At 72.4% G+C, this 114,872-nt stretch carries 102 protein-coding genes (1 of these 102 running past the window's edge); 59 read left to right on the forward strand and 43 right to left on the reverse strand.

Annotated elements, in window-relative coordinates:
* Positions 1-119: 119 nt before the first annotated feature.
* Positions 120-1,097 carry a carbohydrate kinase family protein gene (locus O7624_RS24075; RefSeq protein WP_093401224.1) on the forward strand — a complete coding sequence of 326 codons (978 nt, stop codon included), beginning with the start codon at positions 120-122 and terminating at the stop codon, positions 1,095-1,097.
* Positions 1,098-1,203: 106 nt separating this feature from the next.
* Here the strand turns inward: O7624_RS24075 and O7624_RS24080 are convergent, their stop codons facing one another.
* Complete coding sequence (locus tag O7624_RS24080; RefSeq protein WP_093401570.1) at positions 1,204-1,422, reverse strand: sulfurtransferase TusA family protein; 219 nt, start codon at positions 1,420-1,422, stop codon at positions 1,204-1,206.
* A gap of 71 nt (positions 1,423-1,493) precedes the next feature.
* Positions 1,494-2,645, reverse strand: coding sequence for an aminotransferase class V-fold PLP-dependent enzyme (locus O7624_RS24085; RefSeq protein WP_282237368.1), 1,152 nt, complete (start codon positions 2,643-2,645; stop codon positions 1,494-1,496).
* A 193-nt stretch (positions 2,646-2,838) separates the two neighbouring features.
* Between O7624_RS24085 and coxB the strand changes: the two genes are divergently transcribed.
* Together coxB and O7624_RS24095 are read left to right on the forward strand one after the other, a co-directional pair.
* Positions 2,839-3,810 carry a cytochrome c oxidase subunit II gene (gene coxB, locus O7624_RS24090; RefSeq protein ID WP_093401222.1) on the forward strand — a complete coding sequence of 324 codons (972 nt, stop codon included), beginning with the start codon at positions 2,839-2,841 and terminating at the stop codon, positions 3,808-3,810.
* 10 nt (positions 3,811-3,820) lie between these two features.
* Positions 3,821-4,249 carry a cytochrome c oxidase subunit 4 gene (locus O7624_RS24095; RefSeq protein WP_282237369.1) on the forward strand — a complete coding sequence of 143 codons (429 nt, stop codon included), beginning with the start codon at positions 3,821-3,823 and terminating at the stop codon, positions 4,247-4,249.
* 77 nt (positions 4,250-4,326) lie between these two features.
* On the opposite strand, the gene O7624_RS24100 is transcribed toward O7624_RS24095, so the two are convergent.
* The 4 genes from O7624_RS24100 to O7624_RS24115 all read right to left on the reverse strand — a co-directional run bounded on the left by O7624_RS24100 (position 4,327) and on the right by O7624_RS24115 (position 7,241).
* Positions 4,327-4,527: a hypothetical protein gene (locus tag O7624_RS24100; protein WP_282237370.1), complete on the reverse strand. Its 201-nt coding sequence runs from the start codon at positions 4,525-4,527 to the stop codon at positions 4,327-4,329.
* A gap of 106 nt (positions 4,528-4,633) precedes the next feature.
* Entirely contained in the window at positions 4,634-5,680 is a 1,047-nt protein-coding gene (gene trpD, locus O7624_RS24105; protein ID WP_282237371.1) for an anthranilate phosphoribosyltransferase, read from the reverse strand.
* Between the two features lie 84 nt (positions 5,681-5,764).
* Positions 5,765-6,160, reverse strand: coding sequence for a hypothetical protein (locus O7624_RS24110; protein ID WP_093401218.1), 396 nt, complete (start codon positions 6,158-6,160; stop codon positions 5,765-5,767).
* A gap of 163 nt (positions 6,161-6,323) precedes the next feature.
* Positions 6,324-7,241 (reverse strand): cytochrome c oxidase assembly protein, encoded by a 918-nt coding sequence (locus O7624_RS24115; protein WP_282240740.1) that lies wholly within the window; start codon positions 7,239-7,241, stop codon positions 6,324-6,326.
* Positions 7,242-7,424: 183 nt separating this feature from the next.
* Between O7624_RS24115 and O7624_RS24120 the strand changes: the two genes are divergently transcribed.
* From O7624_RS24120 to O7624_RS24140, 5 genes are all read left to right on the forward strand, one after another.
* Complete coding sequence (locus O7624_RS24120) at positions 7,425-8,024, forward strand: heme-copper oxidase subunit III (RefSeq protein WP_093401217.1); 600 nt, start codon at positions 7,425-7,427, stop codon at positions 8,022-8,024.
* A 76-nt stretch (positions 8,025-8,100) separates the two neighbouring features.
* On the forward strand, positions 8,101-8,940 hold the full coding sequence (locus O7624_RS24125; RefSeq protein ID WP_093401216.1) for a cytochrome c: 840 nt from the start codon (positions 8,101-8,103) through the stop codon (positions 8,938-8,940).
* Positions 8,941-8,951: 11 nt separating this feature from the next.
* Positions 8,952-10,037: a Rieske 2Fe-2S domain-containing protein gene (locus O7624_RS24130; protein ID WP_282237372.1), complete on the forward strand. Its 1,086-nt coding sequence runs from the start codon at positions 8,952-8,954 to the stop codon at positions 10,035-10,037.
* Entirely contained in the window at positions 10,034-11,653 is a 1,620-nt protein-coding gene (locus O7624_RS24135) for a ubiquinol-cytochrome c reductase cytochrome b subunit (RefSeq protein ID WP_210939765.1), read from the forward strand. The genes O7624_RS24130 and O7624_RS24135 overlap by 4 nt, the downstream gene beginning before the upstream one ends.
* Before the next feature lie 168 nt (positions 11,654-11,821).
* On the forward strand, positions 11,822-12,499 hold the full coding sequence (locus O7624_RS24140) for a DUF4142 domain-containing protein (protein ID WP_282237373.1): 678 nt from the start codon (positions 11,822-11,824) through the stop codon (positions 12,497-12,499).
* A 48-nt stretch (positions 12,500-12,547) separates the two neighbouring features.
* On the opposite strand, the gene O7624_RS24145 is transcribed toward O7624_RS24140, so the two are convergent.
* The 5 genes from O7624_RS24145 to O7624_RS24165 all read right to left on the reverse strand — a co-directional run bounded on the left by O7624_RS24145 (position 12,548) and on the right by O7624_RS24165 (position 18,437).
* Entirely contained in the window at positions 12,548-12,835 is a 288-nt protein-coding gene (locus tag O7624_RS24145) for an Lrp/AsnC ligand binding domain-containing protein (protein WP_093401212.1), read from the reverse strand.
* A 429-nt stretch (positions 12,836-13,264) separates the two neighbouring features.
* Positions 13,265-14,110, reverse strand: a complete 846-nt coding sequence (locus tag O7624_RS24150; RefSeq protein ID WP_282240741.1) for a sugar phosphate nucleotidyltransferase — start codon at positions 14,108-14,110, stop codon at positions 13,265-13,267.
* 38 nt (positions 14,111-14,148) lie between these two features.
* Positions 14,149-14,691, reverse strand: coding sequence for an NUDIX domain-containing protein (locus tag O7624_RS24155; RefSeq protein ID WP_093401210.1), 543 nt, complete (start codon positions 14,689-14,691; stop codon positions 14,149-14,151).
* 74 nt (positions 14,692-14,765) lie between these two features.
* Entirely contained in the window at positions 14,766-16,553 is a 1,788-nt protein-coding gene (locus tag O7624_RS24160) for an HD domain-containing protein (RefSeq protein ID WP_282237374.1), read from the reverse strand.
* 129 nt (positions 16,554-16,682) lie between these two features.
* Positions 16,683-18,437, reverse strand: a complete 1,755-nt coding sequence (locus O7624_RS24165) for a DEDD exonuclease domain-containing protein (protein WP_093401209.1) — start codon at positions 18,435-18,437, stop codon at positions 16,683-16,685.
* Between the two features lie 128 nt (positions 18,438-18,565).
* Between O7624_RS24165 and O7624_RS24170 the strand changes: the two genes are divergently transcribed.
* The 3 genes from O7624_RS24170 (at position 18,566) to O7624_RS24180 (ending at position 22,584) form a co-directional block, all read left to right on the forward strand.
* Positions 18,566-19,999, forward strand: coding sequence for an NYN domain-containing protein (locus O7624_RS24170; protein ID WP_282237375.1), 1,434 nt, complete (start codon positions 18,566-18,568; stop codon positions 19,997-19,999).
* A gap of 180 nt (positions 20,000-20,179) precedes the next feature.
* The gene (locus tag O7624_RS24175; RefSeq protein WP_282237376.1) at positions 20,180-21,439 is read left to right on the forward strand and encodes a M48 family metallopeptidase; all 1,260 of its coding nucleotides are present in this window, start codon (positions 20,180-20,182) and stop codon (positions 21,437-21,439) included.
* Positions 21,436-22,584 (forward strand): glycosyltransferase family 4 protein, encoded by a 1,149-nt coding sequence (locus O7624_RS24180; RefSeq protein WP_282237377.1) that lies wholly within the window; start codon positions 21,436-21,438, stop codon positions 22,582-22,584. Before O7624_RS24175 ends, O7624_RS24180 begins: the two co-directional genes overlap by 4 nt.
* 21 nt (positions 22,585-22,605) lie before the next feature.
* On the opposite strand, the gene O7624_RS24185 is transcribed toward O7624_RS24180, so the two are convergent.
* From O7624_RS24185 to O7624_RS24205, 5 genes are all read right to left on the reverse strand, one after another.
* Complete coding sequence (locus O7624_RS24185) at positions 22,606-24,261, reverse strand: bifunctional diguanylate cyclase/phosphodiesterase (protein WP_282240742.1); 1,656 nt, start codon at positions 24,259-24,261, stop codon at positions 22,606-22,608.
* 79 nt (positions 24,262-24,340) lie between these two features.
* A complete protein-coding gene (locus tag O7624_RS24190; RefSeq protein WP_093401205.1) occupies positions 24,341-25,150 on the reverse strand; it encodes an SAM-dependent methyltransferase in 810 nt (269 codons plus the stop codon).
* A 162-nt stretch (positions 25,151-25,312) separates the two neighbouring features.
* Entirely contained in the window at positions 25,313-25,981 is a 669-nt protein-coding gene (locus tag O7624_RS24195; protein ID WP_007072219.1) for a response regulator transcription factor, read from the reverse strand.
* Positions 25,982-25,988: 7 nt separating this feature from the next.
* Complete coding sequence (locus O7624_RS24200) at positions 25,989-27,683, reverse strand: GAF domain-containing sensor histidine kinase (protein ID WP_093401204.1); 1,695 nt, start codon at positions 27,681-27,683, stop codon at positions 25,989-25,991.
* 14 nt (positions 27,684-27,697) lie between these two features.
* Entirely contained in the window at positions 27,698-29,497 is a 1,800-nt protein-coding gene (locus O7624_RS24205; protein ID WP_282237378.1) for a long-chain fatty acid--CoA ligase, read from the reverse strand.
* 145 nt (positions 29,498-29,642) lie between these two features.
* On the opposite strand from O7624_RS24205, the gene O7624_RS24210 reads away from it, so the two are divergent.
* The 6 genes from O7624_RS24210 (at position 29,643) to O7624_RS24235 (ending at position 34,923) form a co-directional block, all read left to right on the forward strand.
* Positions 29,643-30,098, forward strand: coding sequence for an SRPBCC family protein (locus O7624_RS24210; RefSeq protein WP_282237379.1), 456 nt, complete (start codon positions 29,643-29,645; stop codon positions 30,096-30,098).
* A 40-nt stretch (positions 30,099-30,138) separates the two neighbouring features.
* Positions 30,139-30,855, forward strand: coding sequence for a hypothetical protein (locus O7624_RS24215; protein ID WP_282237380.1), 717 nt, complete (start codon positions 30,139-30,141; stop codon positions 30,853-30,855).
* Positions 30,856-30,928: 73 nt separating this feature from the next.
* A complete protein-coding gene (locus O7624_RS24220; RefSeq protein WP_093401202.1) occupies positions 30,929-31,876 on the forward strand; it encodes an ROK family glucokinase in 948 nt (315 codons plus the stop codon).
* A gap of 29 nt (positions 31,877-31,905) precedes the next feature.
* Positions 31,906-32,610, forward strand: a complete 705-nt coding sequence (locus tag O7624_RS24225) for an endonuclease/exonuclease/phosphatase family protein (protein WP_282240743.1) — start codon at positions 31,906-31,908, stop codon at positions 32,608-32,610.
* Positions 32,611-32,701: 91 nt separating this feature from the next.
* Complete coding sequence (locus O7624_RS24230; protein WP_282237381.1) at positions 32,702-34,108, forward strand: NAD(P)-binding domain-containing protein; 1,407 nt, start codon at positions 32,702-32,704, stop codon at positions 34,106-34,108.
* Positions 34,105-34,923 carry an alpha/beta fold hydrolase gene (locus O7624_RS24235; protein WP_282237382.1) on the forward strand — a complete coding sequence of 273 codons (819 nt, stop codon included), beginning with the start codon at positions 34,105-34,107 and terminating at the stop codon, positions 34,921-34,923. The genes O7624_RS24230 and O7624_RS24235 overlap by 4 nt, the downstream gene beginning before the upstream one ends.
* A gap of 29 nt (positions 34,924-34,952) precedes the next feature.
* On the opposite strand, the gene O7624_RS24240 is transcribed toward O7624_RS24235, so the two are convergent.
* Entirely contained in the window at positions 34,953-36,368 is a 1,416-nt protein-coding gene (locus O7624_RS24240) for a trehalose-6-phosphate synthase (RefSeq protein WP_282237383.1), read from the reverse strand.
* A gap of 175 nt (positions 36,369-36,543) precedes the next feature.
* Positions 36,544-37,392: a DUF308 domain-containing protein gene (locus tag O7624_RS24245; RefSeq protein WP_282237384.1), complete on the reverse strand. Its 849-nt coding sequence runs from the start codon at positions 37,390-37,392 to the stop codon at positions 36,544-36,546.
* Positions 37,393-37,941: 549 nt separating this feature from the next.
* On the opposite strand from O7624_RS24245, the gene O7624_RS24250 reads away from it, so the two are divergent.
* A complete protein-coding gene (locus tag O7624_RS24250; protein ID WP_093401562.1) occupies positions 37,942-38,652 on the forward strand; it encodes a lysophospholipid acyltransferase family protein in 711 nt (236 codons plus the stop codon).
* A 54-nt stretch (positions 38,653-38,706) separates the two neighbouring features.
* Here the strand turns inward: O7624_RS24250 and O7624_RS24255 are convergent, their stop codons facing one another.
* Positions 38,707-42,270 carry an adenylate/guanylate cyclase domain-containing protein gene (locus O7624_RS24255; protein WP_282237385.1) on the reverse strand — a complete coding sequence of 1,188 codons (3,564 nt, stop codon included), beginning with the start codon at positions 42,268-42,270 and terminating at the stop codon, positions 38,707-38,709.
* A 167-nt stretch (positions 42,271-42,437) separates the two neighbouring features.
* Between O7624_RS24255 and O7624_RS24260 the strand changes: the two genes are divergently transcribed.
* On the forward strand, positions 42,438-42,647 hold the full coding sequence (locus O7624_RS24260) for a hypothetical protein (protein ID WP_282237386.1): 210 nt from the start codon (positions 42,438-42,440) through the stop codon (positions 42,645-42,647).
* A 71-nt stretch (positions 42,648-42,718) separates the two neighbouring features.
* Here the strand turns inward: O7624_RS24260 and O7624_RS24265 are convergent, their stop codons facing one another.
* The gene (locus O7624_RS24265) at positions 42,719-43,411 is read right to left on the reverse strand and encodes a Crp/Fnr family transcriptional regulator (protein WP_093401197.1); all 693 of its coding nucleotides are present in this window, start codon (positions 43,409-43,411) and stop codon (positions 42,719-42,721) included.
* A gap of 263 nt (positions 43,412-43,674) precedes the next feature.
* Here O7624_RS24265 and O7624_RS24270 point away from each other — a divergent pair, with 263 nt between their 5' ends.
* The 7 genes from O7624_RS24270 (at position 43,675) to O7624_RS24300 (ending at position 48,619) form a co-directional block, all read left to right on the forward strand.
* Entirely contained in the window at positions 43,675-44,172 is a 498-nt protein-coding gene (locus tag O7624_RS24270) for a polyadenylate-specific 3'-exoribonuclease AS (protein WP_093401561.1), read from the forward strand.
* A gap of 105 nt (positions 44,173-44,277) precedes the next feature.
* Positions 44,278-44,772, forward strand: coding sequence for a pyridoxamine 5'-phosphate oxidase family protein (locus O7624_RS24275; protein ID WP_282237387.1), 495 nt, complete (start codon positions 44,278-44,280; stop codon positions 44,770-44,772).
* Between the two features lie 157 nt (positions 44,773-44,929).
* Complete coding sequence (locus O7624_RS24280; RefSeq protein ID WP_093401195.1) at positions 44,930-45,958, forward strand: 6-phosphofructokinase; 1,029 nt, start codon at positions 44,930-44,932, stop codon at positions 45,956-45,958.
* Between the two features lie 70 nt (positions 45,959-46,028).
* The gene (gene proC, locus O7624_RS24285) at positions 46,029-46,847 is read left to right on the forward strand and encodes a pyrroline-5-carboxylate reductase (RefSeq protein ID WP_282237388.1); all 819 of its coding nucleotides are present in this window, start codon (positions 46,029-46,031) and stop codon (positions 46,845-46,847) included.
* Between the two features lie 260 nt (positions 46,848-47,107).
* The gene (locus tag O7624_RS24290; protein ID WP_093401193.1) at positions 47,108-47,458 is read left to right on the forward strand and encodes a DUF2203 domain-containing protein; all 351 of its coding nucleotides are present in this window, start codon (positions 47,108-47,110) and stop codon (positions 47,456-47,458) included.
* Between the two features lie 85 nt (positions 47,459-47,543).
* On the forward strand, positions 47,544-48,023 hold the full coding sequence (locus tag O7624_RS24295; protein ID WP_282237389.1) for a GNAT family N-acetyltransferase: 480 nt from the start codon (positions 47,544-47,546) through the stop codon (positions 48,021-48,023).
* A complete protein-coding gene (locus O7624_RS24300; RefSeq protein ID WP_282237390.1) occupies positions 48,023-48,619 on the forward strand; it encodes a GNAT family protein in 597 nt (198 codons plus the stop codon). Before O7624_RS24295 ends, O7624_RS24300 begins: the two co-directional genes overlap by 1 nt.
* 60 nt (positions 48,620-48,679) lie before the next feature.
* Here the strand turns inward: O7624_RS24300 and O7624_RS24305 are convergent, their stop codons facing one another.
* From O7624_RS24305 to O7624_RS24325, 5 genes are all read right to left on the reverse strand, one after another.
* Positions 48,680-49,588, reverse strand: coding sequence for a glycine betaine ABC transporter substrate-binding protein (locus tag O7624_RS24305; RefSeq protein ID WP_282237391.1), 909 nt, complete (start codon positions 49,586-49,588; stop codon positions 48,680-48,682).
* Positions 49,589-49,689: 101 nt separating this feature from the next.
* Positions 49,690-50,577, reverse strand: a complete 888-nt coding sequence (locus O7624_RS24310; protein WP_282237392.1) for a proline/glycine betaine ABC transporter permease — start codon at positions 50,575-50,577, stop codon at positions 49,690-49,692.
* Complete coding sequence (locus O7624_RS24315; protein ID WP_282237393.1) at positions 50,574-51,956, reverse strand: glycine betaine/L-proline ABC transporter ATP-binding protein; 1,383 nt, start codon at positions 51,954-51,956, stop codon at positions 50,574-50,576. The genes O7624_RS24310 and O7624_RS24315 overlap by 4 nt, the downstream gene beginning before the upstream one ends.
* A gap of 681 nt (positions 51,957-52,637) precedes the next feature.
* Complete coding sequence (locus O7624_RS24320) at positions 52,638-53,309, reverse strand: NADPH-dependent F420 reductase (protein ID WP_282237394.1); 672 nt, start codon at positions 53,307-53,309, stop codon at positions 52,638-52,640.
* 182 nt (positions 53,310-53,491) lie between these two features.
* The gene (locus O7624_RS24325; protein ID WP_282237395.1) at positions 53,492-53,980 is read right to left on the reverse strand and encodes a glutathione peroxidase; all 489 of its coding nucleotides are present in this window, start codon (positions 53,978-53,980) and stop codon (positions 53,492-53,494) included.
* Positions 53,981-54,194: 214 nt separating this feature from the next.
* Here O7624_RS24325 and O7624_RS24330 point away from each other — a divergent pair, with 214 nt between their 5' ends.
* The 4 genes from O7624_RS24330 (at position 54,195) to O7624_RS24345 (ending at position 58,998) form a co-directional block, all read left to right on the forward strand.
* On the forward strand, positions 54,195-55,823 hold the full coding sequence (locus O7624_RS24330; RefSeq protein WP_282237396.1) for a glycosyl hydrolase family 18 protein: 1,629 nt from the start codon (positions 54,195-54,197) through the stop codon (positions 55,821-55,823).
* Between the two features lie 155 nt (positions 55,824-55,978).
* Positions 55,979-56,461 (forward strand): hypothetical protein, encoded by a 483-nt coding sequence (locus O7624_RS24335; RefSeq protein ID WP_282237397.1) that lies wholly within the window; start codon positions 55,979-55,981, stop codon positions 56,459-56,461.
* Positions 56,462-56,548: 87 nt separating this feature from the next.
* Positions 56,549-57,955, forward strand: a complete 1,407-nt coding sequence (locus tag O7624_RS24340) for a 3-deoxy-7-phosphoheptulonate synthase class II (RefSeq protein ID WP_093401186.1) — start codon at positions 56,549-56,551, stop codon at positions 57,953-57,955.
* A gap of 14 nt (positions 57,956-57,969) precedes the next feature.
* Positions 57,970-58,998 (forward strand): GntG family PLP-dependent aldolase, encoded by a 1,029-nt coding sequence (locus O7624_RS24345; protein WP_282237398.1) that lies wholly within the window; start codon positions 57,970-57,972, stop codon positions 58,996-58,998.
* A gap of 109 nt (positions 58,999-59,107) precedes the next feature.
* On the opposite strand, the gene O7624_RS24350 is transcribed toward O7624_RS24345, so the two are convergent.
* Complete coding sequence (locus O7624_RS24350) at positions 59,108-59,986, reverse strand: deoxyribonuclease IV (RefSeq protein WP_282237399.1); 879 nt, start codon at positions 59,984-59,986, stop codon at positions 59,108-59,110.
* Positions 59,986-61,974 carry a Stk1 family PASTA domain-containing Ser/Thr kinase gene (gene pknB / locus O7624_RS24355; protein ID WP_282237400.1) on the reverse strand — a complete coding sequence of 663 codons (1,989 nt, stop codon included), beginning with the start codon at positions 61,972-61,974 and terminating at the stop codon, positions 59,986-59,988. Before pknB ends, O7624_RS24350 begins: the two co-directional genes overlap by 1 nt.
* A 165-nt stretch (positions 61,975-62,139) precedes the next feature.
* On the opposite strand from pknB, the gene O7624_RS24360 reads away from it, so the two are divergent.
* A complete protein-coding gene (locus O7624_RS24360; RefSeq protein ID WP_282237401.1) occupies positions 62,140-62,523 on the forward strand; it encodes an Rv2175c family DNA-binding protein in 384 nt (127 codons plus the stop codon).
* A gap of 6 nt (positions 62,524-62,529) precedes the next feature.
* Here O7624_RS24360 and O7624_RS24365 read toward each other — a convergent pair whose 3' ends face one another.
* Together O7624_RS24365 and O7624_RS24370 are read right to left on the reverse strand one after the other, a co-directional pair.
* Positions 62,530-63,612 carry a polyprenyl synthetase family protein gene (locus O7624_RS24365; RefSeq protein WP_093401181.1) on the reverse strand — a complete coding sequence of 361 codons (1,083 nt, stop codon included), beginning with the start codon at positions 63,610-63,612 and terminating at the stop codon, positions 62,530-62,532.
* A gap of 277 nt (positions 63,613-63,889) precedes the next feature.
* Positions 63,890-64,399, reverse strand: coding sequence for a hypothetical protein (locus O7624_RS24370; protein WP_282237402.1), 510 nt, complete (start codon positions 64,397-64,399; stop codon positions 63,890-63,892).
* A 231-nt stretch (positions 64,400-64,630) separates the two neighbouring features.
* Between O7624_RS24370 and metF the strand changes: the two genes are divergently transcribed.
* Both metF and O7624_RS24380 read left to right on the forward strand, forming a co-directional pair.
* Positions 64,631-65,548 carry a methylenetetrahydrofolate reductase [NAD(P)H] gene (gene metF / locus O7624_RS24375; protein ID WP_093401180.1) on the forward strand — a complete coding sequence of 306 codons (918 nt, stop codon included), beginning with the start codon at positions 64,631-64,633 and terminating at the stop codon, positions 65,546-65,548.
* 43 nt (positions 65,549-65,591) lie between these two features.
* On the forward strand, positions 65,592-66,281 hold the full coding sequence (locus O7624_RS24380) for a CDP-alcohol phosphatidyltransferase family protein (protein WP_093401179.1): 690 nt from the start codon (positions 65,592-65,594) through the stop codon (positions 66,279-66,281).
* Position 66,282: 1 nt separating this feature from the next.
* Here O7624_RS24380 and crtI read toward each other — a convergent pair whose 3' ends face one another.
* From crtI to O7624_RS24410, 6 genes are all read right to left on the reverse strand, one after another.
* Positions 66,283-67,770, reverse strand: coding sequence for a phytoene desaturase family protein (gene crtI / locus O7624_RS24385; RefSeq protein WP_282237403.1), 1,488 nt, complete (start codon positions 67,768-67,770; stop codon positions 66,283-66,285).
* A gap of 18 nt (positions 67,771-67,788) precedes the next feature.
* On the reverse strand, positions 67,789-68,916 hold the full coding sequence (locus O7624_RS24390) for a glycosyltransferase family A protein (RefSeq protein WP_282237404.1): 1,128 nt from the start codon (positions 68,914-68,916) through the stop codon (positions 67,789-67,791).
* On the reverse strand, positions 68,913-69,752 hold the full coding sequence (locus tag O7624_RS24395) for a carotenoid biosynthesis protein (protein WP_282237405.1): 840 nt from the start codon (positions 69,750-69,752) through the stop codon (positions 68,913-68,915). The genes O7624_RS24390 and O7624_RS24395 overlap by 4 nt, the downstream gene beginning before the upstream one ends.
* The gene (locus O7624_RS24400; RefSeq protein WP_282237406.1) at positions 69,749-70,342 is read right to left on the reverse strand and encodes a GNAT family N-acetyltransferase; all 594 of its coding nucleotides are present in this window, start codon (positions 70,340-70,342) and stop codon (positions 69,749-69,751) included. The genes O7624_RS24395 and O7624_RS24400 overlap by 4 nt, the downstream gene beginning before the upstream one ends.
* The gene (locus tag O7624_RS24405) at positions 70,339-71,082 is read right to left on the reverse strand and encodes a monooxygenase (protein WP_282237407.1); all 744 of its coding nucleotides are present in this window, start codon (positions 71,080-71,082) and stop codon (positions 70,339-70,341) included. The genes O7624_RS24400 and O7624_RS24405 overlap by 4 nt, the downstream gene beginning before the upstream one ends.
* A gap of 76 nt (positions 71,083-71,158) precedes the next feature.
* Positions 71,159-71,647 carry a YbaK/EbsC family protein gene (locus O7624_RS24410; RefSeq protein WP_093401558.1) on the reverse strand — a complete coding sequence of 163 codons (489 nt, stop codon included), beginning with the start codon at positions 71,645-71,647 and terminating at the stop codon, positions 71,159-71,161.
* A gap of 572 nt (positions 71,648-72,219) precedes the next feature.
* Between O7624_RS24410 and O7624_RS24415 the strand changes: the two genes are divergently transcribed.
* The 8 genes from O7624_RS24415 (at position 72,220) to O7624_RS24450 (ending at position 82,486) form a co-directional block, all read left to right on the forward strand.
* Entirely contained in the window at positions 72,220-72,669 is a 450-nt protein-coding gene (locus O7624_RS24415; RefSeq protein WP_093401173.1) for an SAV_6107 family HEPN domain-containing protein, read from the forward strand.
* Positions 72,670-72,800: 131 nt separating this feature from the next.
* Complete coding sequence (locus tag O7624_RS24420; protein ID WP_282237408.1) at positions 72,801-73,526, forward strand: hypothetical protein; 726 nt, start codon at positions 72,801-72,803, stop codon at positions 73,524-73,526.
* On the forward strand, positions 73,519-75,192 hold the full coding sequence (locus O7624_RS24425; protein WP_282237409.1) for a DNA polymerase Y family protein: 1,674 nt from the start codon (positions 73,519-73,521) through the stop codon (positions 75,190-75,192). Before O7624_RS24420 ends, O7624_RS24425 begins: the two co-directional genes overlap by 8 nt.
* A 105-nt stretch (positions 75,193-75,297) precedes the next feature.
* Complete coding sequence (locus O7624_RS24430) at positions 75,298-78,708, forward strand: error-prone DNA polymerase (RefSeq protein ID WP_282237410.1); 3,411 nt, start codon at positions 75,298-75,300, stop codon at positions 78,706-78,708.
* Positions 78,709-78,743: 35 nt separating this feature from the next.
* Positions 78,744-79,508, forward strand: coding sequence for a methyltransferase domain-containing protein (locus O7624_RS24435; RefSeq protein ID WP_282240745.1), 765 nt, complete (start codon positions 78,744-78,746; stop codon positions 79,506-79,508).
* Entirely contained in the window at positions 79,505-80,677 is a 1,173-nt protein-coding gene (locus O7624_RS24440) for a nucleotide pyrophosphatase/phosphodiesterase family protein (RefSeq protein ID WP_282237411.1), read from the forward strand. The genes O7624_RS24435 and O7624_RS24440 overlap by 4 nt, the downstream gene beginning before the upstream one ends.
* A gap of 38 nt (positions 80,678-80,715) precedes the next feature.
* Entirely contained in the window at positions 80,716-81,975 is a 1,260-nt protein-coding gene (locus tag O7624_RS24445; RefSeq protein ID WP_282237412.1) for a DNA polymerase IV, read from the forward strand.
* 115 nt (positions 81,976-82,090) lie between these two features.
* Complete coding sequence (locus O7624_RS24450; protein ID WP_093401169.1) at positions 82,091-82,486, forward strand: DUF3040 domain-containing protein; 396 nt, start codon at positions 82,091-82,093, stop codon at positions 82,484-82,486.
* A 210-nt stretch (positions 82,487-82,696) separates the two neighbouring features.
* Here O7624_RS24450 and O7624_RS24455 read toward each other — a convergent pair whose 3' ends face one another.
* From O7624_RS24455 to O7624_RS24465, 3 genes are read right to left on the reverse strand one after another with little or no spacing between them, the layout of a single operon-like run.
* Entirely contained in the window at positions 82,697-85,168 is a 2,472-nt protein-coding gene (locus O7624_RS24455) for a DUF3488 and transglutaminase-like domain-containing protein (RefSeq protein ID WP_282237413.1), read from the reverse strand.
* Between the two features lie 16 nt (positions 85,169-85,184).
* The gene (locus O7624_RS24460) at positions 85,185-86,483 is read right to left on the reverse strand and encodes a DUF58 domain-containing protein (protein ID WP_282237414.1); all 1,299 of its coding nucleotides are present in this window, start codon (positions 86,481-86,483) and stop codon (positions 85,185-85,187) included.
* 1 nt (position 86,484) lies between these two features.
* Positions 86,485-87,537 (reverse strand): MoxR family ATPase, encoded by a 1,053-nt coding sequence (locus tag O7624_RS24465; RefSeq protein ID WP_093401166.1) that lies wholly within the window; start codon positions 87,535-87,537, stop codon positions 86,485-86,487.
* A gap of 254 nt (positions 87,538-87,791) precedes the next feature.
* Between O7624_RS24465 and mbhE the strand changes: the two genes are divergently transcribed.
* The 7 genes from mbhE to leuS all read left to right on the forward strand — a co-directional run bounded on the left by mbhE (position 87,792) and on the right by leuS (position 96,477).
* Positions 87,792-90,560 carry a hydrogen gas-evolving membrane-bound hydrogenase subunit E gene (gene mbhE / locus O7624_RS24470; protein WP_282237415.1) on the forward strand — a complete coding sequence of 923 codons (2,769 nt, stop codon included), beginning with the start codon at positions 87,792-87,794 and terminating at the stop codon, positions 90,558-90,560.
* On the forward strand, positions 90,557-90,928 hold the full coding sequence (locus tag O7624_RS24475) for a sodium:proton antiporter (protein ID WP_093401164.1): 372 nt from the start codon (positions 90,557-90,559) through the stop codon (positions 90,926-90,928). Before mbhE ends, O7624_RS24475 begins: the two co-directional genes overlap by 4 nt.
* A complete protein-coding gene (locus tag O7624_RS24480) occupies positions 90,925-92,388 on the forward strand; it encodes a proton-conducting transporter membrane subunit (RefSeq protein ID WP_282237416.1) in 1,464 nt (487 codons plus the stop codon). The genes O7624_RS24475 and O7624_RS24480 overlap by 4 nt, the downstream gene beginning before the upstream one ends.
* Complete coding sequence (locus O7624_RS24485; protein ID WP_282237417.1) at positions 92,385-92,801, forward strand: Na+/H+ antiporter subunit E; 417 nt, start codon at positions 92,385-92,387, stop codon at positions 92,799-92,801. Before O7624_RS24480 ends, O7624_RS24485 begins: the two co-directional genes overlap by 4 nt.
* Before the next feature lie 2 nt (positions 92,802-92,803).
* Positions 92,804-93,061: a monovalent cation/H+ antiporter complex subunit F gene (locus tag O7624_RS24490; RefSeq protein ID WP_093401161.1), complete on the forward strand. Its 258-nt coding sequence runs from the start codon at positions 92,804-92,806 to the stop codon at positions 93,059-93,061.
* Positions 93,058-93,420, forward strand: a complete 363-nt coding sequence (mnhG, locus tag O7624_RS24495; protein WP_282237418.1) for a monovalent cation/H(+) antiporter subunit G — start codon at positions 93,058-93,060, stop codon at positions 93,418-93,420. The genes O7624_RS24490 and mnhG overlap by 4 nt, the downstream gene beginning before the upstream one ends.
* A 231-nt stretch (positions 93,421-93,651) precedes the next feature.
* Complete coding sequence (gene leuS / locus O7624_RS24500) at positions 93,652-96,477, forward strand: leucine--tRNA ligase (RefSeq protein WP_282237419.1); 2,826 nt, start codon at positions 93,652-93,654, stop codon at positions 96,475-96,477.
* Between the two features lie 113 nt (positions 96,478-96,590).
* On the opposite strand, the gene O7624_RS24505 is transcribed toward leuS, so the two are convergent.
* Entirely contained in the window at positions 96,591-97,433 is an 843-nt protein-coding gene (locus O7624_RS24505) for an ABC transporter permease (RefSeq protein ID WP_282237420.1), read from the reverse strand.
* The gene (locus tag O7624_RS24510) at positions 97,430-98,341 is read right to left on the reverse strand and encodes an ATP-binding cassette domain-containing protein (RefSeq protein ID WP_282237421.1); all 912 of its coding nucleotides are present in this window, start codon (positions 98,339-98,341) and stop codon (positions 97,430-97,432) included. The genes O7624_RS24505 and O7624_RS24510 overlap by 4 nt, the downstream gene beginning before the upstream one ends.
* Positions 98,342-98,473: 132 nt before the next feature.
* Between O7624_RS24510 and O7624_RS24515 the strand changes: the two genes are divergently transcribed.
* Both O7624_RS24515 and O7624_RS24520 read left to right on the forward strand, forming a co-directional pair.
* Positions 98,474-99,817, forward strand: a complete 1,344-nt coding sequence (locus tag O7624_RS24515) for a sensor histidine kinase (RefSeq protein WP_282237422.1) — start codon at positions 98,474-98,476, stop codon at positions 99,815-99,817.
* Complete coding sequence (locus tag O7624_RS24520; protein WP_282237423.1) at positions 99,814-100,467, forward strand: response regulator transcription factor; 654 nt, start codon at positions 99,814-99,816, stop codon at positions 100,465-100,467. The genes O7624_RS24515 and O7624_RS24520 overlap by 4 nt, the downstream gene beginning before the upstream one ends.
* A 143-nt stretch (positions 100,468-100,610) precedes the next feature.
* Here O7624_RS24520 and O7624_RS24525 read toward each other — a convergent pair whose 3' ends face one another.
* Genes O7624_RS24525 through O7624_RS24535 form a run of 3 tightly spaced genes read right to left on the reverse strand, consistent with a single transcriptional unit; the run spans position 100,611 to position 103,340 of the window.
* The gene (locus O7624_RS24525; protein WP_282237424.1) at positions 100,611-101,387 is read right to left on the reverse strand and encodes a VTT domain-containing protein; all 777 of its coding nucleotides are present in this window, start codon (positions 101,385-101,387) and stop codon (positions 100,611-100,613) included.
* Positions 101,384-102,103 (reverse strand): glutamine amidotransferase, encoded by a 720-nt coding sequence (locus tag O7624_RS24530; protein ID WP_093401153.1) that lies wholly within the window; start codon positions 102,101-102,103, stop codon positions 101,384-101,386. The genes O7624_RS24525 and O7624_RS24530 overlap by 4 nt, the downstream gene beginning before the upstream one ends.
* Positions 102,093-103,340, reverse strand: coding sequence for a MurT ligase domain-containing protein (locus O7624_RS24535; RefSeq protein ID WP_093401554.1), 1,248 nt, complete (start codon positions 103,338-103,340; stop codon positions 102,093-102,095). The genes O7624_RS24530 and O7624_RS24535 overlap by 11 nt, the downstream gene beginning before the upstream one ends.
* A 356-nt stretch (positions 103,341-103,696) precedes the next feature.
* Here O7624_RS24535 and mraZ point away from each other — a divergent pair, with 356 nt between their 5' ends.
* The 9 genes from mraZ to murG form a co-directional block, all read left to right on the forward strand.
* Positions 103,697-104,128: a division/cell wall cluster transcriptional repressor MraZ gene (gene mraZ / locus O7624_RS24540; protein WP_282237425.1), complete on the forward strand. Its 432-nt coding sequence runs from the start codon at positions 103,697-103,699 to the stop codon at positions 104,126-104,128.
* Positions 104,129-104,338: 210 nt separating this feature from the next.
* Entirely contained in the window at positions 104,339-105,445 is a 1,107-nt protein-coding gene (gene rsmH, locus O7624_RS24545) for a 16S rRNA (cytosine(1402)-N(4))-methyltransferase RsmH (protein ID WP_093401553.1), read from the forward strand.
* Positions 105,442-106,047: a septum formation initiator family protein gene (locus O7624_RS24550; RefSeq protein ID WP_093401151.1), complete on the forward strand. Its 606-nt coding sequence runs from the start codon at positions 105,442-105,444 to the stop codon at positions 106,045-106,047. Before rsmH ends, O7624_RS24550 begins: the two co-directional genes overlap by 4 nt.
* A gap of 3 nt (positions 106,048-106,050) precedes the next feature.
* The gene (locus O7624_RS24555; RefSeq protein WP_282237426.1) at positions 106,051-108,276 is read left to right on the forward strand and encodes a penicillin-binding protein 2; all 2,226 of its coding nucleotides are present in this window, start codon (positions 106,051-106,053) and stop codon (positions 108,274-108,276) included.
* A gap of 112 nt (positions 108,277-108,388) precedes the next feature.
* Positions 108,389-109,879: a UDP-N-acetylmuramoyl-L-alanyl-D-glutamate--2,6-diaminopimelate ligase gene (locus O7624_RS24560; RefSeq protein WP_282240746.1), complete on the forward strand. Its 1,491-nt coding sequence runs from the start codon at positions 108,389-108,391 to the stop codon at positions 109,877-109,879.
* Positions 109,876-111,303 (forward strand): UDP-N-acetylmuramoyl-tripeptide--D-alanyl-D-alanine ligase, encoded by a 1,428-nt coding sequence (murF, locus tag O7624_RS24565; protein ID WP_282237427.1) that lies wholly within the window; start codon positions 109,876-109,878, stop codon positions 111,301-111,303. The genes O7624_RS24560 and murF overlap by 4 nt, the downstream gene beginning before the upstream one ends.
* Positions 111,300-112,433 (forward strand): phospho-N-acetylmuramoyl-pentapeptide-transferase, encoded by a 1,134-nt coding sequence (gene mraY, locus O7624_RS24570; protein WP_282237428.1) that lies wholly within the window; start codon positions 111,300-111,302, stop codon positions 112,431-112,433. Before murF ends, mraY begins: the two co-directional genes overlap by 4 nt.
* Before the next feature lie 318 nt (positions 112,434-112,751).
* Positions 112,752-114,161: a putative peptidoglycan glycosyltransferase FtsW gene (locus O7624_RS24575; RefSeq protein WP_093401552.1), complete on the forward strand. Its 1,410-nt coding sequence runs from the start codon at positions 112,752-112,754 to the stop codon at positions 114,159-114,161.
* Positions 114,161-114,872: the 5' portion of an undecaprenyldiphospho-muramoylpentapeptide beta-N-acetylglucosaminyltransferase gene (gene murG, locus O7624_RS24580; RefSeq protein ID WP_093401146.1), read on the forward strand. It continues 395 nt past the right edge of the window; the window shows 712 of its 1,107 coding nt (coding positions 1-712); its start codon is at positions 114,161-114,163; its stop codon lies off the right edge, out of view. The genes O7624_RS24575 and murG overlap by 1 nt, the downstream gene beginning before the upstream one ends.

Below are 114,872 nucleotides of genomic sequence, written 5' to 3' on the forward strand. Positions count from 1 at the left end.
GCAGGGCGGGTGGGTGGGGGGTGGGTGCGGGGGTGGGGGTGGGGTGGAGTCGGGTGGTCGCTCGGGGGGCGCGGTGCCGGTAGGCTGATCGGGCTCTGCTGCCGACCCCGAGGGTTGCCATGAAGATCGCCGTGACCGGCTCGATCGCCACCGACCACCTGATGAGCTTCCCTGGGCGGTTCGCCGACCAGCTCATCGCCGATCAGCTGCACAAGGTGTCGCTCTCCTTCCTGGTGGACGATCTGGTGCTGCGCCGGGGCGGGGTGGCGGCCAACATCGCGTTCGGCATGGGGCAGCTCGGTCTCCGGCCGGTGCTGCTCGGCGCGGTCGGCGCCGACTTCGCCGACTACCGCTCCTGGCTGGAGCGGCACGGGGTGGACTGCGACTCGGTGCACGTAAGCGAGATCGCCCACACTGCCCGCTTCGTCTGCACCACGGACACCGACATGTGCCAGATCGCCTCGTTCTACGCGGGCGCGATGAGCGAGGCCCGCAACATCGAGCTGCACCCGGTCGCCCAGCGTCTCGGTGGGCTCGACCTGGTGCTGGTCGGCGCCAACGACCCGGAGGCGATGCTGCGGCACTCGGCCGAGTGCCGCGAGCGTGGCTACCGGTTCGCCGCCGACCCGTCCCAGCAGCTCGCCCGGATGCCCGGCGAGGACGTCATCGCGCTGATCGACGGCGCCGACTACCTGATGACCAACGACTACGAGAAGTCGCTGCTGCAGAGCAAGGCCGGCCTCTCCGACGACCAACTGCTGGACCGGGTGAAGATCCGGGTCACCACGCTGGGCAAGCACGGGGTGGAGATCGCGGGGCGGGAGATCGAGACGATCCACGTGCCGATCGCCCGGGAGACCCAGGCGGTCGACCCCACAGGTGTCGGGGACGGCTTCCGCGCCGGCTTCTTCACCGCGCTGTCCTGGGGGGTCGGGCTGGAGCGGGCCGCCCAGGTCGGCTCCCTGCTCGCCACGCTGGTGCTGGAGACCGTCGGCACCCAGGAGTACCAGGTGCGCCGGGACGTGTTCGTCAAGCGCCTCGCCGAGTCCTACGGCGACCACGCCGCCAACGAACTCCGCCCGCACCTCCTCCCCTGACTCGAACCCCGAGCGGGCACCAGCATCCCGGCGTCGGGATCGGTGTTGATCATGAGGTTGGCGGCAGCGTTCGATCCCACGGTGCCGCCCACCTCGTGATCAATTGTTAGTGGGTTCGGCGGATGTGGTAGGTGGGGCCGGGGTGGGCGCCGAGGAACTCCTGGCCGCGCATCCGGCACCAGGCCGGGATGTCGACAGCTGCCGCCGGGTCGTCGGCGAGTACCCGGACCACCGCGCCCACCGGCAGCTCCGGTAGTCGGCGGGCCAGGGCGATCACCGGCAGCGGGCAGCGCTGGCCGAGACAGTCGAGCACCTCGTCAGGCAGCTGACCGGGCAGGTCGCTTGACGCGCCCCCCACGGGGCGGTCCGGTGTGTCACCGGTGGCGTCGGGGACGTTCACAGCCCTGTCACTCCCGCCTGTTCCCGCAGGTTGGCGACGATGCCGGGCAGTTCGGTGAGGAAGCGTTCCACATCGGCCTCGGTGTTGCCGGTGTGCAGCGAGACCCGGACGTTGCCGTGCGAGAGCACCCCCATCGCCTCCAACACGTGCGACGGGCGCAGGGTGGACGACGTGCAGGACGAGCCCGACGAGACGGCGAAACCCCGCCGGTCCAGCGCGTGCAGCAACGCCTCCCCGTCGACGTACAGGCAGGAGAAGGTGACCAGATGCGGTAGCCGGTGCTCGGGTTCACCGACCACCTCCACGTCCGGCACCTCGGCCGCCACCCGGGCCCGGATCCGGTCCACCAGCGCGGACAGCCGCGTCGCCTGGGCCGCCGCGTCGGCCGCCGCCGCGCGCAGGCTCGCCGCCGCCGCCACCACCGCCGGCAGGTTCAACGTGCCGGGCGTACGCCCCGACTCACGCTCGTCGGCCGGCCAGGGTGACTCCCAGCGGGTGCCTTTGCGGACCACGAGCAGTCCGACGCCGGGTGGACCGCCCCACTTGCGGGCACTCGCGGTCAACACCGACCAGCCGGACGGCACCGGTACCCGGCCCACCAGCTGCGCGGCGTCGACGTAGAGCGGCACGCCGACCCGGGCGCAGGCCGCCGCGGCGGCCTCGACCGGCTGGACGGTGCCCACCTCGTGACTGGCCGCGATCAGCGCGGCCGACGCCACCTCGGCACCGGTGACCGCCGCCGACCAGGCGTCCAGGTCCAGTCGGCCGAGGCGGTCGACCGGCACCTCGACCGCCGTGCCACCGCCGGCGACGTGCTGTTCGGCGGCGTGCAGCACGGCCGAGTGTTCGATCGCCGAGTGCACCAGGACTCGGCCGGCCCGTCGGCGCCCGCGCAGCCCACCGAGCACTGCGGTGTGCGCGGCGCTGGTGCCGCTGGCGGTGAAGGACAGCTCGTCGGGGCGTACCCCGAGGGTGTCGGCGGTGGCCTCGCGGGCGGCGTCGAGCAGGTGGCGGGCGCGCCGGGCCTGCGAGTAGAGCCGGTCGGGGTCGGCCCAACCGTCGTCGAGCGCGGCCAGCAGCGCCTGCCGGGCGACCGGATGCAGCGGCGCGGCGGTGGCCGCGTCCAGGTAGACGGGGGAGGAAGTCACGTCTGCCCACGCTATCGCCTCGGTCGGCACAAGATCCCCCGTCGGGTGCGGACAACGACCCCAACCGGGTCCAGCCCGTCATGGTCGAGTAATCTGCGACCGTCGGTGACGCCTTTGCCGCCGGTGCGGCGGCTCCGCTCGGCGGAGCCGGCCGAAACGAGGACACCGCGGCGCGCTAGGGAGGCAGGACCAGGTGGTCGCAAGGAGTTCGGAGGTACGGCCGACGGCCGTACGGCGCAGCGCAACCCCGCGAGCCGGTGGGCGGCGGGGGCGTCGTGCCGGGCGTCTCGCCGGGCTCGGATTCAGTGGGGCGGCGCTGCTGGTCCTGCTCACGGGCTGTGACGTCGGTGCGGCGTTCGGGGGCTTCGGGTGGCCGCAGGGCGGCATCACTCCCGAGGCCCGGCGGATGTACGACCTGTGGATCGCCTCATGTGTCGCGGCACTCGCGGTCGGCTTCTTCGTCTGGGGCCTGATCTTCTGGTGCATCGTGCGTTACCGCAAGCGCGGCAACGAGCTGCCGGTGCAGACCCGCTACAACCTGCCGATGGAGTTCCTCTACACCATCGCGCCGGTGCTGATCGTCTCGGTGCTCTTCTACTACACCGCGGTGGTGCAGACCGACGTGGTGAAGACCACCAACAACCCCGACGTCACCGTCGAGGTCGTGGCCTTCAAGTGGAACTGGCAGTTCAACTACCGCGACGGCCAGGGCGTCGACGCCGAGACCACCGCGTCGGTGCTCGGCACCAGCGAGGTCATCCCGATCCTGGTGCTGCCGACCGGCCGGTCCATCCGGTTCGAGGAGACCAGCCGCGACGTCATCCACTCGTTCTGGGTGCCGGAGATGCTGTTCAAGCGGGACGTCATGCCCGGCAGCATCCGTAACGTCTTCGAGGTCTCCTCGCTGGAGACCGAGGGAGCCTACGTGGGCCGCTGCGCCGAGCTGTGCGGCAGCTACCACGCCTTCATGAACTTCGAGCTACGGGTCGTCTCGCCGGAGAACTTCGACCGCTTCCTCGCCGCCAAGCAGGGCGGTGCCTCGACCCAGGACGCGTTGACGTCGATCGGCGAGGAGCCGTACGCGACCACCACGCGGCCGTTCGAGACGCGGCGCACCGAGAGCAACTTCAACCCGGACACCGCTCCGGCCGGCACGGGAAGCTGAGGCAACCGGCATGAAGACCGAGTGGCGTATCTTCCTGATCATCGCCGGGTTCCTGCTGTTCGCGACCGTCCTCTACGGCGGCTGGACGTGGGCCGAAGCGGACGGTCGGGTCGAGTGGATCGGCACCGTGGCCCTGCTGCTGTCGTTCCTGCTCTGCGCGATGTGCGGCGGCTTCTTCTGGTTCGTCTCCCGCCGCATCGACCTGCGTCCGGAGGACCGGCCGGACGCCGAGATCGCTGACGGCGCGGGCGAGATCGGCTTCTTCAGCCCGGGCAGCTACTGGCCGTTCGGGCTGGCCCTGGCCGCCGCGATCGCCGGCCTGGGCCTGGTGTTCTGGCAGTTCTGGCTGCTCGGCCTCGGTGCGCTGGCCGTGATCCTGGCCGCCTGCGGCCTGCTATTCGAGTACTACAGCGGGACTCGGCGCACCGCCGAGCACTGAGCCGCGGAAACGAAGCGAGAGCCCGCCCCAACCGGGGCGGGCTCTCGTCGTTGTCGGTGCCGAGTGGGCGGGCCGGTTCAGGCGGCGCGGTGTCGGACCGCCGTGCGGCGACGGGACGACCGGCGCGGCGGGCTGAGGACGAAGACGGTGATGATCGCCGCTCCGCAGCCGGTGCAGGCGCGCTCGGGGCAGTCGGCCCCGTGGCCGTCGACGCAGGGCGGTGCCTCGAACGGCTGGATGCTGCCGCAGGTTTCGCAGTGAAGCTCGCGCTCCGTCACGGACCTCTCCTTCCGCTCGGCGGCCGGTCGCTGGGCGTCGCCGGAACTACTCAGTTGTAGTTTCCCACGGCCCTCCGACATACCCCGCGTCGAGCACCGGGTGGGATCAGACGGTGCGGGCGACCTCGATCCAGCGGTCCAGGGTGCGGGCGGCCGCGCCGGAGTCGATCGACTCGGCGGCGCGGCCCAGGCCGGCGCGGAGCGCGTCGGTCAGGTCGCCGTCCAGGGGCCCCTGGGTGGCCAGGGCCGCCGCCGCGTTGACCAGGACGGCGTCGCGTACCGGTCCCGGCTCGCCGGCGAGCAGCCGCCGGGCCACTTCGGCGTTGTGGGCCGCGTCGCCGCCGCGCAGATCGGCCAGGGTGGCCCGGGGTACGCCGAGGTCGACCGCGTCCACCACGGCCTCCCTGACGGTCCCGTTCTGGGCGATCCAGAACCGGGTCGCCGCGGCGGTGGTGAACTCGTCCAGCCCGTCCTCGCCGCGCATCACCAGCACCGAGTCGCCCCGGGCCGCGAAGACGGCCGCCATCACCGGCGCCATCGTGGCGTCGAAGCAGCCGACGGCGCCCGAGCGGGGACGGCCCGGATTGGTCAGCGGGCCGAGGAAGTTGAACGCGGTCGGCACGCCCAGTTCCCGGCGGACCGGACCGGCGTGGCGCATGCCGGGGTGGAACCGGGCCGCGAAGCAGAAGCCGATCCCGGCCTCGGCCACGCAGCGGGCCACCTGATCGGGCCCGAGATCCAGTGGAATGCCGAGGAACTCCAGCAGGTCGGCGGTGCCGCAGGAGGACGAGGCGGCCCGGTTGCCGTGCTTGACCACGCGTACGCCGGCCCCGGCCACGACCAGCGCCGTCATCGTGGAGATGTTGACCGTGTGGGCGAGGTCGCCACCGGTGCCGACGACGTCGAGCGCCTCGGCGCGTACCTCCTCGGGCAGCTCGACCGGGACGGCCCGGCTGAGCATCGCCTCGACCAGCCCGGTCACCTCGGCCGGGGTCTCGCCCTTGGCCCGTAGCGCGACGGCGAAGCCGGCGATCTGGGCCGGCCCGGCCGACCCGGACATGATCTCGCCCATCGCCCAGGCGGTGTCGGCGGCGGATAGTTCCTCACCGCGCAGCAGCGCGGTGAGCAGGTGCGGCCAGGTCCGATCGCCCATGGTGGGCCTCCCGAGCAGACGGTTACGGGTGGGACGGGACCGGCGCCGGCTCGCCCGGCGCCGTGGCGGTGCCGGAGTGGGACGTCAGGCGGGCGCGCCCGCGCGCAGCAGCTCGGTCACGGTGGCGGCGGTGGTGACCGGGTCGAGCGGGTGCACCAGAGTGGCATCGACCTCGGCGAAGGACGCCAGCCAGCGGTCGGCGGCGCGGGCGATCACCACACAGGTGGGTGGGGCGTCGTCACGGTCGTCCTTGATCTGCCGGGCGATGCCGATGCCGCCGCCGGGGGTGGCCTCACCGTCGAGCAGCATCAGGTCGATCTCGTAGTCGTCGACCAGTCGGACGCACTCGGCGTAGGTGGACGCCTCGACGAACTCGACCCGCAGGTCGGCCGCGGGTCGGGTGCCGACGGCGAGCCGCATCCGGTCCCGCACCTGCGGGTCGTCGCTGTAGAGCAGGACGGTGCACAGACGGTCGCTCATGCCGACACTCCGCTTCGCTTCGGGCCGTCCTGAGACACCATCACACCGAGCTCGATCCGCTCGCTCATGGCTTTCACGGCTCCCACTTCGTAGCTGCGTGGCTGATCGTACCGGTCGGTGTGGTGCGCGTGACACGCCGCCCCGGCCCGTTGCCGGGCTGCCCTCAGGCGGTCGTTTCCGCCGCTCGGCGGCGGGCCTCCTGGCGGTCCAGTTCGCGGTCGATCCGGCGGGCCTCCCGCTCGGCCTGACGCATCCACTGCACCACCAGGACTGCGAGCATCGTCACGCTGACGAACTCGCCACCGGCCCACAGGATCCCGCCGGCGAGCACCTGGTCCTCCCACGGGTCGGTCCAGGTCAGCCCGAGCGAGGGGTACCAGTCGCCACCGAAGAGGGTGGTGCTCTGCATGATCGTCAGCCCGAGCACGGTGTGGAACGGCACCGACAACAGCATCAGCAGTGCCCGCCCGGGGTACGGCCAGCGTCCCGGCAGCGGATCCAGTCCGAGCAGCGGCCAGAAGAAGACGCAGCCGGTCATGATGAAATGCGCGTGCACCACCTCGTGCGCCCAGGCGTGCTCCAGCGTGTAGCGGTACAGGTCGGTGAAGTAGAGCGCGAACGGGTTCACCACGAAGATGGCGAACGCCACAAGCGGGAAGGTGTAGATCCGGGCGATCCGGCTGTGCACCACCGCGAGCAGCCGCTTGCGCGGACCGGTCGGCAGGGTACGCAGGGCCAGGGTCACCGGCGCGCCCAGCGCCAGGAAGATCGGCGAGACCATGGACAGCACCATGTGCTGCACCATGTGCACCGACAGCAGCGTGGTGTCGTACGTCTCCAGCCCACTGACCGTCACCGAGGCGATGCCGCCGAGGCCGGGACCGAGGAAGAAGATCGTCCGGGCGACCGGCCAGCGGTCGCCGCGCAGCCGCAGCCGGTACACCCCGTACAGATAGAGACCGGCGGCGAGGACCAGGCCGACGGCGAGCCAGCTGTCCAGCCGCGCCTCGGTCACCACGGTGGTGGTGGAGAACGGCGGTGGGGCGGCTTCGGCCGCCAACGCCCCGACGCCCGTCGTCATCCCGTTCGCGGCCGAGCCGGTCATGGCCGCCGTGAGCAGCGGAGCGGCCAGGGAGATCGGATCGACGTGCAGCACACCAATCAGCCTAGGTCAGGCGAACCGGACGGTACCGATCGGGCCACACCTGGCCCGGGTTTCACCCCCCGCTGATCGCCGGCCGTGGTGAACGGCAATAATGACCGCGTGACTGCGGCCCCAGCCATTGACAAGAGCCGGATCCACTCCCTGACGCGTCCCAACATGGTCAGCGTCGGGACGATCGTCTGGCTCTCCAGCGAACTCATGTTCTTCGCGGCGCTGTTCGCGATGTACTTCTCCATCCGCGCGGCGGCACCGGAGCAGTGGGCGGAGCACACCGAGGTCCTCAACATCCCGTACGCGACCACCTTCACGGTGATCCTGGTGTTGTCCTCGGTGACCTGCCAGCTCGGCGTGTTCGCCGCCGAGAAGGGTGACGTCCACGCGCTGCGGCGCTGGTTCACGATCACCTTCGTGATGGGTCTGATCTTCGTGCTCGGCCAGCTCAACGAGTACCGCGAGCTGGTGCACCACGGCGTCAAGATCAACAGCGACGGCTACGGGTCGATGTTCTACCTGACCACCGGCTTCCACGGCCTGCACGTCACCGGGGGTCTGATCGCCTTCGTGATCTTCATGATCCGTACCACCATGGGTCGGTTCACCCCGGCCCAGGCCACCGCCGCGATCGTGGTGTCGTACTACTGGCACTTCGTCGACGTCGTGTGGATCGCGCTCTACGCCATGATCTACTGGCTCCAGTGATCTTGGCGCGCGCCAGCCGCCTTGCCGCTGCTCCACCCCCCGCAACACAAGGTCCAACCGGTTAAGGACACAGGTCATGACTTCTGACAACGACCGCCGACGCGGTCTGCTCGCGCGGCTGCGCGGGCGGCCCGGGGCGCCCAGCAGGGGCCGCCGCCGGCTGGGTGCTGCGGTCCGGCTGGTCGCCGCGCTGATGCTGGCCGGCGGCGCCTACACCGTCCTCGCCCCCGGCGCTGCCGCCCAGGAGAACCCGCCGCTGAGCACCGCCGCCGCCGACGGCAAGGCGCTGTTCGACGTGAGCTGTGTGACCTGTCACGGTCGCAACGCGCAGGGGGTCGAGGGGCGCGGGCCGAGCCTCATCGGCGTCGGCGCCGCCTCCGTGGAGTTCCAGGTGGGCACCGGTCGGATGCCGATGGCCCGGCAGGAGGCCCAGGCGGCGCGCAAGCCCGAGGTGTTCACCCGCGACGAGATCGACCAGCTCGCGGCGTACATCCAGGAGCTCGGCGGGGGCCCGGTCGTGCCGGCCGGTGACAACCTGCACGCCGACGGCAACGTCGCGATCGGCGGCGAGCTGTACCGGATCAACTGCTCGCAGTGCCACGCGTTCAGCGGCGGTGGCGGCGCCCTCTCCTCGGGCAAGTACGCGCCGAGCCTCGCGCCGGCCACCGACCGGCAGATCTACGCGGCGATGCTCAGCGGTCCGCAGAACATGCCGGTCTTCGGCGACAACCAGATCACGCCGGAGCAGAAGGCGGACATCATCGCCTACATCCAGCAGACGCTGAAGGACGACGGCGACCCGGGCGGCCTGTTCAACCTTGGCCGGTACGGACCCTCCACCGAGGGAGTGGCGATCTTCCTCGTCGGTATCGTCGCGCTGGTCTTCGCCAGCCTGTGGATCGCGGGCAAGTCGTGAGCGGGGGGACCATGAGCAGCCAGACCGGGCAGCGTGCCCTGCCGGGCGGCGAGCCGCTCGACGTGAACGACCCCCGGCTGAGTCGGTTCGACATCGTCCGGGAGGGGGCCCGGCGGGACGACATCGAGATCGTCCACTACGAGCCGCAGGTGGCCCCCGGCACCAAGGCCGAACGGCGGCTGGTCCGCACGGTGGCAGGCTTCTTCCTGCTGACCGGGCTGGCGGCGACCGCCTTCCTGGCCATCTACATCTGGTGGCCCTGGGAGTACGAGCCGGGTCGCGGCGGCGACAAGCTCTACACCCCGCTGCTCGGGGTGACCCTCGGCGTCGCCCTGCTCGGCATCGGCTTCGGCATCCTCACCTGGGGCAAGAAGCTGCTGCCCAAGGAGGTGTCGATCCAGGATCGGCACGAGGGTGCCCCGCCTGCCGAGGACCAGCGGATCACCGGCGAGACCATGGCGTACATGGCCGACGAGCTGGGGGTCAAGCGTCGGCCGCTGCTCGGGGTGTCGCTGCTGGCCGGGTTGCTGCCGGTCGGCGCTGTCGCCGCGGCGCCCCTGGTCGGCGGGCTGATCTCCGACCCGCACAAGGACGACCAGATGATGACCACCGGGTTCGCCCCCCGGGACGGTCAGAAGATCCGGCTGGTCCGCGAGGACGGCCGGCCCATCCGACCGGCCGACATCAGCGCCGGTGGTCAGATCACCGTCTTCCCGGGCGTGGAGCACGGGGTCAGCAACCGGTACGCGGACTCGCCTACCCTGCTGATCCACCTGCGCGAGGACGACGCCGAGGCGTCGCGCCGCAACAACGAGCGCGAGGGCCACGGCGGCTACATGTGGGGCAACTACGCCGCGTACTCGAAGATCTGCACGCACGCCGGCTGCCCGGCGAGCCTGTACGAACAGCAGACCAACCGGCTGCTCTGCCCGTGCCACCAGTCGCAGTTCCTGATCACCGACAACGCCAAGCCCGTCTTCGGTCCGGCCAGCCGGCGGCTGCCGCAGCTGCCGATCGAGGTGGACGCCGAAGGTTACTTCGTGGCTATGTCCGACTACACTGAACCCGTCGGGCCCGACTTCTGGGAGCGGCCGTGAAGCGGCGAAAGTTTGACGTGGCAGCAGTGCCGGGCAACACCGCCCGAGCGGTCGACGACCGCTTCCAGGTGGCGACTCCGCTGCGCCGACTGCTCAACAAGGTCTTCCCCGACCACTGGTCCTTCCTGCTCGGCGAGATCGCGCTCTTCTCGTTCATCGTCCTGCTGCTGACCGGTGTCTTCCTGACCTTCTTCTTCGAGCCGGCGATGACCGAGGTCATCTACAACGGCAGCTACGCCCCGCTGCGGGGCACGCCGATGTCGGCCGCGTACGCCTCGACGCTGGACATCTCCTTCGACGTCCGTGGCGGCCTGATCATGCGCCAGATGCACCACTGGGCGGCGCTGCTGTTCATGGCCGCGATCGTGGTGCACATGCTGCGGGTCTTCTTCACCGGCGCGTTCCGCAAGCCGCGCGAGACCAACTGGATCATCGGCTCGCTGCTGTTCTGGGTCGGCTTCCTGGCCGGCTTCACCGGCTACTCGCTGCCGGACGACGGCCTGTCCGGCACCGGCCTGCGGATCGCTTCCGCGATCATGCTCTCCATCCCGGTGATCGGCTCCTGGGTGACCGCGGCGGTCTTCAACGGCGAGTTCCCCGGCACGATCATCATCAGCCGGTTCTTCATTGCCCACGTGCTGCTCATCCCCGGCCTACTGGTCGCGTTGATCACCGTGCACCTGGGCCTGGTGTTCAAGCAGAAGCACACCCAGTGGCCGGGACCGGGCCGGACGAACGGCAACGTGGTCGGCGAGCGGATGTTCCCGCGCTACGCGATCAAGCAGGGCGGCTTCTTCATGGTCGTCTTCGGCGTGATCGCGCTGATGGGCGGTCTGTTCCAGATCAACCCGGTCTGGCTGTTCGGCCCGTATGAGGCGTGGGTGGTCTCGGCGGCCAGCCAACCGGACTGGTACGTCATGTTCCTCGACGGCTCGACCCGCCTGATGCCGGACTGGGAGATCACCATACCCATCGGCGAGGGATACGTGATCCCGCCGCTGTTCTGGCCGACGGTGGTGCTACCCGGCATCCTGGTGGCGATATCCCTGCTCTACCCCTTCATGGAGGCCCGCCACCTGAAGGACTACCGCAGCCACAACCTGCTCCAGCGTCCCCGCGACGTCCCGTTCCGCACCGGTCTGGGCGTCATGGCCCTCACGTTCTACGTGATCCTGACGCTGTCGGGCGCGAACGACGTCATCGCCGACAAGTTCCACATCAGCCTGAACGCGATGACCTGGGCCGGTCGGGTCGGTCTGCTGCTCCTTCCGCCGCTGGCGTACTACGTCACCTACCGGATCTGTCTGGGCCTGCAGCAGCACGACCGGGAGGTTCTCGCGCACGGCGTGGAGACCGGCATCATCCGGCGGCTGCCGGACGGGCGGTTCGTCGAGGTGCACCAGCCGCTCAGTGCGGGCAACGGGCACGGCGAGCTGGATTACGCCGGCTGGGTGGTACCGAAGAAGATGAACCGGCTCGGTGCGCTCGGCCCGGCCATCCGCGGTTTCTTCTACCCGATCGAGCGCCCGGCCGAGGCTCCGGTCTCGCCGGGGCACCCGCCGGTCGAGCCGCGCCCGGAGCGGGAGGAGATCACCAGCGGGGAGTCCCGCTCCTGAGATCCGTCGCAACGTGACGTGGCGCCCGCCGGACCAGTTCCGGCGGGCGCCACGTTCGTTTCGCCTCTTCCGGACCCGTCGCCGCCGTCTCCCGTCGTCGCCGGATCGCAGGAATAACCCCGGCCAGCCGGGTATCCGTGCGGTCCAACGTCTCAACGGGGAGGAAGCATGTTGGGTATCAAACGCCTCGGCCTGCTGGCCGCGCTGGTGCTGGTGGGCGTCGCGCCCGCTGCGGCGGCACAGGCGGCGGCGCAGCCGTCGGAACAGGACACCCAGTACCTGCAGGCGGTCCACCAGGTGAACCTGTACGAGATCGCCGCCGGTGAGCTGGCCCAGGAGAAGGGCCAGAACCAGCAGGTCAAGGAGCTGGGGCAGCAGTTCGTCACGGACCACACCGAACTGGACCAGTCGGTGCAGGATCTGGCCGGACAGCTAAACGTCGAGCTGCCTAGCGAGCCGACCACCGATCAGCAGGACGGTCTCGACCAGCTCAATAACGCCAGCGGTGAGGAGTTCGACCGGCTCTGGGTGACCCAGGAACTGGCCGGCCACGTCCAGGCCATCCAGGCGACCCAGACGGAGATCTCGCAGGGTACCGAACCGCAGGTGGTCCAGCTGGCGCAGACCGCGCTGCCGGTCCTGCAGGCGCACTACGACGCCCTGGTGATGTTGGCCGAGGAACTCGGCATCCCGGTCCCGGAGACCAGCCCGAGCGGTACGCCCAGCCCGGGTGGCACCGTCCCGGCTCCGGGCGGCACCACGCCGACTCCGGGTGAGACCTTCACCGAGGAGGCCCCGGTTCCGGGTGGCACCGTCACCGAGACCCCGGTGCCGCAGCAGAGCTGACCCGGCGGTACGCGACGAGCCGGTCCACCCCGTGCGGGGTGGACCGGCTCAGTCGGTGCTGCCCAGCCCGATGGCGAAGGCTTCCTCCAGGTCGTGCCGCGAGTACGCCCGGAAGGCGATGTGCGACTCGGTGTTGAGCACGCCCGGCACCTTCGAGATGCTGCCCGCGATGATCTGGGCGATCTCGTCGAACTCGCGGACCCGGACCATGGCGATCAGGTCGACGTGCCCGGCCACCGAGTAGACCTCGCTCACCCCCGGCAGGTTCGCCAGTGCCTCGGCCACCTCGGGGATCGCGTCGGTGGCGCAGTCGATCAGCACGATCGCGGTGATCACTGGAGGGTTCTCCGTTCGTCGGCGTCGCAGCCCATGCTAGTCGTGCGGTGCCGATGCAGTGCGCTGTGGCGAGCCGTCGCTCCATCGGGGACGACAACTCTCGGTGATTAGCACGTAGAGTGACGGTTGGTCCTCTTCGCCGCCACCCGACCAGTCTCCTATGCCGACGCTTTGCTCTGCTTCAACCGACGCAACGGCCGTCTTCCAGCGGCGACGCCACCATGGCTTCGGCGCTGTCGCTGCCGCCGAACGACGGAGGGTAACTGTTGCGTCGGTTGAAGCAGAGCAAAGGATGTGTGGGGGTGTGGTGGCGGGCGACCTTCTGCTTACCCTGGGTGACGTCTGATTCGGGCTGGTGCACGGCGGGGGGAGCGATGCCGGTGGCCGGTGGCGCCGGTGGGGGTTACGGCATCGGATCGGAGCGCCGGATCAGGCCGCCCGGACGGTCAGGTCGGCACCGACGCGAATCACGTCGTGCAGGTCCTCGTCGGCGCCGACGAGGGCGTTCGGCCAGATCACGCTGCGGCTGACCGCACCCCGGACGGTGGCACCCGCCCCCACTACGGAGCGATGGCAGGGGCCGGTGACCGTGGCGGCCGGGTCGATCAGGCCGCCGTCACCAGCGGCGTGCAGGTTCGCGGCGAGGTAGTCGGTCGGGGTGCCGGTGTCGATGAAGGTGCCCTGGTAACCGACCACGGTCAGCCGGCCGGCCGCCTCGGCCGGGCGCCACACCGCGCGTACCAGGTCCCCGAAGGTGGCGGGCAGGTCGCGGACCAGCCGCCACGGCAACAGCGAGAAACCGGTGAAGACGTGCCCGTCGAAGGTGCCCGGTGCGCCCGGGTCGGCGGCCGGCTGGCCGAGCAGGCGTACCGACTCGCCGTCCCAACCGTCGAGCAGCGTGGCGATGTCGGGGCCGGGCGGTGCCGCCGGATCGGCCAGGTAGGCGTCGGCGTTGCCGACCAGCACGCCCCGGCCGTCGATCCAGTCCCGCAGCCGTCCCACCCCGCCCGCGGTGCCGAGCGGACTGCCCGGCTCCACCGAGAGGTACGCCCGGGCACCCACCCGCTGCACCACCTGTTCGCCCAGGTAGCAGGCGTTGACCGCGACCGCCGCCGGGCCGCTCAGGCCGAGACCGGTGAGCCGGGCGAGCGCCCGGTCAAGCAGGGGCACGTTGCCCACCGGGCAGAGCGCCTTGGGTAGCCGTTCGGTGAGCGGGCGCAGCCGGGTGCCCTCGCCGGCGGCGAGCACCACCGCGCAGATGCCGTCGGCGGGCAGGGTGGGCCGACGGTCGCTCTCGGCACCCCCGGGCCGGGTCATGGCGTCGTGTCGGGCAGCGGCGGTGGGAACTGCCCGGCCAGCGGACCGATGTCGTAGTACGCCAGCAGGCGGGCGGTCGGCCAGGTCAGCTTCGGCAGATCGTCCAGCGGATGCCAGGCGGCCTCGAAGACCTCGGCCCCGTCCACGGTCAACTCGGTGCTGGACGCGGGCACCTCGGCGGTGAACACCACATCCACCCAGCCCTTGGCGTGCACGATGGCGTTGGGCACCGCCGGGGTGAGTCGGGTGGGGGAGAGGCGGACACCGCTCTCCTCGTACAGCTCCCGGGCGGCGCCGACGGCCGGGTGCTCGGCGCGTTGCAGCAACCCCGCCGGCAGGGTCCACCCGCGGCCCGGTGGTTGCCGCAGCAGCAGCAGCCGTCCGGCACCCTCGGCCTCACTGTCCCGGAGCAGGGTGACCGCGCCGACGATGTATTTGGGTACGGCCATCCGGACCAGCCGACGTCGGACCGGCAGCGGCAGCCGGTAGAAGACCTGGTACGCGACGGCGCGCCCGGTGCGGCGGGTACGGGGGATCATGGCTCCAGGCTAGTGGCCGTGAGGCGTGCTCGCGCCACGAGGACCACGCCGAGTACCGCGTACGGCCTGGGCGGTCACTGACGGTGGTCGACCAGATCGATTAGTTGGCGTACCACGGCGTCCGGCTCGATGACCCGGTCGAAGACCGCGACCAGCAGGGTTTCCAGATCCGGGTAGCCGAGTTCCTCCGACAGCCGCAGCAGCGGCAGATCACTGGCCAGCCCGCGGTTGTGCTGACGCAGGGCCAGCCCGATGGTGGCACGGCCCAGGCGTACCTTGTCGCTGATCGAGATGCCCGGCTCGCTGTGCTCGGCGAACCACCTGTTGATCTGCATCTGTGCGTGCGGCGACTTGACGAACCCCAGCCACTCGCGACGCGGCCCCCGGGGAGCCACCTCGGCGTCGAGGCTGCTCTCCTCGTCGGTCTCGGTGAAGATCTCCACCACGTCACCCTCCTCAAGCTCGGAGGAAAGCGGGACCAGCCGACCGTTGACCCGCGCCGCCAGGCACCGTTCCCCCCGGTCCGTGCCCAGCTCGTACGCCAGGTCGACCGGGGTGGCACCGGCGGGCAGCACGATCTGCCGCCCCTCGGCGACCACCTGGATCTGCGCCTCGGACAGGTCGCAACGAAGCGAGTGGAGGAACTGGGCCGGGTCGGCCGCATCCTGCTCCCAGTCCAGCACCCGGCGCAGCCAGTCGAGCTGCCCCGGGCGGGCCGTCGTCCCGCCGGAGCGGGGGAAACGGAAGTCGGCGGCCACCCCGTACTCGGCCGCCCGGTGCATCTCCGTGGTGCGGATCAGCACCTCGACCGTGCGGTTCTTCGGCCCGCAGACGCTGGTGTGCAGGGATCGGTAGAGGTTGTTCTTCGGCGAGGCGATGAAGTCCTTGAACCGGCCCGGCACCGGCCGCCAGACGCCGTGCACGGCGCCGAGTGCGGCGTAACAGTCGGTCGCCGGGCCGTCCACCACGATGGTGATCCGGGGCAGGTCGAACGGGGCGGCGTGGTCGCCGGCCACGGTGTCCTTCCAGATCGAGTAGAGGTGCCGGGGTCGCGGAGCCACCTCGGCGTCGACCCGGCTGCGCCGCAGCGCCACCCTGGCCTGCGCGACCACCTCGGCGAGGTAGTTGTCCCAGCCGGGCCGGTCATGCACGTGCCGCGCGATGCGGGCGTGCTCGTCCGGTTCGAGGTGCAGCAGCACCACGTCGTCCAGTTCCCGCTTGAGGGTCTGGATACCCAGCCGGTCGCAGAGCGGTACCAGCACCTCCTGGGTCTTGCGGGCGATCCGCTCGCGGGAGGCGGCCGAGCGTACGCCGAGGGTGCGCATGTTGTGCAGTCGGTCGGCGAGTTTGATGATCAGCACCCGGACGTCCTTGCCGGCCGCGACGATCATCTTGCGGATGGTCTCCGCCTCGGCGGCCTGCCCGTAGAACGCCTTGTCGAACTTGGTCACCCCGTCGACCAGGTGGGCGACCTCGTGGCCGAAGTCCTCAGCGAGGGCCTGCAACGTGTAGCGGGTGTCCTCCACCGTGTCGTGCAGCAGGGCTGCGACCAGGGTGGTGGTGTCCATACCCAGCTCCGCGCAGATCTGGGCGACCGCCAGCGGATGGGTGATGAACGGTTCCCCGCTCTTGCGGAACTGGCCGCGGTGCATGTTGTCCGCGATGGTGTAGGCGCGGCGCAGCACCGCCGGGTCGGCACCGGCGTGAATGGCGCGGTGGGTGCGTACCAGCTGGCCGACCGGTTCGGTCTCGGCGCTCGGCCAGGTCAGCAGCGAACGGAGTCGTCTGGTCAGGGGCAGCTCGCCGGGCTGTGTCGGGAGCGCACCGCCCAGGGCGCCGCCGTGTCCGGCGTTGACGTCCACCTGGGACACCCCCTCACGCCTGCTGCACCACCACCGGAATCCGGCAAGCGGGAGCAGACCCTCGAAACGGGCAGGACTGCACTTCCTTAACAGAGTAAGTGAGTCGACGTAGTCCGATCGGACAGTTGCTCATGAGCGTTCGGACCAGAGTTGCCGGGACGCCGCGTTCTCGGCCTTGGTCAACAGGTCCCGGAACCGTGCCGCCCCGGCCACCGGGGAGGACCAACCGGCTGACATCTCGACCAGCCGGGTCTCCGGTCGCTCCAACCAGGACAGGATCCGCTCGGACTCCTCCGGACTGGCGGCCGGTACCGGACCGTGCCCGGGTGGCACCGTCTCGGCGGTGGCTCGGATGGTGGCCAATGTCGGTCGAGGGTGGACGCCGGGCGGGGACACCCCGGCCCCGGCGAGCCGCCCGTGCCGGATCAGCGCCAGCTCCCAGCCGCCGCCGGCCGCCGGGTGGGCGGCAGCCACCTCGGCGAGCCCACTCAACGCGGCGAGGCGCTGCATGCGTACGGCGGCCCGCAGCACCGCGGCGAGGCGGGAGCGCAGCACGGCCGCGTCCTCGTAGCGCTGGCCGGCCGAGAGTGCCTCGATCCGGGCGAGCAGGGCGTCCACCACCGGCTGCGGGTCGCCGGTGGTGGCGGTGGCGAACGGCGTGACCGCCTGGGCGTCGTACTCCTCGGGAGAGATCCGATGCTCGCAGGGTGCCGGGCAGCGGCCCAGCTCGGCCAGCGCGCAGGCCGGCGTGACGGTGCGCAGCGACAGCCGGTGGGTGCACTGCCGCAGCGGGACCGCGTCGTGGAAGCCGGCGGCGGCCAGCTCGGCGGCGCGTCGCGAGGTGAACGGGCCGAGGTAGGCGCGGTCGCCCGGGGAGATCTCCCGAACCACCGACAACCGGGGGTACGGCCCGTCGGTCAGCTTCAGCCAGACCACCCGCTCCGGGTACTTCGACCGGCGGTTGTACGGTGGCGCGTGCGCCGCGATCAGCCGCAGCTCCCGCACCTCGGCCTCCAGCGAGTGTGCGCACTCCACCGCCTCGACCCGTTCGGCGGCGGCCAGCATCTCCGAGATCCGGGCGCGTTTCTCCGCGGCGGTGAAGTAGCTGCGCACCCGGGTGGCGATGTCCCGGGAGGTGCCGACGTAGAGCGGTCGGTCGTCGGCGGCGCGGAAGATGTAGACCCCGGGGGAGCGGGGCAGGCCGTCGGCCAGGTGCCGCTTGCGCCGCTGGGTCGGGGTGACCGCGCGGGCGAACTCGATGGCGTCGCCGATGGTGTCGACCCGGTGCCCGCCGAGGCGTCCGATGAGCCCGTGCAGCACGTCGACGGTGGCCCGGGCGTCGTCCAGGGCTCGGTGGGTCGGCTGCGTGGCGGCGCGGAAGTACGCGGCGAGGGTGCCGAGCTTGCGGTTGGGCACCTCGTCACGCAGCAGCACCCGCCGGGCCAGCGCCGCGGTGTCCAGCACCCGCGGGTTCGGCCAGCGGTAGCCGTGCTTCGCGCAGGCCGCCTTCAGGAAGCCGACGTCGTAGGGCGCGTTGTGGGCGACCAGCACGGCATCCGAGACGAACTCCAGGAAGCTCGGCAGCACCTGCTCGATCGGTGGTGCCGGCAGCAGCATCGCCTGGGTGATGCCGGTCAGCACGGTGATGAAGGGCGGAATCGGCACCCCGGGGTTGACCAGGGTGGCCAGCACCCCCAGCTCCTCACCGCCGCGCACCTTGACCGCGCCGATCTCGGTGATGCCGCCACCGTCGGGAGCTCCGCCGGTGGTCTCCAGGTCGACCACCACGAATGTCGTCGCGTACAGCGGCAGCGCCGGGTCGACACCGCCGACGGTCGGATCGAGCCCGGCCAGCGCCGGTTGCAGGAACTCCTGTGCTGCCATCCGCGGCACCGTAACGGTCCGGTCCGACACTCGCGCCCCATCCGTCCCACCGGCAACTCCCGGGTCTAGGATGAGAGATCGGCTCACTCACCGGGCGGTGGGCCCGGTCGCGGTGGGAGACTTGCCACATGCCCCTCACCGAGCCGCACGACGACAACCTCCCGCAGGAGGAGCAGGTCGTCGCGGTTCCTGCGAACGGTGAGGACGCCACCGACGCCCCGGCGGTGACGGATTCCGGGTCGGTGGAGCCGGGGCAGCCGGAGCCGGAGCCGAGCCTGCCCGAGCCGGTGCGACAGCGAATCATCTCGCTCACCGCCGCGGTGCTGCCCGGTCTGCCCGCCGACGAGGTGCCCGTGCCGCTGCGCCGGGTCGCCAAGTTCGCCCCGAACCGACGCGCCCGGCTCGGTGCGCCGATGATCGCCGCTCAACTCGCCGCCGATCCACTGTTCCGGCAGCGGGTCACCGCCCGGGTCCTGACCGATGCCGGTGACCTGGGTACGGCAGTGGTGGAGGGCACCGCCCCCGCCGCCGCCGACCCGGTCGAGGTGGCCGCCCTGGCCTACCTGGCCCGCCCGCGCGGCTGGCGGGAGCTGATCGACGCCAGTGGGGCGGCGGTCCGCGCCGAGGCGGACACCGCGGTGGTGGCCGAACTGGTTCGGCAGGCCGAGCAGCGGGCCACCCGGGCCGAGCATGACCGGGCGGTGGCCCGGGTGGAGGCGGACAAGCTCCGCGACGAGTTGGCCCGGGTGCGCGAGGAGTTGGGCCAGCTGCGTGAGGAGGCCCGGCAGTTGGCCCGTACGCTCCGGGAGAGCCAGGCCCGCGAGCGCCGGGCGAACGAGCTGCTGGCCACCGAGCGGGGCCGGGCCACGCGGGCCGCCGCCGACGCGGACGCCGAACTGCGTCGCGCCCGAGCCCGGCTGGCCGAGGCGGAGGCGGCGGCCGGAGCGGCCCGCAGCAGCGCCAAGGAGGCCCGCTCGGTCGACGACGCACGACTGTGGCTGCTGCTGGAGACGATCGGTCAGGCCGCCCTCGGGCTGCGTCGGGAGCTGGCCCTGGACCCGGTCGACCGGCTGCCCGCCGACTTCGTGGCCGACTCCTTCGCTGATTCTCCGGGCGCCACCGCTGCCGCGGCCCGAGCCCAGGACACCGACGACCCGGCCCGGCTGGATCAACTGCTGGCCCTGCCCCGGGCGCACCTCGTGGTCGACGGCTACAACGTGACCAAGCGTGGCTTCGGCGAGATGTCGCTGGAACAGCAGCGCAAGCGGCTGGTAACCGGCCTCGGCGGGATCGCCGCGCAGACCGGTGACGAGGTCACCGTGGTCTTCGACGGCGCCGAACGAGTGCACGGCCTGCCACCTGCCCCGCGCGGCGTACGGGTGCTGTTCTCCCGCAAGGGTGAGACCGCCGACGAGTTGATCCGCCGACTGGTCCGTGCCGAACCGCCCGGCCGCCCCGTGGTGGTGGTGTCCTCCGATCGTGAGGTCGCCGACGGGGTACGCCGGCACGGGGCGTACCCGCTGGGGGCGGACTCGCTGGTGCGTCGGCTGTCGCGGTCCTGAGCCCGGCTGCGCCGGTCCTGGGCCGGCCGTGCGGGTGGGTCGACGGGCGCGGGGCGGGCACCCGCCGGGACATAGGATGGGCGCCCATGGCGACAGGAGCGGCGGTATGAGGCGCACGGGGGGCGACGGGTCGGTTCGCGTTCGCTGCGGCGGGTCGCCGGTGCCGGACGGGGCGTCGCGGTGAGCCCGCGGGGGTGGGCAGTGCTGACCCTGGCCGGGCTGGGCGTCGCGCTGGTCGTGGCGGCACTGGTGCTGGTCCCGTGGCAGCGCCCACCGGCTCCCCGGGCAGACCAGCTCGCCGCCCTGCGTGACCTGCCGACCGGGCAGGTGGAGCACGCCCGGCAGTTCCGATCCGCGTTGCGTCCCGGCGGATGGGCGGCCCTCGGCGTCGGCCTGCTGGTGGCACTCGCGCTCGGGTTGACCCCGCTGGGCAGTCGCCTGGTCGAGTTGGCCGGGCGCCCCTTCGGCGGGCACTGGATCGCGCAGGCGATCCTCGGCGGTCTGGCCGTGGTGCTGGTCGCCGACCTGGTGACGCTGCCGTTCGCGGCCTGGCGACACAGCGTGCTCACCCGCTACGGGCTGGCCACCAACGGCTGGGGCGGCTGGGCGGTGGACCTGCTCAAGTCGTACGCGGTAAGTGCCGTCATCGGCGCGGTGGCCCTGCTCGGCTTCTACACAGTCATCCGACTCGCCCCGCGCTGGTGGTGGGCGTTCGGCGCGGCCGGCGCCGCCACCCTGGTGGTGCTGCTCTCCTTCGTGCTGCCGGTGCTGGTCGAGCCGGTCTTCAACAGGTTCAGCCCGATGGAACCCTCGCCGTTGCGCAGCCAGCTCATGGAGTTGGCCGAACGCGACGGAGTGCCGGTGCGCGACGTGCTGGTCGCCGACGCCTCCCGGCGCACCCGGGCGGTCAACGCGTACGTCTCCGGCTTGGGGCCGACCCGCCGGGTGGTGGTGTACGACAACCTGCTGCGCGAGGCGACGCCGGCCGAGGTGACCGCGGTGGTGGCGCACGAACTCGGCCACGCCCGGGACCGGGACGTATCGGTGGGCACCCTCACCGGCGCGCTCGGCGCCGCCGCCGCGGTGGTGGCGCTCTACCTGATCGGATCCTGGCCCCCACTGCTGCGCCTGGCCGGTGTCGACTCGGTGGCTCAACCCCGCGCGTTTCCGCTGCTGCTCGCCCTGGTGACGGTGGCCGGGCTGGTCTTCACCCCGGTGCAGTCGCTGATGTCGCGGCGGGTCGAGGCCCGCGCCGACGCGCACGCGCTGGCGTTGACCGGCGACCCGGTGGCATTCGAGTCGATGCAGCGGCGGCTGTCCGCGGTCAACCTCTCCGACCCCGACCCGCCCCGCTGGGAGTACCTCTACTCGGCGTCTCATCCGTCCACCGTGGAGCGGATCGCCGCTGCCCGCGCGTACGCCCGAAAGGTTGGCCGGTGAGCGAGCGTCAGCGAGCGAATCATCAACGCACGTTGCTGGTGACGAACGACTTTCCGCCCCGGCCGGGCGGTATCCAGTCGTTCGTGCACAACCTCGCGGTGCGTCAGCCGGCCGGTTCGGTGGTGGTGTACGCGTCACGCTGGGCCGGCGCGGAGAAGTTCGACGCCGACCAACCGTTCGAGGTGGTGCGGGAGCGCACCAAGGTGCTGCTGCCCACCCCGCTGGTGGCCCGCCGGGCCGCCCAGCTGGCCCGGTCGTACGAATGCGACACGGTCTGGTTCGGCGCGGCGGCTCCGCTCGGCCTGCTCGCCGCCGGGCTGCGCCGGCGGGCCGGGATCCGGCGGGTCGTCGCCCTGACCCACGGCCACGAGGTCGGCTGGGCGGCGCTGCCACTGGCCCGGACGGCGCTGCGACGCATCGGTCGGGACACCGACGTGGTCACCTACCTGGGGGAGTACACCCGCACCCGGCTGGCTCGGGCGCTGGACGGCCTGACCGAGCTGCGGCGGCTCGCGCCCGGCGTGGACACCGACGTCTACCATCCGTCGGTCGACGGCGGCGCGGTGCGGCACCGGCTCGGCCTGGCCGACCGGCCGGTGGTGGTCTGCGTGTCCCGGCTGGTGCCCCGCAAGGGCCAGGACATGCTGATCCGGGCGATGCCGCTGATCCGCCGCCGGGTGCCCGACGCCGCGCTGCTGGTGGTCGGCGGCGGGCCGTACCGGACCACGCTGGCCCGGCTGGCCCGTCAGTCGGGGGTGGAGCGGGAGGTGGTCTTCACCGGCTCGGTGCCCTCGGCCGAGCTGCCCGCCCACTACGCGGCCGGGGACGTTTACGCCATGCCGTGCCGCACCCGCAACCGGGGACTGGACGTCGAAGGTCTCGGCATCGTCTACCTGGAGGCGTCGGCGACCGGTCTGCCGGTGGTGGCCGGCAACTCCGGCGGTGCCCCGGACGCGGTACGCGAGGGCGAGACGGGCTACGTGGTGGACGGTCGGGATCTCGCCGAACTCGCCGACCGGGTGGCCACCCTGCTGGCCGACCGGGACCTGGCCCGGCAGTTCGGCGCCGCCGGCCGGGCCTGGGTGGAGCGGGAGTGGCGTTGGGAGACGCAGGCGCTACGCCTGTCCACGCTGCTCGCCGGCTGAGACCGGCCACCGGAGGCGGGCTCAGCGGATGCGGGCGAGAATGTGATCGGGGGAGGCGGGGCGGCCGAAGTGCCAGCCCTGACCGGCGTCGCAGCCGATCGCCCGCAACCGTTCGGCCTGTCCGCCCGTCTCCACCCCTTCCGCGGTGACCGTCAGGTCCAGCGCGTGCGCCAGCGACACCAGCGAGGCGAGGATCCGCTCGTCGGCGAGGGCCTCGGGAGTGCGTAGGCCGCGAACGAACTCACCGGCCACCTTCAACTCGGTCACCGGCAGATCCCGCAGGTAGGCCAGGTTGCTGTAGCCGGTACCGAAGTCGTCGATGGCGATCCGGATGCCCAGGTCGGCGAGGGCACGAAGGGCGCGTACCGGCTCCTCGGAGGTGGTCATCATCGTGCTTTCGGTGATCTCCAGCTGGAGCCGGTTCGGCGGCAGGCCGGTACGCCGCAGCAGGGACCGCACCTCCTGCACCAGACCGGGGCGGCGGACCTGACGGACCGCCAGGTTGACGCTGACGTACGGCGGCTGGCCCGAGGTGGACGTCCAACCGACCGCCTCACGGCATGCCTCGGCGAGCACCCACCCACCGAGCTGCACGATCAACCCGGTCTCTTCGGCCAGACCGATGAACTTGTCCGGCCGCAGCACCCCGAGCCGTGGGTGACGCCACCGGACCAGCGCCTCCACCCCCAGCAGCGAGCCGTCGTGCAACGAGGTCAACGGTTGGTAGTCGAGGAAGAACTCACCCCGTTCCAGGCCCGCCGGGATGGCCGCGCTCAGCTCCTGACGGGCCTGTTCCCGCCCGTCGCGCTCCGCGTCGTACAGCGCCCACCCCGCGCCGCCAGCCGACTTGGCCCAGTGCAGGGTGCTACCGGCGGCACGCATCAGGTCGTCCGGAGAGGTGCCCGCGACCCGGCGCTCCACGATGCCCACGCTCGCCGTGACCGTCACGTCATGCCCGTCGACCACCACCGGCTCGGAGAGCGCGGCCAGCGCCGCCTCGGCGACGGCGACCACGTCACCGGTGCCGGTGGAGCGTTCGACGAGGACGACGAAGGCGTCCCCGCCGAGCCTCGCGACCAGGTGCGGCTCGACCGCCCGCCGCAGGCGCTGCGCCGCCGCCACCAGGGCCCGGTCGCCGATCTGGTGCCCGAACGAGTCGTTGACCCGCTTGAACCGGTCCAGGTCGAGAAAGCAGAGCCCGACCCGGCGGCCGCTGCCGGCCGATCCGTCGACGGCGGCGGCGAGGCGTTCGGCGAAGAGCGTGCGATTCGGCAGGTCGGTCAATGGGTCGTGGGTGGCCTGGTGCCGGAAGCGGGCCTCGCTGGCCCGCAGGGCCTGCTCCGCCTCGACGCGGGCGGTCATCGCGGCCCGGCGGATGGACTCCTGCTCGTCCAGGGTCCGGTCACGCAGCGCCCGGGCGTATCCGGTGGCGACCGCGCCCAGCAGCCGGGCCATCCGGTCCTCGATGTCGTCGGAGACCAGGTCGAGGTCGCGGACCAGCCGAAGCTGGATCACCTCCACGGTCCGGCCGAGCGCCTCGGCGGAGACGATGTGCGCGGCTACCAACTCGTCGGCGACCTTGTGCCCCACCCGCAGGTCGAGCGGCTCCGCCCGCAGCGCCTCGGCCAGCAGGTCGGTGAGCCGTTGCAGCAGCAGCTCCAGTTGGGCGTGGGTCATCGGCAGATAGCTGGTGCCCGCTACCGCCTTCGCCCAGGCGCGGGCGAACACGCCGGCGCAGGGCTGGCCGTCCGGCGGCTCACCCACCGAGGCGCCCGACCCCGCCGAGAAACACCGCCCGTTCGGCGTCCTCGGCGCTCTCCGGGGTTTCCGGACGCCACTGCGGCACCCACACCACGCCGGGCTCGACCAGCTCGAAGCCGTCGAAGAACCCGGTCAGCTCGGCCCGGCTGCGTACCCACAGCGGGCTGTCGGTGCGCCGGTAGACCTCCTCGGCCTCGGCCCGCTCGGCTTCGTCCCGGCCGTCGTCGCTGGCCTGGGACAGGACCAGGTAGCTGCCGGGAGCCAGTGCCGCCCGCAGGGTCCGCAGCACCTCGGCCGGCCGGTCGTCGTCGGAGACGAAGTGCAGCACCGCCACCACCAGCACGGCCATCGGCTGGGAGAAATCGAGCATCGCGCGGACGTCGGGGTGGGCCAGGATCCGGTCGGGCTGGCGCAGATCCTCCTGGATGACCGCCGTGCGGTCGTTGCCGGCCAGGATCTCCCGACTGTGCGCCACGGCGACCGGGTCGACATCGACGTAGACCACCCGCGAGTCGGGGGCGTGCAGCTGCGCGATCTCGTGCACGTTGCCCACCGTGGGGATGCCGGAGCCGATGTCCAGGAACTGCCGGATGCCGGCGTCGGTGAGGAACTGCACGGCCCGGCGCAGGAAAGCACGGTTGGCCTGGGCCATCAGCGGCGCCTGCGGCACCGCCGCCACCATCGCGCGGGCGGTCGCCCGGTCCACGGCGAAATTGTGTGAGCCGCCGAGGTAGTAGTCGTACATGCGGGCGACGCTGGGACGTTCGACATCGATAGTCTCGGGTGCCCAGTCCGGCCGCTGCAATGCCCTCACCCCTTCGCACGCCCACGGAGGCGACGCCGCCCCGGCGGGTATTCTGCCCCGCTTTCGCAAGGGAGGCCATAGCCGTTCGTGTCAGAGGGCGATGAATGCGAAGATCCGTGCCCCGCCGTGGCGGGACACGGATCCCCGTCGGTGCCGCGCCGGTCAGAACTTCGGCGCGTCCGGTGCCTCAAGCAGACCGAGCCGCAGCGCGGTCATCAGCGCCTGCGCCCGGTTGGCCGCGCCGAGCTTCTCGTAGAGCTTCGAGATGTGGGTCTTGGCGGTCGACTCGCTGACGAACAGCTGCTTGGCGATGCCGGCGACGCTCATCCCGTCGGCGAGCAGCCGCAGCACCTGTCCCTCGCGGGGGGAGAGCTGCGGCCCGGACGGGGCGAGTCGACGCTTCATCGCCTCGGCCAGGTCGGCGGCGGTGAAGGCGCTGGGGGAGGAGGCGGCGTGCCGGGCGGCGGCGACCACCTCGTCGGCCGGCGCGGTCTTCGGCACGAACGCGCTGGCGCCGGCCTCCAGGGCACCGAAGAGCTGGTCGTCGCCGGCGTACATGGTGAGCACCACGATGCCCATCGACGCACTGGACTTGCGCAGCGCCCGGGTGGCCTCCAGGCCGCTGCCGTCGGGCAGCCGCAGATCCATGATCACCACGTCCGGCTGCAGGGCACCGGCCTGCCGGACGCCCTCCGCCGCCGTGGCCGCCTCGCCGACGACCTCGAACTGCCGGTCGCGCTCGAAGGCGTGCCGCAGGCCCTTGCGGATCAAATCGTGATCGTCGACAAGGAGGACCTTGGTACGGGTTGCCGGTGTCGGGCTTGTGGTCATCCTCGGCTTACTCCCCTTCTGCAGCGGCGGCGCTACCGCGAACGTTATCGCGCCGGGGCGGTGAACCGACCACCACCGCGACGGTCGTCCCGCTCGGCTGCCGCGGCCTGATCTCCAACCGGCCTCGGATACGTTCCGCTCTCTCGGCCATGATCGCAAGACCATAGTGCCCGTCCGAGCGCTGGTCACCTATGCCGTGACCGTCATCCGACACTTCGATCTGCGCGTAGGGCGGGTCCACCTCGCAGGTGACCCAGAGATTGGCCGCACCGGCGTGCTTGCGGGCGTTGGTGACCGCCTCCTGGGCGATGCGCAGCAACTCGGCCTCGGTCGCGGCGGGCAGCCGGGCGGTGGACTCGTCCAGGGACAGGTGCACCCGCAGCCCGCCGGAGGCGCCGACGGTGCGGGCGTACTCGGCGATCGCGGCGGCCAGGCCACCGTGCCGGTCAACCTCGCTGCGCAACTCGAACAGGCTCAGCCGCAGCTCGGTGATCACCCGGGTCACCTCGTGGCGCAGCAGGCGCAGCGACTCGGCGGTCTCCTCGGCGTCGTCGTGCACGGTGGCCAGGGCGTTGTCGATGCCGTAGCCCACCATCACCAGTTCCTGGGCCACCCCGTCGTGGATCTCCCGAGCCAGCCGCTGCCGTTCCTCGTTGGTGGCCAGCGAGCGCACCTCGTCGAAGAGCAGCGCGGCCTCCAGACGCAGCGCGGCCGGGCCGGTCAGCCCGGTCACCTGGGCCACCACCGGTGGCGGGTACGCGTGCGCCGTGTCGGTCTCCAGCACCACCAGACCCACCGTGCGCAACCCGGCCACCAGCGGCACGATCAGCGCCGAGACCTCCCCGCCCCGGTGCGAGCGGGACTGCGAACGGGCCGAGGTCTGCGACTGCTGGCTGGCCCAGGCGTCGGCGATGGCCGAGTCCGCGTCGATGGTGGTCTCCCAGTCGACCCGGTCCGCACCGAGTTGGGCGAGCACCACCAGCCGGCCACCACCGCTGGCGGAGAGCACCGCGCCCCGGTCGGTACGGGCCACCGTGCGCAGTTCCTCCAACAGGTGCTCGGAGATGCCGCCCGGGTCCAGCGTGGCGCCGGGCAGTTGGCGGGCCACCGTACGCAGCTGGGTCAGCAGCCGGGTCGCCTCGGCGTACGGCTGGGGTTTGCTGTCGTGGCGGACCTGCATGACCCGGTGCAGGGTGCCGGCGGCGTAGAGACCGAGGGCGGCCAGGATCAGCCACTGCGCGCAGACGGCGAGATACCCGGGCTGGCTGAGCTGGCGAACCCCGCCGACCTCGGTGACCGCGCCGGCGACCAGCAGACTGCCGGCGGTCACGGCGATCAGCGCCGCACCCTCACGGAATCGGCGACGCAGCGCCGTGACGGTCACCGGCACCGCGAGATACGGCAGCACCGCGGAGGCGCCCAGCCCGCCGATGTGGCCGCCGACGGTGGCCACCGCGGCGACCTGGCTGGCCGCCAGGCCGAGCACCACCACCTCCGCCACCCGGCTGAGTGGACCGACGAGCCGGTGCTGGGGGGCCAGCATCGCCGGGAGCCCGGCCAGCGCCAGCAGCACGATCCACCACAGCTGGGTGACGTCGCGGGTGGCGAACAGCGTCAGGACGGCGACCAGCGTGAGCACGACGACGCGCGCCGCCGCGGCGAGCGGGTGCGAGCGGGCCAGGGCGGATGTGGAGGCGGGCACGTGACGGATGGTAGTCAGCCGCGGTAGATATCGGCGATTTCCGCCGCGTACGTCTTGTGCACGACCTGGCGCTTGACCTTCAGCGACGGGGTCAACTCCCCGGTCGCCTCGGTGAAGTCGTGCGGCAGCACCCGGAATACCTTGATCGCCTCGGCCTTGGAGACCGACTCGTTGGCCCGGTCCACCGCAGCCTGGATCTCCGCGCGCAGACCGTCGTGCTGACGCAGCTCCTCGATCCCGGTGTCCGCCGGTAGACCGACCGACTCCAGCCAGCCCGGCAGAGCCTCCTCGTCCAGGGTGACCAGCGCGGCGATGAACGGCTGCCGGTCGCCCACCACGACGCACTGGCTGACCAGACGGTGCGACCGGACCTGGTCCTCAAGCACGGCCGGGGCGACGTTCTTGCCGCCGGCCGTCACGATGATCTCCTTCTTGCGGCCGGTGATGGTCAGGTATCCGTCACCGTCGAGCGAACCCAGGTCGCCGGTGCGGAACCAGCCGTCGGTGGTGAGCGCCTCGGCCGTGGCCGCGTCGTTGTGCCAGTACCCCTGGAAGATGAGATCACCGGCGATGAGGACCTCGCCGTCGTCGGCGATGCGGATGGTCACACCGGGCAGCGGCCGACCGACCGTGCCGATCCGGGTGGATCCGGGCAGATTGGCCGAGGCGGCGGGAGAGGTCTCGGTCAGGCCGTAGCCCTCGCAGACCGTCACGCCGATGCCCCGGAAGAAGTGGCCGAGCCGGGCGCCGAGTGGCGCGCCGCCGGAGATCGCGTCGCGGCAGCGCCCGCCGAGCGCGGCCCGCAGCTTGCCGTAGACCAGCCGGTCGAAGAGCGCGTGCTGGGCACGGAGCGCCAGGCCGGGCCCGCCGGGCGTCTCCAGCGCCTCGCTGTACGCGATGGCGACCGCCTCGGCCCGGGCGAAGATCTTGCCCTTGCCGCCCGCCTCGGCCTTCTGCTTGGCACCGTTGTAGACCTTCTCGAAGACGCGCGGCACCGAGAGCACGAAGGTCGGCTTGAAGTCCTGTAGCTCGGCGACCATGTTCTTGGTGTCCGAGCAGTGCGCCATGGTCGCCCGGGCCTGCACCACGCCGATCTGGATGAGCCGGGCGAAGGCGTGTGCGAGCGGCAGGAACAGCAGGGTCGAGGCGTTCGGCCCGAACAGGTTCGGCAGCACCGGGACGGCGTTGGCGATGTCGGCGTACATGTTGCGGTGGGTCAGCACGCAGCCTTTGGGCCGGCCGGTGGTGCCGCTGGTGTAGATGATGGTCGCCACGTCCGAGGAACGCAGGGCCGCGCGGCGGCGATCGATCTCGGTCGGTTCCACCTCCGCGCCGGCGGTCACCAGGTCGTCCACGCCACCCAGGTCGATCTGCCAGACATGGGCCAGGGCGGGCAACTGGTCACGGACGCCGGCCACCAGCGTGGCGTGCGCGGTGGTCTCCACCACGACGGCCACCGCGCCGGAGTCGCCCAGGATCCAGGCTGCCTGCTCGGCACTGGAGGTCTCGTAGATCGGCACGGTGACCGCACCTGCCGCCCAGATGGCGTAGTCGACGAGCGTCCACTCGTAACGGGTGCGGCTCATCAGCGCCACCCGGTCGCCCGGCTGCACACCGGCGGCGACCAGCCCGCGCGCGACCGCGGCCACCTCGTCGCGGAACTGCCGGCAGGTCACGTCGGCCCAGCCACCCGCAGCGTCGCGGCGGGCGAACTGCACCGCGTCGGGCGCGGTCTCGGCGTTGTCCCAGACCGGATCGGTGAGGTTGGCCGAATCGCCGACGGTGACGATCGGCGGAACGGTGAACTCGCGCACCTGCACTCCCTCGTGCTCACGGGACCGGGTCGGGACGCCACCTGCGCCGGTGGCTCTGTCGAAACCTACCCGCCCGGCCGACCGGGAGCACACCGCAGGTGGGCGGCGCGGCGCGCGGGGGGTCACCGGACGGTAGCCTCCCAGCATGGCGGACTCCTCCACCCAGTCGATCATCATCGGCGCGTCACCGGACCGGGTGGCCGCGGTCATCTGTGACTTCCCGAGCTACCCGGAGTGGACCGACGCGGTCCGCGAGGCGGAGGTGATCGAGGAGTACGAGGACGGTTACGCCAGCCAGGTCCGTTTCGTCCTCGACGCCACGGTGATGGCCGACGAGTACGTGCTGGCGTACGCCTACGCCGAAGACCTGTCCCGGATCGAGTGGCACCTGGTGGCCCCGTCGAAGATGCAGAAGGCACAGCGGGGCGCGTACGACCTGGAGGCCAACACCGACGGGAGCACCACCGTGACCTACACCCTGGAGGTGGAGCTCGCGGTCGGGATGCTCGGCATGTTCCGTCGCAAGGCCGAAAAAATGATCATGGACGCCGCGTTGAAGCAGCTCAAGCGCCGGGTAGAAGCATCCGGTGCGGCGCAGTGACGCAGCTGGCGACCCGGTCGCCGCGGTAGAGGAGCCCAGCATGGGTGCGACAGATCCGGGTACGGCCCGGGAAGAGGCGGAGCGGCTGGTCGCCACTCTGCTGGCCGCCGTACGGTTGGCCGCCGCCAACCCGGCGGCGGTGCCGCTGGGCCCGCTCGGCGGGATCGTGACCGGTGTCCTCGGTCACAACGACGTCCCTGGTGCGGCCCCCGCTGACACCGGAGCGGGTTTCGCCACCGGTGCGGCCGAATGCTGCGTCTGCCCGGTTTGCCGGGGCATCGCCGCGTTGCGTGATCCGAGCCCCGAGTTCGCCGAGCGACTGGCCACCGGTGCCGGGGATCTGGCCGCTGGCCTGGCGAGTTTCCTGCGTGCCTTCGCCCCGGCCGAGCCGCCGGCCGGACCGGGCGCGGCGCCGCCGCCGGGGCCCACCGCCGATGCCGCCGCCACCGCCGCCACCGATCCGTACGGCGACCACGTGTGGCGCGAGGCGACCCGGACCGGGCATGATTCTCAGCCGGCACCGGAGCGGGACGTCTGGTCCGCCGCGACCCGGGCGGAGGACGTCGCCGTCCCGGCCGCCGCGCCCGTCGATGCCGCCGGGCCGGTCGCACCGGCCGGACGCCGGACGCCGACCGAGCGTCGCGTGGTGCCCGCCTCCCGGGTACCCGACGGCGAGCCCGCGCCGGGCGACGAGCCCGCGCCGGACGGCCGTACCGTGCCCGGCGGGCGGCAGGGCGCACCAGGCGACGGGGCCTGATCACGGACGACCCGCAGCACCACCGGCGAGGGCAGGTGTGCGCGGGGTGGCACAGCAGAGGGGAGTGGCAGCGGTGACGCTGACCATCGGAGTCGACGTCGGTGGCACCAAGGTGGCCGGCGGTGTCGTCGACGACACCGGCACGGTCCTCGTGCAGACCCGACGGGACACCCCCGCCGACGACGTCGGCAAGACCCGCGACGTCATCATCGAACTCGTCGCCGAACTGAGCGCCGGTCATGACATCCAGGCGGTCGGCATCGGCGCGGCCGGCTGGATCGACGCCAGTCGTTCCACAGTGCTCTTCGCCCCCAACCTGGCCTGGCGCGACGAGCCGCTGCGGGCGTACGTCAGCGCGGCGGTCGGACTGCCGGTCATCGTGGAGAACGACGGCAACGTGGCGGCCTGGGCGGAGTTCCGCTACGGCGCCGCCCGCCACGCCGACGACTCGATGGTCATGTTCACCATCGGCACCGGCGTCGGCGGCGGCATCGTGCTCGGCGGTGAGTTGGTCCGCGGCGCCCACGGCATCGCCGCCGAACTGGGCCACATGCTCACCGTCCCCGACGGCCACCAGTGCGGCTGCGGCCGACTCGGCTGCATCGAGCAGTACGCCAGCGGCAGCGCCCTGGTCCGATTCGCCCGGGCCGCCGCCCGGCAGGAGCCGCACCGGGCCGCCGCCCTGCTGGAGTTGGCCGACGGTGAGGCCGAAGCGATCACCGGCCCGATGGTCACCGCCGCCGCCAAAGGGGGCGACCCGGTCTCGGCCGAGGCGTTCGCGCAGGTCGGCCGCTGGCTCGGCACCAGCCTGGCGGACATGGCGCAGATCCTCGACCCGCAGATCCTGGTCGTCGGTGGCGGCGTCATCGACGCCGGTGACCTGCTGATGGGCCCCACCCGTCGCTCGTTCACCGAGGCGCTGGCGCAGCGCAGCCGGCTGCCGGTGGCTGAGATCCGGCCAGCCGAGCTCGGCAACTCCGCCGGGGTCATCGGCGCCGCCGACCTGGCCCGGCGGATCTAGCGGTGTCGGTGTCCGCGACACCGCATCCGGTGGCGCAGCCCGGCGTGCCGCTGCGCGTGCTGTCGTACAACGTCCACGGCCAGCGCGACGACACCGCCGCGCTGGCCACGGTGGTGCGCGAGGCAGCACCGGACGTGGTCATCGTCCAGGAGGGACCGCGCCGGTTCCGGTGGCGGGAGAAGTCCGCCGCGCTGGCCGAGTCGTTCGGGCTGGTGGTCGCCGCCGGTGGGCTGCCGTCTCTGGGCAACCTGGTGTTGACCAGCCTCCGGGTGCGGGTGACCGCGCCCCGCTGCCGGCGCTTCCCGCTCACCCCGGGCCGGCACCTGCGCGGCGCCGCGTACGCCGACTGTCGGGTGGGCGCCTCGGCCCGGTTCACGGTGGCCGGGTCGCACCTGTCCACCGATCCGGCGGAGCGTCCCGGACAGGCCGAGCTGTTCAAGCGGGACCTGACCGGCGCACCTCATCCGGTGATCGCCGCCGCCGACCTCAACGAGGAGCCGGGCGGGCCGGCGTGGCGCACCGTCGCCGACGGGCTGACCGACGCGGCGGTGGCGGCGGACCGGACCGACCGGCTCACCTACTCGTGCGCGGACCCGCGCCGGCGCATCGACGCTCTGTTCGTCGACGCGCGGATCACCGTGGTCGACTACGACGTGGTGGACACCCCGCTGGCCCGGCGGGCCAGCGACCACTTCCCGGTCCTGGTCGACCTGCTGCTGCCCGCCACCGCCTGACATCGGCCGTTCGCCGGGCTGGACATCCCGCTCCGTTGTGGAGAGGATTTCGCGCGACCCGGCACTCGTGCCGAGACGAAGGAGATCCCCGGTGCCCACCTCCACCGAGCCCGGCCGGCCAGATCCGGAGACGACCACGCTCGCCCGCGGCCCCGACGGCCGTCCGGTCTCCGACCGGGGCGACACCGTCTGCGTCATCGGTGCCGGTGCCAGCGGCCTGACCGCCGTGAAGAACCTCGCCGAGCACGGCTTCGGGGTCGACTGCTACGAACGTGAGACCGGCGTCGGCGGCGCCTGGAACTGGCGGCACGACCGGAGCCCGGTGTACGCCAGCACCCACCTGATCTCGTCGCGGCCGTTCACCCAGTTTCCCGACTTCCCGATGCCCGACCACTGGCCGGACTACCCGCACCACGGCCAGTTGCTGTCCTACTTCGAGCGCTACGCCGACCACTTCGACCTGCGTCGGCACATCTGGTTCGGCACCGAGGTGGTGCGGGTCGAGCCGGTCGGTGACGACCGGTGGGACGTCACCACCCGCAGCACCGGTGGCTACGGCCCGGAGCGCACGTCCCGGTACGCGGCCGTGGTGATCGCCAACGGGCACAACTGGTCGCCGAAGCTGCCCCGCTACGAGGGGCTGGAGCAGTTCCGTGGCGAGGTCATGCACGCCTCGTCGTACAAGGACTCGGCGCAGCTGCGTGGCAAGCGGGTGCTGGTGGTGGGTGCCGGCAACACCGGCTGCGACATCGCCGTGGAGGCCGCCCAGCAGGCGTCGCGTTGCTGGCACTCCACCCGGCGCGGCTACTGGTACGCCCCGAAGTACGTCTTCGGTCGCCCTGCTGACCAGGTCAACGACCTGCTGCTGGCGCTGCGGGTACCGCTGCGGGTCCGGCAGTGGCTCTACCACCGGACGCTGCGACTGACCGTCGGTGACCTGACCCGCTTCGGCCTGCCGAAGCCGGACCACCGGGTGTACGAGACCCACCCGATCGCCAACAGCCTGCTCGTCTACCACGTGGGCCACGGAGCGATCACCCCGGTACCGGACATCGCGCGCTTCCACCCGCACTCGGTGGAGCTGACCGACGGCCGCCAGATCGACCCGGAACTTGTCGTCTTCGCCACCGGTTACCTGCCCCGCTTCGAGTTCCTCGACGGCAAGATCCTCGGTGACGACGAGGGGGTGGGTCGGCCCCGACTGTGGCTCAACGCCCTCGTACCGGACCATCCCACGCTCGCGGTGACCGGGCTGGTCCAACCCGACTCCGGCATCTTCCCGCTGGCCCACTGGCAGGCCGTGCTCTTCGCCCGGTTGCTGCGGGCCCGTGCCAGCCGTCCGGAGCGGGCCGCCGCCTTCGCCGCCCGGGTACGCGCCGGAGCCGGCGAACGCTACTCGGGACAGGTGAAGGACTCCACCCGGCACTGGTTCGAGGTCGGGCACGCCGACTACCTGCGCGCGCTGGAGCGCGCCCTACGCGAGCTGGAGAGCAAGTGACCGAGCGGGTGATGCGCAGCTGGGAGTGGGCGCGGCCGGTGCGTCCGGTCCGGCGTGAGGTGCTCAGCGCCGTCCCGGAGGTGGAGGAGGGGCGGCCGCCGCTGCTGTTCGTGCCCGGCTTCGGCCATGGTGCCTGGGCGTACGCGGAGAACTGGCTCGGACACGTCGCCGCCCGCGGCTTCGGCGGCTACGCGGTGAGCCTGCGCGGGCACGGCGCCAGCGAGCCGGCCCCGGAGGCGACCCTGCGGGCGTACGCCCACGACGTGGTCCAGGTGGCGGCGAGCCTGCCGCGCCGGGCGGTGCTGGTGGGGCACGGCGCCGGAGCCCTGGTGGTCGCGCATGCCATGGCCCGCTATCCGGCTCGGGCAGCGGTGCTGGTGGCGCCGGTGCTCGGCGGCTGGGCGACGTTCGGCACCGCGTTGCGCCGCAACCCGCTCGGTACCCTGCCGGCAGTGTTCGGCGCCGGGCTGCGGCTGAATCGCCGGCAGCTGTTCAGTGGTGAGCTGCCCGACGCCGACGCCCGGCGGTACACCGGGCGGCTGGGGCGGGCGGCCCGGCGGGCCCAGTGGCAGCTGTTGACCGGTGCCGATCCGGAGCCGGCGGTGGGTGATCCGCCCGTGCTGGTACTGGGTAGCCCGGACGACCGGGTGGTGCCGGCCGCCGCGCTGACCCGCGCAGCACGGCGATACGGTTCGGCTCCGCTGCTCTTTCCCGGCATGGGGCACGACCTGATGCTCGACGCCAGGTGGCGGGAGCCGATCGACGCGATTCTCGACTGGCTGGTCAAGGACCCGGCCCGCGACGACCTCGGCTGAGGCGTCGCGGGTGTGCCCGGCGACCGGTCTCAGCCGCCACCGAGGCGGGTGAGCATCGAACCGCTCTGGTCCAGTGTGGACAGGTAGGAGCGGGCCCAGGCCCGGATGTCGTGCTCGTGCAGGTACGCACGCATCGATCGCATCCGTTCCCCTACGTCGGCGGGATCGGCCCGCAACGCGGCGAGCAGACCCTGCTTGAGCCCTTCCAGGTCATGCGGATTGACCAGGTACGCCTGTGGCAGTTCGGCGGCGGCCCCGGCGAACTCGCTCAGCAGCAGCGCGCCGCTGTCGTCGACCCGGGCGGCGACGTACTCCTTGGCGACCAGGTTCATCCCGTCGCGCAACGGGGTCACCGCCATCACGTCGGCGACCCGGTAGAGCGCGGCCAACTCGGCGCGATCGAACGGCTGGGTGAGGTAGTGGATGGCGGGCTCACCCACCCGGCCGAACTCGCCGTTGATCCGCCCGACCTCGCGCTCCACCCGGTCCCGGAGGATCTGGTATTGGCTGACCCGCTCTCGGCTCGGCACCGCCACCTGCACCAGCACCGTGTCGCGGACCTTGACGTGCCCACCGGCCAGCAACTCGCTGTACGCCTTGAGCCGCTGCTCGATGCCCTTGGTGTAGTCCATCCGGTCGACGCTGAGGATCACCTGGTCGGGGCTGCCCAGGTCGTGACGCAGCCGGTGCGCCCGGTCGGCCACGTCCGGGCGGTCGGCCAACGCCGCCATCTCGACAGTGTCGATCGACACCGGGAACGCGCCGATGCGCACCACCCGGTCCTCGACGCCGACCCGTCGGTCGGTGGCCGGCAGCCCCAGAACCTTCGTCACCAACTGGGCGAAGTTGTGCGCGGCCTGGGCGCGCTGGAAGCCGACCAGGTCGGCGCCGAGCATTCCGCGTAGCAGTTCGGCCCGGCGGGGCAACTGCATGAACAACTCCGGCGGGGGGAAGGGCACATGCAGGAAGAAGCCGATGCGCAGGTCGGGCCGCAGGGTGCGGAGCACCCCCGGGACCAGTTGCAGGTGATAGTCCTGCACCCAGACCACCGCGCCGGGCTCGGCGACCTGTGCGGTGGCCTCGGCGAACCGCTGGTTGACCCGCTGGTAGGCGTCCCACCAGCGCCGGTGGTGCTGGGGCTGCTCGACCGCGTCGTGATAGATCGGCCAGAGGGTCGCGTTGGCGAAACCCTCGTAGTGGTCGCGCAGGTCTTCACCGCTGAGTGGCACGGAGTGCATCCGTACTCCGTCGATGTCGGGCAGGGCGGGCGCGGGACCGGTGCCGCCGGCCCAGCCGACCCAGGTGGCGGGAGTGTGGCGCAGCAGCGGGTGCAGCGCGCTGACCAGCCCACCAGGGCTGCGCCGCCACTCGCAGGCACCGTCGGGGGCCACGCTGTCGTCGATGGGTAGGCGGTTGGCCACCACCACGAGGGAACTCTGTCGCATCTCGGGCATTCCGATCAGCAGGGGAGTGACCGCCACGAGGAAGGAACAACCGGGCAGTCGGCGGGTGACGTGACGTACTGCGGTATTCCTACTGACAGTAAGTTACACCACTGTTACGCGCGTCGGCACGGGCGGTCGCCGTCCCGGTATCCGGACGGCTACCCTGCGCGGTGACTCAGACGACGGCGCCGTCGTCCGGGTCGCGGTCGTCGGCGTCGCCGGGCCGCAGCCGCCACACAAGCGTGACGAAACCGGCGAGAATGCCGGTGAAGCCGAGCAACGTCACGATGCCCTGGTCGACGGGGAGCAGATCGGGGAAGAGGAACAGCACGAAGCCGAGCAGCACGGCGAGGATGCCGGCCAGCGCGAACTTCGACACCCGGGGCAGCGGTGGTGGCGGCGGCGGTACGTAGCGCTCGTCGTCGTCCGGGTCGTCGGGCAGCTCCGCGCCGAAGGTGTCCAGGCCGTCCAGCAGCGACGGCCCCTCCCCGTCGCGGGGGCCACGTCCCACCGAGACGCCGGAGATGTCGGCGGCGTACGGCAGTCGGCGTACGTCGGTGGCGGTGGGGCCGGGCTCCTCGGTGCCGGGTCGGGTGGCGGTGGCCGTGCCACCGCCCCGTCCGGCCGGGTCGTCCACATTCTCTGCGGCGGGCCACGGATGGTCGCCGGAGCCGGGCGGGGCGTGGAAGCCGGCGATGATCCGCTCCCACTCGGCGTCGATGTCCGGCTCCTCGCTGGCGCGGGCGTCGCCGGTCTCGTCGGCGAGTTGGCTGAGGTAGTCCCGGGCGGTGCTCAGGTGCGAGCGGTCCACGTAGAGCCGGTCCACCGGCCGGGGCGGCACGGTGGTGGTACGGGTGACCGGGTTCAGGTCGGCCGATGGTTGCAGGTAGGCGGCGATCCCGCCGGCGGCCAGCACGTCGAGCAGGTGCTCGCCGACGCGCGGATCGACGTCGCCGGCGATGGCGTACTCGCTCGCGTCGAGACCGTTGTCCCGCCGTCCCCGGCGGGCCCCACCCGCTGACACCGACCATCCTCCTCATCGCGCCACCGGCGCGCCCCGCAGCCCCTCGGCGCGCCCCCGCACGCCCCGTGCCCTGAATCGTGACACGTCGAGGGTGGGTTCGGGGAGTGCCTTGTGGCGCGGCGTACGGTCACCGGGCCCGGCCGATGGCCACAGCCGTCACTGTCGCACCGCCTGTCTGCCGGGCGACTCGGCCAGGCGACGACCCTCGGTGATGGCGACTCAGCGTGACGAAGCCCCCTCGGCCCCCGCCTACCCACCGCCCCCTTTGCTCTGCTTCAACCCACGCACAGCCGCCTGACCAGGTGGGATGGTGCCAGCGGAAGCCAAGTTCCGGCGAACAACCGCCACGGAAAGTGACTGTTGCGTGGGTTGAAGCAGAGCAAAGGGCGGAGATGGGAGGTGCGGAAGGGGAGCGGCCAACACCGAACGTGACGGGTGATTTCGGGCCGAGCGTCCGTTGCCGCGGCTGGCCGGTGGTTCGTAGGCTCGTGCCACGATCACCCGACCCGGCGCGGTCCGCGGTGAGCAACACCTGGGGAGAGGATGCCGGTGCTCTACTGGCTGCTGAAGTACGTGCTGCTCGGCCCGCTGCTGCGGCTCATCTTCCGGCCGCAGGTGGAGGGCCTGCACCACGTACCGGCGACCGGTCCGGTCATCCTGGCCAGCAACCATCTCTCCTTCTCGGACTCGATCTTCACACCGCTTATCGTGCCGCGGAAGGTCACCTTCGTGGCCAAGGCGGAGTACTTCACCGGCAGGGGGATCAAGGGCTGGCTGACCAAGATGTTCTTCACCGGCACCGGCACCATCCCGGTGGACCGCTCCGGCGGCCGGGCCGCCCGCGCCGCGCTGGACACCCAGCTGAAGGTGCTGCGGGCCGGCGGCATCGCCGGCATCTACCCGGAGGGCACCCGCTCGCCCGACGGCCGGCTCTATCGAGGCAAGACCGGAGTGGCCCGGCTGGCGCTGGAGAGCGGTGCGCCGGTCGTGCCGGTGGTGATGCTCAACCTGGACGAGATCCAGCCGCCCGGTCAGCTCATCCCGAACCTGGCACGGGTCCGGATCCGCTTCGGCCCACCGCTGGACTTCTCCCGTTACGCCGGGCTGGCCGGCGACCGGTTCGTCGAGCGCGCGGTCACCGACGAGATCATGTACGAGTTGATGGAGCTCTCCGGCCGCGAGTACGTCGACGTCTACGCCCAGCAGCTAAAGGCCCAGCCCACGGCGACGACCCCGCCCGCCACACCTGTCGCGGCCTGAGGGGCCCACCGGAGACGGCAGGCCGGACGTGGGAGGCGAGTGGGCCGGCGACGGTCAGGAGGCGAGGATCTGTGCGGTGTCGGCGGGCGGCTGGGCCAGAGCGAGCAGGCCCGGTGCGCCGTTGCGGTGGGCGAAGGCGCGCAGCTCGGCCAGGGGCGCGTCGGCCGCCGCGAGGTCACCGGCGCAGGTCAGTTCGCGTACCGTGAAGGTCAGTGCCAACATCCGGTCGGTGACGTCGGGGATGCCGGCGTAGGTCTCGGCGGCGGCCAGGTGCAGCTCGGCGGCGTGCCGGTGGTTGTCGTCGGCCCCGGCCAGCGCGCCGGTCACCGTCCGCAGCGCCGCCTCGGACCAGGGCGTACGGTGACCGACCTGGTCGAGCATGGCGCGTATCCGGGCGGCGGGCTTGCGTCCGGTGAGGCACGCCGCCCAGCTGGCCGCGGCGATCCACTCGCCGCTGGCCAGCGCCGGTACCGCGGTCCACGACTCGGCCAGCTCGTCGACAAGCGCGGCGGCCTCGTCGAGGCGACCCTGTACCGCCCGGCACAACGCCCCCATCGCGAGCATCGTCCAGTGCAGCCGGTGGAAGCCGCTGCGCCGCGCGATGTCCAACGCGGCGGCCACGTCGTCACGCGGCGGTGTCCCGGTCGGCGCCCCGTCGGCGGGTGGGCCCGGCGGCACCGGCCGGCCACGCAGCACCAGCAGGCACGACCGCAGGCCGCGTACCTGCATGTCCCAGCTGCCGGTCGGGGTGTCCACGAACGCCTCGGCGGCGGCGAGCAGCCGGCCGAAGTCCCCCTCGAACCAGGCCCGCATCGCCTCGCCCGAGTAGCTGGTGGTCAGGGTCTGCCCGCTCGCGGTGCGGGCCGGCGCCGCCGACAGCAGGGCGTCGGAGCGTAGCCAGTCGCCCTCCTCGCGAACCGCGTAGGCGAGGTTCTGGGTGGCCCGGGGCAGGGCGAGCAGTTGGCCCGCCCGGCTGAACTCCACGATGGCGTACAGCTCGTCGAGCCCGGCGCGGTCGCCGGCCTGGTAACGGGCGGTGGCCGCGGTGATCCGGGCGTTGGTGCGGGTCTCGGTCAGCCCGAGTCGTTCGCCGATCTCGGCTGCCGTGTCCGCCGCCGCCACGGCCGGGTCACGCTCGTAGTTGAGCATGTGCAGCCGCCCCAACTCGGCGAAGGCGTCGGCCTTCTGCGGGCTGTCCGGCAGCGGCTCGAACAGCCGTACCGCCCGGTCCAGGCAGGCCAGCGCCGCCGGCCGGTCGGCCCGCAGCCACGCGGCCTGGCCGAGCAGTGTCCAGGCCCGCGCCGCGCACGCCTCGTCGCCGTACGCGAGCAGTCGCTCGGCGAGCGCCTGCACCTGCTCCGGCCCGCCGCTGGAGAGGAAGGCGTTGCCGTCGCGGTGGAACGAGATCTCGGTGCTGAGCAGCTCCAACTGGAGCCGGCCCACCGGATCGGAGTCGTCGGCCAGGCCGAGCGCCCGGGCGGCATGGCTGGCGGCGGCGTCCAGCCCGTGCAGCGCGTACGCCCGGCGCGCCGCCCGGTGCAGCGCGGCCCGGGCCGGCGCGGCGTAGCGGATGGTCTCCATGCCCAGCGAACGGGCGATCTCGTGCGCCGCCCAGCGGTGGTGGGCCAGCACCTCGGCCAGGTCGGTGTCCCGGCTCTGCGACAGCGTGTCCAGCCAGTCGGCGGTGCGTTCGTGCCGGGCCACCCGCTCGGTACGGGGCAGCCGCTGGTAGCACACGTCGCGGACCAGGACGTGCCGGAAGCGGTACTCCGGCTGACCGGCCATCGTGGAGGCGGCCTGCTCGTGGACGAAGTCCCGCTGCTCCAGCCGGCGCAGGGCACGCTCGACGGACTCGACCGGCTGCCCGACGGCGGCGGCCACCGCACCCGGCCAGAACTGCACCCCGACGACTGCGGCGGCCAGCAGCACCGCCCGGTCCTTCGCGTCGAGCAGGTCGACCCGGTTGGCGATGACCGCGTGCACGCTCTCCGGCATCGGCAGGTCCAGGTGCTTCTCCAGCGACCAGCCACGCCCGGACTGCCGCAGCGCCCCCTGCTCGATCAGCATCCGGACGTACTCGTGGGCGTAGAGCGGATTGCCGCCGGCCACCTCGATCAGCGGGGTCAGCAGGTCGGCGGAGAAAGCGGCCTGGCCGAACATGTGCGCGTACAACGTGGCGATGCCGGTGTCCCGCAACGGCGGCAGGGCGATGGTGACCGAGCCGGTGATCGTCCCGGCCCAGCTCGGATCCCGGTCGACAAGTTCGGGACGGGCGGTGCACAGCAGCAGCAGCGGTACGTCCCGGGCCGCCGCACCCAGCAGTTCCACGAAGCGCAGCATCGCGTCGTCGGCCCAGTGCAGGTCCTCGAAGACCAGCACGGTGGGGCGGCGGGCGGCGAGCGCCAGCAGGAACCGTCGCCACGCCGACTCCGCCTCCTCGGCCGGCAGCGGGGTGCCGGCCAGCCCGACCAGCGGTCGCAGCGCGTCGGCCACCCGGTCCCGCTCGGCGACGCCGACCAGTTCGCCCACGGCGGTGGCCAGCCGTTGGGCGGCGCTGGCCGCGGGATCGGTGTCGAGGATGCCCGCCTCGGCCTTGACGATGTCGGCCAGCGCGGCGAACGTGACGTTCTCGCCGAACGGCGGGCACCGGCCGATCCGCCAGGTCAGTGGCTCGTCCACCAGCCGGCCGGTGTGCCGGTGCAGCTCACGGACCAGTCGGCTCTTGCCGATGCCGGCCCGGCCGAAGACGGTCACCACCTGGGGCCGACGGTCACGCAGGCTGCGGTGCAGGGCGTTGACCAGCATGCCCAGCTCGTGTTCCCGGTCGATCAGCGGGGTGGTGTCCGGCTCCCGGTCGGTGGGCTGCTGGCGTACCGCGGACCGGGCCAGCCACACCTCGGTCGGTGCGGACCGGCCGCGCAGGGTGACCGGTGGCTGCTCGTCGTACCGGATGGTGTCGCGGGTCAGCGCGTGCGTGGCACCGTCGACGAGCACCCCGCCGGGCGGCGCCGCCGACTGCAACCGGGAGGCGGTGTTGACCACGTCACCGGCCACGATCGCCTGCCCGCCGTCGCGGGCGGCGGCCACGTCGACAAGTGCCTCCCCGGTCGCCACCCCGACCCGGAAGCGCAGCCCGTCGGTGCCGGTGGGGGTGAACCGGGTCAGCACCCGCTGCAACTCCAGCCCGGCCCGGACACACCGCAACGCGTCGGTCTCGGTGGCAATCGGCGCACCGAACAGCGCCATCACCGCGTCACCTATGTACTTCTCCACCACCCCGCCGTACTGGCCGACCACTCGGCGGGCGGCGGAGAAGAAGCCGGTCTGCATGCCGCGCACCAGCTCCGGGTCGGCCCGTTCGACGTACGGGGTGAAGTCGATCAGGTCGACGAAGAGCACACTGACCCGGCGGCGATCCTCCTGGTTGATGGTCGCCGGTCGGTCCGTGCCGGCGCGGGGTGACCCGCAGGAGGTGCAGAAGGCCACGTCCGGCGCGAGGGGGCGCAGGCAGTGTGGGCAGACGGCACCGAGTTCCGCGCCGCAGCCACCGCAGAAGCGGTCGCCCTCGGCGGCGGTACGTCCACAGCGGTCACACTGTGCGGCGATGACACCCTCCATTGGCAGGCCCCCGACGCGCCGGGGCGCAGTATCGAGTATCGCCGCCCGCCGCACTGTCGGGTACCGGGCTGTTGGTTTGTGGACACTCAGCCGGGCAGCTCACGGCGTTCCGGAACGGCTAGATTCAGGCAGCCGATTTGTCGACAGCTGATCAGGGGGACAGCTCCATGGTGTACGTGATGCTGAAGAGCGACTGGACCGACGGTAACGGGGTCGCCCATTCCGCGGGTGACTCGTTGGACGTGGACGCCGCTACCCTCGCGCAGTTGCAGGCGCAGGGGATCGTCGGCGAGGTGCCCGGCGGTGGCAAGGACGGCACGGACTGGGCCGGACCGGGTGGCACAGACTGGGCCGGGCCGGGCAGCACCAAGCCCTGACCGAACAACGACGGGCGGGGCCGGGACGTTCGTCCCGGCCCCGCCCGCATTGTCATCTGCGCGGGGGCCGCTCAGCGCTCGTTCATGCCGGCGCGGCGGCGCAGCGCGGGCACGTCGGTGACCACGATCCGGCGACCCTCGGTACGCAGCCATCCCCGGTTGGCGAACGAGCCGATCGCCTGGTTGACGCTCTGCCGGGAGCCGCCGGCCATCTCGGCGAGCTGGCTCTGGTTCAGCTCGATGGTGATCATCGGAGCCTGGCTCTCGCCGGCGAGCCGGACCAGCGTCTTGGCCACCCGGCCGGGCAGGTCGAGGAAGACGTGGTCGGCGTTCTGCTCGGTCAGCCGACGGATCAACGCACCGAGGGAGCGCATCACCGCGTCGAGGATGCGCGCGTTCGAGTGCACCAGCTCCATGAACGCCGGCCGGGACAACGCCAGCGCGGCAGTGTCCTCGATCGCCTCGGCCGAGGTCGACCGGGTCGAGGCGTCCAGCAGGGAGACCTCACCGAGCACGTCCGGCGGACGCATCACGGTCAGGATCGCCCGTTCACCGGTGGGCGCGGTCCGGAACACGGCCACCGCTCCCCGCCGCAGGATGATCAGCGACTCGCCCGGGTCGTTCTCCACGAACAGCAGCTGACCCTTGCGGTACGTCCGGGGCACCGCTGCGGCGACCACCCGCTGGCGTACCTCCGGCTCCAGCCCGGCGAACATGTCGACGCCGGTGAGCGCGTCGCCCGGCTCCGGCAGGCGCATCTCCACGGCCCCACCCCTCCCCGGTCAAGGACCCCAACTCGCTCACCGGGTGAGCCTGGCGGCCCTGACGAGGTGATCCGACACCCGTGCGGCGTCCGGCAGCGGTAACACATCAGATCATGACGGTCCCGTCGCGTGCTGTACACCCCTCAAATCACTTCCGTGACCGGTTCGAGCTGGGGCGTGACCTCCCGGCGGACCGTGGAAGCGCTCCCGGTGTCGCCGACCCGATGAACGGGCCGCGGTGACCGTCCGCGAGGATGGTCACGATGGCCTACCGCTACTTCTACGACTGCGAGTTCATCGAGGACGGCCGGACCGTCGAACTGGTCTCGATCGGCGTCGTCGACGAGCATGGCCGCGAGTTCTACGCGGTCTCCACCGAGTTCGACGCGTCCCGGGCGGTGCCCTGGGTACGTCGCAACGTTCTGGACAAGCTGCCCTCCCCGGCAGACCGGGCGTGGCGGTCCCGCGAGCGCATCCGCGATGACCTGTACGAGTTCCTCGTCGAGCCGATCCGGGGCCGCCCCGGCGAGGAGGTGGAACTGTGGGCCTGGTACGCGGCGTACGACCATGTGGCCCTGGCGCAGCTGTGGGGTGCGATGCCGGCGCTGCCCCGGGAGATCCCCCGGTACACCAAGGAGCTGCGGCAGCTGTGGGACGAGCGGGGTCGGCCTCCGCTGCCGAACGCCGCGGCGGCCCGGCACGACGCGCTTGTCGACGCCCGGCACAACCTGGCCCGGTGGCGGGCGATGACCGGTTCGTGAGATTCGGTATTTCGGTGGTTTGACCGGTGCTGTCCCGGGCACCGGGTTCGCCGACGGGCCGAGGCGAGGGAGTGCCGGCGTGGGCAGGTGCAGGGGAGTGTCGACGTGAGCGGCGGGGTGATCGGCGGCCGGCAGGCCCGGAGACGGATCACCGAGCTGATCCGGGCCGCGCGGATCTGCACCCTGACCACCATCTCCCTCGATGGTCGGCTGGTGGGCCGGCCGATGACGCTGCAACGGGCGGAATTCGACGGGCAACTGTGGTTCTTCGCGTACGCGGGCTCGGCGACCGCCCGGCAGGCGCGGGTCAACCCGGAGGTCGAGCTGAGCCTGCACGACCCGCAGGCGCAGGTCTGGGCCTCGATCACCGGCAGCGCCCGGGACGACCCTGACCAGGCACGCGCCGAGCGGCTGTGGCACCCCGGACTGGCCCCGTGGTTTCCGGACGGTCCGGCCACGGCGGGGCTCACGCTGATCGCCGTGCACCCCACGGCCGTGCGGTGCTGGGACGCCCGGGGCGGTCAGGTCGAGCTGATCGGCCCGGTCGGCGCAGCGTCCAGCGGTGGGTCTTCGGCCGATCACCGGGAGGACGGCTACTGACCGGTAGCGGGGCGCGGTGTGGGCCGTACCGAGCGGCGACTACAGTTCGTAGGGACGGCCCGCCCCGGGCCGGCAACGGTGCCGAGGGTCCGCGCTGACACATATCCTGGGGCTTGATCGGGCTTGACCAGATGCTCCCCAGGAGGATGAGCAGATCATGCGTATCGGCGTGCTCACCGGCGGCGGCGACTGCCCGGGTCTCAACGCGGTCATCCGGGCGGTGGTCCGTAAGGGCGTCGCCAGCTACGGCCACGAGTTCGTAGGCTTCCAGGACGGTTGGAAGGGTCCGCTCGAGGGGCTGTCCCGCCCGCTCGGCATCGCGGAGGTCCGCGGCATCCTGCCCCGTGGCGGCACGATCCTCGGCTCCTCCCGGACCAACCCCTTCAAGATCGAGAACGGCGTCGAGCGGATCAAGGACAACCTGGCGGCGCAGGGTGTCGACGCCCTGATCGCCATCGGCGGTGAGGACACCCTCGGTGTCGCCACCAAGCTCCACGAACTGGGCGTCAACGTCATCGGCGTGCCGAAGACCATCGACAACGACCTCGGCGCGACCGACTACACGTTCGGCTTCGACACCGCCGTCAACATCGCCATGGAGGCGATCGACAGGCTGCACACCACCGCCGAGAGCCACCACCGCACCCTGGTGGTCGAGGTGATGGGCCGGCACGCCGGCTGGATCGCCCTGCACGCCGGCCTGGCCGGCGGCGCCAACGTGATTTTGCTCCCCGAGCGGAACTTCGACGTCGAGCAGGTCGCCGGCTACGTCGAGAAGCGCTTCCAGCACCAGTACGCCCCGATCGTCGTGGTCGCCGAGGGCGCCCAGCCGCTGGAGGGCCAGATGGTCCTGCAGAACCAGGAGCTGGACGCGTTCGGTCACGTGCGGCTCGGCGGCATCGGCCAGTGGCTGGCCGAGCAGCTGGAGGCCAAGACCGGCAAGGAGGCCCGCACGGTCGTGCTCGGCCACATCCAGCGCGGCGGCACCCCCACCGCGTTCGACCGGGTGCTCGCCACCCGGCTGGGCCTGCAGGCCATCGACGCCGCCCACGAGGGCGACTGGGGCAAGATGGTCGCGATGCAGAGCACCAACATCGTCCGCGTCCCGCTCGCCGACGCGACCGCCGAGCTGAAGACCGTTCCGCTGGAGCGGTACGCCGAGGCCGAGGTCTTCTTCGGTAGCTGATCGTCGTTCCGGCGTCGCGGTCGGCCCGTCGGGCCCGCCGCGACGTCGGCCCACGAAGGGGGTACGCCAGGTGTCAGCCGGGGTGCACACGGTCGCGGTGATCGGGGCGGGCAAGATCGGCGAGCTGATGCTCTCCGGGCTGCTGCGGTCCGGCTGGCCGGTGGACCGGCTGCTGGCCACCGCCCGCCGCCCGGCCCGCGCCGAGGAACTGGCCGACCGCTACGGCGTACGGGTGGTGGACAACCTCACCGCCGTGGACGAGGCCGAGGTGCTGGCCGTCTCGGTGAAACCGCAGGACGCCGCCGCGCTGCTGGACGAGATCGGGCCCAAGGTGCCGCCCGGCAAACTGCTGATCTCGCTCTGCGCCGGCCTGCCCAGCAGCTTCTTCAGCCGCCGGCTGCCCGAGGGCACCCCCGTGGTGCGGGTGATGACCAACACCCCCGCCCTGGTGGACCAGGCGATGACCGCGATCTCGGCCGGCGCGTACGCCACCGGCGAGCACCTGGCACTGGCCGAGGAGATGTTCAAGCCGCTCGGCGCGACGATCCGGGTGCCCGAGACGCAGCAGGACGCGGTGACGGCGCTGTCCGGCTCCGGCCCGGCCTACTTCTACCTGCTGGTCGAGGCGATGACCGACGCCGGCATCCTGCTCGGCCTGCCCCGTCAGGTGGCGCACGACCTGATCGTGCAGACCGCGATCGGCTCGGCGGTGATGCTGCGCGACTCCGGCGAGCATCCGGTGAAGCTGCGCGAGGCGGTCACCTCGCCCGCCGGCACCACCATCTCCGCCGTCCGCGAGTTGGAGAACCACGGCGTACGCGCCGCCCTGCTGGCCGCCCTGGAGGCCGCCCGCGACCGCGCCCGCGAACTAGCCGCCCAAGCCGAGTAGCACCCACCCCACCCGCCCCCCCGCCCGGGCCTCGCCCCCGCCCCCGCCCTGCCAGCCCCGCCCGCCCCGGGCCGGGCCGCGCTGGCGGCGCGGGTTGCGGTAAGTGGCGGTATCCCGGTCGAGTTGAGGGCGCGAAATGCGGCGTCTCGTGCGGTGACGGGTAATCGGCCGGCTCGGGACGGTAGCGGGCGCGGACACAACGGCGGTCAGTTCAGCGGTGCCGGGTCGTTCCGGTGATCGGGGTGGCGCATACTGGCGCGGTGTTCACTCTCGCCCAGGCCCGGCATCTGGTAGCCACCCTGCATCCCCGGATCGACGAGCTGATCCGGGTCCGGGCCGACCTGGCCGAGTTGCAGGCCGACCTGGCCGGCCACGGGCTTAGCGCGCTCGGTGGTCGGGCCGAGGTCAAGGGCCTGGAGGCCCGGCTGTACGCGGTCCTCGACGAGATCCAGCAGCACGGCATCGAGGTCAAGAGCGTGGCACCGGTGCTGCTCGACTTTCCCGGCGAACGCGAGGGCCGGCAGGTGCTCTGGTGCTGGCTGGAGGGCGACTCGGACGTGCGCTGGTACCACCGTGCCGACTGCGGCTTCGCCGGCCGCCGCCCGATCTGAGACCGGGCCCGACAGGTGACCGCCCCCGGAAGGCCCGCACCGGTCGGGGTCCAGGCGGAGATGTGAATACGGCTAGTCTCTGCTGGTGAGTGACGTGCGGCGGGCGACTGTGGACGACGCCCGGGAACTGGTCCGGTTGCGGTCGGTCATGTTGGGCGCGATGAGTGGCACGCCGCCCGAGCCCGGCGAATGGCAGCACATCGCGCTTCGTACGCTCCGACGACAGTTGCCGGACCCGGAGGCCGACCTCGCTGCCTACGTGGTGGACGCGCCGGGCCGACCCGGGACGCTTGCCGCCTGCGCGGTCGGGGTGGTCGACCTGCGGCTCGGCGGGCCGGCGGATCCGAGCGGCCGGTCGGGGTACGTGTTCAACGTGGCGACCGATCCGGCGTACCGTCGTCGGGGTTTCTCGCGGGCCTGCCTGGGCGCGCTGCTCGACTGGTTCGTCGAGCGCGGCGTGCGCACGGTGGATCTGAAGGCCAGTGCGGAGGGCGAGCCGCTCTACCGGGAGCTCGGCTTCCGGCCCACGTCGATGGCCGCGATGCGGCGGGGTGAAGGGTGCTGATGTTCGCCACAGCGTTGGCTGCGGACGCCGAGCTGCGACCGCTGAACCCGTGGCACGCCGAGGAGTTCCTGGGCAACCTGGACCGGGCGCGGGAGCACATCGCGCCGTGGGTGTCGCCGTCCTTCGTGGCCACCGACCTGGCCGGGGCGCGGCACGTGCTCCAGCGTTATGCCGACCGGTGGGCCCGCGACGACGGCGGCATCTGGGGGATCTGGTCGGGCGGCAAACTGGTCGGTGGGGTGCTGCTGGTGTCGCTGAACGCGGCGTCCGGGGTGTGCGAGGCGGGTTGCTGGCTGGAACCGGCGGCCGAGGGCCGGGGCCTGGTGACCCGGGCGGTCGAACGGCTCATCGACTGGGTGCTGGTCGAGCGCGGACTGCATCGGGTCGAGTGGCGGACCAACGCCGGCAACGCGCGCAGCATCGCGGTTGCCCGCCGGCTCGGCATGCGGCGTGACGGCGTGCTGCGCGAGGTGCTTGCCGGCCCGGACGGCCGGATCGACCTGGAGGTCTGGTCGGTGCTGGCCCCCGAGTGGCGGGCCTGGCGTGCCGGCGTCCCGTCGATCCGGGACTCCGGCGGCGTCGCTCCTGACAAGTAGTTGAGCCGCCGGCGGCGGGGCCAACTGCCCCGCCACCGACGGCTGATCGCTCAGGCCCGGTCAGGAGTTGGCGACGTCCACCGTGCCGGCGTAGTCCGGGTTGGCCTTCAGCCACTCCTCGACGGCCTTCTCCTCGTCGTCCTTGTGCACGTTGAACATCAGGTCCTCGAGCGAGCCGAGCTGCTGGTCGTCCATCTTGAACTTCTTCAGCATCTCGGTGACCTCGGGGAAGTCCGCGCCGAAGCCCTCACGAGCCAGCGTGTTGATCTCCTCGGCCCCGCCGAGCGTGCCCTTCGGGTCCGCCAGGTCCTTCAGCGGGTAGTTCGCGTAGGCCCAGTGCGGGTGCCAGAGGGTCACCACGATCGGCTTCTGGTCCTTGATCGCGCCGTCCAGCGCGGCCAGCATCGCTGGCGTCGACGACGTCTTCAGGGTGAGCTTGCCGGTCAGGTCGTACTCCGGGATGACCTTGTCCTGGGTGGCGGCGGTCAGGCCGGCACCGGGCTCGATCCCGATGATCTCACCGCCGAAGGCGTCGGCGTTGGCAGCCAGGTCCTCAAGCGAGTTGACGTCGCTGACGTACTCCGGCACGGCGATGCTCAGGCTGGCGTTGTCGTACCAGACGCCGACCTTCTCGATCTTGTCGCCGTACTCCTTCATGTAGTCGGCGTGGGTCTGCGGCAGCCAGCTGTCGAGGAAGAGGTCGATGTCCCCCGTCGCCAGGCCCTGGTAGACGATCCCCGCCTCGACGTTCTTGAGTTCGACCTCGTAGCCCTTCTCCTCCAGCAGATTCTTCCAGAGGTAGGAGGCGGCGATGGCTTCGTCCCAGGCCATGTAGCCGATGGTGAGCTGCTTGTTGTCGCCGGCCGAGCTGCCGGAGTCGCCGTCGTCGCCGCAGGCGGCGACGCCGGTCAGCGCCAGGGCGGCGGTGGCCGCCAGCGCGACCCGGCGCACCAATTTACTGCTCCACATGTGGAGTTTCCTTCCCTTGTTGCGGTGAACCGGCGGAACTCGCGGTAGCGAGGCAGGGCGCCGGCAACCGGTGACTTCCCCGCGTGGGTCAGGACGTGGGGTCAGGCCTGTTGCATGGCGCGTTGCGCCTTCGCGGAGGCGGTACGCGCGCCTATCGAATCGGTGAGGCGGTCGAGCACCACCGCCAGGATCACCACGGCGATGCCGCCCTCGAAGCCCGCGCCGACCTGGACCCGGGCGAGCGCCGTCATGATCACCTCACCGAGCCCGCCGGCGCCGACCATTCCGGCGATGACGACCATCGACAGGGCCAGCATGATGACCTGGTTGACGCCGGTCATGATGGTCGGCAGGGCCAGTGGCAGTTTGGTCCGCAGCAGGATCTTCCACGGCGATGCGCCGAACGCCTCGCCGGCCTCGATGACCTCGCGGTCGACCTGGCGCAGGCCCAACTCGGTCAGGCGTACCCCGGGCGGCATGCTGAACACCACGGTGGCCAGCACGCCGGGCACGGCGCCGACGCCGAAGTAGAAGATGGCCGGGATCAGGTAGACGAACGCGGGCATCGTCTGCATCAGGTCCAGCACCGGCCGGACGACCGCCGAGACACGGCGGCTCTCCGCGACGAGAATGCCCAGCGGTACGGCGAGCAACAGGGCGATTCCGCTGGCCACCAGGACCAGCGCCAGCGTACTCATCGTCTGTTCCCAGATCGGCAACCCGGCCACCAGGCCGAGCCCGAGCGTGGTGCCGAGACCGAACTTCCAGCCCCGCAGCCACCAGCCGAGGCCAGCGAAGATCAGTACCATGACGATCGCCGGGGGCGCGGTCAGCAGGCCCACCAGCGGCTCGACAAGCGAATCGACGGCGGAGGCGATGCCGTCGAAGACGGCGGACAGATGATCCCTGGACCAGTCGACGCCGACCTTGAACGCGTCGCCGATCCGCACGTACGGCAGCAGGTCATCGATACTGTCGGCGCTGTTCATGCGGGCTCTCCCGTCAGCCGGGCCGATGGTTCGGCAACCACCTGGGCCGGCACCTCCGCTGTCGGGTCGCCGCTTCCGGTCGGTGCCGCCGTGCCGGCCGCTCCGACGGCCCGGGTCGGGTCAGTGGTCGGCGACGTGCCCACCTCGTCCGCAGGCCCCGGGGTGGCGGTGGCCCCGGCGGTGTCGGTGCTGAGGTTGCCCAGGGCGCTCAGCAGGGTGACCCGCGGAATCACGCCGACGAGCCGCCCGGCGCTGTCGACCACGGCGACCGGTGCCGGGCTCTGGGCAGAGGCGGCGAAGATGTCGGCCACCGGCGTCGTGTCCTCGACCGTGTGGGCGTACTCGGTCGACACGATCTCCTGGAGGTTCTTCCGGGCGTCCCGGACCGCCTGGGTGGCGGCGTCGGCGGTCACGGTGCCCAGGTACCGCTTGTCCCGGCCAGTGACGTAGACGGCCGACGTCTGGGTCTCGCGCAGCACCCGGGCGGCCACGCGTGGGCCGGAGTTGACGTCCACGACGCCGAGCGGTCGCTCCATGACCGCCGATGCGGTGAGGATCCTGGTCCGGTCGACGTCGGCGACGAACTGGGCGACGTAGTCGTTTGACGGGTCGGTGAGGATCTCCTCGGCGGTGCCGATCTGAACGATCCGACCAGCACGCATGACCGCGATGCGATCGCCGAGGCGCATCGCCTCGTTGAGGTCGTGCGTGATGAACACGATCGTCTTGCCGAGTTCGGCCTGTAGCCCGAGCAACTGGTCCTGCACCTCGCGGCGGATCAGCGGATCGAGCGCGGAGAACGCCTCGTCCATGAGCATGATGTCGGTGCCGGCGGCGAGCGCGCGGGCCAGGCCGACGCGCTGGCGCATGCCGCCGGAGAGTTCCTGCGGCAGCTTGTCCGCTGAGCCGTCGAGTCCGACCATCCGGAGCGCCTGCAGCGCCTTCTCCCGGCGCTCGGCGCGCGGCAGGCCCGCGATCTCCAGCGCGTAGCCGGCGTTGTCCAACACCGACCGGTGTGGCTGGAGCGCGAAGTGCTGGAAGACCATGCTGATCTTCTCGCGGCGCAGCTTCCGTAGCGCGGCGGGCTTGAGCTTGGTGATGTCGACCCCGTCGATCTCGACCGTGCCGTGCGTGGGGGAGAGCAGCCCGTTGAGCATCCGGATCAGGGTGGACTTCCCCGAGCCGGACAGGCCCATGACCACGAAGATCTCGCCGCGTCTGACCTCGAAGTTCGCGTCGACGACCGCGGCCGTGACCGGTAGTCCTGCCAGCTTGTCGTCCCGGCCTGCGCTGTTGCGGAGAATCTCCGCCGCCTTGTCGGCGCGGCTCCCGTAGACCTTGTAGAGGGATTTCACTCTGAGTGCGGACACGGTCTCCATTCCAATGGGCATGCGGTACGCGGGCAGCTTTCTTGGGCATCGCACGAAGGCGCGCTGCTATCGACACCAGGTGTTGCCGTGGGCCTGCCGAAGTCACGACAGCCCAGGTAAGCGAGGCTCGACCCTACCCGAGATTCTTCTGTGCACGGCTACCCCGATGCCCGGCCCGGTGTCGCCTCGTGGCAACGATGTGCAGTGATGGATGTCGATGCAATTTTGGTTGTTCATTGGCAACCGACGCGCAATTCTGGTAATGAGGATCGGGGTGCCGACCAGACCTCCGACCCTGCGACACTCCGGACGTAAGCGCATATACCGACGCCGACCTGATCTTGTTGTGCCGCCGTTACCGTCCGAATGAGTCATCTGCCCGGGTTGGCGCCAGGCGTCCGCCGAGGCTGTTGGTGCCGGGTTCGTCGCTGACAGCGCAGCATTTTTACGGTGTGGTCTGCGCCTCGGTCCGCCGGTTCATCTCGTGCCCGTCATATCTGGCCGGCGTGGACATTTGCGAGATCTACATGGAATCTCCATGGGACCGAGACGGAATCTCCATGACATCTACACGGGTCCGCCGGGCTGATTCCGCCGATGGCGGAACCGGAAATCGATGAATCTCGACCAGCGTCGGAATGGTGGCTCCGGCACGCCCCGGGGTGACGTCGGTGTCGGACCGCGGCCGGGTCAGCCGGCGTCGGCGAGGGCAGCGCGCAGCACGCCCGCGCCGGCCGGCGTCTCCTGTTCCCGGTTCGCCGGATCGGCGGAGTAGATGACCCCGTAGGCGGGGGTGTCCGGCTGGAAGCGCCAGCTGTCGGCGAGCGGGCCCGCGTCCACCGTGTCGTAGCCGATCCGATCCAGGAACTCGGTCACGGTTGCCTTGGCCGCCGGGTCGTCGCCGGCGATTGGCAGCGCGCTGCGGTCGGCGGCGTCGCCGGGCCGGGCCAAGGTGAGCAGGTGCTTGAAGAAGATGTTGTTGAACGCCTTCACCACGTGGGCCTGCGGCAGGTGGCGTTGCAGCAGTTCGCTGCTGGTGGCGCTGCCCTCGTCCAGTTCGGGGATCTGGCCGTCCCGCTGCGGGTAGTAGTTGTTGGTGTCGATGACGACCTTGCCGGCCAACGGCTCGGCCGGTACGGACCGGTACGACTTGAGCGGAATGGTGACCACCACCAGGTCACCGGCGCGAGCCGCGGCGTCGACGGTGCCGGCGCTCGCCTGCGGCCCCAGCTCGTCGACCAGGTCGGTCAGGGTCTCCGGTCCGCGTGAGTTGCTCAACACCACGTCGTAGCCGGCGTTCACGGCCAGCCGTGCCAGGGTTCCTCCGATGTGCCCGCTGCCGATCAACCCCACCGTCGCCATACCTCACCCCTCCACCGCGCTGGCCTGCCCCGAACCTGCCTCGCTTCGCCGTTCCACCCACCCGGCTCGTCGATCATGCAGTTCTTGTCGGTCCAAAAGGTGCGAAAGCCGGAAAAAGCCGACCACAACTGCAAGATCGACGAGCTGGGGGTGGGGTGGGGGTGGGCTGGGGGTGGGGTGGGTTACGCGGGGAGGTTCTTGTCGATGGTGGCGCGGAGGGTGGGGTCGTCGGGGGTGACGGTGGGGGCGAAGCGGGCGGCGACGGAGCCGTCGGGAGCGACGAGGAACTTCTCGAAGTTCCACCGGACGTCGCCGGTGTGACCGTCGGCGTCGGCGGTGTCCACCAGGGCCGCGTACAGGGGGTGGCGTTCGGGGCCGTTCACGTCGACCTTCTCCGTGATCGGGAAGGTCACCCCGTAGTTGACCTGGCAGAACTCGCTGATCTCCGCCGCGCTGCCGGGCTCCTGGCCGGCGAACTGGTTGCACGGCACGCCGAGCACGGTGAGTCCACGGTCGGCGTACTCGTCCTGGAGGGTCTGTAGGCCCGCGTACTGCGGGGTGAGGCCGCAGCGCGAGGCGACGTTGACGATCAACAGGGCGCGTCCGCGGTACTGCGCGAGGTCGGCCGGGCCACCGGCGAGGGCACCGATCGGAATGTCGAAGACGGTCATGCCCGGAGGCTACCGCCGCAACGGTGGGCGCGGGCGATGCGGGTGGTGGTGAAGTTACCGATCGGTACCCGACCCCTGACCGGCGGTGACGCCGGGAGAAGTCCAATCTGGCCTCCTCGCCCAATCGATACATGGACATCTTGACGAAGTGGTGGCGTGTGAGTAGCGTCTCCTCATCCTTTTGGAAAGTTTCCTAACTGTTTGGAGACGCCACATGAAGAGATCGCTTCGCCGAGCCCTCTGGGTCGGCGCCGTGGTCGCGGTGACCGTCGCCACGGTCCCGATGGCCTCGGCGTTCGGCGCCGGAAGCGTGACCGCCTCGTTCACCCGGGTGTCGGACTGGGGTACGGGTCACGAAACGCGGGTCACCATCACCAACGGGTCGGACGCCAGCGTCAGCACCTGGCGCATCGAGTTCGAGCTGCCCTCAGGCACCAGCATCGGCAGCTACTGGGACGCCGACGTCACCCGCAACGGCAACCGCTATGTGGCGGTCAAGAAGAGCTGGGCCGGTGCGCTGGCCCCGGGCGCCTCCTTCAGCTGGGGCTACAACGGAACCGGCGCGTACCGGGCACCGCTGAACTGCACCATCAACGGCGCGTCGTGCGGCGGCGGCACCACGCCGCCGACCACCACCGCGCCGCCCACCACGACCCCACCCACGACCACGCCACCCACGACCACCCCGCCGACCACCACGCCCCCGACCACCACGCCGCCGAACCCGGGCGCACAGAAGGTGGTCGGCTACTTCGCCCAGTGGGGCGTCTACGCCCGCAACTATCACGTGCGGAACATCCACACCAGCGGCTCAGCCGCGAAGCTGACCCACATCCTGTACGCCTTCGGCAACACCACGGGCGGCCGGTGCACCATCGGGGACAGCTACGCCGACTACGAGAAGGCGTACACCGCGGCGGAGAGTGTCGACGGCGTCGCCGACACCTGGGACCAGCCGCTGCGTGGCAGCTTCAACCAGCTGCGCAAGCTCAAGAAGATGTACCCGCACCTCAAGGTGATCTGGTCGTTCGGTGGCTGGACCTGGTCCGGCGGCTTCACCCAGGCCGCGCAGAACCCGACCGCCTTCGCCGAGAGCTGCTACAACCTGGTCGAGGACCCGCGTTGGGCCGACGTCTTCGACGGCATCGACATCGACTGGGAGTACCCCAACGCCTGTGGCCTGACCTGTGACGCCAGCGGCCCGAACGCGTTCAAGAACGTGGCCAGCGCGCTGCGCGCCCGGTTCGGCGCGAACAACCTGGTCACCGCCGCGATCACCGCCGACGGCAGCAACGGCGGCAAGATCGACGCCACCGACTACGCCGGTGCCGCCACGCACCTCAACTGGATCATGCCGATGACGTACGACTACTTCGGCGCCTTCAACGCGCAGGGCCCCACCGCCCCGCATTCGCCGCTGTACTCGTACTCGGGCATCCCGCAGCAGGGCTTCTGGTCCGATGCGGCGATCCAGAAGCTCAAGAGCAAGGGCATCCCGGCCAACAAGCTGCTGCTCGGCGTCGGCTTCTACGGCCGTGGCTGGACCGGGGTCACCCAGTCCACGCCGGGCGGCACCGCGACCGGGCCGGCACCGGGCACCTACGAGCAGGGCATCGAGGACTACAAGGTGCTCAAGAACACCTGCCCGGCCACCGGCACTGTCGCCGGCACGGCGTACGCGAAGTGCGGCAGCAACTGGTGGAGCTACGACACCCCGTCGACCATCGGCGGCAAGATGACGTACGCCAAGAACCAGGGCCTCGGTGGCGCCTTCTTCTGGGAGCTCTCCGGTGACACCAGCAACGGTGAGCTGATCAGCGCCATCAAGGGCGGCCTCGGCTGAGCCGACGGTCGACGCACCACCCACACGACGGGGAGGGGCCCCGCACCGGCCCCTCCCCGTCCGCTGTGCCCGGGGTCGATCTCGATGCCCGGACGGTGGTGTGACAGACTCGCCGCTCGACCGTGTCTCGATGTCCGGCGTCGAGGGAGGTGACGATGCGGGTCAGGAACCGGCGTCCGCCGAGCGTCATCGCGCTGCTCGCCACCGTGCCTCTCGCGCTCGTCGGCTGCGGGCTCGTCGGCGGTGAGCCCGAGGCGGAGCAACCGGGACGGGCACCGGCCGAGGAGGCCACCCTGAAGTCCCGCGAGCGGGTCCAGGCATATCTCGACGCGATGACCGCCAAGGACGTGGCGGCCGGGCGCAGCCAACTCTGCGCGGTGCTGCACGAGGCGTTCGACGCCGCCGCCACCGAGGCGAACGGAGACTTCGCCGACCACTTCGAGGTGTCCAAGTCCGAGATCACCGACATCCGGCCCGGTCCGTCCGGGCAGGAGGTCAGCACCGCGATCACGGTGACCGTCGGCAAGAAGAAGGCGACCCGCCCGCTGCTGTTCACCGTCACTCGCGACGGGCTCGACTGGTGCATCTCCGACGAGCGGCCGGGCGCACACAGTCCGGCGCCGGCACCGACGCCCTGACCTGCGTCGCCGTCGAGGGTCGTCCATCTGCCGGAACCCGGCCCCTCGCCGATGGCCCGTCCGGCTGGTCGCCGTACGCTGAATACCATGCGCCATGAGTGGCATCAGTTGAGTCATCCGGCAGTGGGCAGCCCGGTGCTGCAGACCAGCCGCCCGACCGTCGACTCCGCCGAGGACGAGGCTCTCGGCCTGGACCGCTGGCGACAGCTGCCGCGTGCCCAGACTCCGCCCTGGCCCGATGCGGCCCAGGTCGCCGAGGTCTGCAAGGTGCTCGACACCGTGCCGTCGGTGGTCGCTCCGTACGAGGTCGATCAGTTGCGTCAGCGTCTGGCGTTGGTCTGCGAGGGCAAGGCGTTCCTGCTCCAGGGCGGTGACTGCGCGGAGACCTTCGCCGACAACACCGAGAGCCACCTGCTGGCCAACGCCCGCACGCTGCTGCAGATGGCCATCGTGCTGACCTATGGCGCGTCGTTGCCGGTGGTGAAGGTGGCCCGGGTGGCCGGGCAGTACACCAAGCCCCGGTCGCTGCCGACCGACGCGCGGGGCCTGCCGGCCTACCGCGGCGACATGATCAACTCGCTGGAGGCCACGCCGGAGGCGCGGGTCGCCGACCCGCAGCGCATGATCAGGGCGTACGCGAACTCGGCCGCCGCCATGAACATGTTGCGGGCGTACCTGGCCGGTGGGCTGGCCGATCTGCACGCGGTGCACGACTGGAACAAGGGCTTCGTGCGCAACTCGCCGGCCGGTGAGCGGTACGAGGCGATCGCCCGGGAGATCGACCGGGCCCTGGCGTTCATCCGCGCCTGCGGGATGACCGAGGACGACGCGTTGCGTACGGTCACCCTGTACTGCTCGCACGAGGCTCTCGCGCTGGAGTACGACCGGGCGTTGACCCGGGTTTCCGGTGGCCGGCCGTACGGGCTCTCCGGGCACTTCCTCTGGATCGGTGAGCGCACCCGGCAGATCAACGGCGCGCACATCGACTTCATCTCCCGCATCGCCAACCCGATCGGGGTCAAGCTCGGCCCGACCACCACCCCGGACGAGGCGATCGAGCTGTGCGAGAAGCTGAACCCGGACAACATCCCCGGCCGGCTCACCCTGATCAGCCGGATGGGCAACCACAAGGTTCGCGACGCGTTGCCGCCGATCGTGGCCAAAGTGACCGCCGCGGGAGCCAAGGTGGTGTGGCAGTGCGACCCGATGCACGGCAACACCCACGAGTCGTCAAACGGCTACAAGACGCGCCACTTCGATCGGATCGTCGATGAGGTGCTGGGCTACTTCGAGGTGCACCGTGGCCTGGAGACCCACCCCGGCGGTCTGCATGTCGAGTTGACCGGCGAGGACGTCACCGAGTGCCTCGGCGGCGCTCAGGGAATCGCCGACCTTGACCTGCCCGACCGTTACGAGACCGCCTGCGACCCCCGGCTGAACACCCAGCAGTCGCTGGAGCTGGCCTTCCTCGTCGCGGAGATGCTGCGTGGCTGACGCGAGGAGTGACTGTGGCTGACCTGATCGACCTGCGGTCGGACACGGTGACCCGTCCCACGGCCGCGATGCGGCAGGCCATGGCCAGCGCCGAGGTGGGTGACGACGTCTACGGCGAGGACCCCACGGTGCAGGCCCTGGAGGTCGAGGTCGCCGCGATGTTCGGGCACGAGGCGGCGTTGTTCTGCCCGAGCGGGTCGATGGCCAACCAGATCGCCCTGCAACTGCTGGTGCCGCCCGGCTCCGAGCTGCTCTGCGATGCCGACGCGCACGTGGTCACGTACGAGATGGGGGCTGCCGCCGCGTACGGCGGGGTCACCTCACGGACCTGGCCTGCGGTGGGTGCCCAGCTCGACCCCGACGTGATCGCCGGCATGGTGCGTCCCGACGGCTACTGGGCGGTGCCCACCCGGGCGATCGCGGTGGAGCAGACCCACAACCGTGGCGGCGGCGGGGCGATTCCCCTCGATTCGCTGCGCGAGCTGCGCCGGGTCGCGGACGCCGGGCGGTTGGCGCTGCACTGCGACGGTGCTCGGATCTGGCACGCGCACGTCGCCGACGGGGTGCCCCTGGCCACCTACGGCGCGTTGTTCGACACCCTGTCGGTCTGCCTGTCCAAGGGGCTCGGTGCGCCGGTCGGCTCACTGGTCGTCGGCGCTGCCGACCGGATCGAACGGGGTCGGGTGATCCGCAAGCGGATGGGTGGTGGGATGCGTCAGGCGGGCATCCTGGCCGCCGCCGGTCGGCACGCCCTGGCTCACCACATCGGCCGGCTGGCGGCCGATCATGCGAAGGCGGCCCGACTGGCGGAGGCGGTCGCCCCGTTCGGGGTGCTGGCCACCACGGTACGCACCAACATCGTTCCACTGGATCTGACCAAGGCCCCGCTGGATGCGCCGACCCTGGCCGCCGCCGCCCGCGCCGAGGGCGTACTGATCTCGGTGCTCGGTCCCCGCACGGCCCGCCTGGTCACCCACCTGGACGTCACCGACAGCCAGGTCGCCCGAGCCGCCGCCGCCCTCACCCACATCTTCCGCCGCTGACCCCCGCCCGCCCCGACCCGCCACCTCCGTTGATTCGGCGGCGATCTCGATCTCGGTGAGGGCTGCCAACCTCACGATCAACGGGGCGAAGAAGCCAGGCGTGGGGACGTTAGGGGCGGGGGAGGAGCCGGCGGAGGGTGGTGATGTCGGCGGCGTGGCCCTCGTGACGTTCGGTGGGGGTTTCCACCAGGATCGGGACACCGGCGGTGGCGGGGTGACGCATCAACTCGGCGAAGGCGGGCTCGCCGATCATGCCCTTGCCGATGTTCTCGTGCCGGTCCCGGGTGGAACCGCACAGGTCCTTCGAGTCGTTCGCGTGCACCAGCCGCAGCCGGTCCGCACCGACCGTGGTCACCAGAGCGTCAAGCGTCGCGGTCATCCCGCCCTCGGCGGCCAGGTCGTGCCCGGCCGCCCAGGCGTGGCAGGTGTCGAAGCAGACCCCGAGCTGCGGATGCCGGTCGACCGCGTCGAGGTACGGGCCGAGCTGCTCCACCCGGCAGGCCAGTGACCGGCCGCCGCCGGCGCTCGGCTCGACCAGCAGCATCGGGCCGCCCGTGTCGGCGGCCGAGTCGAGCAGCGGCAGCAGCGACTCGCGTACCTGCCGCATGGCCGCGTCGGCGTGCCCGGCGTCCACCGCACTGCCGGCGTGGAAGACCACCCCGCGCGCGCCGATCGCGGTACCTCGGCGCAGCGCGTGCGCCAGGCTCTGGGCCGACCGCTCGACCGTTGCCTCGGTCGGTGAACCGAGGTTTACCAGTAGCGACGCGTGGATGTAGACGGCGACCCCGCGTTCGGCGCAGCCGTCCCGGAACAGCGCGTCCTGCACCGGATCGCCGGCCGGCATCGCCCAGCCCCGGGAGTTGCCGACGTAGACCTGCGCCACCTCGGAGCCGGCCGCGTCGACGTACGGCAGCGCCGCCTTGGCCAGCCCTCCCGAGGCGGGCGTGTGCGATCCGATCGGCCGGTGCCCGGCGTCCGGCGCCGGCATCAGAAGCACCCGATGGTGATCTGAGTCCCCGGCGCGACCTGGGCGTTCTCGTTCGGGTTCTGGAAGCGGGTGACGGCGTTCGGGTTGAACTGCACCGCCACCGGGAAGCCCTGGCTCTCCAGCACCTGCTTGGCCTGCTGACAGGGCAGGTCGACGACGCGCGGCACGGTCACCAGCGGCGGGCCCTCGCTGACCTCCAGCCGGATCTGGGCACCCTTTTCCACGCCGCCGCCAGCGGCCGGGCTCTGCCCGATCACCTCGTCACGCGGCTTGTCGGACTCCTTGCGCGTCGGCTCCACCAGCACCAGTCCGAGCTGCGCGATCTGGTTACGGGCGTCGTTGAGGTTCTTGCCGACCAGGTTCGGCACGGTGATCGGGGCCCGGCCCTTGCTGAGGATGACGGTGATCTCGTCGCCCGGCTTGACCTCTTCGCCCGCCTTCGGGTTGGTGGCCACCACGATGCCCTCCGGCAGGCTGTCGTCGTACCGGGCGGTGCCCTTAACCACCTCTAGCTGGGCGCTGAGCAGGTCGGCCTCGGCCAGCGCGAACTCCTTGCCGACCACGTCCGGCAGCTCGAAGCGCTCCGGCCCGAGCGACAGGGTGAGGGTGATGGTGCCGCCCTTGACGATCCGGGCGGACGAGGCGGGATCCTGGTCCAGCACGCCGTCGCGGGGGATCTGGTCGTCGTACCGAGGGTCGGCGTAGACCACCTCGAAGCCGGCCTGGGATGCCTGTGCCTCCGCCTCGGCCTTGGTCATGCTCACCAGCTGCGGCGCGGTGGTGTACCGACCGACGCCGAACCACCAGCCACCGAGCGCGGCCACCAACCCGAGCACCACGACCACGGCCGCGACGGCGAGACGTCCGCCGCCCTGGCCGGTCAGCCGGGCGCCCAGCCCGGCCAGTCGGGCACGCAGATCGTCACCGCCGCTCGGCGTCGCCCGACGCCGACCGCGAGCGGGCGGGCCATCTTCCGGCAGCCGGGCCCAGGTCGGTCGCTCGGCCGGACGTACGGGCGCGACCATCATCGTCGGTTGCGACACGGCCGGGCCGTCGGTCACCGGAGCGATCAGAGCGGTGTGGCTGTTCGGGCTGCCCAGCCCGTCCCGGGCCACCTGCACCTCGGCCAGCAGCGTGCCGGCATCGGCGGGACGGGCCGCCGGATCGCGACGGGTGGCGCGGGCGACCAGGTCGTCGAGCACCCTCGGCAGGCCCGGCACCAGCGTCGATGGTGCGGGGACGTCCCGGTCGACGTGCTGCCAGGCGATGTCGATCGGCCGGTCACCGTCGTACGGAACCCGGCCGGTGAGCATCTCGAACAGCACGATGCCCGTCGAGTAGACGTCGGTGCGGGCATCGGCCCGGCCGTCGGTCACCAGCTCCGGGGCGACGTACGCCACGGTGGCCATCAACTGGTTTCCGCTGTCGTGGTCGGTGCTCGCCTCGACGGCACGGGCCAGCCCGAAGTCGGTCACCTTGACCACGCTGTCGACGAGGTTGGCCGGACCGCCGCTGGGTGCCTCCGCGACCAGCACGTTCTCCGGTTTCACATCGCGGTGCACCAGGCCGGCCCGGTGGGCGGCGCCGATGGCCGCGAGCATCTGCTCGGTGATGGCCAGTGCCTCGTCCGGGTTGAGCCGCCGCCGCTCGGCCAGCACCTCGCGCAGGGTGCGGCCGCGGACGTACTCCATGACCAGGTAGGGCCGCCCGGTGTGGGTGCCCTGGTCGTAGACCGCCACCACGTTGGGGTGGGTGAGGCGGGCGATGGTCTTGGCCTCGTCGGTGAACCGGTCGACGAAGCTGGGCCGGCCGGCCTGGCCGGGCGTTCCCTGTGCGGAATGGATGATCTTGACAGCGACGGTGCGTTCGAGTCGCTCGTCGGTGGCGGTGTACACGGTCGCCATGCCGCCACGGGCCACGCGACCGCGAATGCGGTAGCGCCCGTCGATCAGCGAGCCCAGCAACGTGTCGGCGACCTGTGTGTCCATCAGCAGGCAGTCTATGTGTCGGGGGGACGAAGGTTGAACAGGATGCTACCGACAGGCTTCCCAGCTTGGGTCCGGCGCGCGCGCAGGGTGACGGTCGCCCCTGCTCAGGGTGGTTGTCGGGAGGCCGTTGACCGGGCCTGGGGGTGGCGTGGCAGGGTGTTGCGCGTGACCGATTCCGTACCCGCCGAGGGCGGTGCGCCCCTGGCCGGTCCCGCCGACCCGGCGGGCTGGCTGACCCTGCCGGACGTCGCCGAGCGGCTCGACCTGCCGATCAGCAAGGTCCACCAGATGATTCGGGACCGGGAACTGGTCGCGGTCCGCCGCGACGGTGTCCGCCGGATCCCGGCCGACCTGGTGGCCAACCGGACCGTGCTCAAACACCTGCCGGGCGTGCTCACCCTGCTGGCCGACGCCGGCTACGACGACGAGGCCGCACTGCGCTGGCTCTACGAGCCCGACGACACGTTGGCCGGTGGCACCCCCGCGTCCGCCCTCGGCGGCGATCAGGCCCGTGAGGTCAAGCGTCGCGCCCAGGCCCTGGGCTTCTGAGGGGAGTCAGTCGGCGCGGCGGGTGGCGGCGATGGCCAGGTCCACCAGCGCCTGCCGGGCCTCGGTGTCGAGGTCGACGGCGGTGAGCGCGGCGAGCGCCGCGTCGGTCAGGGTGACGATGCGCTGCTCGGTACGGGCCAGCGCGCCGGTGTCGACGATCACTTCCCGTAGCCGAGCCACCCCGGCGGCGTCCAGCTCGCCATCGCCGAGGCCACCGAGCAGCAGCGCGCGACCGGTGTCGTCGGCCACCTCCAGGGCCGCCGCCACCAGGTAGGTCCGCTTGCCCTCGCGCAGGTCGTCGCCGGCCGGCTTGCCGGTCTGCGCCGGGTCGCCGAAGACACCCAGCACATCGTCACGCAACTGGAAAGCCTCACCCAACGGCAGGCCGTACGCCGAGTAGGCGATGCGTACGTCGGCGGGGGCGTCGGCCAGCGCCGCGCCGATCAGCAGTGGCCGCTCCACGGTGTACTTGGCCGACTTGTACCGGGCGACCTTGCCGGCCCGTTCCAGCGAGGTGTCGCCGGTGGCCTGGGTCAGCACGTCGAGGTACTGCCCGATGGTGACCTCGGTGCGCATCTCGTCGAAGTCCGGTCGGGCGCGGGCCACCGTCCGGGGGTCGAGTCCGGCGGAGTGCAGCAGCTCGTCGGACCAGACCAGGCACAGGTCACCCAGCAGGATCGCCGCGGCGTCACCGAAGCCGTCCGGGTCGCCACCCCAGCCGGCGCCGCGGTGCCGGTTGGCGAACCGCCGGTGCACCGCGGGCTCACCCCGTCGGGTGTCCGAGCGGTCCATCAGGTCGTCGTGGATCAGGGCGCTGGCCTGCACGAACTCGAGCGCGGCGAGGGCGGTCACCACCGGGTCGGTGTCCACCCCGCCGGCACCCCGGTAGCCCCAGTAGGCGAAGGCCGGCCGCAGCCGCTTGCCGCCACCCAGCACGAACGCCTCGATCGCCTCGGCGACCGGCACCAGGGCGTCGTCGACGTCGGTCATCCAGGCGCGGCGGCCGGCGAGGAATTCCGACAGCGCTTTGTCGACCCGCTGGCGCAGGCTGGCACGGTCGACGGGGGAGACGGGAGCAGCATGGGTCACGTCCCGACGCTAATGGGTCGGGGTGCGCCGGCACGACCCACCCGCCCTCCGGCGCGTCGGGGCCAACTGCTGGTCGCGGCCGGATCGGTGCCCTGCCGGAGGGGCGGGTCGACGATCGAGGCCCTCGGGGCGACGGTCGACGAGCCTGACCCCTGGCGCTCCACCAGCCACCTTGAGCCCTTCGATCAGGACGAAGACTGTCCGCCGTGCTGCGGTTATTCGCTTGTCGTCGATCTGATACCCCGCCAACCAGATCCACCCGTCGTACCTGGTCCAGTCAAGCGTCTTGATCACTCGGAGCGTGATCGGCCGGTAGAACTGTGGGCTCGCGTCCCGGGAGATCCGCAGGAGATCGCCCGACCGAGGTGCGCCGGGTCGAGCGGCGGTTGGCCGGGCGAGGGCTGTGACACCGGGGCCGGCGGGCACGCCCGGCGGGCCGGGCCGCCGTACCGACGGTTGTGGCGGCTGGGCGGGTCGGCCTGGCCGCCGGGCCGGTGGATCTGCCGGCCGGATCAGTGGGTGTGCCGGATTCGATCGACAGGGCGTCCGGCCCGGTGGCCAGCGGGCTCGCCGGCGCCGCGAGCACCAGGGCCAGCCAGCCACGCCAGAACCGGCCCGGCACCCGCACCTGCCGCTCCCACCGAGAAACCTCGTGCCGGCTCAGCGTGGACACTCCGGCGGCGGCGCAGAGTTCTGCCGCGAGGCGGGACTGGCTCCAGCCCTTGGCGAGTCGTAACCGGGCCACCATCGGGCCGAGCGGCGGTCGGCTGGGCGGGGGCTGTGACATCGTGGCCTCCGGGGCGGGTCGGCGTGGCGGTGGCCCGACCCACCCGTACGGGAGATGCCGGTGCGCACCGATCTGCTGCTGACCCCCGCGCGGCCCCCAGGTGCGGACTCGGCCGCATCCGCGCCAGGCGTGCACGTTAGCCGGCAGGTGCGACAGTTCCTGAACGCGGCACGCGTCCCCACCGCTGGGAAGCCGGTGGGGGTGTCCGGCCCGGCCCGCTAGAGTCGGTGCGTGGCGCTCGGTCTTCCCTCGGTCCTCCCGAATCCGCAACCGGCGATCGGAGAGCTGGTCCGCGACTGCCAGCCGACCTTCTCCTTCGAGTTCATGCCCCCGAAGACGGAGCAGGGCGAGCGGCAGTTGTGGCAGGCCATCCGCGAGCTGGAGCCCCTGCGTCCGTCCTTCGTCTCGATCACCTACGGTGCCGGCGGCTCGACCCGGGACACCACGGTCGCGGTCACCGAGCGCATCGCCACCGAGACCACCCTGCTGCCGATGGCCCACCTGACGGCGGTCAACCATTCCGTCGCCGAGTTGCGGCACGTGATCGGCCGGCTGGCCGGCGTCGGGGTGCGCAACGTGCTTGTGGTGCGCGGCGACCCGCCGGGCGATCCCACCGGCGAGTGGATCCCGCACCCCGACGGCGTGCACTACGCCGAGGATCTGGTCCGGCTGGTCCGTCACTCCGGCGACTTCAGCGTCGGTGTCGCCGCCTTCCCCTACCGGCATCCGCGCTCGCCGGATGTCGACACCGACACCGAGTACTTCATCCGCAAGTGCCGGGCCGGCGCGGATTTCGCGATCACTCAGATGTTCTTCGACGCTGACGAATATCTTCGGCTACGGGACCGGGTGGCCGCCGCCGGCTGCGACACCCCGATCCTGGCCGGGGTGATGCCGGTGACCCGGATCGGCACCATCGAGCGCTCCGTGCAGCTGTCCGGGGCACCCTTCCCGCCCGCGCTGGCCGCGCGGTTCGAGCGGGTCGCCGACGATCCGGAGGCGGTCCGCCGGCTCGGCATCGAGCAGACCAGCGAGATGTGTCTCCGGTTGCTCGACGAGGGGGTCCCGGGGATCCACTTCATCACCTTCAACCGGTCCACCGCGACCCGGGAGATATGGCAGAACCTGCGGGTGGGCGCCGAGACGTGACACCCGGCGCGCGACACCTCGGCGCTGTCGCGACGGTTGAACCGTGGTGGGCAGACAGCTGAACTGGAACGATTACGCCACGGCGTGGGCCCGGCTGCACGGCGGGTTCGATCCCCGGGCCGCCACTCCCGTGGTGCGTGGCTGGCTGCGCTTCTCCTACCACATCGGATTCCTGCTGGGCCGGTTACGGGTCGGCCCGACCGCGGTGACGGTGGTCGGGGTGTTGCTCTGTCTCTGCGTACCGCTGCTCGCGGTCCGACCGGGCGACGGGCCGTTCCTGGGCGCGTTGTTCGTGCTGCTCGCCTCGGTGGCCGACAGCGTCGACGGTGCGGTGGCCGTGGCCACCGGCCGCACCACCCGGCTCGGCTACGTCTACGACTCGTTGGCCGACCGGATCGGCGAGGCTGCCTGGCTGGTGGCGTTCTGGCTGGTCGGCGCGCCGGGGGCGCTGGTCGCCGCGGGTGGTGCGCTCTCCTGGCTGCACGAGTACGTCCGGGCCCGGGCGGTCGCCGCCGGGATGCGGGAGATCGGCGCGGTCACCGTGGGGGAGCGGCCCACCCGGGTCTGTGTGGCCGTGGCGGGGCTGCTGTTGGCCGGCCTGAGTGGACTGATCGAGGTGGACCTGGCCGCCGGCACCATCACCATGGCGACCGCGGTCTGGGTGCTGCTCGCCGCCTTCGGGCTGGGACAGCTGCTCTCCGCGGTGCGCCGGGCCCTGATCGACGCCGGCTGAGCTACCAGGCCGGGCCGATCGCCTCGGCGACGATCTGCGCGGAGAGGGTCACCATCGGCAGACCACCGCCGGGATGGCTGGAGCCGCCGACCAGCCAGAGTCCCCGGGCCGGTCCCCGGTTGGCCGGCCGGAGCAGGCCACCGGCCGTACCGTAGATGGTGCCGCCCGGTGCGCCGGTGGCGGCGGCCAGATCGGCCGGGGAGCGCACGTCGCGGAACACCAGCCGGTCGCGTACGTCCACGCCGCGTTCGGCAAGCACGTCGAGGATCCGATCGGCGTACGCCGGGGCCAGCCCCGGCCGACGCCAGTCGATCGCGCCCGGGGCGGTGCCCTGGCGGGCGGCGTTGACCAGCACGAACCACGCCTCGTGCCCGGCCGGGCGGACCGCCGGATCGTTCGCCACGGTGACGAAGACCGTCGGGTCGGCGGCCGGGCGGGCCCGCACCCCCCGTCCCGGGTCACCGAAGACCGCGTCGAACTCGGCGTCGTAGTGGCGCGGGAAGAAGACGTTGTGGTGGGCCAGCCCGGAGTCGCCGCGGACGCCGAGCAGCAGCACGAACCCGGCCAGGCTGCGGTCGGTGAGCCCGGCCAGCCGACGCGCGTCGGGCAGCAGGTCACGGTAGACGCTCAGCGCGTCGACGTTCGCCACCACCACGTCGGCCGGGACCGGAGTGGTCGAGTCGGCGACGCGTACCCCGTGCACCCGCCCGCCCACCGCGTCGATCCGGGTGACCGCGGTGCCGGTGCGCACCACCACCCCCAGGTCCAGACAGCGGGACAGCAACGCGTCGGCGAGGGTGCCCAGCCCGCCGCGCAGATACCAGCCGCCGAAGGCCAGCTCGGCGTAGGGGACCGCGACAAGCGCGGCGGGCGCCCGGCGCGGGTCGGCGCCGGTGTAGGTGGCGTACCGGTCCAGCAGCATCCGCAGTCGCGGATCGGAGATCAAACTGCGACCCAGCCCGCGCAGGCTCTGGCCGGGTCGGATCGCGGCCAGGTCGCCCAGCCGCCAGGCGAGCCGGGCCAGGTCGCGGGGGGAGTCGACGCGGCGGCGCAGGATGTCGCGTTCCGAGGCCCGCCACACCCGGGCGGCGCGCCGCCACAACCGCTGCCAGTCGCCGGCGGCCCGGTCACCGAGGGCCACGCCGATCCGGTCGGTGAACTCGGCCGGGTCGGCGCAGGAGTCGAGCACCGGACCGCCGCCGGGGAAGACGTGCCGCACGATCGGGTCCAGCGGCACCAGGTCGAGGTACTCGTCGAGCTTCGCCCCGGTCGCCTCGAACAGCTCGTGGAAGACCTGGGGCAGGGTGAGCAGGCTGGGGCCGGTGTCGAAGTGGAACGCGCCCTCGGGAGTGTCCCGGCGGTGCCGGCCGAGTTTGCCGCCGACCTCATCGGCACGTTCGAGGACTGTCACCTGGTGTCCGGTGACGGCCAGCCGGGCGGCGGCGGCCAGCCCACCCACGCCGGCGCCGATGACCACGATCCGCGCCATGCCGCGTCCTCCCAGGCTCTAACCCACCGGACGGCCACGCCAGGACAGGCGTCGCCGCTTGCGCAGATGGTACGACCGCAGGGTCAGCCAACCGAGGACCGCGACCGACACGGGATGGCCCAGCGCGTCGGGCCAGGCCCGGCCACCGGTGGCCCGGGCACTGACCATCCGCCCGGCCACCCCCGCCAGGTAGGCGCCCACTGCGACCCCGGCCACCGTCGGCGCACCGGCGAGCAGCGCCGCGACGGCCACCAGCGGCGGCGCGGTGTAGAGCGCCAGCAGCACGGTCAGCACCACGGCTGCGGCGCTCGGGTGCCCGAACGAGGCCCACAACGACTTGGTGTAGCCGTCACGCAGTTGCGGCCAGTCCTCGTACATCCGGCAACTGGCCAGCCGGGAGCCGTCGGCGAGGGCGATCCGGCCGCCGGCCCGCTTCACCGCCCGGCCCAGCTCGATGTCCTCCAGCACCTTGTCGGCGACCGCCGCGTGCCCGCCGGCCCGCAGGTAACCGGTTCGGTCGACGACCAGGAACTGCCCGCCGGCCGCGGCCAGCGACGGTCGCGGCGAACGCTCCATCGCCCGCAGCGGCAGGAAGGTCAGCCACAGCCACTGCAACAGCGGCTGCACCAGCCGGTCGGCCGCCGTCCGCACCACGATCCGTGGGTACGGCGACAGCAGTGTCGCCCCGGCGGCGCGCAGTTCGGTGACCGCCGCCGCCACGGCGTACGGTTCGAGCACCACGTCGGCGTCGACGAAGACCAGTGCGTCGGTCGGGTCCTCGACCCGGGTGGCCAGCTGCCAGCAGGCGTGCGGTTTGCCCAGCCAGCCCGGCGGGGGGTTCACCCCGGTGAGCAGGGTGACCCGGGGGTCGTCGGCGACCACCGCGCGGACCACCTCGGCGGTGCCGTCGACCGAGCCGTCGTCGAGCACCACGACGCGCAGCCGGGGCACTCCCCGCTGGGCGAGCAGGGCGCGCAGGCACGGGGTGACCCGGTCGGCCTCGTCGCGCAGCGGCAGCAGCACCGCCACCGTCTCGTTGATCTCCACCGGCCGGTCGGTCGGCCGGCGCAGCCAGCGGCCCGCGTTGACCACGGTGTGCGCGGTCAGCACGGTGACACCGAGCAGCAGAACCAGCGCGGCGATCATGCCGCCACGTCGACCGGGGAGCGTGGCGAACCGGTGGCCCGGTCGCGGGTCCGCCGGGCCCGCAGCAGGGTGACGGCCAGCGGTACGGCGACCACCGCCATGCCGGCCGCGCCCCACACCGCCGAGGCGGGCAGGTCGAGGAAGACGGCGTGGGCGAGCACGCTGGAGCCGTACGTCCACAGGTAGAGCGCGTACATCGGCTGGTCGCCGGTGCCGGTGGTGGCCACGCTGGGCCCGGCGAGCGGGCGCAGCGCGGTCATCATCAGCACCGCGAACAGCAGCCAGCCCAGGTAGTTGCTGACCGGGATGCCGGGCAACCCGGGCAGGGCCGGCGTGGCATCCCGCCACACCCAGTGCCCCTCGGTCACCATCTGCGGGTCGAGGAAGAGATCCCAGGCGGCCAACCCGACGGTGGCCAGCGCGATGCGGCCGGGCCAGCGCCACCGACCGGACGACCCGCCGGTGAGCCGGGTGGCCGCCAACCAGGCCGGCCAGGCCATCCAGGTCCAGGCCAGCGGGATGATCAGCGGTACGCCGGCCAGTTTCGGGCCGAGTTGGCCGGAGTAGTCGTAGCTGCCGAACGGGAAGCCGGTGGCCACGCCGAGCGCCTCGATGGCGAACCCGCCGCCGGTGGCCACCGCGACAAGCGCCGTCGCCGCCCGTGGCCCCCGGGTGACCAGGGCGTGACCGACCGAGAGCAGGTAGCCGAGCACGACGGTGGCCACGGTCAGCCGGGCCCGGGTGACTCCGCCGGTCAGCGGGTAGCAGATCTGCGCCAGTACCAGCAGGGCCAGCAACGTCCAGGCGTAGCCGCGGGCGGGTGCGCGTGCGGTCATGACCGGGTGGGCGGTGGGGTCGGCATCGACGGTGGTGGCGTCGGTCCCGGCGCGGGCAGCGGCAGATCCCGGCCGAGCACCCCGAACGGGCGTTCGTCGCCGGGGAAACGGAAGTCGCGCAGCACGTCGACGAAGCCGAACCGGCGGTACAGCCGCCAGGCGCGCGAGGTCTGCTCGTCGGCCTCCGGAGTGGACAGCAGGGTGGTGGCGTTCTCGGCCATGGTGAGCAGGGCCCGCAGTTGCCCGGCGCCCAGCCCGTGCCCCTGGGCCGGTGGCCGCACGTGCAACTCGACCACCTCGAAGCAGTCGGTCAGCCAGCGCCGCCGGGTGGGCTGGTCCAGTGCCCGCCAGACCTGGTCGTGCCACCACTGTCCGGCGGCGCCGACGTAGCCGTACCCGAACCCGGCCAGGTGGCCGGAGCTGGTGAGGCTGGCCACGGCGCGGAAGCCGGGCCGACGTACGTGGGTGGCGATGTAGCCGCGGCGGGCCTCCAGCAGGTCGGCGCGGTAACCCATCGCCTCGCCGTAGACGGCCACCACGTCGTCCAGTCGCCGGAGGAGATCGTCAGGTGTCCACCGCACCAACCTCATGCCCGTTCACCCTTCGCCGGGTCACCGTCGTCGGTGACCCACCCCAGTACCGTCCGGTCGCCGACCACGTCCCGCACCTCGAATCGGGCGAAGAGTTCCTCCGCGTACCACCGCTGGGTCTCCGTCCGGGTGATCGCGGCCCGGTGCTGCGGGTGACGGTACGCGAACGCCACGAGATCCGCCGGATCACGCCACACGCTCACCGTGCCCTGCCAGCCCAGGGGCGCCTCGCCGACGCCGAAGCGGGCCAGCAGCCCCGGTGCGGCGTGCAGGGCCGCGGCCACCGGCGGGACCGCCCGCCAGAAGGTGAGCGCCCGGGTCGGACGTAGCCGCGCCCGGGTCAGCGCCAGCACCGGACCGGTGACCCGGCCACCGGCGGGCGCACCGAACGGCCGCCGGCCGGACCACTCACCCCGGCTGGTCAACGGTCGCAGGTCGAGCCGGACGCCCGCGCGGGCGAGACCGGACCAGGCCCGCGCCACCGGCGAGTCGGCGAACCGGGCGGCCGCGGCGGGGGAGTCCCAGACCGTCAGCGCCGCCCACCGGGTCAGGTCCGCGTCGCCCGGCCCGAAGCCGGTGCCGGTCCCGGTGCCGAGCAGCTTGCCGAACCGTACGCCGGGCAGGGCACGCAGCCGGCGCGGGTCGACCGCCATCCGGGGCAGCGCCCGGCCCACGGCGGCCGGCGCGATCCGCCACACGTGCAGGGTGACCAGCTCGGGGACGCTCTCCGGGTGCCTCACGCCGCCACCTCGCTGCGCTCGCCGCCGGCACGGGGCACCACTGTGCTGTGCCTGATGGTTCGCTCGCTTCGCTCGTTCACGCCACGTCGGTCGGGGTCCCGCCGGTGACCCGGAGCAGTTCGGCGTACGTGGTGGGGAAGACCGCCTGCGGTACGCCGCCGGCGGCCCAGATCTCGTCGTACTTGTCCAGGGCGGTGTCGACGAGCGTGCGCAGCGGCTGCGGGTGGCCCACCGGGGCGACCCCGCCGATCACCTGCCCGGTGTGTTCCTTGACGAACTGCGGGGTGGCCCGGCGCAGCCGGGTGACGGCGAGCCGGGTGGCCAGCGCGGTGGTGTCCACCCGGTGCGCGCCGGAGGTGAGCACCAGCAGCGGGGCCCCGTCGGCGTCGAAGACGAGCGAGTTGGCGATGGCGCCGACGTCGACGCCGAGCGCCTCGGCAGCCGCGGCGGCGGTGTGTACGGCGTCGGGCAGCAGGCGGACCGTGGCGGGCGCGTCGGAGCCGTTCCGGGCGTTCGCGGCATCGAGCGCGTCCTGCACCGCCCGGACGTTCGGGTGTGACTGCATGCCGCCATTCTTCCCGGTACGCGGACCGCCCGCGCCACCGGCCACGTCACCCCGGGAGTCGGCGCGCAGCGATCACCAGATCGTCCCCGGGTTGCCGCATCTCGCGGTATCCGGTGCCGGTGAAGCCGCGAGTCGCGGCGTCCTGCGCGACGCTGCCGATCCGAGCGATGTTGTTGGCGCGTCACACGTTGCGTTTTCGTCGGTGGGAGGGTGTACTGTCAGCAGCAGTTAGAACGAGTGTTCGATTGCCTCGAACGTTCGTTCCAACCCCTCTCGGGGGCGGGTGTTTCGCGGCACCGGCTTCCGACAGGTGCGGTGCCGCGGACCGCACCTGGGCTCCGGGCAGTCGCGAGTCCGGGCCCGTCAGGCAGGCCGTCGTCCGCCGCCCAACGACCCCCGGGCGGCGGACGACGGACCCGCCGGTACGCCGGCCGGGTGTGGTGTGGGGAAGCTCCGCACCCGGCCGGCCACCCACCTGGTGCGTCTTCCTCCGCACCGACCGTCGCGGGTTGCCGCGTCGACGGCTCCACTCCGTCGCGCGCCTGCCCGCCCCGGCTCATCTGGAGGAGACCATGCCGACCAGTCCGGCTCAGGCGCCGACGGTGCCCGCGAACGTGCTGCCGCACCGTACTCCCGTCCAGTTGCTCGCGGTGGCCCGGCAGGGGCTCGCCGAGGCGGCCCGGACCGGCCCCGATGGCCTCCGGTATGCCGCCGCACATCTCGCAGCCCTGCGTGCCGCCGCGGCGGTGCTCGCCGCCCGCGCCCGTCCCGCGCCCACCCGACGCCACCGGATCACCAGCGTCTGGGTCCTGCTCGCCAGTGTCGCCCCCGAGCTCGACGAGTGGGCCGGCTACTTCGCCCTCGGCGCCGGCAAACGAGCCGCCGCCGAGGCCGGTATTCCCCGGGTGGTGACCGCCCGGGAGGCCGATGACCTGCTCCGCGCCGCCGAGGAGTTCGTGACGGTGGTGGAGGCGGCACTCGGCCTGGCGCACCAGCCGGCGATCGACGGTCTCGCCGCCTGAGCCGCGGCGTCCGGCCACCGTTGGCGGGACCCTAGGGTGGCCGGACGCCGCCCCGCCACACACACGTTCTTCTGATCCACGACAGCACCATCCACGGGCCGGATGTCCGTGGCGATGACGGGGGAGGTCCGATGGCGGGCCGCATGGTGGTCGGTTCCGCCGCGCTGGCCGGGCTGGTCCGCCCGGCCAGCGCACCCGACCCGGCGGGTGGGCACCGGGTACTGCCCGTGCGGCCCGAGTTGACCGGGTTGCTGCCCAACCGGGGGCTGCGGCGCGGCAGCACCATCGCGGTCGGTGGCGGGCAGACCCGATCCAGCGGCACCACCTCGTTGTTGCTCGCGCTGCTCGCCGAGGCGTCCCGCGCCGGATCCTGGTGCGCCGTGGTCGGGATGCCGACCTTCGGGGCCGGGGCGGCAGCCGAGGCCGGCCTCGTCCTGGACCGGCTCGCCCTGGTGCCGCAGCCCGGTCCGGAGTGGCCCACCGTCGTCGCCGCGCTCATCGACGGGGTCGACGTGGTGGTCACCGCGGTCCCGTCCACCGTCTCCGCCTCCGTCGCCGACCGGTTGGCCGCACGGGCCCGGCAACGCGGCAGCGTGCTGGTGCCGTACGGCCGGTGGGACGGCGCGGACGTGACGCTCCAGGTGGTCCGTGGGATCTGGCAGGGGCTCGGGTCGGGGCGGGGGCGGTTGCGTCGCCGGGAGGTGACCATCTCGGCTCGCGGGCGGGGCGCCGCCGCCCGACCCCGGGAGGCCAAGGTCTGGTTGCCCGGTGACGAGCTGGCCCGGGTCGTCCCCGGCCCGGCCGCCGCCGCTCGGTCGGGTGCCACGCGTCTGCGGGTGGTGGCGGGCCGTGGATGAACCGGTCCGGACACTGCTGCTGTGGTGCCCGGACTGGCCGGTACTCGCCGCCGAGATCGTCGACGGGGTGCCCGCCACCGGGTCGGTCGCGGTGCTGCACGCCAACCGGGTGATCGCCTGTTCCGAGCGAGCCCGCGCCGAGGGGGTACGCCGAGGGTTGCGTCGGCGGGAGGCACAGGGACGCTGCCCCGGGCTCACCGTCGTCGACCACGATCCGGGGCGGGACGCCCGGGCGTTCGAGCCGGTGGTGGCCGCTGTCGAGGAGGTGGCGGTCGGGGTCGAGGTGATCCGCCCGGGGGCCTGCGCGTTGGCCGCCCGGGGGCCGAGCCGCTATCTGGGTGGTGAGGAGGCGGCCGCCGAGCGAATCGTCGAGCACGTCGCCCTCAGCTGCGCGGTGGAGAGCCAGGTCGGTGTCGCCGCCGGGGTCTTCGCCGCCGGCCTGGCCGCCCGTGAGGGGCGGATCGTGCCGCCCGGCGGGACACCGGAATTCCTGGCCGGTCAGCCCGTCGAGGCGCTCGGCCGCCCCGCCCTGGCCGACCTGCTGCGCCGTCTGGGGGTGCGTACGCTCGGCGACTTCGCCGCGCTGCCCGCTGGTGACGTGCTGGCCCGGTTCGGCTTCGACGGGGCGCTGGCCCATCGGCTGGCCGCCGGACGGGACGACCGGCCGCTCGCGGCGCGGCGCCCACCGGTCGACCTGACGGTCACCGCCGACCTGGACGAGCCGATCGACCGGGTCGACGTGGCGGCCTTCGCGGCCCGGACACTGGCCGAGCAGCTGCACGAACGGCTCGCCGGACACGGACTGGCCTGCACCCGCCTGGGCATCGAGGCGGTAACCGCGCACGGCCAGGAACTGCACCGGGTCTGGCGGCACGACGGGCTGCTCACCGCGGCGGCGATCGCCGACCGGGTCCGCTGGCAACTGGACGGCTGGCTCTCCGGTGCCCGTCGCGGCGGTGACCGGCCGGCCCGTCCCACTGCCGGGATCGTCCGGCTGCGGCTGCTGCCGGACGGGGTGCTGGCCCAGGCCGGCCTGCAACCCGGGCTGTGGGGGGAGACCGGCGCGGAACGCGAGCGGGCACACCGTGCGCTGAGCCGGGTGCAGGGCCTGCTCGGTCCCGAGGCGGTGGTCACCGCGGTGCTCGGTGGCGGGCGGTCCCCGGCCGACCAGACCCGGCTGGTGCCCTGGGGCGACGAACGACTCCCGGCCCGTCCCGGTGGACGGCGGGTGGGTTCCGGGCCGGCGGTACCGCCCTGGCCGGGGCGACTACCGCCGCCCTCGCCGGCCGTGGTGCTGCCCAGCCCGCTCGCCGCCAGCGTGCTCGACGCCACCGGCGCGCCGGTCGTGGTGAGCGCCCGGCTGGCGGTGAGCGCCCCACCGGCCCGACTGAGCATCGGCACGATGCCGCCGCAGCTCGCCGGCCCCACTCCCGCCCCGGGTTCCGCCCCTTCGGCCACCCCCTCTTCGGCCGCTGCCCTCCGTGGTGGCACGGTCGGGTGGGTCGAGATCGTCGGTTGGGCCGGTCCGTGGCCGGTCGACGAGCGGTGGTGGGCCCCGGCCGAGGCCCGCCGTCGAGCCCGGTTCCAGGTCCGCCTCGCCGACGGCACCGCCCTGCTGCTCGCCGTCGAGTCCGGCCGGTGGCTCGTGGAGGCGATCTATGACTGACGGGGCACCCGGACCGGCGGGCTTCACCAGTTGCGGTATGCCGGGGCATCCGGGCCGGTCGAGGGCACGAGATGCGGCGTCCTGCGCGACGGCGAGGTGGCGGCGGTGAGTTTCCACAACCCCCGGTTGCCGTGGTCGGAGTTGGAGCGGGTGCTCTCCGGGCGGCCGGGCGGCGGCGGGCAGGGCAGCGGCGGCGGAAAGGGCAGCGGCGGGGGCGGGAAGGGCGACGGTGCGGGGCGGCACCTGCACGTGGTGGATCCGCTGGCGGTCGACGCCGACGGGGGCGACTCGCCGGCCTGGAGCCGACGGCGGGAGCACTACCGGCCGCCGGAGCTGACCCGGCCCGACGACGTGCCGCCGTACGCCGAACTGCACGCGCACACCAACTTCAGCTTCCTCGACGGTGCCAGCCACCCCGAGGAACTGGCCGAGGAGGCCGTCCGGTTGGGGCTCACCGCGCTCGCCGTCACCGACCACGACGGTTTCTACGGTGTGGTGCGGTTCGCCGAGGCGGCCCGCGCGCTGGGTCTGCCGACGATCTTCGGAGCGGAGCTGTCCCTCGGCCTGCCCGGCCCGCAGAACGGCGTACCCGATCCGCACGGCCACCACCTGCTGCTGCTGGCCCACGGCCACGAGGGGTACGCCCGGCTGGCCGCGACCATCGCCCGCGCCCAGCTACGCGGCGGTGAGAAGGGCCGCCCGGTCTACGGCGAGCTGGAGGAGATCGCCGCCGACCTGCGCGACCACGTGCTGGTGCTCACCGGCTGCCGCAAGGGGCACGTGCCGGCCGCCCTGCTCACCGAGGGAGTCGACGCGGCGGCCCGCGAGCTGGACCGGCTCACCGCGCTGTTCGGCGCGGAGACGGTGGCGGTGGAGTTGACCGACCACGGGCATCCGATCGACGGCGACCGCAACGACGCCCTGGCCGAGCTGGCGGCCGCCGCCGGCCTGCCCACGGTGGCCACGAACAACGTGCACTACGCGACTCCGGGGCGGCGTCGACTGGCCACCACCCTCGCGGCCGTCCGGGCCCGGCGCAGCCTGGACGAGATCGACGGCTGGCTGCCCGCGGCAGGCACCGCCCATCTGCGCGACGGCGCCGAGATGGCGGCCCGGTTCGCCGCGTACCCGGGTGCGGTGGCCCGGGCTGCCGAGTTCGGCGCCGAGCTGGCCTTCGATCTCCAGCTCGTCGCACCGCAGCTGCCGGCGTACCCGGTGCCGCCGGGGCACAACGAGATGAGTTGGCTGCGCCACCTCACCGAGCAGGGCGCGCGGGAGCGCTACGGCCCGCGCGCGGCACACCCGCAGGCGTACGCGCAACTCGACCACGAGCTGAACATGATCGAAGAGTTGGGCTTCCCCGGCTACTTCCTGGTGGTGTACGACATCGTCGACTTCTGCCGGCGGGCGGACATCTACTGCCAGGGTCGGGGTTCGGCGGCGAACTCGGCGGTCTGCTACGCGCTGCGGATCACAAACGTGGACGCGGTCCGGCATCGGCTGCTGTTCGAACGCTTCCTGGCACCCGAGCGCGACGGGCCGCCCGACATCGACGTGGACATCGAGTCAGACCGCCGGGAGGAGGTCATCCAGCACGTCTACGCCCGCTACGGCCGGGAGCACACCGCCCAGGTGGCCAACGTGATCTCCTACCGGCCCCGCTCGGCGGTGCGGGACGTGGCCAAGGCGTTCGGCTTCCCACCCGGCCAGCAGGACGCGTGGAGCAAGCAGATCGACCGCTGGGGCGACGTGGCCACGGTGGACGTGCCGGAGATCCCCGAGCAGGTGGTCGCGTACGCCAACGAGCTCCAGACGTTCCCCCGGCACCTGGGCATCCACTCCGGCGGCATGGTGATCTGCGACCGGCCGGTGATCGAGGTCTGCCCGGTGGAGTGGGGGCGGATGCCCGGCCGCAGCGTGCTCCAGTGGGACAAGGACGACTGCGCCGCCGTCGGCCTGGTCAAGTTCGACCTGCTCGGCCTCGGCATGCTGTCGGCGTTGCACTACGGCTACGACATGATCGGGATGAGCCTGGATCTCGGCGACATGACGCTTGACGACCCCGAGGTCTACGACATGCTCTGCCGCGCTGACTCGGTAGGGGTGTTCCAGGTGGAGAGCCGGGCCCAGATGGCCACCCTGCCCCGGCTGCGGCCCCGCGAGTTCTACGACCTGGTGGTCGAGGTGGCGCTGATCCGGCCCGGGCCGATCCAGGGCGGCTCGGTGCACCCGTACATCCGGCGCAAGAACGGCCAGGAGCCGGTGACCTTCGCGCATCCGCTGATGCGCAACGCGCTGGAGAAGACCCTCGGCGTGCCGTTGTTCCAGGAGCAGCTGATGCAGCTCGCCATCGACCTGGCCGGCTTCGACGCGGCCGAGGCCGACCAGTTGCGCCGGGCGATGGGCGCCAAACGGTCGGTGCAGCGGATGGAGCAGATCGCCGACCGGCTCTACCGGGGCATGGCGGAGCGCGGCATCACCGGCGAACTGGCCGACGACGTCTACCGCAAGCTCACCGCGTTCGCCAGCTACGGCTTCCCGGAGAGCCACGCGATGAGCTTCGCCTACCTGGTCTACGCCAGCTCCTGGCTGAAGCGCTATCACCCCGGTCCGTTCCTGGCCGCGCTGCTGAGCGCCCAGCCGATGGGCTTCTACTCGCCGCAGACCCTGGTCGACGACGCCCGCCGGCACGGCGTGGAGGTACGCCGACCGGACGTCAACGCCAGCGACGCGAAGCCGGTACTGGAATCCACCCCGGACACCCGCTGGGGCAGCCGGGCGGGGGAACCGCCGCACGCCTGGGGGCTGGGCGGCCCGGCGGTCCGGCTCGGGCTGTCCAGCGTGCGTACCCTCGGCGACGGGGTGGCCGAGCGGATCGAGGCCGAGCGGGCGGCGAACGGCCCGTACCGCGACATGCCGGAGCTGGCCCGGCGGGTGGGTCTGACCGCCGCGCAGTTGGAGGCGCTGGCCACCGCGGACGCCTTCGCCTGTTTCGGCCTGACCCGGCGGCAGGCGCTCTGGGCGGCCGGCGCGGCGGCCCAGGAGCGGCCCGGTCGGCTGCCCGGCACGGTGACCGGTACGGCGGCGCCCGTGCTGCCCGGGATGGAGGAGGTGGACCGGCTGGTCGCCGACGTCTGGGCCACCGGGTTGTCGCCGGAGAACCATCCGGCCCGGTTCATCCGGCCGCAGCTGGACGCCGTGGGCGCGGTGCCGATCGACAGGTTGGGCCGGGTGGAGCCGGGACGGCGGATCCGGGTCGGCGGGATCGTCACCCACCGGCAGCGGCCGGCGACCGCCGGTGGGGTCACCTTCCTCAACCTGGAGGACGAGACCGGCATGCTCAACGTCACCTGCTCGCCCGGCCTGTGGCAGCGGCATCGACGGGTGGCCCGCACCAGCACGGCGTTGGTGGTGCGGGGCCGGCTACAGCGGCACGAGGGGGTGGTCAACCTGGTCGCCGACCGGCTGGACCCGATCGAAGCACCGGTCCGCCCCACCTCCCGTGACTTCCGTTGACAGCCGCAGGTGCCCCCCTGGCGATCTGTTCCCGGCTGACTAGGCTCGACCGGGTGGAACAGACCCCAGGCCCGGCTGGGCCGCCGCTCACCCCCCGTACCGCCGTGGTCTGGTCGGTGCTGCGCGCCGAGCTGGACCGCCGGCCGGCCGCCGAGCTGACCGTGCTGGACGTGGGCGGTGGCACCGGCGGCTTCGCGGTGCCGCTGGCCCGGGCCGGCCACCGGGTGACAGTGGTCGACGCCAGTCCCGACGCGCTCGCCGCGCTCAGCCGCCGCGCCGCGGAGGCCGGGGTCGCCGGGCGGGTACGCGCGGTGCAGGGCGACGCTGACGCGTTGGCCGGCCTGATCGAGCCGGCAAGCGTGGACCTGGTGCTCTGCCACGCCGTGTTGGAGGTCGTCGACGACCCGGCGCCCGTGGTGTCCGCGCTGGTCGGCGTGCTGCGACCGGGCGGCGCGGCGAGCGTGCTGGTCGCCGGGCGGGCCGCCGCGGTGCTCGGCCGGGCGATGAACGGGCACCTCGACGTGGCCGCGATCCTGGCCGCCGATCCGACCGGCGCGGCCGGCGCCCGGGACACCCTGCGCCGCCGCTTCGACGTCGAGAGCGCCGCCGCGCTGCTGGCCGCCGCCGGGCTCACCGTCGAGGAGATCCACGGCGTACGCGTCCTGGCCGACCTGCTGCCCGCGGCGGTGGCGGACGGTCAGGCCGCTGCCCTGGTCGAGTTGGAGCGGACGCTGGCCGCGCAACCACCCTGGCGGGACGTCGCGGCCCAGCTGCACCTGTTCGCCCGCCGCCCGGCATGACCGGCCTGATCGGTCGGGCCCGACCGCTGGAGGTCGTCGCGCCGGGATACGGCGGTGGGAGCCTCGCAGACGTGCTGCCCAGCGCGCTGGCCGTGCTCGGTGTCCCCGGCGCCACGGACCCGCTCGGCCTCGCCGCCGAACTGCCGGAGGTACGCCGGATCGCGGTGCTGCTTGTCGACGGCCTCGGCTGGTACCAGATCCCGACCGCCGCGCCGTACGCGCCGACGCTCACCGGGCTGACCGCCGCGGCCGGCCGACCGCTCACCTCCGGTTTTCCCTCCACCACCCCGACCAGCCTGGTCACCCTGGGCACCGGTGTGGCGCCCGGTGCGCACGGGGTGCTCGGCTTCACCGTGTGCGTTCCGGGCACCGAGCGCGTGCTCAACCACATCGAGTGGCGCGACGGCGATCCCGACCCGCTGCGCTGGCAACCGGTCCCCACCCAGTTGGAACGGGCGCGGGCGGCGGGTGTGGCGGTGACCGTGGTGAGCCGGCCGGAGTTCGGCGGTACCGGCCTGACCCTGGCCGCGAACCGGGGCGGTGACTACCGGGGCGCGGCCGGGGTCGACGCGGTGGCCGCCACCACGCTGGCGGCGCTGACCGCCGGACCCGGTCCGACTCTCGTCTCCGCCTACCACCCGGACGTCGACCGCCACGGTCACCTCAGCGGCGTCGACTCGTTGCCGTGGCGGGTGGCGGTGACCGAGTTGGACGGGTTGCTGGCCCGGTTGCTGGACGGGTTGCCGCCCGACGCGGCGCTGCTGGTCACCGCCGATCACGGGCAGCTCGACATTCCCGCCGGGGACCGGTTCGACCTGGACACCGATCCCCGGTTGACCGACGGGGTGCGGGTGGTGGCGGGCGAGCCCCGGGTGCGCTACCTGCATGTCACGCCGGGGGCCACCGCCGACGTGGTGGCGGCCTGGTCGGCCGTGCTCGGCACCGCCGCCCGGGTGCTGACCCGCGAGGAGGCGGTGGCCAGTGGCCGGTTCGGGCCGGTGGCCACCGACCACCTGGACCGGATCGGCGATGTGGTGGTGGTCTGCAACGACACGTACGCCGTGCTGGCCAGTCGGTCGGAGCCGCCGATGGTGTCCCGGTTGGTGGCCTTCCACGGCGCGGACACCGCAGCCGAGATGACCATTCCGCTGCTGGTGGTGCGGGGCTGACCGGCCGGAATGTCACTCCCGCGGGCTAACCTGCGCGGGTGGGCCGCAGCCAGTCGCTACCCCGGGGCGGTGATCCCCGGTTCGGGCCCGGCGCCGACGACGCCGGGTGCCCGATCCTGCACGTCGACATGGACGCCTTCTACGCCTCGGTGGAGGTCCGTCACCGCCCCGAGCTGCGCGGCCGGGCCGTCGTGGTCGGCGGGGTCGGTCCCCGCGGCGTGGTCAGTTCGGCCAGCTACGAGGCCCGACGGTACGGCGTTCGCAGCGCCATGCCCACGATGCGGGCCCGTGCCCTCTGCCCGCACGCGGTCTTTCTCGCCCCCGACTTCGCCAGCTACTCGGCGGCATCGCGGGCGGTCATGCAGATCTTCCGTGACGTCACGCCGCTGGTCGAGCCGCTCTCGCTGGACGAGGCCTTCCTCGACGTCGCAGGTGCCCGGCGACTGTTCGGTAGGCCGGCGACGATCGCCCGTCGCATCCGCGAGCGGGTCGCCGAGGAGCAGGGGCTGACCTGCTCGGTCGGGGTCGCGCCGAGCAAGTTCGTGGCCAAGCTCGGCTCGACCCGGGCGAAGCCCGACGGTCTGCTCGTGGTGCCGGCCGACCGGGTGCTCGAGTTCCTCCACCCGCTACCGGTCGCCGCGCTGTGGGGGGTGGGGGAGCGTTCCGAGCAGGCCCTGCTGCGACTCGGTCTGCGTACCGTCGGCGACCTCGCGCAGGCGCCGCTGGGCATGCTGCGGACCGCGCTCGGCGAGGCGGCCGCCGCGCACCTGCACGAGCTGTCCTGGGGCCGTGACCCGCGCCGGGTCAGCCCGGAGCAGGCCGAGAAGTCGATCGGCGCGGAGGTCACCTTCGACGTGGATGTCGACGATCCGGCCGAGATCCGTCGTACGCTGCTGGCCCTGGCCGAGAAGGTCGGCGCCCGGTTACGAGCCAGCGGGCAGGTGGGGCGGACGGTCTCGCTCAAGGTGCGGACCGCCGACTTCCGCACGGTGAGCCGGGCACGCACCCTGGACGTGCCCACCGACGTGGCTCGGGAGATGTTCGACACGTCCTGGGCGCTCTACACCGCGCTGGATCCAGGTGAGCGGATTCGCCTGCTCGGTGTCCGGGCGGAAGGATTGACCGCGGCGGACCAGACGCCGCAGCAACTCGCCCTCGGCCAGCCGGAGCGGGGCTGGCGGGAGGCGGAGGTGGCGGCCGACGCGGCGGCTGCCCGTTTCGGGCGGTCCGTCATAGGACCGGCCAGTCTTCTCACCGGGCGCTATCCCCGACGAAATGAAAATCCGACCCGGCCGTAGGTCGTCCCGCTTTCCGACGCGCGAGGGCCCTCGTAGACTTGCGGGTAAGCAGCCGGTTGGCTGCCACGGTCTGTCGGTCCGACCGGACCGACCAACGTGACCGGGGAGGAGTGCCGTGCCGCTCTCGGAGCACGAGCAGCGGCTGTTCGAGCAGATCGAGCGGTCGCTTGCCGAGGACCCCAAGTTCGCCTCGGCGGTGCGCGCCAGCGATCCGCGCTTCCACGCGCGGCGTCGCCTGCTCGTCGCTGCCGGCCTGATCATCGCTGGCCTGGCGTTGCTGGTCTATGGCGCGGTGATCAAGACTCCGCCGCTGGCAGTGGCGGGATTCGTTGTCATGTTGGCCTCGGCCGCGTTCGCGGTGCAGTCGCACCGTCGGGCGCAGTCACCCGACCTGCACGTCGTCGGGGGCACGGCGAGTCGTCGCCGGCCCCGAGGCCGTGCCGGCCGGAGGTCGGGTTTCCTCGACCGGATGGAGGACCGGTGGCGGCAGCGCCCGGAGGGGCACCGCTGACCCCGTTCCACCGTAGACGAGGAAGCACGTCACCCCGGGCCGACCGCCCGGGGTGAGTGGCGCGCAAACGGCCAGGGCGCCGGGTGGGGCTTCGCGTTGCCCTCCTGCCGCTGATGGCTGTCACCCGGCCGGTTGCCGGTAGAGGCGCGTCTGCCGGCGACCCACGAGGGTGTCGCCGGCAGACGGTGAGGATGGTGGGGCGGGTCGCGTTCAGCGCCCCGCGCGGCTGGCGATCAGCCGACGTGGACTGAACCGCAGCAGCCTCCGGCGCACCTGCCCGGCCGAGTTGACCAGTCGTGACGAGTTATCCGCGATCGCGGTGCGCCACCGGGACAACACCGACGGCGGCAGCATGGTCGCCACCAGCCGGGTCCGCCGGTCGGCCTGCCCGGCCAGCGCGTCGCGCACCGTCCGTAGGGCCGCCGGCAACGGTTCGCCGGTCAACGGGTCCCGGGCGTAACGAGCCCGCTCCTCCGCACGTCCGAGCAGACGTACCGCCGAGCCGGCGTCGGTCTGCGCGGCCAGGCGCTCCCGGGCCACCCGCTCCGCCGTGGCGCGGGGGGTTTCCGTCCGATCCACCCCGACCCGGTAGTCGACAAGCGTGTCGATCAGCTCGTCCCAGGCGGCGTGCGCGTCGGCCCGTGCCCGGTCCGGATCGGTGGCGACCACCACGACCGGTTGACCGGTCGCCGACGGGTCCGCGTCCGGCGCGTCGACCGCCCGCACCGCCGGTGCCGGCCGGCCCCGACGGCGGCGCAGCGCGAGTCGGCGCAGTGCGGGCACGGCGAGCAGGACCAGCAGCGTCAGGACGCTGGCGGCGACCAGCCACGGCCAGACTGGCGTCTGCGCGGCGGGAGTGTCGGATCCGACCGCCGCACCCGGGTCCTCGCCCTCCTCGAACTGGTTCGGTCCCTGCTCCGCCTCGGCCGAAGGATCCGTCTCCTCGGGCGTGTCCGCGCTGCCGCCCTGCGGCGTGCTCTCCTCCGGGGCGTCCACGTCCGGCGCCCACGCCGAGCGGGTCGAGCCCGGCACGCCGTAGGCCGGGGTGGCGTCGAACGGCACCCAGCCGATCTGGTCGAAGTAGACCTCGGTCCAGGCGTGCAGATTGCGGTTGGTCAGGGTGAGGGTGTCGTCGCTGCGACGGCTGCCGTTGGTGAACCCGAAGGCGACCCGGGCCGGGATGCCCGCGTCGCGGACCATCCAGGCCAGCGCTGCGGCGTACTGCTGGCAGTAGCCGACCTTGTTCTCCAGGAAGTCGAGAATCGCCTCGCCGCTGCTGCCCTGCTCGGTGCTGAGCCGGTAGCTGAAGCCGTTGTCCTCGGAGAAGTAGTTGTAGATGGCTCGCACCTTGTCGTACTCGGTGCGCGCGCCCCGGATCAGGTCCTCCACCAGGGCCCGGACCTCCGGCACGTCCGGCGTCACGGTCTGCTGCCGGCGCAGCGGCAGGTCCGCCGGCAGCGGCTGAGCCCGCCGCAGCGCCTGCGGACTGTACGACGAGCGCACGTAGTCGAAGGAGTACTCCTTGCCCCGGGAGTTCTCCCGGTTGGAGAAGACGACCTGCAGGTTCGGGTCGTAGAACCAGTTGTTGCCCAGCTCGGCGAAGCTGACCGGCTCGGCGTAGACCGGCAACAGCGGCATGTTCAGCTCGCGGCTCACCTGCACGGTGGCCCGTTGCCGGGTGCGCTGGATGCCCGGCGCCGAACGCCCGGAGGGATCGGGCAGGTCGCCGGTGACCCGCCTACCGTTGGGCCCGCGCACCCGGAAGCCGTCGGTACGCAGGTCGTCGGCGACCCCGAAGCGCAGATAGAACGGCTCCTCCTCGGTGGTGGTGACCGTCACCAGGTCGGTCACCTGGGACTGGTTGAGCTGGCCACTGAGCGCGGCGAAGAGGTCGACCCGGCCCGGGGAGCCACCGAACCCGGGACCGATGCCGGAGCCGGGGCCGGAGTTGAGCGTGGTCATCAAGCCGGCGGTCATTCCCGGCACGGCCAACGGAACCAGTACGGCGAGTGCGAGGCCCACCACCGCGAGTCGCCGGCCGGCGGCGGCCAGCGGGGACGACTCCCAGACATCGACGTCGCGGCCGTCTCCGGTGAACCGCCGGCCGAACCGACGGACCCGGTCCACGTTGTCGGTGACCAGCAGCCACAGGAAACCGGCGGCGCCGATCGCGAACGGCACCGGCGGGACGCTGTCCACGTAGACCGCGACCGGCACCGAGTAGATGGCAAGCATGGGCAGCCCGGCCAGAGCGGGGCGGCGCAGCCCGACGCAGAGCACGTCCACCAGCACCGCCACTCCGCCGATGCCGAGCACGGTGATGAACAGCAGCGGGTCGGTGTCCGGAACCTTCACGCCGTGGGAGCGCATGTCCTCGACCGAGTTGCCGAGCAACTCGGCGAAGTGCCCGAAGGTGGCCGGGGTGGGCAGCACCGCGAGCAGTTCGGAGCCGCTGGGGAACAGCCAGGTCAGGGCCAGGGTGAGACCGCCGACCATGGCCAGGATCTGCACCCACAGCGGGGTCCGGCCGAGCCGGGCCAGCGACGCCGCGGCCGCCACCGCGGCCACCGCGATGACCGCCTGGACCAGCCACGTCCAGCGATCGAAGATGGCCGACAGTGGCGCTGCCGCGAGCAAGGTCGCGCCGGCGGCCACCAGGCCCAGATTCCGATGGGCGATCATGAGGGGGACCTTCCGTTCATCGCACGCCACCGGCCACGGTCTCGGCCATCGCCGCGCGCAGCGCGAACCCCTGCGAGCCCCGCCCCGCCTGTGGCCAGAGCGCCGCCAGCCGGCCGCCGTGATCGACGCCGATCACCCGCCAGCCGGAATGCAGCAGCGCCAGCGCCGCGGTGTCGTGTGCCTGATCGGCCTCGGCCCGCGCGGGCGTCGGCAGGTTCAACCAGGCGGAGCTGTCCAACAGGAAGCAGACACAGGTGGCGCCGTTGGCGCGCAACCCGGCCAACAGCTCCGCCTCGGCGGTGCTCAGCGACCCGAACAGCCCGATGATCAGCCCGCCGTCGGCGCGTTGCCGTACGTGCTGCACCAGAGTGGTGATCTCGACCCGCTGATCGAGCCGGACCTCCGCGAGCTGGTCGAGCAGCAGGCCGTCGCCGGCGCCCTCGGTGGCGTCGACGTCCGCGCCCGAGCCGGTGACCAGGCGCAGCTTGTACCCGGCCTGCCGCAGGTGCACCGCGATGCTGGCGGCGGCCGAGACCGCCCACTCGAAGCTCGCGGTCGGACCGTCGCCCTGATGTCCGTAAGCGCGGGTGTCCAGCAGCACCGTCGCCCGGCTCTCCCAGGGCTGCTCCTCCCGGCGCACCATCAGCTCGCCGGTGCGCGCGGTCGACTTCCAGTGCACCCGGCGCAGGTCGTCGCCGCGCCGGTACTCCCGGGTGGCCGCATCGTCCTCGCCGTGCACCGCCACCGAGCGGGCCCGACTCTCACCGCTGCCGGCGTACTCGCCGGGCAGCCGCACCGACGGCAGTGGGACCACCTGCGGAACGACGGTGAGCCGGTCGGTACCGGGGAAGGCGCGGCTGAGTTCGCAGAGGCCGAAGGGGTCGGTCATCCGGACCACCAGCGGCCCCACCTCGTACCGGCCGCGCACGTCGGCGCGCACCGTGTAGGCCACGGAGCTGGCCTGGTGCGCGCCGAGACGTTCCAGCACCACCCGGGGGCGGCTGCCGAGGGCGTACGGAAGCCGGTCCTCCAGCAGCAGGGTGCCGGTGGGCAGCCGGGACATGTTCTGCAGGCGCAGCACCACCCGGGCGGTCGCGCCGACCGGCACCCGGTGCGGCTCCAGCGACCGGTGGCAGGCGAGCTTGTAACGGCTGCGGCCGACGTACAGCGCGGCGAGCAGCGGCAGGACGGCCAGCAGCACGGCCACCCGCAGCAGGTCCTTCTCGCCGAGGATGCCGGCGGAGATGGCCGCCGCCACCGCCGCGGCCAGGAAGGAGCGGCCGCGGGTGGTCAGCCCGCGCAGCCCGTCACGCACGTCACGGCCTCCGCGGCTCGAAGGGGGCCCGGCCGTTACCGCTCGGTGGCCGGGTGTCGTAGGGCGAGCGCTTGCGGTCGTGCGGCAGCGGCAGCCGGTGCACCAGGTCGGCGACGATCGCGTCGGTGGTACGCCGGGCGAGCTGGGCGTCGGCCGTGGGGATGATCCGGTGCGCCAGCACCGGCACGGCGAGCACCTGGAGGTCGTCGGGCAGGACGTAGTCCCGCCCGTCGAGGGCGGCCACCGCGCGGGCGGTGCGCAGCAGTTGCAGGGTGCACCGGGGGGAGGCGCCCAGCCGCAGGTCGGGTGACTCGCGGGTGGCGGTGACCAGGTCGACCGCGTACTGCTTGACCGCGTCGGCGACGTGCACCTGCCGGACGTGACCGATCAGCCGGCGTACGGTGTCGGCGTCGGAGACCGGCCGCAGCCCGGACAGCGGGTCGACCGCACCGTGTCCGTCGAGCATGGCCAGCTCGGCGGTCGGGTCCGGGTACCCCATCGCGATGCGGGCGGTGAACCGGTCGCGCTGCGCCTCCGGCAGCGGGTAGGTGCCCTCCATCTCGATCGGGTTCTGGGTGGCGATCACCATGAACGGCGTCTGCAACTGGTAGGTCACCCCGTCGACGGTGACCTGCCGTTCCTCCATGCACTCCAGCAGCGCGGACTGGGTCTTCGGCGAAGCCCGGTTGATCTCGTCGCCGACGACCAGGTTCGCGAAGACGGCACCCGGCCGGAACTCGAAGTCGTGGGTCTCCTGGTTGTAGACGCTGACCCCGGTGACGTCGCTGGGCAGCAGGTCGGGCGTGAACTGGATGCGGCGTACCGAACAGTCGATCGACCGGGCCAGGGCCTTGGCCAGTTTGGTCTTGCCGACGCCGGGCACGTCCTCGATGAGCAGGTGACCCTCGGCGAGCAGGACGGCCAGCGCGAGCCGCACGGTCGCGGTCTTGCCCTCGATGACCTGTTCGATGTTGGTAACGATCGCGTCACTGGCGGCGCGGAACTCGTCGTACGGCAGCAGACCGCCAACGTCGTCCCAGGTCTGTTGTGTCACGGGCCTCCTCCTCGTCGCCGTCACGGCAGCTCTCTACAAGAGCACCTGGCCCCGCCGTTTCGTTCGCGACGTGTGAGCCTCATGTGCCGCGGCAATCTCACTGGCCTCTCAGGCTAACCATGTTTGTCGTCAACGCCGACCGCCGCAGGTGTTTGAGCGCTTACGCAGTGATTTGTCATTCACACAGCGCATGTCATCGGTTCTGCCGGGTAAGCGGGCCCGAATCCGCCTGCCGGACAGGAGGACATGACGAGGTGATCCTCGCCGCCACGCTCGCCTGGCAGGTCGGCCTGGCGGTCTGCGTACCGCTGCTGGTGCGGCGCTTCGGCCGTGACGCCGGCTATCCGCTGGCCGCCGGCTATCTCGTCGCGGCGGCGCTGCTGCTCACCCGGTTGCCGGTGATCCTCGACGACCGGGAAGTCACCGTGGCCTGGCGGTGGCTGCCCGGGCTGGCGGTCCACGCCGCGTTGCGGATGGACGCGCTGGGTTTGGTCTTCGCGCTGCTGGCGCTCGGCGTGGGCGCGCTCATCATGGCCTACTGCCCCCGCTACCTCGACGGCAGCGAGGCCGAGCAGCAGCGGGTGTACGTGACGATGACCCTCTTCGCCGCCGCGATGCTGGGCCTGGTCCTCGCCGACGACCTGCTGGTGCTCTTCGTCTTCTGGGAACTCACCTCGATCCTGTCGTTCGTCCTGATCGGGCAGGGCGGTCGGCCGGCGGCCACCGGACCGGCCGTGCAGGCGCTGCTGGTCACCGTCGCCGGCGGTCTCGCGCTGCTGACCGCGATCGTGCTGCTGGCGGTCCACCTCGGCACCACCAGCCTGGACACCATCGTGGCCGAGCCGGAGCGACTGAGCGGCGTACCGGCCTGGGTGGTGGGGACGCTGATCATCGTTGCGGCGTTCACCAAGTCCGCGCAGCTGCCGTTCCATTTCTGGCTGCCCGGCGCGATGGTGGCGATCACGCCGGTGAGCGCGTACCTGCACGCGGCGACGATGGTGAAGGCCGGCATCTACCTGCTGATGCGCTTCTCGGCGGTGTTCGGCGGCTCCTGGGCGTGGAACGGCACCCTGATCGCCGTCGGCCTGCTCACCGCGATCCTCGGCGCGCTGCTCGCGCTGCGCCAGTACGACCTGAAGGCGCTGCTGGCGTACTCCACGGTCAGTCAGCTCGGCCTGCTGGTCGGGGTGATCGGCGTCGGCACCCCGGACGCCGACGCGGCGGCGATCCTCTACACCGTCGCCCACGCGCTGTTCAAGGCGACCCTGTTCATGCTGGTCGGCATCATCGACCACCAGGCGGGCAGCCGCGACGTGCGGGAACTGGCGGGGCTGCACCGGGTGATGCCGGCGACGGTGTGGCTCACCGCGCTGGCGGCGATGTCGATGGCCGGCCTGCCGCCGACCATCGGCTTCGTCGGGAAGGAGGCGATCTTCGAGGCCCTCGGCGGGGCCTACGGGGGAGGGTGGTTGGGCTGGTGCGCGGCCGGGCTCGGGGTGCTCGCCTCGGTGCTCACCTTCGCGTACGCGGCCCGCCTGGTGCACGGGATGGTGGAGGGACCGACCCGGCAGCGCCAGCTGCGCGAGCCGTCCTGGGCGTTTCTCGCCCCGGCCGCGGTGGCCGCGGTGGCGGCGACCGTGCTCGGCCCGACGGTGGCCGTGCTGAGCCCGCTCGTGGAGCGGGCCGCGGACGATGCCCGCCCGGAAGGTACGCCGCCCTATCTGGCCTTCTGGCACGGCCTCACCCCGGCGTTGGGGCTGAGCGTGCTCACCGTGCTGCTGGGCGTGCTGATGTTTCTCGGCCGGGTCCGGGTGGACCGGTGGCTTCGGTCCGTACCCACCATCCCGCCGTTCGCCGAGTTGTTCGAGCGCGCCCGGCAGACGCTGCTGCATGCGGGCTCGTTCGTCGCCCGGACCGCGCACGCGCCGGGGCCGGCACCGTACCTGGCCCGGCCGTTGCTGGCGACGGTGGCCCTGGCCACGGTCGCGGCGGTGACGTTGACCGACGTCCCGGCCGGTCTGGGTGATGGCGACCCGGCCCGGCCCGGTGACTGGCTGCTGCTGGGGATGCTCGTGACGGCGCTCGCCGGGCTGCTGGTGGCGCGCTCCGCGCTGGCGGCGATCGGCCTCACCGGAGTGGTGGGGCTGCTGCTGTCGGCGTGGTTCCTGACCGTCGGCGCACCGGATGTGGCGTTGACCCTGATGCTGGTGGAGGTGCTGACCGCGGTGGTCGTCATGCTGGCTCTGCGGCAGCAGCCGCCTCGGCTCGCGCCCGTCGGACGACGCTTGCCGGTCGTGGGCGCGGCCCTGCTCGCGGCCGCCACCGGGGTCGCGGCCGCCGCCGGTACGGCCGTGCTGACCGGCCGCGACCGGGTGTCCGGCCCTGGCCTGTGGTACCTCGACCGGGCGGAGGCGTTGACCGGCGGCGCCAACGTCGTCAACACCATCCTGGTGGACTTCCGGGCCCTGGACACCCTCGGCGAGGCGGTGGTGCTCGCGGTGGTGGCACTCGGGCTGGTCCGGCTCGCCGCCGGTCGCCCGGTCGAGCCGGCCAGCACCGGGCCGGCCGGCGACGACCTCGTGCTCGGCCTCGCCTACCGGGTGCTCGCACCGGTGATGCTGCTCGCCTCGGCGGTGCTGTTCCTACGCGGACACGAGGAGACCGGCGGCGGCTTCATCGGGGCGCTGCTGGCGGGCACCGCCGTCGGGCTCGGCCAGTTGGCGCACCCCGGCGGCGCACCACTGCTGAGTCGGCTCAGGTCGGCGCCGCTGGTGGCGGCCGGGCTGCTGACCGCGACGGTCGCCGCGCTGGTGCCGCTCGCCGCAGGTCGGTCGCTGCTCGCGCCGCTCGCTCTGGGCACACCGGATCCGTTGCCGTCGCTGTCCACGTCGCTGCTGTTCGACCTCGGGATCTACCTGATGGTCCTGGCGCTGGTGGTGGCCGCGGTGCGCCGCCTCGGCGTACCGCCGGCTACTCCGACCGACCTGCCGACCGGCCAGCCGGAGACCGGAGGTGCCCGGTGAGCGCCGCGTTCGTGGTCGGCGTCCTGGTGGCCGCGGGGGTGTTCCTGCTGCTGCGGCCGGGCCTGCTGCGCGTGGTGCTGGGCTTCGTGCTGCTCGGCCACGCCGTCAACGTGGTGCTGCTCGCCGCCGGTGGGCTGGCCCGGCGGACCGCGGCGCTGGAGGAGGTCGGTCCCGACACCGCCGATCCGTTGCCGCAGGCGTTCGTGCTGACCGCCATCGTGATCAGCTTCGGAATCACCATCCATCTGCTCGGCCTGCTGCGACGCGGTGCCGGTGGGCCCGCCGCAGATCCGACCGGTGGCGACGCCGACGCCGATTCCGAAGGTGACGGCGGAGAGGGCGGGCACGGCACGGGGCGGCGCCGGTGAGCGGTCTGCTGCTGATCCCGGTGGTCGGGCCGCTGCTCGTCGCCGGGGTGCTGCTCGCCCTGCCGGGCCGCACCAGGCTGCATCGGGTCGGCGCGTTCACGACCATGACTGTGGTGCTGGCGACCGGGCTGGTGCTGCTGGCGTGGACCGGTGGGGGCGCGTTGGCCGTGCTGCGCGTCGGTGGCTGGCCCGGTCCGATCGCCATCAGCCTGGCGGCAGACGTGTTCAGCGCCCTGCTGGTCACGGTGACGGCGCTGGTGGTGCTCTGCTGTCTCGTCGCCGCCGTCGGCTCCGGAGACGACAGTCGCCCGTACTTCCTGCCGCTGGTGCTGGTGCTCGCGGCCGGGTCCGGCGGCGCGTTCCTCACCACCGATCTGTTCAACCTCTTCGTGCTCATCGAGGTGATGCTGGTGCCCTCGTACGTGCTGCTGAGCCTGGCCGGCGGGGCCGGGCGCGGCGGCGCGGGACGGGTGTACGTGGCCACCAACCTGCTCGGGTCCACCCTGCTGCTGGCCGGGGTGGGTCTGGTCTACGGCACCACCGGAGTGGTCGGGCTGGGCGACCTGGCCGGCGCGGCACGCGACCAACCGACCGTCGCGGTCGCCGGCGGCGTGGTGCTGCTCGCCCTCGGCGTCAAGAGTGCGCTGGTGCCGCTGCACGACTGGCTGCCCCGCACCTATCCGGTGGCCTCGCCGGTGGTGGTGGCGCTCTTCTCCGGGCTGCTGACCAAGGTCGGTCTCTACGCGGTGATCCGGATCTACGCGGTGGTGTACGGCGGCGATCCTGGATACCGCTGGCTGCTCGGCGCGGTGGCGCTCGTGTCGATGGTGGTCGGCGTGTTCGGGGCCGTGGGTGAGAACTCGATGCGGCGGATCCTGACGTTCCACATGGTCAGCCAGCTCGGCTACGTACTGCTCGGCCTGGCCCTGTTCACCGCCGCCGCGCTTGCTGCGGCGGTGTACTACCTGGCCCAGTACATCGTGGTCAAGGCGGCGTTGTTCCTGTGCGCCGCAGCGATACGCGCCGGGCGCGGCACCGACCGGCTCGACGGTTCCGGCGGTCTTGCCGGGCAACGTCCGGCGCTCGCCCTGGCCTACGCCGGGGCGGCGCTGTCGCTGGCCGGCCTGCCGCCGTTCTCCGGGTTCCTGGCGAAGTTTCTGCTGCTGCGGGCCACCGCGGAGGCCGGCGCCTGGCTGGCCATGACGGTCGCGGTGCTGGTAAGTCTGGTCACCCTGCTGTCCATGCTGAAGGTCTGGAGCGCGCTGTTCACCGGGGACCCGCCGGCCTCGTCGAGCGTGGCGAAGCGGATCGGCCCGACCCTGGTCGGCCCGCCCCTGGTGCTGGCCGGCCTCTCCCTGGCAGCCGGGCTGGCGGCGGCACCGCTGCTGATGCTCGCCGACACGGCGGCGGCCGGGCTGCGTGACCCGGCGGGCTACGTACGGGCGGTGACCGGCCGATGAGCACCGGCGCTATGCCGGTCCCGCGCCGCACGGTGGTGCGGGCTCGACGACTCCTGCGGTTCGCCGGCTATTTCGCGGTCCGGCTGGTCCAGGCGAACCTCGCCGTGGCCTGGGAGATTCTGACGCCGGGTTCCCGGCTGGCGCCGGCGGTGGTGCGGGTGCCGCTGCGGGCGACCACCGACACCGAGGTGGCCGCGGTGGCGCTGGCGGTGAGCCTGACTCCGGGCACGCTGACCCTGGGCGTGCACCGCGAACCAACCGCCGCGCTGTGGGTGCACGGCATGTACGCCGCCGACCCGGTGGCGTTCCGGCGGGCGGTGACCGAACTGGAGTGGCGGTTGCTGGCCGCCCTGCGCCCGGCCGCCCACCCGGACGGCCCGGACGCCGGCCAGTCGGAGGTGACCCGGAGGTGACGATGATCCTGCTCGACTCGGTACTCGTGGTCCTCGCCGGCTCGATGGCGGTGGTGATCGTCCGGCTGGTGGTCGGTCCGACCGACGCCGACCGGGCAGCCGCCCTGGATCTCGGCTTCTTCGTCTTCCTGGCGGCCCTGGCGGTGCTCGCCGCCCGGCTGCATGCCCCCGATCTGCTCGACCTGGTGCTGACCGGCACGCTTGTGAGTTTCCTGGCGACGGTGGCGATGGCCCGGCTGGTGCACCGGCGGCAGCGATGATCCGCACCGTGGCGGCGTCGACGTTGTTGCTGCTCGGCACCGCGCTGATCGCGACCAGCGCGGTCGGCCTGATCCGCCTGCCGGACGTCTATCACCGGATGAACTCCGTGGCCAAGGCGGCCAGCCTGGGGGTGAGTTGCGTGCTGCTCGGCGTGCTGCTGCTGATCCCTGGCTGGCGTACCGCCGTGGTGGTCCTGGCCGCCGTCGGGCTGCAACTGTTCACCGCACCGATCGGCGGCTACACCCTGGCGCGGGCCGCCTACCGGTCCGGGGCGCCGCTGGCACCGATCACCCGCTACGACGAACTCGGTGGCCGGGCCGGCGAGGGCGGAGACGAGCCGGCCCGGGACCAGATCTGAGGGGTGGTGGGCGGCGGCGACACACCACGCGCGGTACACTGCCGGTCATGGCCGGAGTCTTCCTGCTTCTTACCGGGCCGTGCTGATGCGCTGAACGCGCGACAGCACGGCGGCCCCTCCTGCGTGAGGGGCTTTTTCGTGCCCGCTGCCGGCCCGCGACGGGCCGGTGTGGCAGACCCGAGACCAGCCAGCACTCCGACAGACTCCGCCGAGCGACGCGAGGAGAAGGCCATGACCGAGGCAGACGTCCCACCGTTCCGGTACACCGCAGCGCTGGCCGACGAGATCGAAAGCCGCTGGCAGGACCGGTGGGAGCGGGAGGGTGCCTTCCACGCGCCGAACCCGTCCGGTCCGCTGGCCGACCCGGCCCACCCGCGATCAGGTGCGGAGAAGCTGTACGTGCTGGACATGTTTCCGTACCCGTCCGGGGCCGGGCTGCACGTCGGGCATCCGCTGGGCTACATCGGCACCGACTGTTTCGCCAGGTACCAGCGGATGGCCGGCCGCAACGTGCTGCACGCGATGGGTTTCGACGCGTTCGGGTTGCCCGCCGAGCAGTACGCGGTGCAGACCGGTACCCACCCCCGGACCACCACCGAGGCCAACATCGAGCGCTACCGGGCGCAGCTGCGCCGGCTGGGCCTGGCCCACGACCAGCGACGTTCGGTGGCCACCATCGACACCGACTTCTACCGCTGGACCCAGTGGATCTTCCTGCAGATCTTCAATTCCTGGTACGACCGTGAGGCCGGCCGGGCCCGGCCGATCAGCGAGCTGATCGCCGAGTTCGCCGGGGGCGTGCGGCGCACCCCGGACGGCCGGCCGTGGGCCGAGCTGTCGGCCGTCGAGCGGAGCGCCATCGTCGACGACCACCGCCTGGCGTACGTGTCGCAGGCGCCGGTGAACTGGTGCCCGGGCCTGGGCACGGTGCTGGCCAACGAGGAGGTCACCGCCGACGGTCGCTCCGAGCGGGGCAACTTCCCGGTCTTCAAGCGCAACCTGAAGCAGTGGATGATGCGGATCACCGCGTACGGTGACCGGCTGCTGGACGACCTGGACAAGCTGGACTGGCCCGAGCCGATCAAGCTGATGCAGCGCAACTGGATCGGCCGCTCCACCGGCGCCCACATCGACTTCCCGACGGCCACCGCCCCGATCCGGGTGTTCACGACCCGGCCGGACACCGTCTTCGGGGCCACCTACATGGTGCTGGCGCCCGAGCACGAGCTGGTCGACGCGCTGGTGCCGGGCGCCTGGCCGGAGGGGACCCGGGACGCGTGGACCGGCGGGCACGCCAGCCCCCGGGCCGCCGTCGAGGCGTACCGCAAGGCGGCGGCGGCCAAGACCGACGTCGAGCGGCAGGCCGACACCAAGGAGAAGACCGGCGTCTTCACCGGGGCGTACGCCACCAACCCGGTCACCGGCGGACAGGTCCCGATCTTCATCGCCGACTACGTGCTGGCCGGCTACGGCACCGGCGCGATCATGGCGGTGCCCGCCCAGGACGAGCGGGACTGGGACTTCGCCGAGGTCTTCGAGCTGCCGATCGTGCGTACCGTGCAGCCGCCGGAGGGCTTCGACGGCAAGGCGTACACCGGGGACGGCCCGGCGATCAACAGCGCCGCACCCGAGCGCGGCCTGGACCTGAACGGCCTGGGTGTGGCCGACGCCAAGGCCCGGATCATCGCCTGGCTGGAGGAGACCGGCCACGGTCAGGGCGCGGTGACCTACCGGCTGCGCGACTGGCTGTTCAGCCGGCAGCGCTACTGGGGCGAGCCGTTCCCGATCGTGTACGACGCCGACGGCGCCGCCATCGCCCTGCCGGAGGAGATGCTGCCGGTCGAGCTGCCCGAGGTGGACGACTTCTCCCCGCGCACCTTCGACCCGCAGGACGCGGCGAGCGACCCGGAGACGCCGCTGTCGCGCCGCCGCGACTGGGTCGAGGTCGAGCTGGACCTGGGTGACGGCCCGAAGCGCTACACCCGGGAGACCAACGTGATGCCGCAGTGGGCCGGCTCCTGCTGGTACGAGCTGCGCTACCTGGACCCGACGAACGGTGACCGGTTCGTCGACGCGGACAACGAGCGGTACTGGATGGGTCCGCGTGGCGAGGGCGACTGCGGCGGGGTCGACCTGTACGTGGGCGGCGCCGAACACGCCGTGCTGCACCTGCTGTACGCCCGGTTCTGGCACAAGGTGCTGTACGACCTGGGCCACGTGTCGTCGTTCGAGCCGTTCCGCAAGCTGTTCAACCAGGGCTACATCCAGGCGTACGCGTACACCGACGCCCGGGGCGCGTACGTGCCGGCGGAGGAGGTCGCCGAGCGCGACGGCGGCTACTTCCTGGGCGACGTCCAGGTCAACCGCGAGTACGGCAAGATGGGCAAGTCCCTGAAGAACGTGGTCACCCCGGACGAGATGTGTGCCGCCTACGGCGCGGACACGTTCCGGGTCTACGAGATGTCGATGGGGCCGCTGGAGGTGTCCCGCCCGTGGGAGACCCGGGCGGTGGTCGGCTCGTACCGGTTCCTGCAACGGGTCTGGCGGGCCATCGTCGACGAGCGGACCGGCGAGTCCCGGGTCACCGACGACCCGGCCGACGAGCAGACCCGGCGGCTGCTGCACAAGGTCATCGACGGTGTCCGGGGCGACATGGAGCAGATCCGGTTCAACACCGCGATCGCCAAGCTGATCGAGCTGACCAACGGGGTGACCCGCCTGTCGCGTACCCCGCGCGAGGTGGCCGAGCCGCTGGTGCTGATGGTCGCGCCGTTCGCCCCGCACATCGCCGAGGAGCTGTGGCAGCGGCTGGGCCACTCCACCTCGCTGACGTACGCGGACTTCCCGGTCGCCGACCCGGCCCTGCTGGTCGCCGAGACGGTCACCTACCCGGTGCAGGTCAACGGCAAGGTCCGGGCCCGGGTCGAGGTCCCCGCCGACGCCACCGAGGCCGACGTACGGCAGGCGGCCCTGGAAGCCGTCGCCACCACCCTGGCCGGCACCCAACCCCGCAAGGTCATCGTCATCCCCACCCGCATGGTCTCCATCGTCCTGTAACCCCACCCACCCCACCCTGGCCGATTCCATCCGCGTTGATCATGAGGTGGCGGCAGTTTGAAGATCGACTACCGCCGTCAACCTCATGATCAACGTTGGGTGGGGTGGGTGTTTCAGGGGGTGCGGTGGGTCAGGGCCAGCGCGGTGATCAGGGCGGTCAGGGCGGCCCAGGCGGTGTAGGTGGTCCAGGCGCCGGAGACGGTGGCGGGGTGGATGTCGGTCAGCCACGGCGGGGGGCCGTTCGGGTCCCTGAGCCGCTGCCACGCGGGCACCAGCATGGCGTGCCGGAGCAGTGCGCTCCAGCGTTCGTCCTCGTCGACGGCGGTGGGCAGCAGGAGCAGCACGGTCGCGGCGGTGACGATCGCGGGTGCGGTGTGCCGGATCAGCGCGGCGAGGGCCATACCGACGAGCGCGCAGAGCGGCACCAGCAGGGCGGAGGCGGCGATGCCGCGCAGCGCGCCGGGATCGCCGATGGACATGTTCGCGTCGACGTCGGCGAGGATCGCCTGCGACACCACGAACGCCGCCGCCGTGCCCAGCGCCCCCAGCACGGTCAGCACGCCGGTCAGCACGGTCAACTTGGCGGCGGCCACCGCGTAGCGTCGGGGGACGGCCGCGAACGTGGTGCGCATCAGCCCGGAGGCGTACTCACCGCCGATTGCGACCGCGCCGACACCACTGGCCGCGAGGACGACGAACATCTGCGCCTCGGTGGGAAAGGCGTCCCAGAGCGGGGAACGCAGCGCCCGCTGCTCGGCCGACCAGTCCGGCCAGCCCGCGTGGGTGGCCAGCGCGGCGTGGCCGGCGAGGCCGACCATGGCGAGCAGGATCAGGGCGAACGCCGCCCAGGTGGAGCGGAGCGACCAGAGTTTGATCCACTCGGCGGCGAGCAGGTCGCGGTAGCGGGCCGGGTGGGTCGGGCTGGTGCGCGTGGCGGGTCGGGTCGCGGTGGTCATCGGGTCTCCCCGGCGGCGTACTCGACGTCGGCGGCGGTGAGTGCCATGAAGGCCTCCTCCAATGAGGCGGTGCGGGTGGTCAACTGGTGCAGCGGGATCCGCAGGCCGAGGGCCAGGTCGCCGATCCGTTCCGCGTCCACCCCGCTGACGGCGAGCGCGCCATCCGCAGCCGGCCGCACGTCCGCGCCGACGTCCACCAGAGCCGAGGTCAGGGCGGCCGGTTCGGGGGTACGCAGGACGACCTCGGCCCGGCCGGCGCGGGCGGCGAAGTCGTTCAGGGACTCGTCGGCGATCAACCGGCCCCGGCCGATGACGACGAGATGGTCGGCGCAGTGCTCGACCTCGCCCATCAGGTGACTGGAGACGAAGACGGTACGACCCTCGGCGGCGAGCCGTCGGAACAGTTCGCGCACCCAGCGCACCCCTTCCGGGTCGAGGCCGTTGAACGGCTCGTCGAACATCAGCACGGGCGGGTCGCCCAGCAACGCGGCGGCGATACCGAGGCGTTGCCGCATGCCGAGCGAGAATCGGCCGACCCGGCGGTTGGCGGCATCGTCGAGGCCGACCCGTCCCAGGACCTCGTCGGCCCGCCGGGAGCCGATGCCGTTGCCGCGGGCGAGGGCCGTCAGGTGCGCCCGTGCGCTGCGCCCGGCGTGCACGTCCCCGGCGTCGAGCAGCGCGCCGGCGTGCCGTAGCCCCCGGGCAAGGTCCCGGAACCGGACGCCAGCCACCGTGACGGTGCCGCTGGTCGGCGTGGTCAGCCCGAGCACCATGCGCAGGGTGGTGGACTTGCCGGCGCCGTTCGGGCCGAGGAAGCCGGTCACCCGGCCGGGTCGGACGGTCAGGGTCAGACCGTCGACGGCGGTGGTGCGGCCGTACCGCCGGGTCAGGCCATCAAGTTCGATCATGCCGTGCACGATGCCGGGCGCCGGGCACTGCCGCGTCGACCCGCCGGCCGTACCGGGCGCCTGGATGGTGGCCTGCGGGCGTACGCCCCCGGGCCGATGCCGGCGCGGCGCGGCGCTGGATACCGTGTGCCGGTGGACGTCACCGCCCTGATCCGGCCGCGTGCCACCGTGCCGGTGGTGCGGGCGGTTTTGGTGTGGGCCGGGGTCGCCCTGCTGCCGGTGCTCTGGGCGCTGGCGCCGGCCGTGGCGAACAGCGGCGACGGGGTCGGCGTGGTGGGCTGGTGGCTGCCGGTGCGCTACCTGGTGCCGGTGCTCATCGTGGCGCTGCCGGCGGGCCTGCTGCGGTGCCGCCCGCTGACCGCGCTCGGCCTGATGCTCGCCGGAGCGACGCTGTGCGCCGCGACCGTGCACGGCTGGGATCCCGGGTACCTCGGCGACATCTTCAACCTCCAGTTCCTCGCCGTCGACGCGGCGCTCGCCGTCGTTGCCGCGAACCGCTCCCGTCGGGTGTCGGTGCCGGCCGCCGGGGCGGTGCTGGTGACACAGGTGCTCGCCGCCTTCGTGAACCTCGGAGTCGAGCCGGTGGACCAGGCAGCGCTGACCGTGCTGGCGGTCGCGACAGCCTGGATCGCCGGCAACTCGGTGCGGGCACGGCGGAGCTACGCGGCCGCGATGCGCGGGCACGCCGCCGCCGAGGCGGTCACCGCCGAGCGGCTGCGCATCGCCCGGGAACTGCACGACATGGTCGCGCACAGCATCGGCGTCATCGCCATCCAGGCCGGGGTCGGGGCACGGGTGATCGACACCCAACCGGCCCAGGCCCGCGCCGCGCTCGCCACCATCGAGGCGGCCAGCCGGGACACCCTGGCCGGGCTGCGGCGTACCCTCGGCACGCTGCGCCGCGGCGACGGGGATCCGGCGCCGCTGGAGCCGGCGCCCGGACTGGTGGACCTGGAGCGGCTGATTGCCGCGACGGGTGATGCCGGAGTCCGGGTCGAGTTATGCACAACCGGCGACGGGCCGGTCCCGGCCGAGATCGACCTCGCCGCGTTCCGCATCGTCCAGGAGGCGCTCACCAACGTGGTCCGCCACGCCGGGGTGGACGCGTGCCGGGTCGTCGTCGAGCGCGGCGACCACGCGGTCATGGTGGAAATCGTCGACGACGGCCGGGGCGGTCCGATCGGCGTCGAGGGGCACGGCTTGATCGGCATGCGCGAGCGGGTCATGGCCGTCGGCGGTCGGTTCCGGGCCGGACCACGGTCCGAGGGAGGCTTCCGGGTGACAGCCTGGCTGCCGGTGTCGCCGCAGAGCGCAGTCCCGGCCGGTGGCTGTCCGGGTGGTGCTGGTGCCGTCGGTGGCCGTCCGGCTGGTGGCGGCCGGGTCGGCGACGGTCCGGATGGTGCCAGTTCCGACGGTCGTCGTCCGGATGGTGGTGGCGGGGCCGGCGGTCGTCCTGAGGAGGTGGCGGAGCGGTGACCATCCGGGTGCTGCTCGTCGACGACCAGCCGCTGGTGCGGGCCGGGCTGCGCGTGCTGATCGCCGACGTGCCGGACATGGCAGTGGTCGGCGAGGCTGGCACCGGCGCCGAAGCCGTACGCCTGACTCGTGAGGTGTTGCCCGACGTGGTGCTGATGGACCTGCGGATGCCGGGGACCGACGGCATCCAGGCGACGCGGACGATCACCGACTCCGGCGGTCCTGCCCGGGTGCTGGTGCTCACCACGTTCGACGACGACGAACACGTGCACGCCGCGCTGCGGGCCGGCGCGAGCGGCTTTCTCGTCAAGGACATGGCGTTGGAGGACATCCTCGGCGCGATCCGGGTGGTAGCGGCGGGGGACGCGCTCATCGCACCAGGTGTGACCCGGCGACTGATCGCCGAGTTCAGTCGCCGGCCGGCGGCTGCGACGCCACGGTCGCTGGCCGGGGTGACCGATCGGGAGCGCGAGGTGCTCACCCTCGTGGGACGGGGCCTGTCCAACGCCGAGATCGCCGCCGAGCTGGTGATCAGTACGGCCACCGCAAAGGCGCACGTGGCCCGACTCTTCAGCAAGCTCGGCGCCCGCGACCGGGTGCACCTGGTCATCGCCGCCTACGAAGCCGGCCTGGTCACCGTATCCCCCTGACCCACCCCACCACCCCCACCCACCGCGCGCCCGCATGCCCCGCATGTGCAACTTCGGGGGAAGTGCTGCCTCGACCGCCTCGGAACCAGCACTTTCCCCGAAGTTGCGCGGTCTCGCTGGGTTCGGGCGGGTGGGGAAGTCGGTCAGCGGCGGAGGCGGCGTTCGGCGCGCCACCAGCGGGCGAGCAGTACGGCGCTGGCGATGAAGCCCAGCGAGGCCGGGGCGGCGGCGAACCAGTTGATCTCGCCGGGGCTGGTCACGGCTGCGCCGACCGCCGCGTAGCCGAACGCGGTCGGCGCGGAGGCGATCACGCTGCCGACGAGGAACGGCAGCACCCGCGCGCCGGTGGTGCCGTAGCCGTAGCTGACCAGACCGAAACCGGAGATCGGCAGCAGCCGTACGGTGACCACGCCGAGGACGCTCTGCCGGGCGAACCAGCGGTCGAGGCGGGCCAGCCGGCCCCGGACGCGTTCGGCGACGAACTCCCGGCCCAGCACCCGCCCCACGGTGAAGCCGATCGCCGCCGCCAGCAGCGCGGCGCCGAGCGCGTACGCGGCACCTTCCAGGGCACCGAAGATGGCACCTGCGGCGAGGGTGATGAACGTGCGGGGGACCAGCGCCACCAGCAGCAGTGCCCCGCCGAGCACACCGGCCACCGGGGCGAGCCGTCCCATCCGGTCGGCCAGGTCCGGCAGCGCCGTCGGCTCGGGGTGCGGCACCAGCAACAGCGTCGCCCCGAAGACAGCGAGCAGGAGCAGCAGCAGCGCGAACCGGGTGACCGACGGCGTCGCGGCGACCAGCAGACGGCGCCACCCGACGGGCGGAGGGCCGACCAGTGGGCTGTCGGGCTGCGGAGGGCCGGCCGCAGGGGCACCCGACCGGCTCGCCCGCAGGAGTCGTCTCCGCAGCTTGCGGATCATGCCCGGGCGGTGGCCACCGCGGTCCGGCGTTCGGCCCGCAGCCGGTCGGCCCAGGTGTCGTCGAGCGGGGGCAGGTGCTGCGCGCCGGTCGCCCAGCGCAGCAGCAGGTCGGCCAGGGCCGGATTGCGGGCCAGCGCGGGGCCGTGCGAGTACGTGCCGAGCAGCTTGCCCCGCCAGGCACCCTCGGTGGCGCCGTCGTTGCCGACCCCGGCGGTGACCCGGGCCAGCGGGGAGACCCCGGGGCCGAGGTGGGTGCGACCGCCGTGGTTCTCGAACCCGGTCAGCGGCGGCAGGCCGAGGCGGGCGTCGATGTCGCCGGCCAACTCGCCGACGGCCCGGCTGGGACCCCGGTCCGAGGATAGGTCGAGCAGTTCAAGGCCCTGGTACTGGGTGCCCTTGGCAAAGAACGAGGTGCCCAGCAACTGGTAGCCGGCGCAGACACCGAAGACCACCGAGCCCTGGGCCACCGCCCGGTGCAGGCCACCGTCGGCGAGCAGTCGTTGCGCGCCGAGCGCCTGGGGGCCGTCCTCACCGCCACCGATGAGGTAGATGTCGGCCGTGGTGGGCAGCCGCTGGTCGGAGCGGACCTCCAGCACCTCGACCGGGAACCCGCGCTGCTGGGCCCGGCGGGCCAGGATCAGAGCGTTGCCCCGGTCGCCGTAGGTGGACAGCAGGTCCGGATAGATCCAGACGATGCGCAGGGTCTCAGTTGACACGGTCCAACTCCGCTCGGATGTCCTGGAACGCGGTGTAGTTCGCGATGACCTCCAGCCGACCCGGAGGTACCGCCCGGACGGCTTCGTCGAAGGTGCGTACGTACTGGAAGGGCACGTCGTTGATCTCCAGCCGCACGGCCAGGTCGTACGCCCGGTCGCCGGTGATGAGCACCAGGCGTCCGCGCAGCGGAGCGAAGTCGACGTCGAAGAGCCAGGAGGTGTCCAGCCCGTCGGGGTCCCGCGCGTTGATGGACAGCAGCGTCGGCGCCTCGTCCGCCATGTCGAACGCCTCCAGCCAGCTGGCCGGGTTCTTGGCCAGCAGCAGTCGCACGGTGCGACCCTCCCGGACCACCTGGGCGTAGCGTCCGGCCACCGAGGTCACGTCACCGAGGCGGGGCACCGCGTCGAAGGGGCGTACGCCGAATTCGGCGGCGACCGCGAGGGCGGTGGCCGCGTTGCCGACGTTGACCTTGCCGGGTAGCTGGAGCTTGACCTTGTACCAGGCGCCGGTCGGGTCGACGACGCCCTCGTCGTCCACGGTCCACTGCGGCTCCGGCCGGCGTAGCGGGCAGCCGGTGCACCACCACTGCTCGCCGGAGCGCTGGATGGTGGAGCCGCACTCGGGGCAGACCCAGGAGTCGTCGTGCCAGCGCTGCCCGGCGGAGAACCAGGTGACGTGCGGCGGGGTGATCCGCTGGTCGTGGGAGGCCGGCGGGGTGGCCGCCCAGACCACCATCGGGTCGTCGGCGTTGGCGACCACGCGGATGTCCGGATGCCGGGCCAGCGCCGCGCGCCAGAGCTGCGCCATCATGGCGACCTCCTTGGCCCGGTCCAGCTGGTCACGGGAGAGGTTGAGCAGCGCCACCACGTGCGGGTCGGTTGCCTCGATCACCTGGGCGAGGTAGTGCTCGTCGACCTCCAGCACCGCGTACGGCGTGCTGCCGGCCTTGGCCAGCGCGGAGGTGTGTCCGGTGGGCATGTTGGCGCCGAACGAGTTGGTGGCGACCCGACCGAGCACCCCGACGGCCGCGGCGGCGAGCCGCGTGGTGGTGGTCTTCCCGTTGGTCCCGGAGATCAGCGCGATGGCCCGGCCGGCGGAGAGGTGGGCGAGCAGTTCGGGGTCGATCTTCAGGCCGAGCCAACCACCGATCACCGAGCCGTCGCCCCGGCCCGCCGCCCGGGACAACGCCGCGGCGGTCCGTGACACGGAGCTGGCCACCTTCGCCCGCAGGGGCATCTTCGCGTCCGTCACCCGAGCGAGGTTACCGGACCAGCGGACCCGCGAGATCGGCACCGACGGCGATCCGTTCGGCTCGGCTCTGCCGGCGGCCGGTCGGATGACCCTCGGCCGGACGGAGTCGATCTATGTCGGAAAGCGGACCCGCCCTGCGGGGCCGCCGGGCCCTCCACTCCGCTCCACCCCGCCTGACGTGCGCTTTTGTGGCGACGCGCGGCGCGCCACGCGGTCGAATCTGGTTGCGAGTGGAGGGAAGTGGAGTAGAGTGGGGCGCATTGGTGGGGCCGGGAGGGGCCCACCGGCCCGGGGGGTCAGCGGCGCGCGAACGCCGCTCAAAGGGCGAGGGGGTTGGGCCGATGTTTCTCGGCACCCACACTCCGCGCCTGGACGACAAAGGCCGGTTGATCCTTCCGGCCAAGTTCCGGGATGAGCTGGCGGGGGGTGTCGTGATCACCAAAGGGCAGGAGCGCTGCCTCTACGTCTTCCCGACGCCGGAGTTCCAGCAGATCGCGGAGCAGTTGCGTGCGCAGCCGATGACACACAAGGCGGCCCGGGCCTACAGCCGTGTGTTCTTCGCCAGCGCGCACGACGAGGTGCCGGACAAGCAGGGTCGGGTGACCATTCCGCCGCACCTACGTACATACGCGGGGCTCGACCGGGACCTGGTGGTCATCGGTGCGAGCACCCGGGTGGAGATCTGGGACAGGGTCGCCTGGGAGACCTACCTCGCCGAGAGCGAAGACGACTTCGCCGACATCGAGGAAGGGGTGCTGCCCGGCGGTCTGTAGGGCGTGGCGACGCCCGACGTACTGCGAGATCTCCAGCCGCTTTCGAGTTCCTGGCATCCCTTCCCCGGTGCCAGGCGCACGATCCGACCCTCCGGGCCTGCGGCCCGACGGGCGGGCGGAGAGCGGATGGGGATCTGGCGGTACGACGGCACGGCGTCGTCCGACGAACAGGGCGCGGATACACAACCGGTTCAACCAGTGGGGGTCGACATGGGGGAGCTACGCGGCACGCACGTGCCGGTGCTGCTCGAGCGGTGTCTCGAGCTGCTGGCCCCCGCGCTGGGCCGGGGTGGCCGCACCGTGCACGTCGACGCGACGTTGGGTCTGGCCGGCCACGCCGAGGCGGTGCTTCAGGCCCATCCGGAGACGGTGCTGGTGGGCCTGGACCGGGACACCGAGGCGCTGGCCCACGCCAGGGTCCGGCTGGCCCGGTTCGCCGACCGCGTCCATCTGGAGCACGCCGTCTACGACGAACTGCCCGAGGTACTCGACCGGCTGGGATATCCGTCCGTGGACGGGGTCCTGTTCGATCTCGGTGTCTCGTCGTTGCAGCTCGACGCGCCCGACCGCGGGTTCGCGTACGCGCAGGACGCGCCGTTGGACATGCGGATGGACCAGACCCGGGGGGTGACCGCCGAGGAGGTGGTCAACACCTACCCGCACCCGGACCTGGCCCGGGTGCTGCGGGTGTACGGCGAGGAGAAGTTCGCCGGCCGGATCGCCTCGGCGATCATCCGGGAGCGGGAACGCGGCCGGATCACCTCGTCGGCGCGGCTGGCCGAGCTGGTCCGGGAGTCGATTCCGGCACCAGCCCGACGGACCGGGGGACACCCGGCAAAGAGAACGTTTCAGGCTTTACGGATCGAGGTAAACAGAGAACTGGCAGCGCTGGAGACAGCGCTCCCGGCCGCTCTGGACCGGCTCGCCGTCGGCGGTCGCCTGGTGGTGCTGTCCTACCACTCGCTGGAGGACAGGCTCACCAAGCAGGCGCTCGCCGATCGGGTCCGCAGCACGGGCCCGATCGACCTCCCGGTCGAACTGCCCGGGTCAGAGCCGACGTTCCGGCTGCTCAGCCGGGGCGCGGAACTGCCTGGGGAGGTGGAGGTCACCGCGAATCCGCGGGCCGCTTCGGTGCGCCTGCGGGCCGCGGAGCGGATCGACCCGCAGGCACGGCAACGGGGGCGTACCGACCGCGAACGGTACCGCCGCCGGGTCAAGGCGATGCACCAACCGGGGACGGGGTCCACCACGGAATCCGGTCCGGATCCGCGGCGGGCGCCGGGGGACACCACGGACGAAGAGGGGGAGGGGACATGAACGTAGACAAGCGTCGGGACATCGCCGGCGCCGGGCAGCGCGCACCGCGGTCGGGGGGCCGGATCGCGGCGGAGCGGACCCGGGGAGCGGGCGACGGTGCTCGGCGGACGGACCGGGTGAACCGGTCGGCGGAGACTCGCGCCCGGGGGGCGCGCGAGTTCCCGACCCAGGGCAGCGCGGCGCTGCGTCCGGTGGAGCGGGTCGCCGTCGCGGCCGAGCGGTCGGAGTCGCCGCGGCTGCGGGTCGCCCCGCCGCCGCCGGTGCGGGTGCCGCGGGCACCGTTCGCCGCGCTGGTGGTGGTGCTGGTCGTCGGCGGGGTGCTGGGCATCCTGGCGGTCAACACGAAGATCAACGAGAACGCCTTCCGGCTGGACGAGTTGCAGCAGCAGCAGGCCAAGCTCGACGTGGAGCAGCAGCAGCTGAAGAAGCAGATCGCCGAGTCCGAGTCGCCGGGCAACCTCGCCGCCCAGGCCCGCAAGCTGGGGCTGGTCGAGTCGGGTGAGCCGGCGTACATCCGGCTGCCGGACGGCAAGGTGATCGGGGTGCCGCAGCCGGCCGGTGGGAAGCTCTCCATCGCCAGCCAGCAGGGCGGGCAGGGGTAGGCCGTGCCACCGAGGTCGGAGGAACCGCGCCGGGACGCCGAAGGCTCCCGGCGCGGTTCGTCGCGTGGCGGCGGGCAGCGGGGTACGCCGCCCCGCGCGACGGCGGAGCGGGACGCGGATCCGGGCCTCGGCGGCATCTCCGACGCCCGCGCCTACACGCCCCGGGGCCGCACCGTGCGCGAGGGCGGCGCGGCTGCCGGCACCGGACGCGCGGAGCAGCGGCGTACCCCGCGCAGCAACCGGTCGCAGGACCCGTTCCGCCCGGCGCTACAGGTGCTCGACGGTGGCCGGGGCGCCGCCGGCCGGGCGGCCGGCCGCCCGGGCCGCCGGGACGGTGGCGCCGCACGTGCCACGGTGACCCGTACGGTCACCGACCGCACCCCGCGCGACGAGCCCCCGGTCACCGCCCCTCGGCGGCGGGTGGCCACCCGGGAGCCGCGTCACGGGGACCGCACGCCGCCGCGCCGGCCGGCACGCAAGCGGCCCCGACCGCCCCGGCTGGCCGACCCGGGACGTCGGCTGCGACTGGGTACCGCGCTGACCCTGGCCCTCTTCGTCGCCGTCGGGGTGCGGCTGGTCGTGCTCCAGACCGTCGACACACCGGCGTACGCCGACGGCGGGCTCGCCGACCGCACCCGGACCGTGCAACTGCCCGCGCCGCGGGGCGCCATCTTCGACCGCTCCGGCGAGGCCGCCCTGGCGCACAGCGTCGAGGCCCGGTACGTCTACGCCGACCCGACCCGGATCGTCGACATCGCGGCGACCGCCCGGGCGCTCTCCCCGCTGCTGGGCATCCCGGCCTCCGAACTGGCCGAGAAGATGAAGCCCCGCAAGCGGATCAACGGCGTCGACTCGCAGTTCGAGTACCTCGCCCGGGGGGTGGACATCGACCGCGCCAAGGAGATCATGGCGCTCAAGCTGCCCGGCATCGCCACGCACCGCGACGAGCGGCGCGAGGTGCCCGGCGGGGATCTCGCGGCCAACCTGATCGGCTTCACCAGCCCCGACATGGTCGGGCTGGAGGGTCTGGAGGCGCGCTTCGACGACCTGCTGCACGGCGAGGACGGCCAGCGGGTCTTCGAGGTCGGCCTCGGCGACCTGGCCGCTCCCATCCCCGGCGGCTACAGCAGCACCACGAAGGCCAAGCCGGGCAGTTCGGTGGTGCTCACCATCGACCGCGACCTGCAGTACATGGTGCAGCGCATCCTCAGCGACCGGATGCAACAGGTGCAGGGCAGCACCGGCGCCGCCGTGGTGCTGGACGCGCGTACCGGTGAGGTGCTGGCCCAGGCCAGCCACCCCACCTACAACGCGGCGAAGCCCTTCCCGAGTGAGCCGACCGACCGGGAGGACGCGGCCACCAGCTTCATCGTCGACCCCGGCTCGGTGCACAAGCCGATCACGTTCGGCGCCGCCCTTCAGGAAGGCGTCATCACCCCGGACACCTCGTTCCCGGTGGCCAACGCCATCCGCAAGGGCGACACCTGGTTCCGCGACACCCACCAGGCGAACGGGCGGCGGATGAGCGTCGCCGGCATGATGGCGTACTCCTCGAACGTCGGCACCATCCAGATCGCCGACAAGCTCGGCGCGGAACGCCTGCTCGACTACCAGCGGCGGTTCGGCCTGGGCAAGCCGACCGAGGTCGGGATGCCCGGCGAGGCGAGCGGGCGGCTGCTGCCCGTGGAGGAGTGGAGCGACTCGTCGTACGGGTCGGTGCCGATCGGGCACAGCGTGGACGCCACCCCGTTGCAGATGGCCGCCGCCTACGCCGCCATCGCCAACGACGGCACGTACATCCAGCCGCACCTGCTGAAGGAGACCATCGCGCCGAACGGGAAACGGACCCCCGCGCCGGCGCCGGAGACCCGGCAGGTGCTCAGTCCGGACAACGCCGCCGCCCTGCGTACGATCATGGAAGCGGTCACCACTGTCGACGACGCCACCGGGCTGGCCGCCGCCGTCCCCGGTTACCGGGTCGCCGGCAAGACCGGCACCGGCTGGCGACTGGTCGACGGCAAGAAGCAGCCCGGCGAGGTCGCCTCGTTCATCGGGATGGCCCCGGCGGAGAATCCGCGCTACGTGATCGCGGTCTTCGTGCACAGCCCGAGCGGTGGTGGTGGCCAGATCTCGGCACCGGCCTTCCAGGACATGATGACCTTCACCCTGCGTCATCACCGGGTACCGCCGTCGACCGAGCCGGCGCCGACGTTCACCGTCTTCCCGTAGCCACCACCTGCGGTTCGACTTCATCAGACGGAGATTCAGGCGCGCCGTGCGGCCCGGACCGAGCGACCGGGTAGGGTCTGACGCCGTGCGCGGCAATCCTCGTCCCCGTTCCGTGACCGGGATCCGGCTCGGTGACCTGGCCGCCCGGCTCGCCGTGGCGTCCCCGACAAGTGCCGACCCGGTGGTGACCGGGGTGACCCACGCCAGCGGCGAGGTCCGTCCCGGTGATCTGTACGCGGCCCTGCCCGGCGCCCGACGGCACGGCGCGGAGTTCGCCGCCGCAGCGGCGAGCGCCGGCGCGGTCGCGATGCTCACCGATCCGGCCGGCGTCGAGCGGGCCGCCGACAGCGGGTTGCCGACCCTGGTGGCGGCCGACCCCCGCGCGGTGCTCGGCACGCTCGCCTCGGCCGTCTACGGCGATCCCACGGCCGGGCTGACCGTGATCGGGGTGACCGGTACCGCCGGCAAGACCTCCACCGCTTACCTGGTCGAGTCGGGGTTGCGCGCCGCCGGGCACACCACCGGCCTGATCGGCACCGTGGAGACCCGCCTCGGTGATCTGGTGATCGACAGCGTGCGGACCACGCCCGAGGCCACCGACCTGCACGCCATGCTGGCCGCCGCTCGCGAGCGTGGCGTGACCGCGGTGGTCATGGAGGTCTCCAGCCACGCCCTGGCGATGGGCCGGGTCGGCGGGGTGCGGTTCGCCGTCGGCGGCTGGACCAACTTCGGCTCCGACCACCTGGACTTCCACGCCGACGCCGAGGACTACTTCGCGGCAAAGGCCCGGCTGTTCGACGGCCGGTGCGCGGTCGAGGTGCTCAACCACGACGACCCGGCGCTGAAGGCGCTGTTCAAGCCGGCCACGGTCAGCTTCTCCGCGCTCGGGGACCGGGCCGCCACCTGGTGGGCCGACGAGCAGACCGGCGAGGGGTACGCGCAGCGGTTCACCGCGCACGGCCCGAACGGACTGACCCTGCCCGCCCGGGTGGCGTTGCCCGGCCGGCACAACGTGTCCAACGCCCTGCTCGCCATCGCCAGCCTGGTGGCTGCCGGGATCGACCCGGTTACCGCCGCCGAGGGCGTGGCCGCCTGCGGCGGCGTACCCGGGCGGCTGGAGTCGGTGGGCGTGGCCGGCGGGGTCCGCGGGGTGGTCGACTACGCGCACAAGACCGACGCCGTGGTGGCCGCGCTGGCGGCGCTGCGGGAACTCAGCACCGGCCGGCTGATCTGCGTCATCGGGGCCGGTGGTGACCGGGACCGGGCCAAGCGGCCGGCGATGGGTGCCGCCGCCGCGGCCGGCGCCGACGTGGTGGTGGTGACCGACGACAACCCCCGCACCGAGGATCCGGCGGTGATCCGCGCCGAGGTGCTCGCCGGTGCGCGCCGGGCCGGCGTGTCGGCCCAGGTGATCGAGGTCGGTGGTCGCCGGGCGGCGATCGACGAGGCGGTGCGGCTGGCGACGCCGGGTGACGTGGTGGCCCTGCTCGGCAAGGGGCACGAGCGGGGCCAGGAGATCGCCGGCGAGGTGTACCCGTTCGACGACCGGACCGAGCTTGCCGACGCGCTGCGGGGCCGCTTCGGGGATCTGGAGGGCCAGTGATCACGCTCAGCCTGGCGGAGGTGGCCTCGGCGGTCGACGGTCGGCTGGTCGCCGCCGATCCCGCCGCGCAGGTCACCGGCAGCGTGGAGTTCGACTCCCGCAAGGTCACCCCCGGTGGGCTGTTTGTCGCCTTCGACGGGGAGAAGGTGGACGGCCACGACTTCGCCGCTGCGGCGGTGGCGTCCGGCGCGGTGGCTGTCTTGGGTACCCGCGAGGTGCCCGGGGTGCCGATGATCGTTGTCGCCGACCCGTTGGCGGCGATGGGCCGGCTCGCCCGTGCGGTGGTGGACCGGCTGCCCGGGCTCACCGTGATCGGGCTGACCGGCTCGTCGGGCAAGACCACCACCAAGGACCTGATCGCCCAGTTGACCGCCCGGCTCGGTGAGACGGTGGCGCCGCCCGGATCGTTCAACAACGAGCTGGGGCACCCGTACACGGCGTTGCAGGCCGGCCCGACCACCCGCTACCTGGTGATGGAGAAGGGCGCCCGGGGCATCGGCCATGTGCGGTACCTCTGTGAGGTCGCGCCGCCGCGCATCTCCGTGGTGCTCAACGTCGGGGTGTCGCACATCGGCGAGTTCGGGTCGCAGGAGAACATCGCCCTGGCCAAGGGTGAGCTGGTCGAGGCGCTGCCGGCCGACGGCCTGGCGGTGTTGAACGCCGACGATCCGCTTGTCGACGCCATGGCGGCCCGTACGGTGGCCCGGGTGATCCGCTACGGCGAGTCGGCGCACGCCGACGTGCGGGCCGTGGACGTGACGCTTGACGAGCGGGGACGGCCCGCGTACACCCTCGTCACGCCGGAGGGCAGTGCGCCGGTGCGGCTCGGGCTCACCGGCCGCCACCAGGTCTGGAACAGCCTGGCCGCGGCGGCCGTGGCGCGGGAGCTGGGAATGCCGCTGGCCGAGCTGGCCACCGCGCTGGGCGCGCTCGGGCTGGTTTCCACCCGTCGGATGGACGTCTTCGAGCGCACCGACGGGATCACCGTGATCGACGACTCGTACAACGCCAACCCGGCGTCGACGGCGGTGGCGCTGCGGGCGCTGGGCGGCATCGGCGCGGGACGGCGTACCGTCGCGGTGCTCGGCTACATGGCCGAGCTGGGCGAGTTCGAGGCGCAGGGACATGCCGAGGTGGGCCGGCTCGCGGCCGAGCTGGGTGTGGACCGGTTGCTCGTGGTCGGCGAGGCGGCGGCGCCGATTCATCACGGGGCGACATCGGTAGGTGACTGGGGAGGAGAGTCGGTGCTGCTCACCGATCAGGCGGCGGCCGTCGAGGTGCTGCGCAGCGAGCTACGGCCGGGCGACGTCGTCCTGGTGAAGGGCTCCCGGTACCGGACCTGGGAGGTGGCCGACGCGCTGCGCGTCGAGGCCGCCGGGGGCGGTACGGGTACGTCGGCGTCGGCCGGGGGTGGCGCCGCGTGAGGGCGGTAATCGTGGCCATCGGGGTGGCCTTCCTCGTCTCGCTGTTCTGCACCCCGATCGCGATCCGGGTCTTCACCCGGCTCAAGGCCGGCCAGCCCATCCGGGCCGAGGGCCCGCAGATGCACCAGGGCAAGAAGGGCACGCCGACGATGGGCGGCGTAGTGTTCATCCTGGCCACGGTCATCGCGTACGTGGCCGGCCACCTCGCCCTGACCACGTTGCCCGACGCGCAGATCGCCCAGGTCGAGCCGACCATCACGGCGCTGGTGCTGCTGGGGCTGATGGTCTTCTGCGGGGCGGTCGGCTTCATCGACGACTTCCTGAAGGTGCGCAAGCGGCACAGTGGCGGCCTGAGCGCGCGCGGGAAGCTGCTCGGGCAGATCCTGGTCGGTGCGGTGTTCGGGGTGGTCGCGCTCTGGTTCCCGTCCACCATGACCGACGCCACCGGCGCGGTGACCAACACCGAGACGGTCGGCAGCACCACGCTCAGCTTCATCCGGGACATCCCGGCGCTGGACGTCACCAAAATCGGCGCGGTGGTCATCTTCATCTTCGTGGTGATGGCGGCGACGAACGGCGTCAACCTCACCGACGGTCTCGACGGGCTGGCCACCGGTGCCTCGGTGATGGTGCTCGGCGCGTACGCGGTCATCGCGTTCTGGCAGTACCGCCACTGGTGCGCCGACCCGGCGTACACCGCGAATCCGGACAACTACTGCTACACCGTCCGCGACCCCTTGGAGATCGCGCTGATCGCCGGAGCAGCGGCCGGCGCCTGCGTCGGCTTCCTGTGGTGGAACACCTCGCCAGCCCGGATCTTCATGGGCGACACCGGAGCGCTCGGCCTCGGTGGCCTGATCGCCGGCATGGCGATGTCGACCCGTACGATCCTGCTCCTGCTGATCATCGGTGGTCTGTTCGTGATCATCACGATGTCGGTGGTGATCCAGATCATCTCCTTCAAGACCACCGGCAAGCGCGTCTTCCGGATGTCGCCGCTGCAGCACCACTTCGAGTTGGCCGGCTGGAGCGAGGTCAACATCGTGGTCCGGTTCTGGATCATCGCCGGCATCGGCGTGGCCATCGCCCTCGGCCTCTTCTACAGCGACTTCCTGGCCAACATGGGCTGACCCACCGCGCTGGGCAGCGTTGATCAAGAGGTTTGGGTCGGGATCCGTAACGGATCCCGACCCAAACCTCTTGATCAACGCCTTGGGGTGGCGTGTTGGAGGGACAGCGGAGGGTGGTTGGCGCAAGTGCGACACGCCGACCGGGCCGTACCGCCCCGGTCGGGTGCCGGTAGCGGCGATGATGACGCTGTGGGGGAGGCGCGAGCAGACGACGTGGCAGTGGACCGCAGCCCGGCGCGTCCGGAGGTGTCGGTGACCGCGGTGACCGGACGCGGCGACGCCGAGGGGGCGTGGCGTGGGTTGGACGCGGTGGGGTCGTTGGCCGCGCTGCGGGGCCTGCTGTCCCGGCCGCTGGCCTCGTACCACCTGCTGCTGGCCAGCGCCGGGTTGCTGCTGCTGATCGGGCTGACCATGGTCTTCTCGGCCACCAGCGTGCGGGACTACGCCCTGGGTGGCAACGCCTCGGCGTCGCTGACCAAGCAGGCGATCTTCGCGGTGATCGGCATCGTGGCGTTCTGGGCCTGCCAGCGCCTGCCGGCGCGCACCTACCGGGCCCTGGGCCGGCCGACCCTGGCCGTCGCGGTGGGGCTGCTGGTGGTGCTGAACCTGCTGGTGGCGTACGGGCGGCTGACCGACGGCGACGCGAAGATCGGCCCGCTGGAGGCCCAGCTGCTCTGGCTGTACGTCGGCGAGGTCAGCCTGCAACCGTCGGAGCTGGCGAAGTTCGCGCTGGTGCTGTGGGGTGCGCACGTGCTCGCCCGCAAGGGCGCGGCGCTGGGTTGGTGGCGGGAGTTGGCCACGCCGTTGTTCCCGGTGGTGGGGCTGCTCTTCGTGCTGGTCGGCTACAACGACCTGGGCAGCATGCTCTGCCTGCTGGCCCTGGTGGTGGGGCTGCTCTGGGCGGCCGGGGTGCGGCTGCGGGTCTTCGCCGCGCTCAGCGCGATCGGGCTGCTCGGCATCGGCCTGCTGGTGGCGGTGGCCTCCCTCGGCGCCGGTTCGGGCGTACGGGGTGAGGAGAACTACCGGCTGGCCCGGCTCACCGTCTTCTTCAACCCGCCGCCGCTGGACGGATGCAAGGAGCAACTCTGCTACCAGATGGTCCAGGCCCGCTACGCCATCGCCAACGGCGGCTGGTTCGGCACCGGGCTGGGCCAGGGGCGGACCAAGTGGGCCTGGCTGCCGGCCGCGGAGAACGACTTCATCTTCGCGGTGATCGCCGAGGAGCTGGGGGTGGTCGGCTGCGCCGTGATCGTCACCCTGTTCGCCGTGCTCGGCTACACCGGCCTGCGCATCGCCCGTCGGGTCGACGACCCGTTCCGGCGACTGGCCGCCGCGGGCGCCACCGCCTGGCTCGTCGGGCAGGCGTTCATCAACATCGGCGGCGTCATCGGGCTGTTGCCGCTGACCGGCGTACCGCTGCCGTTCATCTCCGACGGCGGCAGCGCCCTGGTGGTCACCCTCGCGGCGGTCGGCATGCTGGCCTCGTTCGCCCGCGCGGAACCCGATGCGGCCCGGGCCCTGCATGCCCGTCCACCGGCCCGGTGGGTCCGACTAGTGTGGGCACCGTTGCCGCCGCTTCCCGGCCGGCGGCGCCGCTCGGCGCCGCCGTCGACGGCCCGGGGCTCCGTGCCCCAGGCACGCAAGCGGCGTAGGGACGACCAGGCCGCGTCGCGTGGCGCCCGGGACAGCCGGGGTCGCAGCGGGTCGGCGAGCGAGAGGAGACGTTGATGGGTCCGCTGCGTTCGGTGGTGCTCGCAGGAGGTGGCACCGGGGGGCACATCTACCCGTTGCTCGCCTTCGCCGACTGCCTGCGCCGGCACGACCCCGGCGTCCGGATAACCTGCCTCGGCACACCGAAGGGCCTGGAGAACGAGCTGATCCCGCCGGCCGGCTACGACCTGCGGAACATCCCTGCCTACCAACTGCCCCGGTCGATCAACATGAACCTGGTCCGTACCCCGGGCCGGATGTGGACCGCGGCCCGCGCGGCCGGCAAGGTCATCGACGAGGTACGCGCCGACGTGGTGGTCGGCTTCGGCGGGTACGTCTCGGTGCCGGCCTATCTGGCCGCCTGGCGGCGGGAACTGCCCATCGTGATCCACGAGGTGAACGTGCCGCCGGGGGTGGCGAACCGGTTGGGCATGAAGTTCACCAAGCACGTCGCCGTCGGTTTCCCGCACCAGCCGGCGCAGGCGGAGTCGCTGCGCGACGCCCGGGTGGTCGGCGTGCCGCTGCGCCGCAGCATCGCCGGGCTGGACCGGGCGGCGATGCGTAACGCCGCGCGGGCCCACTTCGGGCTCCGCCCCGACCTGCCGGTGCTCTTCGTCGCCGGCGGCTCGCAGGGCGCCCGGTCGATCAACCTCGCGGTCTCCGGGGCGGCGAAGGAACTGGCCCGCAACGGCGTCCAGGTGCTGCACGTGATCGGCGCCCGCAACGAGC

This window comes from Verrucosispora sp. WMMD1129, assembly GCF_029581255.1.
GTDB lineage: Bacteria > Actinomycetota > Actinomycetes > Mycobacteriales > Micromonosporaceae > Micromonospora > Micromonospora sediminimaris.

Excerpts from the sequence above, each read along its gene's own strand:
- O7624_RS24535 (WP_093401554.1), bottom strand. The coding sequence starts at position 103,340 with ATGCCCCTGCGGGCGAAGGTGGCCAGCTCCGTGTCACGGACCGCCGCG.
- O7624_RS24110 (WP_093401218.1), bottom strand. The coding sequence starts at position 6,160 with ATGAGCGACCGTCTGTGCACCGTCCTGCTCTACAGCGACGACCCGCAG.
- O7624_RS24270 (WP_093401561.1), top strand. The coding sequence starts at position 43,675 with ATGGCCTACCGCTACTTCTACGACTGCGAGTTCATCGAGGACGGCCGG.
- O7624_RS24315 (WP_282237393.1), bottom strand. The coding sequence starts at position 51,956 with ATGGAGACCGTGTCCGCACTCAGAGTGAAATCCCTCTACAAGGTCTAC.
- O7624_RS24095 (WP_282237369.1), top strand. The coding sequence starts at position 3,821 with ATGAAGACCGAGTGGCGTATCTTCCTGATCATCGCCGGGTTCCTGCTG.
- O7624_RS24335 (WP_282237397.1), top strand. The coding sequence starts at position 55,979 with ATGCGGGTCAGGAACCGGCGTCCGCCGAGCGTCATCGCGCTGCTCGCC.
- O7624_RS24140 (WP_282237373.1), top strand. The coding sequence starts at position 11,822 with ATGTTGGGTATCAAACGCCTCGGCCTGCTGGCCGCGCTGGTGCTGGTG.
- crtI (WP_282237403.1), bottom strand. The coding sequence starts at position 67,770 with ATGGCGCGGATCGTGGTCATCGGCGCCGGCGTGGGTGGGCTGGCCGCC.
- O7624_RS24440 (WP_282237411.1), top strand. The coding sequence starts at position 79,505 with ATGACCGGCCTGATCGGTCGGGCCCGACCGCTGGAGGTCGTCGCGCCG.
- O7624_RS24125 (WP_093401216.1), top strand. The coding sequence starts at position 8,101 with ATGACTTCTGACAACGACCGCCGACGCGGTCTGCTCGCGCGGCTGCGC.
- O7624_RS24510 (WP_282237421.1), bottom strand. The coding sequence starts at position 98,341 with ATGATCGAACTTGATGGCCTGACCCGGCGGTACGGCCGCACCACCGCC.
- O7624_RS24260 (WP_282237386.1), top strand. The coding sequence starts at position 42,438 with ATGGTGTACGTGATGCTGAAGAGCGACTGGACCGACGGTAACGGGGTC.
- O7624_RS24455 (WP_282237413.1), bottom strand. The coding sequence starts at position 85,168 with ATGATCGCCCATCGGAATCTGGGCCTGGTGGCCGCCGGCGCGACCTTG.
- O7624_RS24255 (WP_282237385.1), bottom strand. The coding sequence starts at position 42,270 with ATGGAGGGTGTCATCGCCGCACAGTGTGACCGCTGTGGACGTACCGCC.
- O7624_RS24325 (WP_282237395.1), bottom strand. The coding sequence starts at position 53,980 with ATGACCGTCTTCGACATTCCGATCGGTGCCCTCGCCGGTGGCCCGGCC.
- mnhG (WP_282237418.1), top strand. The coding sequence starts at position 93,058 with ATGATCCGCACCGTGGCGGCGTCGACGTTGTTGCTGCTCGGCACCGCG.
- O7624_RS24410 (WP_093401558.1), bottom strand. The coding sequence starts at position 71,647 with ATGCAGTCACACCCGAACGTCCGGGCGGTGCAGGACGCGCTCGATGCC.
- O7624_RS24240 (WP_282237383.1), bottom strand. The coding sequence starts at position 36,368 with ATGCGACAGAGTTCCCTCGTGGTGGTGGCCAACCGCCTACCCATCGAC.
- O7624_RS24505 (WP_282237420.1), bottom strand. The coding sequence starts at position 97,433 with ATGACCACCGCGACCCGACCCGCCACGCGCACCAGCCCGACCCACCCG.
- O7624_RS24525 (WP_282237424.1), bottom strand. The coding sequence starts at position 101,387 with ATGATCCGCAAGCTGCGGAGACGACTCCTGCGGGCGAGCCGGTCGGGT.
- O7624_RS24195 (WP_007072219.1), bottom strand. The coding sequence starts at position 25,981 with ATGACCACAAGCCCGACACCGGCAACCCGTACCAAGGTCCTCCTTGTC.
- O7624_RS24115 (WP_282240740.1), bottom strand. The coding sequence starts at position 7,241 with ATGACGACGGGCGTCGGGGCGTTGGCGGCCGAAGCCGCCCCACCGCCG.
- O7624_RS24400 (WP_282237406.1), bottom strand. The coding sequence starts at position 70,342 with ATGAGGTTGGTGCGGTGGACACCTGACGATCTCCTCCGGCGACTGGAC.
- O7624_RS24415 (WP_093401173.1), top strand. The coding sequence starts at position 72,220 with ATGCCGACCAGTCCGGCTCAGGCGCCGACGGTGCCCGCGAACGTGCTG.
- O7624_RS24550 (WP_093401151.1), top strand. The coding sequence starts at position 105,442 with ATGAACGTAGACAAGCGTCGGGACATCGCCGGCGCCGGGCAGCGCGCA.
- O7624_RS24350 (WP_282237399.1), bottom strand. The coding sequence starts at position 59,986 with ATGCCGGCGCCGGACGCCGGGCACCGGCCGATCGGATCGCACACGCCC.
- O7624_RS24340 (WP_093401186.1), top strand. The coding sequence starts at position 56,549 with ATGCGCCATGAGTGGCATCAGTTGAGTCATCCGGCAGTGGGCAGCCCG.
- O7624_RS24130 (WP_282237372.1), top strand. The coding sequence starts at position 8,952 with ATGAGCAGCCAGACCGGGCAGCGTGCCCTGCCGGGCGGCGAGCCGCTC.
- O7624_RS24170 (WP_282237375.1), top strand. The coding sequence starts at position 18,566 with ATGCCCCTCACCGAGCCGCACGACGACAACCTCCCGCAGGAGGAGCAG.
- O7624_RS24485 (WP_282237417.1), top strand. The coding sequence starts at position 92,385 with ATGAGCACCGGCGCTATGCCGGTCCCGCGCCGCACGGTGGTGCGGGCT.
- leuS (WP_282237419.1), top strand. The coding sequence starts at position 93,652 with ATGACCGAGGCAGACGTCCCACCGTTCCGGTACACCGCAGCGCTGGCC.
- O7624_RS24370 (WP_282237402.1), bottom strand. The coding sequence starts at position 64,399 with ATGTCACAGCCCCCGCCCAGCCGACCGCCGCTCGGCCCGATGGTGGCC.
- O7624_RS24280 (WP_093401195.1), top strand. The coding sequence starts at position 44,930 with ATGCGTATCGGCGTGCTCACCGGCGGCGGCGACTGCCCGGGTCTCAAC.
- rsmH (WP_093401553.1), top strand. The coding sequence starts at position 104,339 with ATGGGGGAGCTACGCGGCACGCACGTGCCGGTGCTGCTCGAGCGGTGT.
- O7624_RS24075 (WP_093401224.1), top strand. The coding sequence starts at position 120 with ATGAAGATCGCCGTGACCGGCTCGATCGCCACCGACCACCTGATGAGC.
- mraZ (WP_282237425.1), top strand. The coding sequence starts at position 103,697 with ATGTTTCTCGGCACCCACACTCCGCGCCTGGACGACAAAGGCCGGTTG.
- O7624_RS24305 (WP_282237391.1), bottom strand. The coding sequence starts at position 49,588 with ATGTGGAGCAGTAAATTGGTGCGCCGGGTCGCGCTGGCGGCCACCGCC.
- pknB (WP_282237400.1), bottom strand. The coding sequence starts at position 61,974 with ATGGACACACAGGTCGCCGACACGTTGCTGGGCTCGCTGATCGACGGG.
- O7624_RS24490 (WP_093401161.1), top strand. The coding sequence starts at position 92,804 with ATGATCCTGCTCGACTCGGTACTCGTGGTCCTCGCCGGCTCGATGGCG.
- O7624_RS24215 (WP_282237380.1), top strand. The coding sequence starts at position 30,139 with ATGGGTGCGACAGATCCGGGTACGGCCCGGGAAGAGGCGGAGCGGCTG.
- O7624_RS24420 (WP_282237408.1), top strand. The coding sequence starts at position 72,801 with ATGGCGGGCCGCATGGTGGTCGGTTCCGCCGCGCTGGCCGGGCTGGTC.
- O7624_RS24210 (WP_282237379.1), top strand. The coding sequence starts at position 29,643 with ATGGCGGACTCCTCCACCCAGTCGATCATCATCGGCGCGTCACCGGAC.
- O7624_RS24165 (WP_093401209.1), bottom strand. The coding sequence starts at position 18,437 with ATGGCAGCACAGGAGTTCCTGCAACCGGCGCTGGCCGGGCTCGATCCG.
- trpD (WP_282237371.1), bottom strand. The coding sequence starts at position 5,680 with ATGGGCGATCGGACCTGGCCGCACCTGCTCACCGCGCTGCTGCGCGGT.
- O7624_RS24320 (WP_282237394.1), bottom strand. The coding sequence starts at position 53,309 with ATGGCGACGGTGGGGTTGATCGGCAGCGGGCACATCGGAGGAACCCTG.
- O7624_RS24300 (WP_282237390.1), top strand. The coding sequence starts at position 48,023 with ATGTTCGCCACAGCGTTGGCTGCGGACGCCGAGCTGCGACCGCTGAAC.
- O7624_RS24155 (WP_093401210.1), bottom strand. The coding sequence starts at position 14,691 with ATGATCCCCCGTACCCGCCGCACCGGGCGCGCCGTCGCGTACCAGGTC.
- O7624_RS24185 (WP_282240742.1), bottom strand. The coding sequence starts at position 24,261 with ATGACCCACGCCCAACTGGAGCTGCTGCTGCAACGGCTCACCGACCTG.
- O7624_RS24310 (WP_282237392.1), bottom strand. The coding sequence starts at position 50,577 with ATGAACAGCGCCGACAGTATCGATGACCTGCTGCCGTACGTGCGGATC.
- O7624_RS24390 (WP_282237404.1), bottom strand. The coding sequence starts at position 68,916 with ATGATCGCCGCGCTGGTTCTGCTGCTCGGTGTCACCGTGCTGACCGCG.
- O7624_RS24395 (WP_282237405.1), bottom strand. The coding sequence starts at position 69,752 with ATGACCGCACGCGCACCCGCCCGCGGCTACGCCTGGACGTTGCTGGCC.
- O7624_RS24330 (WP_282237396.1), top strand. The coding sequence starts at position 54,195 with ATGAAGAGATCGCTTCGCCGAGCCCTCTGGGTCGGCGCCGTGGTCGCG.